Annotated in this window: 80 protein-coding genes (1 of these 80 running past the window's edge); 41 read left to right on the plus strand and 39 right to left on the minus strand. The window is 71.7% G+C overall.

Going from position 1 to position 95,636, the window contains the following annotated elements; genetic code table 11:
• Positions 1 to 1,691, minus strand: partial view of a S8 family serine peptidase gene (locus ACIQOE_RS38235; RefSeq protein ID WP_401416607.1) — the beginning only. 2,074 nt of this gene lie to the left of the window's left edge; only the first 1,691 of its 3,765 coding nucleotides appear in the window; the start codon lies at positions 1,689 to 1,691; the stop codon falls past the left edge of the window.
• 245 nt (positions 1,692 to 1,936) lie between these two features.
• Between ACIQOE_RS38235 and ACIQOE_RS38240 the strand changes: the two genes are divergently transcribed.
• Positions 1,937 to 2,905 (plus strand): helix-turn-helix domain-containing protein, encoded by a 969-nt coding sequence (locus ACIQOE_RS38240; RefSeq protein ID WP_351324855.1) that lies wholly within the window; start codon positions 1,937 to 1,939, stop codon positions 2,903 to 2,905.
• Positions 2,906 to 3,227: 322 nt separating this feature from the next.
• Here the strand turns inward: ACIQOE_RS38240 and ACIQOE_RS38245 are convergent, their stop codons facing one another.
• Both ACIQOE_RS38245 and ACIQOE_RS38250 read right to left on the minus strand, forming a co-directional pair.
• Positions 3,228 to 3,860: an NAD(P)-dependent oxidoreductase gene (locus ACIQOE_RS38245; RefSeq protein ID WP_401416708.1), complete on the minus strand. Its 633-nt coding sequence runs from the start codon at positions 3,858 to 3,860 to the stop codon at positions 3,228 to 3,230.
• A gap of 17 nt (positions 3,861 to 3,877) precedes the next feature.
• Positions 3,878 to 4,855, minus strand: coding sequence for an EamA family transporter (locus tag ACIQOE_RS38250; protein WP_401416611.1), 978 nt, complete (start codon positions 4,853 to 4,855; stop codon positions 3,878 to 3,880).
• An 82-nt stretch (positions 4,856 to 4,937) separates the two neighbouring features.
• On the opposite strand from ACIQOE_RS38250, the gene ACIQOE_RS38255 reads away from it, so the two are divergent.
• Positions 4,938 to 5,831 (plus strand): LysR family transcriptional regulator, encoded by an 894-nt coding sequence (locus ACIQOE_RS38255; protein ID WP_401416614.1) that lies wholly within the window; start codon positions 4,938 to 4,940, stop codon positions 5,829 to 5,831.
• Positions 5,832 to 5,862: 31 nt separating this feature from the next.
• Here ACIQOE_RS38255 and ACIQOE_RS38260 read toward each other — a convergent pair whose 3' ends face one another.
• The 3 genes from ACIQOE_RS38260 to ACIQOE_RS38270 form a co-directional block, all read right to left on the minus strand.
• On the minus strand, positions 5,863 to 7,092 hold the full coding sequence (locus ACIQOE_RS38260) for a cation:proton antiporter (RefSeq protein WP_401416617.1): 1,230 nt from the start codon (positions 7,090 to 7,092) through the stop codon (positions 5,863 to 5,865).
• Between the two features lie 78 nt (positions 7,093 to 7,170).
• On the minus strand, positions 7,171 to 8,202 hold the full coding sequence (locus tag ACIQOE_RS38265) for a DUF4331 family protein (RefSeq protein WP_401416619.1): 1,032 nt from the start codon (positions 8,200 to 8,202) through the stop codon (positions 7,171 to 7,173).
• Between the two features lie 404 nt (positions 8,203 to 8,606).
• Positions 8,607 to 9,266 (minus strand): TetR family transcriptional regulator C-terminal domain-containing protein, encoded by a 660-nt coding sequence (locus tag ACIQOE_RS38270; protein WP_351324863.1) that lies wholly within the window; start codon positions 9,264 to 9,266, stop codon positions 8,607 to 8,609.
• Between the two features lie 174 nt (positions 9,267 to 9,440).
• On the opposite strand from ACIQOE_RS38270, the gene ACIQOE_RS38275 reads away from it, so the two are divergent.
• The 3 genes from ACIQOE_RS38275 (at position 9,441) to ACIQOE_RS38285 (ending at position 10,863) form a co-directional block, all read left to right on the plus strand.
• Positions 9,441 to 9,845, plus strand: a complete 405-nt coding sequence (locus tag ACIQOE_RS38275) for a Rid family hydrolase (protein WP_351324865.1) — start codon at positions 9,441 to 9,443, stop codon at positions 9,843 to 9,845.
• A gap of 177 nt (positions 9,846 to 10,022) precedes the next feature.
• Positions 10,023 to 10,193 (plus strand): hypothetical protein, encoded by a 171-nt coding sequence (locus tag ACIQOE_RS38280; protein WP_365563983.1) that lies wholly within the window; start codon positions 10,023 to 10,025, stop codon positions 10,191 to 10,193.
• 142 nt (positions 10,194 to 10,335) lie between these two features.
• A complete protein-coding gene (locus tag ACIQOE_RS38285; RefSeq protein WP_401416623.1) occupies positions 10,336 to 10,863 on the plus strand; it encodes a molybdenum cofactor biosysynthesis protein in 528 nt (175 codons plus the stop codon).
• Positions 10,864 to 10,962: 99 nt separating this feature from the next.
• Here the strand turns inward: ACIQOE_RS38285 and ACIQOE_RS38290 are convergent, their stop codons facing one another.
• Positions 10,963 to 11,949: a zinc-binding alcohol dehydrogenase family protein gene (locus tag ACIQOE_RS38290; RefSeq protein ID WP_401416625.1), complete on the minus strand. Its 987-nt coding sequence runs from the start codon at positions 11,947 to 11,949 to the stop codon at positions 10,963 to 10,965.
• Positions 11,950 to 12,066: 117 nt separating this feature from the next.
• On the opposite strand from ACIQOE_RS38290, the gene ACIQOE_RS38295 reads away from it, so the two are divergent.
• A complete protein-coding gene (locus ACIQOE_RS38295; RefSeq protein WP_401416627.1) occupies positions 12,067 to 12,711 on the plus strand; it encodes a TetR family transcriptional regulator in 645 nt (214 codons plus the stop codon).
• A gap of 41 nt (positions 12,712 to 12,752) precedes the next feature.
• Here ACIQOE_RS38295 and ACIQOE_RS38300 read toward each other — a convergent pair whose 3' ends face one another.
• Together ACIQOE_RS38300 and ACIQOE_RS38305 are read right to left on the minus strand one after the other, a co-directional pair.
• A complete protein-coding gene (locus tag ACIQOE_RS38300; protein WP_365575630.1) occupies positions 12,753 to 13,355 on the minus strand; it encodes a hypothetical protein in 603 nt (200 codons plus the stop codon).
• An 87-nt stretch (positions 13,356 to 13,442) separates the two neighbouring features.
• Positions 13,443 to 14,060, minus strand: a complete 618-nt coding sequence (locus tag ACIQOE_RS38305; RefSeq protein ID WP_401416630.1) for a TetR/AcrR family transcriptional regulator — start codon at positions 14,058 to 14,060, stop codon at positions 13,443 to 13,445.
• A 194-nt stretch (positions 14,061 to 14,254) separates the two neighbouring features.
• On the opposite strand from ACIQOE_RS38305, the gene ACIQOE_RS38310 reads away from it, so the two are divergent.
• Positions 14,255 to 15,001, plus strand: a complete 747-nt coding sequence (locus tag ACIQOE_RS38310; protein WP_401416633.1) for an SDR family NAD(P)-dependent oxidoreductase — start codon at positions 14,255 to 14,257, stop codon at positions 14,999 to 15,001.
• Between the two features lie 555 nt (positions 15,002 to 15,556).
• Here ACIQOE_RS38310 and ACIQOE_RS38315 read toward each other — a convergent pair.
• From ACIQOE_RS38315 to ACIQOE_RS38330, 4 genes are all read right to left on the minus strand, one after another.
• On the minus strand, positions 15,557 to 15,904 hold the full coding sequence (locus tag ACIQOE_RS38315) for a hypothetical protein (protein WP_401416636.1): 348 nt from the start codon (positions 15,902 to 15,904) through the stop codon (positions 15,557 to 15,559).
• A gap of 140 nt (positions 15,905 to 16,044) precedes the next feature.
• Complete coding sequence (locus tag ACIQOE_RS38320; protein WP_401416638.1) at positions 16,045 to 18,498, minus strand: SpoIIE family protein phosphatase; 2,454 nt, start codon at positions 18,496 to 18,498, stop codon at positions 16,045 to 16,047.
• A gap of 16 nt (positions 18,499 to 18,514) precedes the next feature.
• Entirely contained in the window at positions 18,515 to 19,270 is a 756-nt protein-coding gene (locus ACIQOE_RS38325; RefSeq protein WP_401416640.1) for a TetR/AcrR family transcriptional regulator, read from the minus strand.
• Between the two features lie 75 nt (positions 19,271 to 19,345).
• Complete coding sequence (locus ACIQOE_RS38330; RefSeq protein ID WP_401416643.1) at positions 19,346 to 19,936, minus strand: helix-turn-helix domain-containing protein; 591 nt, start codon at positions 19,934 to 19,936, stop codon at positions 19,346 to 19,348.
• Positions 19,937 to 20,064: 128 nt separating this feature from the next.
• On the opposite strand from ACIQOE_RS38330, the gene ACIQOE_RS38335 reads away from it, so the two are divergent.
• On the plus strand, positions 20,065 to 21,486 hold the full coding sequence (locus tag ACIQOE_RS38335) for an MFS transporter (RefSeq protein ID WP_401416646.1): 1,422 nt from the start codon (positions 20,065 to 20,067) through the stop codon (positions 21,484 to 21,486).
• Here the strand turns inward: ACIQOE_RS38335 and ACIQOE_RS38340 are convergent.
• Positions 21,466 to 21,672, minus strand: a complete 207-nt coding sequence (locus ACIQOE_RS38340) for a hypothetical protein (protein WP_401416648.1) — start codon at positions 21,670 to 21,672, stop codon at positions 21,466 to 21,468. The genes ACIQOE_RS38335 and ACIQOE_RS38340 overlap by 21 nt on opposite strands.
• A 148-nt stretch (positions 21,673 to 21,820) precedes the next feature.
• Here ACIQOE_RS38340 and ACIQOE_RS38345 point away from each other — a divergent pair, with 148 nt between their 5' ends.
• Together ACIQOE_RS38345 and ACIQOE_RS38350 are read left to right on the plus strand one after the other, a co-directional pair.
• Entirely contained in the window at positions 21,821 to 22,117 is a 297-nt protein-coding gene (locus ACIQOE_RS38345; protein ID WP_401416650.1) for a hypothetical protein, read from the plus strand.
• A 151-nt stretch (positions 22,118 to 22,268) separates the two neighbouring features.
• Positions 22,269 to 23,219, plus strand: coding sequence for an SDR family NAD(P)-dependent oxidoreductase (locus tag ACIQOE_RS38350; RefSeq protein ID WP_401416652.1), 951 nt, complete (start codon positions 22,269 to 22,271; stop codon positions 23,217 to 23,219).
• Between the two features lie 54 nt (positions 23,220 to 23,273).
• Here the strand turns inward: ACIQOE_RS38350 and ACIQOE_RS38355 are convergent, their stop codons facing one another.
• The gene (locus ACIQOE_RS38355) at positions 23,274 to 24,068 is read right to left on the minus strand and encodes a GntR family transcriptional regulator (protein WP_351324889.1); all 795 of its coding nucleotides are present in this window, start codon (positions 24,066 to 24,068) and stop codon (positions 23,274 to 23,276) included.
• A 149-nt stretch (positions 24,069 to 24,217) separates the two neighbouring features.
• Here ACIQOE_RS38355 and ACIQOE_RS38360 point away from each other — a divergent pair, with 149 nt between their 5' ends.
• The 5 genes from ACIQOE_RS38360 (at position 24,218) to ACIQOE_RS38380 (ending at position 29,598) form a co-directional block, all read left to right on the plus strand.
• Positions 24,218 to 25,510: a D-tagatose-bisphosphate aldolase, class II, non-catalytic subunit gene (locus tag ACIQOE_RS38360; RefSeq protein ID WP_401416655.1), complete on the plus strand. Its 1,293-nt coding sequence runs from the start codon at positions 24,218 to 24,220 to the stop codon at positions 25,508 to 25,510.
• A complete protein-coding gene (locus ACIQOE_RS38365; protein ID WP_401416657.1) occupies positions 25,507 to 26,679 on the plus strand; it encodes an SIS domain-containing protein in 1,173 nt (390 codons plus the stop codon). Before ACIQOE_RS38360 ends, ACIQOE_RS38365 begins: the two co-directional genes overlap by 4 nt.
• 34 nt (positions 26,680 to 26,713) lie before the next feature.
• On the plus strand, positions 26,714 to 27,718 hold the full coding sequence (locus ACIQOE_RS38370; RefSeq protein ID WP_401416659.1) for an N-acetylglucosamine kinase: 1,005 nt from the start codon (positions 26,714 to 26,716) through the stop codon (positions 27,716 to 27,718).
• A complete protein-coding gene (locus ACIQOE_RS38375; RefSeq protein ID WP_351324895.1) occupies positions 27,711 to 28,634 on the plus strand; it encodes a DMT family transporter in 924 nt (307 codons plus the stop codon). The genes ACIQOE_RS38370 and ACIQOE_RS38375 overlap by 8 nt, the downstream gene beginning before the upstream one ends.
• Before the next feature lie 115 nt (positions 28,635 to 28,749).
• Positions 28,750 to 29,598: a ketose-bisphosphate aldolase gene (locus ACIQOE_RS38380; protein ID WP_401416661.1), complete on the plus strand. Its 849-nt coding sequence runs from the start codon at positions 28,750 to 28,752 to the stop codon at positions 29,596 to 29,598.
• Here ACIQOE_RS38380 and ACIQOE_RS38385 read toward each other — a convergent pair.
• Entirely contained in the window at positions 29,592 to 30,851 is a 1,260-nt protein-coding gene (locus ACIQOE_RS38385; RefSeq protein WP_401416663.1) for a Gfo/Idh/MocA family protein, read from the minus strand. The two genes, ACIQOE_RS38380 and ACIQOE_RS38385, sit on opposite strands and share 7 nt — an antisense overlap.
• Before the next feature lie 525 nt (positions 30,852 to 31,376).
• Here ACIQOE_RS38385 and ACIQOE_RS38390 point away from each other — a divergent pair.
• The 5 genes from ACIQOE_RS38390 (at position 31,377) to ACIQOE_RS38410 (ending at position 37,456) form a co-directional block, all read left to right on the plus strand.
• The gene (locus ACIQOE_RS38390) at positions 31,377 to 32,183 is read left to right on the plus strand and encodes an endo alpha-1,4 polygalactosaminidase (protein WP_351324899.1); all 807 of its coding nucleotides are present in this window, start codon (positions 31,377 to 31,379) and stop codon (positions 32,181 to 32,183) included.
• Between the two features lie 634 nt (positions 32,184 to 32,817).
• Entirely contained in the window at positions 32,818 to 34,146 is a 1,329-nt protein-coding gene (locus ACIQOE_RS38395; protein ID WP_401416665.1) for an ABC transporter substrate-binding protein, read from the plus strand.
• An 11-nt stretch (positions 34,147 to 34,157) separates the two neighbouring features.
• A complete protein-coding gene (locus ACIQOE_RS38400) occupies positions 34,158 to 35,096 on the plus strand; it encodes a sugar ABC transporter permease (RefSeq protein WP_365563927.1) in 939 nt (312 codons plus the stop codon).
• On the plus strand, positions 35,093 to 35,983 hold the full coding sequence (locus tag ACIQOE_RS38405; protein WP_365575610.1) for a carbohydrate ABC transporter permease: 891 nt from the start codon (positions 35,093 to 35,095) through the stop codon (positions 35,981 to 35,983). The genes ACIQOE_RS38400 and ACIQOE_RS38405 overlap by 4 nt, the downstream gene beginning before the upstream one ends.
• Before the next feature lie 162 nt (positions 35,984 to 36,145).
• Positions 36,146 to 37,456, plus strand: coding sequence for an alpha-glucosidase/alpha-galactosidase (locus tag ACIQOE_RS38410; RefSeq protein ID WP_401416668.1), 1,311 nt, complete (start codon positions 36,146 to 36,148; stop codon positions 37,454 to 37,456).
• Between the two features lie 136 nt (positions 37,457 to 37,592).
• On the opposite strand, the gene ACIQOE_RS38415 is transcribed toward ACIQOE_RS38410, so the two are convergent.
• On the minus strand, positions 37,593 to 38,612 hold the full coding sequence (locus ACIQOE_RS38415; protein ID WP_365563923.1) for a LacI family DNA-binding transcriptional regulator: 1,020 nt from the start codon (positions 38,610 to 38,612) through the stop codon (positions 37,593 to 37,595).
• Positions 38,613 to 38,753: 141 nt separating this feature from the next.
• Here ACIQOE_RS38415 and ACIQOE_RS38420 point away from each other — a divergent pair, with 141 nt between their 5' ends.
• From ACIQOE_RS38420 to ACIQOE_RS38435, 4 genes are read left to right on the plus strand one after another with little or no spacing between them, the layout of a single operon-like run.
• Positions 38,754 to 40,055, plus strand: coding sequence for an extracellular solute-binding protein (locus ACIQOE_RS38420; RefSeq protein WP_365575607.1), 1,302 nt, complete (start codon positions 38,754 to 38,756; stop codon positions 40,053 to 40,055).
• A 7-nt stretch (positions 40,056 to 40,062) separates the two neighbouring features.
• Positions 40,063 to 41,019 carry a sugar ABC transporter permease gene (locus ACIQOE_RS38425; protein WP_365563918.1) on the plus strand — a complete coding sequence of 319 codons (957 nt, stop codon included), beginning with the start codon at positions 40,063 to 40,065 and terminating at the stop codon, positions 41,017 to 41,019.
• Positions 41,016 to 41,834: a carbohydrate ABC transporter permease gene (locus ACIQOE_RS38430; protein WP_351324912.1), complete on the plus strand. Its 819-nt coding sequence runs from the start codon at positions 41,016 to 41,018 to the stop codon at positions 41,832 to 41,834. The genes ACIQOE_RS38425 and ACIQOE_RS38430 overlap by 4 nt, the downstream gene beginning before the upstream one ends.
• 7 nt (positions 41,835 to 41,841) lie before the next feature.
• The gene (locus tag ACIQOE_RS38435) at positions 41,842 to 44,211 is read left to right on the plus strand and encodes a beta-glucosidase (protein ID WP_401416672.1); all 2,370 of its coding nucleotides are present in this window, start codon (positions 41,842 to 41,844) and stop codon (positions 44,209 to 44,211) included.
• 175 nt (positions 44,212 to 44,386) lie between these two features.
• Here ACIQOE_RS38435 and ACIQOE_RS38440 read toward each other — a convergent pair whose 3' ends face one another.
• Positions 44,387 to 45,163 carry an alpha/beta hydrolase gene (locus ACIQOE_RS38440; protein ID WP_365563913.1) on the minus strand — a complete coding sequence of 259 codons (777 nt, stop codon included), beginning with the start codon at positions 45,161 to 45,163 and terminating at the stop codon, positions 44,387 to 44,389.
• Between the two features lie 111 nt (positions 45,164 to 45,274).
• Here ACIQOE_RS38440 and ACIQOE_RS38445 point away from each other — a divergent pair, with 111 nt between their 5' ends.
• Together ACIQOE_RS38445 and ACIQOE_RS38450 are read left to right on the plus strand one after the other, a co-directional pair.
• A complete protein-coding gene (locus ACIQOE_RS38445; RefSeq protein WP_365563910.1) occupies positions 45,275 to 46,147 on the plus strand; it encodes a helix-turn-helix domain-containing protein in 873 nt (290 codons plus the stop codon).
• Between the two features lie 217 nt (positions 46,148 to 46,364).
• Entirely contained in the window at positions 46,365 to 48,530 is a 2,166-nt protein-coding gene (locus ACIQOE_RS38450) for a SpoIIE family protein phosphatase (protein ID WP_401416674.1), read from the plus strand.
• A gap of 13 nt (positions 48,531 to 48,543) precedes the next feature.
• Here ACIQOE_RS38450 and ACIQOE_RS38455 read toward each other — a convergent pair whose 3' ends face one another.
• Positions 48,544 to 49,332 carry an SDR family oxidoreductase gene (locus tag ACIQOE_RS38455; RefSeq protein ID WP_351324921.1) on the minus strand — a complete coding sequence of 263 codons (789 nt, stop codon included), beginning with the start codon at positions 49,330 to 49,332 and terminating at the stop codon, positions 48,544 to 48,546.
• 187 nt (positions 49,333 to 49,519) lie between these two features.
• On the opposite strand from ACIQOE_RS38455, the gene ACIQOE_RS38460 reads away from it, so the two are divergent.
• Positions 49,520 to 50,404, plus strand: a complete 885-nt coding sequence (locus ACIQOE_RS38460) for a helix-turn-helix transcriptional regulator (RefSeq protein WP_365563904.1) — start codon at positions 49,520 to 49,522, stop codon at positions 50,402 to 50,404.
• Between the two features lie 62 nt (positions 50,405 to 50,466).
• Here ACIQOE_RS38460 and ACIQOE_RS38465 read toward each other — a convergent pair whose 3' ends face one another.
• On the minus strand, positions 50,467 to 51,576 hold the full coding sequence (locus ACIQOE_RS38465; protein WP_401416675.1) for a PP2C family protein-serine/threonine phosphatase: 1,110 nt from the start codon (positions 51,574 to 51,576) through the stop codon (positions 50,467 to 50,469).
• Positions 51,577 to 51,746: 170 nt separating this feature from the next.
• Between ACIQOE_RS38465 and ACIQOE_RS38470 the strand changes: the two genes are divergently transcribed.
• Together ACIQOE_RS38470 and ACIQOE_RS38475 are read left to right on the plus strand one after the other, a co-directional pair.
• The gene (locus ACIQOE_RS38470; protein WP_401416676.1) at positions 51,747 to 53,093 is read left to right on the plus strand and encodes a sensor domain-containing protein; all 1,347 of its coding nucleotides are present in this window, start codon (positions 51,747 to 51,749) and stop codon (positions 53,091 to 53,093) included.
• Between the two features lie 65 nt (positions 53,094 to 53,158).
• Positions 53,159 to 53,803, plus strand: a complete 645-nt coding sequence (locus ACIQOE_RS38475; protein WP_401416709.1) for a response regulator — start codon at positions 53,159 to 53,161, stop codon at positions 53,801 to 53,803.
• Positions 53,804 to 53,832: 29 nt separating this feature from the next.
• On the opposite strand, the gene ACIQOE_RS38480 is transcribed toward ACIQOE_RS38475, so the two are convergent.
• From ACIQOE_RS38480 to ACIQOE_RS38490, 3 genes are all read right to left on the minus strand, one after another.
• A complete protein-coding gene (locus tag ACIQOE_RS38480) occupies positions 53,833 to 54,687 on the minus strand; it encodes a hypothetical protein (RefSeq protein WP_401416678.1) in 855 nt (284 codons plus the stop codon).
• A 233-nt stretch (positions 54,688 to 54,920) separates the two neighbouring features.
• On the minus strand, positions 54,921 to 55,715 hold the full coding sequence (locus ACIQOE_RS38485; RefSeq protein ID WP_365563895.1) for an SDR family oxidoreductase: 795 nt from the start codon (positions 55,713 to 55,715) through the stop codon (positions 54,921 to 54,923).
• 167 nt (positions 55,716 to 55,882) lie between these two features.
• On the minus strand, positions 55,883 to 59,446 hold the full coding sequence (locus ACIQOE_RS38490; RefSeq protein ID WP_401416680.1) for a CHAT domain-containing protein: 3,564 nt from the start codon (positions 59,444 to 59,446) through the stop codon (positions 55,883 to 55,885).
• A 134-nt stretch (positions 59,447 to 59,580) separates the two neighbouring features.
• Here ACIQOE_RS38490 and ACIQOE_RS38495 point away from each other — a divergent pair, with 134 nt between their 5' ends.
• The 3 genes from ACIQOE_RS38495 to ACIQOE_RS38505 all read left to right on the plus strand — a co-directional run bounded on the left by ACIQOE_RS38495 (position 59,581) and on the right by ACIQOE_RS38505 (position 61,937).
• The gene (locus ACIQOE_RS38495) at positions 59,581 to 59,910 is read left to right on the plus strand and encodes a hypothetical protein (protein WP_401416682.1); all 330 of its coding nucleotides are present in this window, start codon (positions 59,581 to 59,583) and stop codon (positions 59,908 to 59,910) included.
• Entirely contained in the window at positions 59,907 to 61,433 is a 1,527-nt protein-coding gene (locus ACIQOE_RS38500) for a CATRA conflict system CASPASE/TPR repeat-associated protein (RefSeq protein WP_401416683.1), read from the plus strand. Before ACIQOE_RS38495 ends, ACIQOE_RS38500 begins: the two co-directional genes overlap by 4 nt.
• A gap of 135 nt (positions 61,434 to 61,568) precedes the next feature.
• Positions 61,569 to 61,937, plus strand: a complete 369-nt coding sequence (locus ACIQOE_RS38505; protein ID WP_399010396.1) for a hypothetical protein — start codon at positions 61,569 to 61,571, stop codon at positions 61,935 to 61,937.
• Positions 61,938 to 62,272: 335 nt separating this feature from the next.
• Here the strand turns inward: ACIQOE_RS38505 and ACIQOE_RS38510 are convergent, their stop codons facing one another.
• From ACIQOE_RS38510 to ACIQOE_RS38535, 6 genes are all read right to left on the minus strand, one after another.
• The gene (locus ACIQOE_RS38510) at positions 62,273 to 62,602 is read right to left on the minus strand and encodes a WhiB family transcriptional regulator (protein WP_365563887.1); all 330 of its coding nucleotides are present in this window, start codon (positions 62,600 to 62,602) and stop codon (positions 62,273 to 62,275) included.
• 284 nt (positions 62,603 to 62,886) lie between these two features.
• Positions 62,887 to 63,825: an ROK family protein gene (locus tag ACIQOE_RS38515; protein WP_399010913.1), complete on the minus strand. Its 939-nt coding sequence runs from the start codon at positions 63,823 to 63,825 to the stop codon at positions 62,887 to 62,889.
• Between the two features lie 41 nt (positions 63,826 to 63,866).
• Positions 63,867 to 65,633, minus strand: a complete 1,767-nt coding sequence (locus tag ACIQOE_RS38520; protein ID WP_401416685.1) for a dipeptide ABC transporter ATP-binding protein — start codon at positions 65,631 to 65,633, stop codon at positions 63,867 to 63,869.
• Entirely contained in the window at positions 65,630 to 66,529 is a 900-nt protein-coding gene (locus ACIQOE_RS38525) for an ABC transporter permease (RefSeq protein WP_351324936.1), read from the minus strand. The genes ACIQOE_RS38520 and ACIQOE_RS38525 overlap by 4 nt, the downstream gene beginning before the upstream one ends.
• Positions 66,526 to 67,485 (minus strand): ABC transporter permease, encoded by a 960-nt coding sequence (locus ACIQOE_RS38530; RefSeq protein ID WP_351324938.1) that lies wholly within the window; start codon positions 67,483 to 67,485, stop codon positions 66,526 to 66,528. Before ACIQOE_RS38530 ends, ACIQOE_RS38525 begins: the two co-directional genes overlap by 4 nt.
• A gap of 168 nt (positions 67,486 to 67,653) precedes the next feature.
• The gene (locus ACIQOE_RS38535; protein WP_365563881.1) at positions 67,654 to 69,468 is read right to left on the minus strand and encodes a peptide ABC transporter substrate-binding protein; all 1,815 of its coding nucleotides are present in this window, start codon (positions 69,466 to 69,468) and stop codon (positions 67,654 to 67,656) included.
• 319 nt (positions 69,469 to 69,787) lie between these two features.
• On the opposite strand from ACIQOE_RS38535, the gene ACIQOE_RS38540 reads away from it, so the two are divergent.
• The 3 genes from ACIQOE_RS38540 (at position 69,788) to ACIQOE_RS38550 (ending at position 73,408) form a co-directional block, all read left to right on the plus strand.
• On the plus strand, positions 69,788 to 71,029 hold the full coding sequence (locus ACIQOE_RS38540) for an ROK family transcriptional regulator (protein WP_351324941.1): 1,242 nt from the start codon (positions 69,788 to 69,790) through the stop codon (positions 71,027 to 71,029).
• Positions 71,030 to 71,108: 79 nt separating this feature from the next.
• Complete coding sequence (locus tag ACIQOE_RS38545; RefSeq protein ID WP_365575562.1) at positions 71,109 to 72,632, plus strand: M81 family metallopeptidase; 1,524 nt, start codon at positions 71,109 to 71,111, stop codon at positions 72,630 to 72,632.
• Positions 72,629 to 73,408 (plus strand): copper homeostasis protein CutC, encoded by a 780-nt coding sequence (locus ACIQOE_RS38550; protein WP_365563873.1) that lies wholly within the window; start codon positions 72,629 to 72,631, stop codon positions 73,406 to 73,408. The genes ACIQOE_RS38545 and ACIQOE_RS38550 overlap by 4 nt, the downstream gene beginning before the upstream one ends.
• 7 nt (positions 73,409 to 73,415) lie before the next feature.
• Here the strand turns inward: ACIQOE_RS38550 and ACIQOE_RS38555 are convergent, their stop codons facing one another.
• Positions 73,416 to 73,703, minus strand: coding sequence for a hypothetical protein (locus ACIQOE_RS38555; RefSeq protein WP_365563871.1), 288 nt, complete (start codon positions 73,701 to 73,703; stop codon positions 73,416 to 73,418).
• Between the two features lie 179 nt (positions 73,704 to 73,882).
• Between ACIQOE_RS38555 and ACIQOE_RS38560 the strand changes: the two genes are divergently transcribed.
• Complete coding sequence (locus tag ACIQOE_RS38560; RefSeq protein WP_401416688.1) at positions 73,883 to 76,000, plus strand: SpoIIE family protein phosphatase; 2,118 nt, start codon at positions 73,883 to 73,885, stop codon at positions 75,998 to 76,000.
• Between the two features lie 34 nt (positions 76,001 to 76,034).
• Here ACIQOE_RS38560 and ACIQOE_RS38565 read toward each other — a convergent pair whose 3' ends face one another.
• The 6 genes from ACIQOE_RS38565 to ACIQOE_RS38590 form a co-directional block, all read right to left on the minus strand.
• Complete coding sequence (locus tag ACIQOE_RS38565) at positions 76,035 to 76,976, minus strand: aldo/keto reductase (protein ID WP_401416711.1); 942 nt, start codon at positions 76,974 to 76,976, stop codon at positions 76,035 to 76,037.
• Positions 76,973 to 77,794 (minus strand): ribonuclease activity regulator RraA, encoded by an 822-nt coding sequence (locus ACIQOE_RS38570; RefSeq protein ID WP_365563867.1) that lies wholly within the window; start codon positions 77,792 to 77,794, stop codon positions 76,973 to 76,975. Before ACIQOE_RS38570 ends, ACIQOE_RS38565 begins: the two co-directional genes overlap by 4 nt.
• Positions 77,791 to 79,758 (minus strand): hypothetical protein, encoded by a 1,968-nt coding sequence (locus ACIQOE_RS38575; protein ID WP_401416689.1) that lies wholly within the window; start codon positions 79,756 to 79,758, stop codon positions 77,791 to 77,793. The genes ACIQOE_RS38570 and ACIQOE_RS38575 overlap by 4 nt, the downstream gene beginning before the upstream one ends.
• Position 79,759: 1 nt before the next feature.
• Positions 79,760 to 80,716, minus strand: a complete 957-nt coding sequence (locus tag ACIQOE_RS38580; protein WP_401416690.1) for a carbohydrate ABC transporter permease — start codon at positions 80,714 to 80,716, stop codon at positions 79,760 to 79,762.
• On the minus strand, positions 80,713 to 81,555 hold the full coding sequence (locus ACIQOE_RS38585) for a sugar ABC transporter permease (protein ID WP_365564055.1): 843 nt from the start codon (positions 81,553 to 81,555) through the stop codon (positions 80,713 to 80,715). Before ACIQOE_RS38585 ends, ACIQOE_RS38580 begins: the two co-directional genes overlap by 4 nt.
• Positions 81,556 to 81,641: 86 nt before the next feature.
• Entirely contained in the window at positions 81,642 to 82,919 is a 1,278-nt protein-coding gene (locus ACIQOE_RS38590) for an ABC transporter substrate-binding protein (RefSeq protein WP_401416691.1), read from the minus strand.
• Positions 82,920 to 83,047: 128 nt separating this feature from the next.
• Here ACIQOE_RS38590 and ACIQOE_RS38595 point away from each other — a divergent pair, with 128 nt between their 5' ends.
• Entirely contained in the window at positions 83,048 to 83,698 is a 651-nt protein-coding gene (locus tag ACIQOE_RS38595) for a GntR family transcriptional regulator (RefSeq protein ID WP_365575540.1), read from the plus strand.
• A 247-nt stretch (positions 83,699 to 83,945) separates the two neighbouring features.
• Here the strand turns inward: ACIQOE_RS38595 and ACIQOE_RS38600 are convergent, their stop codons facing one another.
• Positions 83,946 to 85,565, minus strand: a complete 1,620-nt coding sequence (locus ACIQOE_RS38600; RefSeq protein WP_401416692.1) for a beta-xylosidase — start codon at positions 85,563 to 85,565, stop codon at positions 83,946 to 83,948.
• Between the two features lie 326 nt (positions 85,566 to 85,891).
• On the opposite strand from ACIQOE_RS38600, the gene ACIQOE_RS38605 reads away from it, so the two are divergent.
• Positions 85,892 to 88,243, plus strand: a complete 2,352-nt coding sequence (locus tag ACIQOE_RS38605; RefSeq protein WP_401416694.1) for a carbohydrate-binding protein — start codon at positions 85,892 to 85,894, stop codon at positions 88,241 to 88,243.
• Between the two features lie 221 nt (positions 88,244 to 88,464).
• Positions 88,465 to 90,423, plus strand: coding sequence for a YncE family protein (locus ACIQOE_RS38610; protein ID WP_401416695.1), 1,959 nt, complete (start codon positions 88,465 to 88,467; stop codon positions 90,421 to 90,423).
• A gap of 75 nt (positions 90,424 to 90,498) precedes the next feature.
• On the opposite strand, the gene ACIQOE_RS38615 is transcribed toward ACIQOE_RS38610, so the two are convergent.
• Positions 90,499 to 93,432 carry a BTAD domain-containing putative transcriptional regulator gene (locus ACIQOE_RS38615; protein WP_401416697.1) on the minus strand — a complete coding sequence of 978 codons (2,934 nt, stop codon included), beginning with the start codon at positions 93,430 to 93,432 and terminating at the stop codon, positions 90,499 to 90,501.
• A 153-nt stretch (positions 93,433 to 93,585) separates the two neighbouring features.
• Between ACIQOE_RS38615 and ACIQOE_RS38620 the strand changes: the two genes are divergently transcribed.
• Positions 93,586 to 93,987 carry a hypothetical protein gene (locus ACIQOE_RS38620; RefSeq protein ID WP_401416699.1) on the plus strand — a complete coding sequence of 134 codons (402 nt, stop codon included), beginning with the start codon at positions 93,586 to 93,588 and terminating at the stop codon, positions 93,985 to 93,987.
• Between the two features lie 110 nt (positions 93,988 to 94,097).
• Positions 94,098 to 94,940, plus strand: a complete 843-nt coding sequence (locus ACIQOE_RS38625) for a hypothetical protein (RefSeq protein WP_401416701.1) — start codon at positions 94,098 to 94,100, stop codon at positions 94,938 to 94,940.
• 27 nt (positions 94,941 to 94,967) lie between these two features.
• Here ACIQOE_RS38625 and ACIQOE_RS38630 read toward each other — a convergent pair whose 3' ends face one another.
• Positions 94,968 to 95,609 carry a lactate utilization protein C gene (locus tag ACIQOE_RS38630; RefSeq protein ID WP_401416702.1) on the minus strand — a complete coding sequence of 214 codons (642 nt, stop codon included), beginning with the start codon at positions 95,607 to 95,609 and terminating at the stop codon, positions 94,968 to 94,970.
• Between the last annotated feature and the right edge of the window lie 27 nt (positions 95,610 to 95,636).

Raw genomic sequence — 95,636 nt, forward strand, 5'->3', positions numbered from 1 at the left:
AGCGCGAGGGTGACGGGCTTGTCCGTGGTGTTGGTGTACGTGACCGGGCGCCGCACGCCGCCCGCGGGGTTCTGCGGGACCTGTGCGGCGTACGCGGTCGCCGTCGCGAAGACGCCCGCGTGCGCGGCCGCGGCGACGTCGAGACGGCCGCTGCCCGCCTGGAAGGCGTCGTACTGCGGGGTCTGCCGGGAGCTGCTGGCGAGCAGGTCCTTCAACTGGCTTCCGGTCAGGTCGGGGTGGGCGGCGGCCAACAGCGCGGCGGCGCCGGCCACGTGGGGCGTGGCCATGGAGGTGCCGCTCATGGTCTGGTAGGCGCCCTCGCCGTTCCCGTCGAACTGGGAGTTGGCCGCGAGGATGTCGACGCCGGGGGCGGTGATCTCCGGCTTGAGCGCGCCGTCGACGCGGGGGCCCTGACTGGAGAACCCGGCCAGCGTGTCGGCCGAGTCGACGGCTCCCACGGTCAGCGCGTCGCTCGCCGCGCCCGGTGCGCTGACGGTGTCCGGGGCCCCGGAGTTGCCCGCCGCGACCACGAACAGCGCGCCGGTCTCGGCGCTGAGGGTGTCGACGGCCTGGCTGAGGGGGTCGGTCCCGTCGGACGGCACCCCGTCGCCGAGGCTCATGTTGACGACCTTGGCGTGCTGGTCGACGGCGGCCCATTCCATGCCGGCCAGGACCCAGGAGGTCTGGCCTGAGCCGGTGTCGTCCAGCACCTTGCCGATGTCGAGGCGGGCGCCGGGCGCGACACCCTTCTCCTTGCCGCCGGAGGCCGCGCCGGTGCCGGCGATGATGGACGCGACGTGCGTGCCGTGACCGAAGTGGTCGTCCGTGGTCTCGTCCGGTACGAAGCTCCGGCGGTCGGCGACGCGGTCCGCGAGGTCGGGGTGTCCGGCGTCGACGCCGGTGTCCAGGACGGCGACGTCCACGCCCTGTCCGGTGTCGCCTCCCGCCCAGACCTGGGGGGCGCCGATCTGCGCCGTGCTGTCGGCGAGGTCGGCGTGGACGAGGCCGTCCAGCCAGATGTGCGCGATCCCGTCGGCGAAGGCCGGTGCGGCGGACCGCTCACGGGCGCCGTCGGCCGACGGCGTCGCCGTGACGGACTTCCAGAAGTCCGCGGCGTGCGCGCGGTCCGCGGTGAGGGCGGCGCCGCCGATGCCGTCGAGGGTACGGACCCGGGTCGCGCCCTGGGGCACAGCGGCGGCCGTGCTCAGGGCGTCGGTGGTGTGCGCGTAGGAGACGATGAGTGGCAGCCGGTCGCGGTGCGCGTCGTCGTACCTGTCGGCGATCATGGCCGTGATGTTGAACAGCTGCCGGTCCAGGATTCCCTTGGCGACGTACGGCAGGACCGACTCGGGGAACACGTAGAGGTCGTTCCCGGACGTCAGGACCCGGGTCTGCGCCGGACGCCCGTCGGCGCCACGGACACTGACGACGCCTCCGGTTCCGCCGCCGGTGCCGGGGTTCTGGCGGGTGGTGACCACGTCACCGGTGATCAGCGTCACCGAGTGCTCGCCCGCGGGCACCCGGTCGGACGGAGAGGCGGTGGACATCGATGCGGTGGACGGGTGGCCGGCGGCGTTCGGACGGGCCGCCGAGGACGCGAAGGCCGTCGCGTCGTAGGGGCCGGCCAACGCCATCACCAGGGCGCCGGCGGCAACCGGCACACTCCAGCGTCTGCGGTGGTGCGCTCTCACAGGGTCTCTCCCGGCTTGCGATCGGGCGGAGCACGTTCGTCCTCCGCCCTCCAGGTGGCGCCGCCTGACCGGTCGTGGGCGCCGAGGGTGCCCGGATCCCGTCCACAGGTGGCGTGAACGATCAGAGTGAAAGCTTGTGAACGACGAATGTCTAGATCAAACTCGTGTCGTACATCGCCAGTTGGCGAATCGCGCCACCGCCGTCCCAACTGCTGGACGGACGGCGTTCGCTGGGAGGGCAACCGGTGCTGAGCACCCTGGGGATCAGCGAGTTCGACGAACAGGTCTACCGCGTCTACCTCACCGCGTCCGACCGGACGGCGGCCGAGATCGCCGCGGCCCTGGGCACCACACCCAGCCGGATCAGGCGGACCGTCTCCCGGTTGGTGGACCTGGGCATGCTGAGGAGGGAAGCACCCGGCCAGTACCGGCCGGTCAGTCCGCACACCGCGCTCCGGGCGCTGCTCGCCAGGCGCCGGGCCGAGACCGAGGCGGCGTTCACCGCGGTGTGGGGCACCGCCGACGACCTGGCGGACGAGTACCGTGCCCATCGGCTGCAGGAGGATCCGACCGGCCTGGTGGAAGTGATCACCGGCGAGGCGGAGATCACCCAGCGCGTCGCCGAACTGATGCAGTCGGTCCGCACCCATTTCTGGGTGCTCGACCGGCCTCCCTATCTCGGGCCCTACAGCACCGAGTTGGAGGAGGCCCTGACGATGGACCTGCTGGGCCGGGGCGTCGACATCCGGTCGGTGTACACGCAGGAGGCGCTGGCGCAGCCGGGCCGCTTCGAGCTGATCACCCACCTCGCCGGCATCGGCGAGCAGGCCCGCATCCTGCCGACCCTGCCGTTCAGGCTGCGCATCATGGACCGGCGCGTCGCGCTGGTCGCACTGGTCCCGGGCCGCTACGACCGGATCGCCGTCGTCCACCAGTCGGGCCTGCTCGACGCGCTCCTGGAGCTGTTCGACTCCTATTGGCAGCGTGCGCAGTCCCTCGTCGCGACCGCTCCGCCGACGCCCGACGGGCCGAGCCCGCAGGATCTCCTGCTGCTGAAGATGATGCAGGCGGGCTACAAGGACCAGGCGATCGCGCGGCAGTTGGGCACGAGCGCGCGCACGGTGACCCGCCGGATCGGGGCGATCGCGTCCGGCCTCGGCCTCGAAACCCGCTTCCAGGTGGGAGCGGAGGCGGCCAAGAGAGGCTGGATCTAGGGACGCGGGTTGGGCAGGCCTCCGCACCTCGACGGTGTTCATAGGGGGCAGATGGTCTCGGAGGCGCGGGCCCGGGACGTGGCTGTCCTAGGGCGTGTTGCGAAAGTCCCGTCGTTCGCCCGGAGGGCGGGCCGCGCGGCGTCAGGTGCGTGCTCTGGGGGTCCCCCCGGCCGGAGGCTGGGGGAGTGCCGGGCGGAAGTCCTCGTACTGGACGTACTTGGGCTTGCGCCCGGTGCGGCGAGTGGGGGCACCTCCCACGCCCTTCAGGCAGTGGGGGAGCGTGCATGGCGTCGCGCGGCAGACGGGACTTTCGCAACACGCCCTAGTAGCCGACGGTGAAGTGCCTGTCGTGGCCCGGGTTTTCCAGCTCGTCCAGGATCGCGACCGCCAGGTCCTCGGCCGACACGTGCGAGGTGCCGTCGGGGGTGGTGAGGAGCGTCGTGGTGCCGCGCCGGTAGCCGCCGGTGCGGGTGCCGGGTTCGAGGAGGGCTGGCGGGCTGAGGTAGGTCCAGTCGGCGGGGTGGGTCCGGCATGCTTCCAGTTGGGCGGCGCTGGCCGCGGCGACGGCACGGTAGGCGGGCGGTACGTACCGCGGGCTGTCCAGCGTGCGGCTGCCCGGCCGGCCGGGCAGTTCCAGCGGGGCGGCGCCGCCGACGACCAGGATGCGGGTCCCGGTGGACGCGGCCGCGTCCAGGAGCGTGGTGGTCGTGGCCACGGCGCCGTGCTCCCGGCCCGGGGCGGGCCGGGTCGCGGCCACGACCGCGGTGGCGCCGTCGAAGAGCGCCGCCATCTCCTCGGGGTCGTCGGCATCACCGTGGACGGCGGTCACCCCGTCGGGCAGTGTGCCGGGCCGGTGGCGTCGGAAGACCGCCGTCGTACGGTGGCCGCGGGCGGCGGCCTCTGCGACGACCCGGGAGCCGACCATTCCGGCGGCCCCGACCACGACGATCCTCATGTTCTTCGCCGCGTCGTTCATCGAACGGTCTTCTCCTTCACAGGTGCGGGCTCTTCGCCGGACGGCGGCAGGTGCCGCGATGCCCCTGCGGGAGCGGGGAGTTGGCCGGCGACGATCGCGGCCGAGGACAGGGCGAACCCGGCGAGCTGGACCGGTCCCAGGGTCTGGCCGAGCACGGCGGCGCCCAGGGCCGCGGCGACCAGCGGGGAGAGCAGCGTGAGCGGCGCGACCGAGGAGACGGGCAGCCTGGCGATCCCCTGGAACCACAGCGAGTAGGCGAGGAGGCCGCCCACCAGCCCCAGCCACAGATAGCCCAGCGCCGCGCCGGTTCCGACCGGAGGCGGAGTTCCTTCGGCGAGGAAGGTCAGGGGCAGCAGGAAGAGTCCGCCCGCGGTGAGCTGCCAGCCGGTGAACGCCGTCGGGCCGACGCCGTCGGGCCGGCCCCAGCGCTTGGTGAGGGTGACGCCGAGAGCCATCGCCACCGCGCCGGCGAGTCCCGCGGCGATCCCCACGGCGTCGAGCGACGCGGCCGGGCCGATCACCACCAGGCCGACGCCCGCCGCTCCGGCCAGCCCCCACAACAGGCGCCGTGCGACGAGGCGTTCTCGCAGCAACGGCACGGAAAGGGCTGCGACGACCAGCGGTTGGACGGCGCCCAGGGTCGCCGCGACGCCACCTGGCAGGCGTTGCGCGGCCACGAACAGCAGAGGCAGGAACGTTCCGATGTTGAGCACGCCGAGCACGGCGGCCTTGCCCCACCAGGCGCCGCGCGGCAGCGTGCGGGTGAGGGCCAGGACGATCACGCCCGCGGGCAGGGACCGCAGCAGTCCGGCGAACAACGGGTGCCCGGCGGGGAGGAGTTCGGTGGTGACGATGTAGGTGGTGCCCCACACCGACGGCGCCAGCGCCGCCAGTACGGTGCGCGGCACATTCGCGGTGCGGGCGCGGGGGCGGGCGGTGCCGCCCGGTGGGTTCCGCGGGGTCCGAGTCGTCATGGACGGAAGTCTCGGCCCGAGGCGATCGATGAGTCCAACACATCCTTGTCACGCGATCGATCTCGTATCACTATGGATCGCCATGGAACTCCAGCAGATGCGTTACGTGATCGCCGTCGCCGAGACGAGCAGCTTCACCCGGGCCGCCGAGCGGTGCCTGGTGGTCCAGTCCGCCCTCAGTCACCAGATCGCGCGACTGGAACGCGAGCTGGGCGCCCGGCTGTTCGACCGCACCAGCCGACGGGTCCGGCTGACGCCCGCCGGTGAGGCCTTCCTTCCGGCGGCCCGTGCGTCCCTGGAGGCCGCCGAGCGCGCGAGCGCCGATGTCGCCGCCTCCGTCGGCGAAGTACGGGGACGACTCGCCGTCGGGGTCATCCCCACGGTCGCCGCCGTCGACGTGCCGGCCGCGCTGCGCGACTTCCGCCGGCGGCATCCTCAGGTGCGGATCAGTCTGCGGGTGGGAGCCAGCGGCGACCTGGCCGACCAGGTCCGGGAACGGGCGCTGGACGTGGCGTTCCTCGGGCTGCCGACGACGGCTGAGCCGCGGGGTGTGGCCGCCCGCGAACTCGCCCGCGACCGCTTGGTCGTCGTGGTGGCACCGGACCACCGGCTGGCCGGCGAGCCGGTCGTGACGCTCAAGAGCCTGGCCTCCGAGACCTTCGTCGACTTCCCGGCGGGAACCGCCGGACGAGTCCAGACGGACCAGGCGTTCGCCGCGGCCGGGATCGAACGGGACGTCGCCTTCGAGGTGAGCACGACCGATTTCACCGTGCCGCTCGTCGCGTCGGGACTCGGCGTGGCGATGATGCCCTCCGCCTACGCACCCCAACTCGCCGGTGTCGTCGCCATCGAGATCTCGGACGCGCCGGGCCGCGTGGAGTACGTGGTCTGGAGCGCCTCCTCCCCCACCCCCGCGGCGACCGCGTTCCTGTCCGGCGTCCCGGGGTTCCCGTCCGTGCCCCGCGCGAAGCCGTAGGCGCACGAGGGTGGTCGGCAGGCCGACGGGTTCAGGCGCTCTCGCCCGACGGCCGCTTCGAGTGTTCTGGCACGCCGTTGCGGTCCATGGCGCCTCCCTGGAGGAGTCTGACCGCGAGGACGGGAAAGATCATGACCGATAGGACTCCCGCGCAGGTCAGCGCGGCACCGTTGACGGGTGTGATCAGGTTCTCCGCCATGCCGATCTGGGTGGCGCTGACGATGACGGGAAGCGAAGTGGCCATCAGCAAGCCGTTTGCCAGAAGGTGCCGCCGGGGGAACGTCTTCCGGTAGAGCAGTGCCGGCAGCGCACGCGACACCAGCAGGGCGACGGTGAACAGTACGACGCGGAGCAGTGCCGACGGACTCGCGAACAGTCCTCGGAGATCCAGTCGGATACCGCTGGTGACGAAGAAGACGGGAATGAGGAATCCGTAGCCGATGGCTTCGAGTTTGACCCGGAAGTGAGGATGTGACGACGCGTCGGCGTCGAGGAATCCGATGAGAGCGCCGGCCAGGAAGGCCCCCAGAATGGATTCCAGTCCGAACTTCTCGGCAAGGGCGACGAAGCCGACCAGGAGCACAACGGCGGCACGGATCCGGATCTCGGCGGTGGTGTCGGCGAGCCGCTCGAAGACACCGCGCAGGTCGCGGGAGCGCATGGCGAACCACACGGTGACGCCGACCCCGGCGACGACCAGGCCGAACGTTGCCAGCAGTACGGCGCGTCCGCTCGTGCTGCCTCCCGAACTCGAGAACGCCAGGGACAGCAGGACAACAGCACCGAAGTCGGCGATGGCGCCCCCGGCCATGCTCGTCTGCCCCAGCTCCGTGTCGATCGCGCCCGTCCCCTTGAGCACGGAGGCGACGAGACCGGACGACGTACTCGCGAGCATGATGGCGACCAGGACGGGGCTCTTCACCCATTCCGCCGCGCCGAAACCGAGTCCGGCCGCCAAGCCGATCACGAGACTGAAGGCGTAGGCCAGCAGGGCCAGATGAAGAGTCCTGCCACGCAGTCGGTGAACGTCGGTCTCCATTCCGGCGAGGAAGAGGAGGAAGGCCAGTCCCAACAGCGCGATGACATCGACAGGCTCATCGATCTTCACCCAGTCAAGAAGTGACGGACCGACGATGATTCCGAGCACGATCTCGAGCACGACGGACGGAAGCCGAAGCGATGGACGCAGCCCGAGCAGCAGGGGTCCGAGCAGACCTACTGCCGTGACGGCCAGCAAATTGACGAACTCGACGTCCTTCACCGGCTCACACCCCTGTCTCATGACGTTTCGAAAAATCGCTGAAGTGCCGAGACCGGCCGCGGGCAAGGAAGGAAAGGGTCAGTCCTTGACCGGCTCGGCGATGGGCGCACCGAAGTAGGGGAAGGTGTCGACGATGTGATCGCGCCCGACGGCGACGCCGTTGTCGATGGGTGCGCTGGTCATCAGCGTCAGCATGACGTTCATGACGTTGTCGGTCAGCGCACGTCCGTTGAACCCGACGAGGTCGAAGGCTGCCGGGGAGTTCAGAACGTACGGGAGGGTCGTCGGGAACAGTTTGGCGGCCACGCGCTCCGCATAGGCGCCGGTGTCCTCGACCGATCCTGCCAGGGTGGTCATCTTGCGCACCGTTGCGGCGACGATCTCGGAGAAGTGCGGAGTCTCCTCCGAGGGGCGAACGCGGTTGTACGTCTCCTTCTCCTCCGGGTCCAGGATGTAGATGTGTGTCATCAACGGAAGTCCCCACCGCGACACCTGGACCTCGGGTGCGTGCCCGTACAGCGATGCCGTCGCCCAGGCGTGTACGGCGGCTCCGTCCTCGGAGACCAGATCCACGGGAACCTCCAGCACGATGGCCGTGACGTTGCGGTTCCCGAAGTAGTTCGAGCCGTCGAGGAAGGCGTCGTGGGCGAACCGTCCCTCCGCGAGTTCCGCGCGGAACTTCTGCAGACCTCCGCGGTTGGCAGCGAAGAGTTCGGGCGCGAGACCGGCGAACGACCGCACTCCGGACGCTCCCGTCTCGGCGCGGCCGGTCCGCCCTGAGGCGATCACCTCTCCGCCGGCCCCTTGTGCGGCGTCCTCTCCGGCCGCCCGCACGATCTCGTACGTCTGAACGTGCGCGCCGCCCGGGTCGTGACCGGCTTCGCCGAACCGGACCTTGAAGGTCACCTCCTCGCGGCTGTCGCCGTCGAGGTCGAAGCGGAAGGCGTAGAGCCCCTCTTCGTGGAAGGTTTCGGGCGCCTTGACTCCTGCATTCGGATTGACCGTGAGCGCCATCGTGACGAACCCCGGGCGCCCTCGAAAGAGGTAGAAGTCGCAGACGTTGATCCTGGGGTCCTCAAGCGCGGTCGTCGTGTCGAAATGGTGAGACATGAAGTGCTTCCTTTCCGCGATTTCATGCGTTCACGACGAGGGCGCCGCTACCGATCACTTCGATTTCGGGGTCGCCGAAGGTCGTGCCGATACAGCCCGCGCCTCTTTCGCCACTGAGGCCGCCTGCGGCCGGGCGGCACCACAGGCAGCATTTCATGGACCATATGGTCCCGTCTATGACGATCAACGAAGACGTCGACGGGTCGGCACGCCCCTGGCGCGGCACCTCGCACCCTCACAGACGCACGGCCGGCCGCGGGCGCACAGAAAGGCTGCCGATCACCGGACCGCCGGAATGGATCTGCATGCGTTCGGGAGCGAGGGCAGACGACTCCACCCGCCACAGGAAGTGCGGGCCACATACGCGAGGCGCGTCAGGTCAATCCGCAGCTTGACGGGACTGACTACCGGCCGCCGTCCCCGCGGGCCGCAGCCGGATCCGCCGCATAGGACCTGACGTGATCGATGGCCATGTCCAGGGCAACCCGCATCGGAGCCGGGTCGCGAGCGGTCTGGGCCAGCAGGTAGCCGCCTTGCAGAGAGGCCATCAACCCGGTGGCCAGCCTCTCCGGATCCGCCTCCGGCCTGAGGAGGCCGGAGGCGCGCATCCTTGCGAGGCCGGCGGCCAGAAGGGACTCCCAAGTCCTGAAATGGTCGGCCAGGGCGCCTCGCGCCACCTCGTCCCGGTCGGCAACCTCGCTCGCCAGCGAACCGAGGGGGCAGCCGTACGCGCCGTTGCGCAGGGCATTGCCCTGGACGATGGCGTCCCGCCACCTCTCCAGGCCGCGGATCGAGTTCAGTCGCTGCAACTGCTGCCGCTGGCGTTCCAATAGCTGGGTTGCCTGCAGCGCGATGACGTCGCGCACTAGAGCATCCTTGTCGGGGAAGTAGCGGTAGAGCTGCGATTTGCTGGTACCGCTGGCCGCCCTGACGTCGTCGAGCGTGGTCACACCCACACCCCGGGCGTACATCAGGTCGGCCGCCGCCTGCAGGATTCGCGCTCGGGTAGCCACCCCGCGTGCTGTCAGTCGCGCGGTTTCCACGTTCGTCACCTGATCCGCCACACGACACAGGCTACCCAAGGGCAAGGTAGCAGGATATTTATCGGGACTACAAGGTCCCGTCTTGATCCTGGTCGGCCCGGGCGCGCAGACCAGGCTGGTCGTGCTTCGACGGTCCATTCTGGCAGCGAGAGAGCAGGCCCGAACGGGATGAGCAGCCCGAGAAGGAGAACCGACATGACCGGACCCGAGCCCATCAACGTAGGCGTCTCCCACCAGATCGGCCGCTACGCCGACGCCGTCCGCGTTCCCGCGGGGTACGAGCAGATCCTGGTGTCAGGCACGCCCGGCCTCCACCCCGACGGCTCACTCGCCGATGACGTCACGGGCCAGGCCACGCAGGCATGGGAGAACGTGAAGGCCATCCTGGACCGAGCAGGCGCGACCATCGCCGACATCGTCAGCATCCGCCAGTGGCTCACCGATGCCGACGACATCAAGGACTACGTAGCGGTCCGTGGCGCCTTCGTCCGGCACGAGTGCGCCTCCATGCTCGCGGTGATCCCCGCACTCGTATGGCCGAGCATCAAGGTCGAGGTCGAAGTCGTCGCCGTGATCCCCGCGGCCGGCACGAAGCCGTGACCTTTCCGGGGTGCGGCGCTCTCGAGCGCACAGCGAGGGCGAGGCGACCCGGCGCGGGTACGAGAGGCAGCGCGCGCCCGCGGCGACGGCAGCCACGCACATCGCGGCTCCGTCTGCGCTGCGTCCCGTGAGGAAGCAGAGGAGCATTGAGGCAGGCGATCCCGAAGGAGGCTCGACGTGGATAGCCAAGATCCGGACTACGAGCCATGGCTGTACTCCCACACGCCGTCGCAGGCGGAGGGCGAGTCAGGCGATCCCGAGGTGCGGGCGATCCAGCATCCGGACGTCCCGAGGACCGAGCCGTCCCAGGCGGAAGGAGAACGCGGGGACGAGGACGAGTCCTTCTGAGCGGTGCAGTGGCTCATCCGCGCTTGCCGGACGCGGTACGGAGTCCACCTACCGGTGGCGACATGTCCGGCCCGGCAGCGCGTCGAGTCCGCCGTGGGACCATGGGTTCGTTCAGAGCCATAGGGAACGGAGCCGGTCCCGCATGACCCCGCCCGACACGCATCCACCCGTCGTGGAGGTGGTGCAGCTCCTCGTGTCACCGGTGCACCGGTACTCGGGGCGGCCGTCCGAGGGGCCGACGGCGGACCCGGCGGGCGGGCTGGTGCCGCGGCTCGAGGTGCGCAAGGGTCTCGGAATCGTCGGTGACCGTTATTTCGCGCAGCCCGCACACCGTGACGCGTCCGTGACGGTCATGGCCGAGGAGAACCTGCCCGTAGGGATCGACCCCGCCGTCGACCTTCGGCAGACGCGGCGGAACGTACTGGTCCGAGGCATCGACGTCGACTCGTTCATCGGCTGGGTCGTGGAGTTCGACAGCGGTGACGGACCCGTCGTGCTCGCCATGAACCGCGCGGCGCGGCCCTGCGCGTGGATGGACGCCGTGGTCGGTCCCGGCGCGCAGCGCGCGCTTCGGGGACGGGGCGGCGTCCGCTGCACGCCCCTGTCCGACGGCGTGCTCCGCGTCGGGCCGGCGGCTTTCCGCGTCCTGGAAAAGCCGGCCGACCGGTAGCTCCGCGCGGCTACCCGTGCGTGCGCCCGGCTGTCCGGTGACCCGGCGTAGGGCACGTGGTCCGTGGACGGTGCCGGCCGCTTCCGCGTCCGAGGACGGTCACGCGCCCGGCACCAGGACGATCCGGCCGTCCACCTCGCGGCGCTCCATCCGTTCGTGCGCGGTGACGGCCGCGGCGAACGGGAGCACGTCGATCACCATGTCGCCGAGGCCTCCGGCGACGGCCTCCAGGGCCGCTTCCAGCGCGGGACGTACGACCTGCGGGTGTGCGGGCAGGTAGGCGCCCGCGTTGAATCCGGCCACGGTGGCGCCGGTGAGCCAGAGCTGGTTGGTGTCGACCTGATGAGTCCAGTCGCCCCCGGCGTTGCCCGCCACGACCAGCCTGCCGCCCGGCCTGAGCAGAGCCAGGCTGCGGGTGCGCAGGTCACCGCCGACCGGGTCGATGACGACGTCGAACTTCTCGTCGCCCAGTGCGCCGGGCAGGTCGGCGGAGTCGACGATGGTGTCGTACGGCAGCCTGGTCACGGCGGCCGCGTCCAGTTTGCCGTGGCGGACCGTGCCCACGACGCGGCCGGCGCCCAGCCTGCGCGCGATGCCGGGGAACGCCGCGGAGAATCCGCCCAGAGCACCCTGGACCAGGACACTCTCGCCCTCGCTCAGGTGGGCGACCCGGGTGAGCGCCACATGAGCCATCGCCGCGTTGGGCACGACCGCGACGGCGACCGCGGGGTCGATGCCGAAGCGCCGCGTCGACGCCACGAGCGCGGCGTCCGCGACGTACACCGAGGCATAGCCGCCGACTCCGGTGGCGGACATGGAGACGACCGGCTCACCGACCCCGAGCCCGGTGACGCCCTCCCCCAAGGCCCGTACCGTCCCGGCGACTTCGAGCCCTGGCACGAACGGAGGCCGTGGCATACCGGGCAGGTCACCGAACACCCCCTGGCGCATGAACACGTCGACCAGCCCCACCGCGGCATGGCTGACATCGATGGCGACCTGGCCCGGTCCGGGCACGGGATCGGGCAACTCGACGACCGACAGGACGCCCGGTCCTCCGAACTCGGCGATCTGAACTGCGTGCACGGGAGGTTCCTCTCTCACTGGTCCCACACCAGACTTAACGCACCTCATGATGCGTTACGGCGACCGTAACACGGCACGGACGCTTAGCGCACCCCGCGATGCCTTAAAGTGCGGGGTATGCGCGAGAGAGCCAGATCGGCGGAGGACAAGGCACAGCGGGCCGAGGATCTGCTGCGCGCGGCCGAATCAGTCGCGATCGCCCTCGGTGGCGTGCGTTTCGTCACCATCGCCGCGGTGACGGAGCAGGCGGGCCTGCACCGGACCGGAGTACGCCGCTACTACGCGAACAAGGAGGAACTGCTGCTGGCGTTGGCCGAACACGGATGGGCGCAGTGGCGCGACGCCGTGACGGCAACGGTCGGCGGCCGGACCGGACTTGGCCCGGAACAGGTCGCGGCCGCCCTCGCCGACACGCTCTCGCCCCTGTCGGTGTTCTGCGACCTGCTCAGTCACGTGGCCATGCATCTCGAAGGCGACGTCGACATCGAGCGGGCCCGCGCCTACAAGTCGAACGCCTTCGCAGCCGCCGACGGGATCGTCGCCGAACTGGACCGGGCGAGCAGCATGAGCGCCGACCGGCTCCAGAACCTCCTCGCCGCCACGATCTCCCTCGCGGCCGCGCTCTGGCAGGCGTCTCACCCGACCCCGACGCTGGCCGCACTCTACGAACAGGTGCCGGACTGGGGCCATGCCGCGCTCGACTTCGAACCCAGACTCCGCCTGCTCGTACGCGCCACGGCCGTCGGCCTCTGCCACCCGTAGCACGCTCTCCTCGACCCCAGCCCGAGCAGGACGTCCCGTGATCAGCTCCGCGGCTCCGCCACCCCGTCGAAATCCCCTCGCACAGCGTCGAGTTGCCCCCGGTTCACGGTGACCGGGTCCGGGAGCCGGGCGGTTACGCCGAGATCGGTGCGCATGGACCGTCGCATGGTGTCGATCAGGGACCAGAGCGCGTGCTGCGCCTCGGCCGCCGTGCGCAGGGTCTCACCCGGGCGCGGGTTTCCCTGTTCGAGGCGCTTGACCTGCCCGTAGACCGCGGTCAGCGCGTCGTTCACGTCCTGAGCGGGCGGGACCACCGTGTCCGAGGCGATCATCAGCGCCTCGGACCAGCGGTCACGGTAGGTGTCCTTGGTCTCTTCCAGCGCCCGGATGTCGTCGGCCTCGGGCGTGCGGTCCCGCACGACGTACAGGTGACGGCTGAGCGCCGTGGCGAACTGCCGTGCGTCCCTGTGGAGTTCCGTGTAGCAGCCGCGCCTCAGCTCGCGGTGCCGGCCCGCCTCCTCGAAAGCGCGGGTCGTCTCCAGCTCACGTCGTCTGGCTCGGTCGGTGCCGCGCTGGGTGAGCAGCGCGCCCCCGAGCGTTCCCCCGACACCGGCAACCGCGATCAGTACCGCACCGACATCCATCCGGTCACCGTATCGGCCTCTCCGGTGAGGGAGGTCGGCACCCGCGCGCGAAGCCTCGTCACGGCACGCGTGACGGGCCAGGCGGTGTCACGCGGGTACGGGAGCCTCACGATCGTGGCCCGGGACGGCGCGCAGCGCGAGGTCCACGGTGGCGTGGAGTGCCGCGCGTTCCGCGCCCGCGGCCGCGTGGACGGCGTTGCCCTCGCTGACGACCATGACGTAGCGGGCCAGCGCGGCGGGATCGGTGTCCGCCGGCAGGTCGCCCTCCGCGACGGCGCGGGCCAGCCGGCCGGCCAGCGCGCGTTCGCCGGCGAGACGGCTCTCGGCGAGGAACCCGGCGATATGGCCGTTGTCGCCGCCTTCGGCGAGGCCGCCCTGGACGGAGAGGCATCCGGGCGGGCGGTCGGCGCGGGTGAGCGCGTCCGCGTTGGCCCGCAGGAAGGCCTCGACGACGGCGTACGCGGTGGGCCGGGTGAGCGCGTCGCGGGCGTAGGCCATGTCCGCCTCTGCGTAGCGGGCCACGGCGCGGCGGAACAGCTCCTCCTTGTTGCCGTAGGCCGCGTACATGCTGGTCCGGTTGATGCCCATGGCCTCGGTGAGGTCGCTCAGCGACGCGCCTTCGTATCCCTGGCGCCAGAAGACCTCCACCGCGCGGTCCAGCGCCGCGTCGGCGTCGAAGCCCCGAGGTCTGCCTCGTTCAGCCATGCGCACCCCGTTCCAAGCCGTCCCTCAAATCTTAACCGGCCGGTACGGAAATAACCGGGGAGACCCCCGCTGTTATTCGGTATCGAACGGTACGGAAATGGAGCGGCCGTCGCGGAACACCGCGGCGGGCGCCCCGGCCGGACCGGACACCCACCGATCCACGGACAAGCGACACCGCACAAGGAGAAACGATCATGGGACAGCTCGACGGCAGGACCGCCCTCGTCACCGGAGCCACCTCGGGCATCGGCCTGGCCGCCGCCCGGCGGCTCGCCGCGGCGGGTGCGCACGTGTTCCTCACCGGACGTCGTCAGGAGGCCCTGGACGACGCGGTGGCCTCGATCGGCGACCGGGCCACCGGAGTCCGCGCCGACGTCGCCGACCTCGCCGACCTCGACCGGCTGTTCGGCGTGATCGCCGAGCGCGGCGGCCTGGACATCGTGTTCGCCAACGCGGGCGGCGGTGAGTTCGCGGCCCTGCCCGACATCACCTGGGAGCACTACGCCGACACGTTCAACATCAACGTCGGCGGCACCCTGTTCACCGTGCAGAAGGCGCTGCCGCTCCTCGGGGCGGGCTCCTCGGTCATCCTGACCAGTTCCAACATCGACACCAAGGGCGCCGCGTCGTTCGGCGTCTACGCCGCCAGCAAGGCCGCCCTCCGCTCGCTCACCCGCAGCTGGGCCGCCGAACTCGTCACCCGCGGCATCCGCGTCAACAGCATCGCCCCCGGTCCGATCGAGACCCCGGGTCTCAGCGGTCTCGCCGGCGACCCCGGCTCCGCCGAGCAGCTGCTCAAGGGCCTCGCCGCCGGTGTGCCGATGAACCGGCTCGGGCGTCCGGAGGAGATCGCCGAGACCGTACTGTTCCTCGCATCTGACGCCAGCAGCTACATGACCGGCGCCGAGATCTACGTGGACGGCGGCGCCAGCCAGATCTGACCGGCCCGCCGGCCAGGCAACCGGCTCCCCTGCCATCCCCCGACCCGACCGGGGCGGACGGCCGCGACCATCGGCGGCCGTCCGCCCCGGCACCACCCTCCGAGGAGGACACCATGAACACCGTGACCGAGCTGCTCGCCGCCAACCTGCACGACGTGTTCGGCAACCGCGACCCCGGCACCCGCCGCGCGGCCATCGAAAGGATCTACACCGAGGACGTCGTGTTCACCGACCCGGAGGGCGTCAGCACCGGCTGGGACGCGCTGGAGGACAAGGCCCGCGCCCTGCTCGAGAAGGTCCCCGTCGGACTTCGGCTTCACGGAGGACGGCCGCCGTTACGCCGGACCGCACGACGGCGCCCTCGCCTGGGCGTTCGGCCCGGCGGGCGAACCGGCCGCACGCGGCATCGACATCGTCACCGTCCGGGACGGCAGGATCGCCACCCTGCTCACGATGTTCACCGCCTGAGCGCCCTCGCCCGTCCCGGCTTCGGGCCCCGCTCCCGGCCCCCGGTTCGCTGTCCGCGGCAGGCGAGCCGGGGAGCACGGGGCCGGGCTATGCCAGGTCGAGCACGTCCCCGGTCGACACCTTCAGCGAGGTGGTCGTGGTGCCGGGGAAGTACCAGCGCCAGCTGCCCGCCGAGGTGACGGTCACCTTGGTGCTCAGCTTTCCGGCCTCACCGGTGGTCGCGGTGCTGACGGTGCTGTAGTGGGCCGCGCCCTTCTTGATGTCGACCGGATACCGGATCGTCTTCGACGTTCCCACGATGACGTTGCCGCCGCCGTTGACGACGGTCTTCACGACCCGGATGTCGCCCCGCCCCTCGGCGTGCGCTCCGGTCGCCGTCGTCAGCACCAGGGCCGCTGCCCCGCCTGCCGCGGCCCAGGCCGTCCTGCCTCTCATGTTCCTCCCCTTGTCGTGCGCGTGCCAGGAGAGGCTACGTGATCAAGGGCCTCGTCCTGACGGGACGGGCCTCCCCGGCAGCGCGTACGGCGGGTACGGCCCCGGACGTCGTCGGCGGGGCCGGTGCGGTGCCGGGGCCGTCAGGACGGGGACGGGTTGATCTCCTGCTCGGCCCAGACCGTTTTGCCCGCGGGCGAGTTGCGGGTGCCCCGCCGGCTGGCGAGCTGCGCGACGAGGAAGAGACCGCGACCGCCCTCGTCCGTCGGGCGGGCATGACGGAGCCGCGGGACGGAGTCGCTGGCGTCCGTCACCTCGATCACCAGCACCTCGTGCCGGATGAGCCGCAGGGTGATGGGACCGGCCCCGTGGCGTACGGCGTTGGTGACGAGTTCGCTGACGATGAGTTCGGTGGTTGCGACCATCCCCTCCAGTCCCCAGCCGGTCAACTGGGCGGCGGTCAGGGCCCGGGCGTGCGCGACCACGACGGGATCGCTCGGCAGGTCCCAGGTGGCGAACTGCGACGGCGGGAGCGAACGGGGCCGCGCCAGGAGCAGTGTGGCGTCGTCGTCCAGGGCCCCGGACGGCAGGGTGTCGAACGCGGCCGTGCAGAGTTCGTCCAGCGGGCGGTCCGGCCGGGCCAGGACGGTTCCGAGCCGTCGTATCCCGGCGTCGATGTCCTGGTCCCGGGTCTCCACCAGCCCGTCGGTGTAGAAGGCGATCACGCAGCCCTCGGGCAGGTCCACCTCGACGGACTCGAAGGAGGCCGGTCCGACACCGAGCGGCAGACCGGCGGGCAGGTCGGGGACGGACATGCCGCCCTGGGGCGAGATGATCACGGGCGGCGGGTGGCCCGCGCGGGCCATGGTGCAGCGGCGGGTGGCCGGGTCGTAGACGGCGTACAGGCAGGTGGCGCCGGACTCCGCGGCGGCGCGCTCCGGGACGCCGCTGTCCTCCACGCCGAGGCGGGAGATGGTGTCGTCGAGGTGGGACAGGAGTTCGTCCGGGCACAGGTCCAGGTTGGCGAGGGTGTGCACCGCGGCCCGGAGCCGGCCCATGGTCGCCGCCGCGTTGATGCCGTGGCCGACCACGTCGCCGACGACCAGGGCCACCCGGGCTCCGGACAGCGGGATGACGTCGAACCAGTCGCCGCCCACGCCGTGTTCCGAGTCGGCGGGAACGTAGTGGGAGGCCACCTCGACGGCCGCTCCGCCGACCAGTCTGCCCGGCAGCAGGTTGCGCTGGAGGGCGAGGGCGGCGGTGCGTTCGCGTACGTAGCGGCGGGCGTTGTCCAGGGACAGGGCGGCGCGCGCGACGAGTTCCTCGGCAAGGCGCAGGTCGTCGCTCTCGAAGGGCATCGAGTCGCCCATGCGCACGAAGACCGCGACGCCCAGCACCGCGCCGCGCGCGTGGATCGGCACGATCATCAGCGAGTGCATGCCGTACCTGCGTACCTTCGCCAACCGTTCCTGGTCCTCTTCCAGCCAGGCGCCGCGCGCGGTGCTCAGCACCGGTTCGAGATGTGACGCGCCGGAGACCAGGACCTCCGTGAAGGGTGAAGGAGCCGGCACCGACACGGTTTCCCCGCGCGAGAACAGCGACTCGGGTGCGCCGTCGTGGACGGAGGCGACCCCCGCCCGGCGGAACGCGGGCACGCGGCCGATCGCCGCGCCGAGCCGTGCGAGGGATTCCTCGCCCTCCGCGACGGACGCCGCCAGATCCACGGTGACGTAGTCGGCGATGCGGGCCACGGCGAGGTCGGCGAGTTCCTGCCCGGTCCTCATCACCTCCAGCGTGGTGCCGATCCGGGTGCTGGCCTCGCTGAGCACGGCCAGGCGTTCGCGGGCCCGCTGCCGGTCGGTCACGTCGACGCTCATGACGCACACTCCCAGCGTGCGCCCGTCGGCGTCGTCGAGGCGGAAGAACGAGGTGGAGAACGCGTGTTCCTGCTGGGGTCGCGTCGGCATCCACGCCCGGTACTCGTGGTCGACCTGCGGCTTCCCGCTCCGCAGGACCATGCGCATCACCGCCTCGACCGACTCGGCCTCGGGTCCCGGCAGCACCTCCGTCAGCCGGCGGCCGAGCCTCTTCTCGCGCGGTATGCCGTCCTGGAGCGCCAGTGCGTCGTTGACCCAGGTGCACCGCAGGTCGGTGTCGCGCACGGCGATGCCGATCGGTGCCCCGGTGAGCAGTGCCCGCACACCGGCGCCGTTCATCGGCCACGAGGGTACGGCCGTCATCTCGGTCGCGGTGACCAGCCAGCGCACTCCGCCGTCGCGTCCGGTGAGGGGGTGGGTCCGCAGGTACACGTCCCGCGGCGGTCCGTCGCCGCGGCGCAGGCCGACGATCCCGGACCAGCCGTCTCCCCGGCGGCTCCGGTCGGTGAAGGCGGGCGCTCCGAGGACCGCCTCCGGGTCCGCGAGGAGCCGTCCGGCGAAGAGCCCGATCGCGTCGGCGGCGGCGACGCCGCTGAGCCGCTCCGCCTCCGGGCTCCACGCGAGGACCACTCCGTGCGCGTCCACCTCCGCCATGGCGGGGCCCGCCGACTGCCCGGCTTCCCTTCCGGCCTCCGGCATCGTGTTCCTGGCTCCGGCCATCGGCGCCGTCCCTCCTTCAGGATGCCGACCGCGCGGCGGACTTCGCGTCGGAGTTCGCGTCGGCGAGGCGGTCGAGCCAGTCCGCAAGGAGCGCGCCCTCGGACGGTGTGAGCGGGGTGGTGCCGTCCCGGGACAGCGCCTCGCGCAGGGCCGCGGCCCGGCACGCCACGTCCGCGCACGGGCCGTCGATCCTGCTCCGCTCCGCCACGCTGCCCGTGGTGGTGATCATGCGCAGGGCCTGTTCACGGGCCGTGGCCGACAGGGTCTCGTCCCGCTCGGCGGGCGGTGTGGCGATCAGCGACAGTACGACGCCCAGGCCCATGGCGTGGACGAGCTGAGTGGCCCGCTCCACGCTCATGCGCAGGCGGCCGGCCTCGGCGACCCGGGCAAGCGTCTGCCGCAGGATGGCGATGGTCTCGAGCCCGCCCGGCATGCCGCCGCGATAGCGGCCCTCGCCGTACATCAGCACGTAGAAGCCGGGGCGCGACAGGCCGAACCCGACGTGCAGGTCCCAGGAACGGCGCAGGTCGGCGACGGGGTCGTCGGTCCGCTCGAGCGCCTGTTTCTCCCGCAGGTACTGCTCGAAACCGTAGGCCGCGAGGGCGTCGAGGAGCCCGTCCTTGTCGCCGAACAGGCGGTACAGGGTCGGAGGCTGCACACCGGCGGCCGCGCTCACGGCACGCGTGGAGATACCCGCACGACCTTGCGAGCTCAGCAGCTCCGCGGCGGCGCGCAGAACCCGTTCCTGGGTACGTACGGCCCGTTCTTGCATCGGTCCAATTTATCACCGTTGCGATTATTTTACGTAACATTGGTAATAATTACCCCGGGCTCACCGGGAGTGCGCTCAGGGGGCGGTGGGGCCGGCGCGGACGACTGCCTGGTCTCCTCGGGGGCCGTAAAGGTGCAGGATCTCCACGGAGTTCGTGTCCGCGGGGCCGAACCAGTGGGGTTCGGTGGTGTCGAACTCGGCCACCTCACCGGGCAGTAGCGTGAAGTTCCGCTCGCCGAGGACGAGGAGCAGCCGGCCGGCGAGGACGTACAGCCATTCGTAGCCCTCGTGCATGACCAGTTCCGGTCGGCGGGGTGCCAGGACCTGCTTGAAGACCTGCACGCGGCCCGGGTACTGGGTCAGCGGCACGAGGACGCTCCCCCGGTTCAGGTGCAGGGGCTGAAGGTGCACCCTCGGGTCGCCGCTGGCCGGTGCCGCCACCAACTGGTCGAGTGCGACGTGGTGCGCGCGGGCCAGCGGGATCAGCAGGTCGAGGGACGGGCTCCGCTTGCCCGCCTCCAGGCGGGACAGGGTGCTGACGGAGATCCCGGTCCTCGCCGACAGCGCCTCCAGGGTCAGTCCCCGGTCCCGGCGCAGCCTGCGCAGGCGGGGTCCGATGCCTTCGAGGATCCGCTCCAGGTCCGCGTCCGTGGTTCCCGTGCTCATGGATCCAGTTGTGCCACGGGCCCGGTGTGCGGGGACCCGTTTTTGCGGTGTCCGCAAAATTGCTGGGCCGGGCGCGTGGACCGGGCCGACTCTTCCCGGACATCGTTCCCGGACTTCGGAGGCGGACCGTGATCACGGCACCATCCCCTGCTCCACCCACGCTGAGTGCCCGCAGACGCTGGACGGTGCTGGCCGTCTGCTGCCTGAGCATGTTCCTGGTGGGCCTGGACACCACCATCGTCAATGTGGGGCTGCCGGCCATCGGGCGCGGCCTGGACATCGACACGCGCGGTCTCGAATGGACCGTGGACGCGTACACCCTCGTCCTGGCCAGTCTGCTGATCTCCTCCGGTGCGCTGGCGGACCGTTTCGGACGGCGCCGGGTCTTCCAGTGCGGACTGGCCGTGTTCGGCACGGCCTCCCTGCTGTGCGCGCTCGCTCCCTCGGCGGGCGTTCTCGTCACGGCCCGCGCGCTGCAGGGCGTCGGTGCCTCGATGCTCAGCCCCGTGGCGCTCGCGATCGTGGTGAACGCGATGCCGGATCCGAGGGAGCGGGCGCAGGCGATCGGCGTCTGGGCGTCCGTGTTCGGGCTGAGCATGGCCGCCGGACCCGTCACGGGCGGCGCGCTGCTCGCGTGGCTCGACTGGCGGGCGCTGTTCTGGATCAACGCTCCCGTCATCGCGGGCGCGTTGCTGCTCAGCGCGGTGTTCGTGCCGGAGTCCCGGGCACCGCGGGCCCGGCGGCCCGACCTGCCCGGCCAGGTCCTGCTGACCGTCGTCCTCGCGGCCGTGGTGGGCGTCCTGATCGAGGGACCGCACGTCGGCTGGACGTCGTCCGCGGCGGTGGCGGGATACGCCGTGGCTGTCGCGGCGGCGGCGGGCTTCGTGCGGGTCGAGTTCCGCCGTCCCGAGCCGCTGATGGACATGCGGCTCTTCCGGCGGCCGGCCTTCACCGGGGCCGTCGTGGGCGCGGTCGCGGTCTTCGTCGCCCTGAACATGACGCTGCTGCTGACCACCCTGTACCTGCAGCACACCCGGCAGTGGACGCCGCTGGCCGCGGGAGTGGCGACCCTGCCGCTGGCCACCGGAGCGACCGTCCTCGCCCCCTGGTCCGGCCGTCTGGTCGCCCGCACGGGTCCGCGGCTGCCGTTGCTGCTCGCCGGCGGCCTCGTCACGGCAGGGGGGCTGTGCATGGCCGGGCTCACCTCGCACACGAGCGTGTTCCTGCTGCTGACCGCCTACGCGCTCATCGGTGGAGGGTTCGGCTTCGCGAACGCGCCGATCACCAACACCGCGGTCAACGGGCTGCCGCCGGCCCGGGCCGGCGTCGCCGGGGCGATCACCTCCACCGCGCGGCAACTGGGCGCCGCGGTCGGCATCGCGCTCGCCGGCGGCCTGGTCTCGGGCATCGACCCCGCGGGACTCGCACACGCGTCGCGCCCGGGCTGGCTCGCGGTCGCCGGCTGCGGCGCGGCGCTCCTCGTGATCGCCCACCTGTCACAGCCCGAGCCGGTCGCCTCGGCGGCGCCCTCACCCGTCGGCGGCGCCTGACGTCCCGGTGGCCGGTGGCCGCGGTGTCTCCTCGGGGGGCGAGGAGATCTTCTGGACGACGTTCCAGAAGTCGTCCGAGTCCGACGCCCCCACGCGCTGGAACAGTGCGCGGCGGACCGCGCGCGCGTGGGCGGGGCGGGCTGCCGCGAGGGCGGTCCGGCCCTCGTCCGTCGCGGTGATCAGCACGCGCCTGGCCCGCTCGTCCTCGCGTCGACAACGGCTGCGTCCAGCGCCGGGTGGGCGTCGCCTCGGACCGATCCCCCTGGCACGAGGCGCAGCACGAGATCGACATCCTGTTCGCGACGCCGGTTCACCTCGCGCGACCGCTCGTCCCGTGCTGGCCCACGGCCGCCCCAGCACGCTGATCAACGTCACCTCGCGCGGAGCCTCCTTCCCCCCGGCGGTGGCCACCGAGCTCGCCGGCCCCGGTCAGGCACACGGTGCCGACCTCGACGCGTTCTGCGACACCGTCTTCCCCCTCCTGGACGGCTCCCGCGCGGAGGTCGGCTTCGGCTCGACCGCCGCACCCGACTTCACCGAGCGGCGCGCCGCCGAACAACGCACCTTCGAGGCCATGGCCGACCGCTTCGACGTGCCCGTCTACCGGCCCGACGGTCGCGTGAGGGTCTGACACTTGCCGCTCTCCGGCCCCCGAGGGGCTGTAGGAAGTTTGTCGGCGGGGAGGGTGATCTGTCGGCGATATGTCGGTGGAGGCTGGAACGTTGGGACGGGTCGGTGCTCCCTTCGAGCACGTCTCCCCTGAGCGCAAGGAGTCTGTCATCGTGTCTTCCGCCTCCCCGAGCCGACCGTGGGACGTTCACCGGCTGCCGGCCGCCGAGGGCAGGACCTTCCTGGTCACCGGGGGCAACGCGGGGATCGGCTACTTCGCCGCCGAACAGCTCGCAGCCACCGGCGCCTTCGTCGTGATCGGCGGCCGGGACCGCGCGAAGGCCGACGCCGCCATGGCCTCGATCCGCTCGCGCGTTCCCGGCGCGCGTCTGCGGCACCTTCCGCTGGACCTCGCCGACCTGTCGTCCCCGAGGACCGCCGCGGACAGGCTGGACCTCGATCGCCTCGACGCGGTGGTGCACAACGCGGGGGTCGCGCTCGACGACCCGCCGCGCCAGGAGACCCGGGACGGCCACGAGTTGATGTTCGGCACCAACCACCTGGGTCACTTCGCGCTGACCCGGTCACTGGCTCCGCTGCTGTCCGCGGCACCGGCAGGGCGCGTCGTGACGGTGGGGAGCTTCGCGGCGCGGTCCGAGCGGCTGGACCTCGGCGATCTGCAGTCGGCCCAGGACTACCGGCCCAAGCGCACCTACGGCCGCTCGAAGCTGGCGCAGATGTCCTTCGGTTTCGAACTCGACCGCCGGCTGCGTGCCGTCGGCAGCACGGTGCTCAGCGTGGTGGCCCACCCCGGCGGCGCGCTGGACTCCCTCACCCCGTCCCGCCCGCCGCTGGGCGTGACCAGCCCCGGCGAGCGGCTGCGCGCCTTGCCGTCCGCGCTCCTGGTCCAGGGCAAGGACGCCGGAGCATGGCCCGTGGTCCGTGCGGTTCTCGATCCGGCGGTGGCCGGCGGGGAGTTGTGGGGGCCGAGGGTGTTCGGCCTGCGGGGCGTGCCGAGGCGGGAGCCCGTTCCCGCGCACATGGCCGACCCGGCCGTGGCCGCTCGACTGTGGGCCGTCAGCGGTGAGTTGGTGGGCACCGATCCGCATCTCGGCTTCCGGTAGGCCCGACTCCGCGCCCCCGTCCGCCCGGCTCCACGGCCCGGCCCGCGGATCCGCTCACCCCGTGATGGAGGCCCGGAAGTGGTAGCGGTCGCCGCGGTAGGCGGCCGCGGTGAGTTCGAGGGGCTGGCCGTTCTGGTTGAAGGCGAGCTGGGTGGCGACGAGTACCGGAGTCGCGTCGGTGATCTCGAGGAGTCGCCGTTCCTCCGTCGACGGGGAGCGGGCTTCCACCGAGTAGTCGGCGACCTTGGGCAGTTGCGGCGGATCGGCGCTGCGCAGCGTGGCGAAGAGCGTGTGCGTGGTGAAGTCGGTCTCCGCCAGCTCCGGGCACAGCGCCAGGGGGAGCCGGTTGTGCTCCAGCACCACGACGATGTCGTCCAGGTAGCGCAGCCGGCGCATCTCGAAGAGCGCGGCTCCCGGCCCGACCCTCAGCTGTTCGGACTCCTGGACCGTGGCGGGGCGGACCCTGGTCTCCAGGACCGCGTCACGGAGCCGCAGACCCTGCTGTTCGGCGTAGTCGGCGAAGCCCTGGACGGACTGCGCGGCCGCCCGGCCCGGTGACGGCTCGGGCGGTGCGGGGGCGACGTGTTCGTAGCCGTCGGCGAGGAACCAGCCGCGGGCCGGCGCGGACTCGATGACGTGGCGCTCCGCGAGTTCGTTCAGGGCGGAGCGGAGGGTGACGCGCGAGACGCCGTACCGGGTGGCCAGTGCCCGCTCCGAGGGCAGGCGGTCTCCCGGGCGGGCGCCCTTCTCGGCGATGTCGTCCAGGAGACGTCCGGCGACCTGGGTGTACAGCGGCAGGGCGTCTCCGCTCAACAGCCCTTGAGGGAGACCACGGTCCGAAGAAGACATACCAGATGTATACCAGTTTCTCGCGTACCAGTTACATACCAGTAGCGGACCATTGACGGCCATGGATGAGACCAGTACCGTTCCAGTCACGTTTCCGAAGGCGCGCTGACAGATGAGGCTGACGCCCTTCGGTGAACCCTGGAGCGATCATGTGGAATCCCTTGGATGAAGTGGTCCGCCGCCAGAAGGCAGGCGAACCGCACGGCATCACCTCCGTCTGCTCGGCCCATCCGCTGGTCATCGAGGCGGCGGTCCGCCAGGCCCTCGCGTCGGGAGGCACCGTCCTCGCCGAGGCGACCTCCAACCAGGTGGACCAGTACGGCGGCTACACCGGCATGCGGTCCGAAGACTTCCGCGAGCTCGTGCACGGCATCGCCGCCGAGCACGGGCTGCCGCTGGACCGGGTCGTCCTCGGCGGAGACCACCTGGGACCCAACCGATGGCGTTCACGGCCCTCGGAAGAGGCGATGGGCGAGGCGGACAGGCTCGTCGCGGCGTACGTCCGGGCGGGCTTCACGAAGATCCACCTGGACTGCAGCTTCGCCTGCGCCGACGACGCCGCCCCGCTGACCGACGACCTGGTCGCCGAACGCACCGCACGCCTGGTGCGCGTGGCCGAGTCCGCCGCGGGCGACTCCGCCGGCACCCTGCGCTACGTCATCGGAACCGAGGTTCCGGTGCCCGGCGGGGCGCACGAGACGCTGGGCGGCATGTCCGCCACCAGCCCGCGGGCGGCACGGCTGACGCTGGAGCACAACCGGCGCGCGTTCGAGCGGCACGGCGTGGCCGGGGCGTGGCCGCGCGTGATGGCCCTGGTCGTACAGCCCGGTGTGGAGTTCGACCACCTCCAGGTGTTCGACTACCGGCGTGAGCGGACGGCCGAGCTGCGCACGGTCCTCGCCGACGAACCCGCCATGGTCTTCGAAGCGCACTCGACCGACTACCAGACGGTGGACGCCCTGGCCGGGCTGGTGGCGGACCACTGGGCCGTGCTCAAGGTGGGACCGGGACTGACGTTCGCGCTGCGCGAGGCCCTGTTCGCGCTCGCCGACATCGAGGACGAACTCGTCCCGGCCGCCTCCCGGTCCCGGCTGACGGAGGTCGTCGACCGGCGGATGCGCGACGAACCCTCCTGGTGGGAGGGCTACTACGGCGGCAGCGCCGACGACCAGCGGCTGGCCAGGCGCTACAGCTACAGCGACCGCATGCGCTACTACTGGCCCGACCCTCAGATCGCCGCCGCGCAGGACCGGCTGTTCGCCAACCTCTCGGGCCTCGCCGTCCCGCTTCCGCTGCTGAGCGCCCACCTGCCCAACCAGTACCAGCGCGTCCGGGCGGGCACCCTGTCCGCGACACCGCGGGACCTCGTGGTCGATCACGTCCGTGACGTCCTGCGCGACTACGACCGTGCATGCCGAACCCATGACAAGGAGTACGCGTGAAGACCACCACCCAGGACCTGGTACCCCAGGACTGCGGGGCCGACCACACCGCCGCCGAGATCGTCCAGCAGCCCGACGTGTGGCGTGAGGTCGGGGCGATCGTCGCCGGAGAACGGACCTCCCTGGACGCCTTCCTCGCGCCCCTGCTCGCCGACCAGGACCTGCGGATCGTCCTCACGGGCGCCGGTACCTCGGCCTTCGCCGGAGAGGTCGTCCGGGCAGCGGTCGCCCGCGCCACCGGCCGGCGCACCGACGCCGTCTCCACCACCGACATCGTCGCCGACCCGTACGCGTCCTTCCCCGACGACGTCCCCACCCTGCTCGTCTCGTTCGCCCGGTCCGGCGACAGCCCCGAGAGTGTCGCGGCGACCCGCCTGGCGGACCAGGTCCTGGCCCGCGTGCACCACCTCGTCATCACCTGCAACAGCGCCGGGCAGCTGGCACGCCTCCACGGCGACAGCGCCTCCTCGCACGTCCTGCAGATGCCGGCCGCGGCGAACGACCAGGGCTTCGCCATGACGTCGAGCTTCACCAGCATGCTCCTGGCGTCCCTGCTCGCCTTCGGCGCGCTCACCACCGACGCCGTCGAGGCCCCCGCCGCCGCGGCCGCGCACATCACCGCGGGCGGACTCTCCGCGCGGATCGAGGAGTTGCTGGCCCGCGCACCCGAACGGCTGGTGTACCTCGGCAGCAGCAGCGCGCTCAAGGGACTGGCCCAGGAGTCCGCCCTGAAGCTGCTGGAGCTGACCGGCGGCGCGCTCGTGGCGTCCTCGGAGTCCGCACTCGGCTTCCGCCACGGCCCCAAGTCCGTCCTCAACGACCGCACCGCCGTCGTCGTCTACGTGTCCAACGACCCCTACACGCGCCGCTACGACCTCGACATCCTCGCCGAACTGCGCGCGGGACTGCCGCAGGGCAGCGTCGTCGCCGTCTCCGCGTCCCGGGACGGACTGCCCGACGACGGCACCTGGCTGCTCCCCGGGCTCGCCGGCGTCGACGACACCGTCCTCGCCCTTCCCGCGGTGCTCTGCGCCCAGCTGGTCGCGCTGCGGGCGTCCCTGCACCAGGGCATCCGGCCCGACAACCCGTTCCCCTCCGGAGAGGTGAACCGCGTGGTGCAGGGCGTGACCGTGCACCCGCTCCCCCAGCGGCGCGACGGCGTCGCGTAACAGCGTTCAGACAGAGCCGAGCGGAGGAACAACGATGTTTCTGGGTGTGGACGGCGGAGGCACCAAGACGGCCTTCTGCCTCATCGACCGTGCGGGCGCCGTCAGGGCCCGGGCCGTCGCCGAGGGCGCCTACTACTTCGCGGACAACGGCACCGGAGGCGTCGAGCACGTCGCGCAGGTGCTGCGCGAGGGAATCCGGGCCGTGACGGAGGACGCCGGCATCACGACGGCGGACATCGCCCACGCGTTCCTCGGCCTGCCCGGGTACGGCGAGGTCCCCGGCGACGTCGCCGCGCTGGACGCCGTCCCCGCCGAGGTGCTGGGCCACCGGCGCTACGCGTGCGACAACGACATGATCTGCGGCTGGGCCGGATCGCTCGGCGCGGTGGACGGCATCAACGTCATCAGCGGCACCGGATCGATGACCTACGGCGAACGACAGGGCCGCGGCGTGCGCACCGGCGGCTGGAGCGAACTGTTCAGCGACGAGGGTTCGGCGTACTGGATCGCCGCCCGCGCGCTGAACGTGTTCTCCCGGATGAGCGACGGACGGCTGCCCGAGGGCCCGCTCGCGGACCTCCTGCGCCGCCATCTCGCCCTGACCACCGACCTCGAAGTGATCGACGTCGTCCTCAACCGGTGGCAGGGACACCGCAGCGAGATCGCCTCGCTGAGTCCGCTGGTGGTCGAGGCGGCCGGGCTGGGCGACACGCAGGCCGCCGCCGTCCTCACCGAGGCCGGCCGGGAACTGGCCCTGCTGGTGGACAGCGCGCGACGCCGGCTGGGCTTCGCCGACGCCGAACCCGTCCCGGTGTCGTACTCGGGCGGCGTGTTCCGCGCGACGGCCGTACTCGACGCGTTCACCACCGAACTCGACGCCGGCACGGCCCGCTACGAGCTGCGCCGGCCGCAGTTCGAGCCGGTGGTCGGCGCGGCCCTCTACGCGGCGAAACTCGCCGGAACCCCTCTCGACCCCGCGGCACTCGCCGCCCTGCGCTCCTCCTCGGAGATCACCACCACGGAGAACCACCATGCGTGACCAAAGAAACTGGATCCTGTACGCGGGCCTGCTGGTGCTGTTCTGGGGCGTCTGGGGAGCGTTCTCCAGCCAGCCCACCGAACGATACGGCTATCCCAACGAGATGATCTACGTCATCTGGGCCTTCACCATGCTGCTGCCGGCGGCGGTCGCGCTGCGGGGCCGGCGGTTCGACCGGCGGCCGGTCGCCGCGTTCTACGGGCTCGCGGCGGGACTCACCGGCGCGGGCGGTCAACTCCTGCTGTTCCAGGCGCTGTCCAACGGCCCCGCCTACCTGATCTTCCCGGTGGTCTCGCTCTCCCCGGTCATCACCGTGCTGATGGCCGTGGCTCTGCTCAGGGAACGGATCGGACGGCTCGCCGTCATCGGTGTGGTCGCCGCGCTGGTCGCCATCGTGCTCATCAGCATCCCCGCGGGTGACCACGGTTCGGCCGGCACCGGGTCCTGGCTGCCGCTGTCCGTCCTCATCTGCGTGGCGTGGGGCGCCCAGGCGTTCTTCATGCGCAAGGCCGCCCTCGCCGACGTCAACGACGCCACCACGTTCGGGTGGATGACGATCAGCGGTCTGCTGCTCGTCCCCGTGGCGGTCGCCATGATGGGCGGACTGCCCGACGCGCCGTGGCAGGCCCCGGCGCTCACCGCGGGCACCCAGGTCCTCAACGCCGTGGGCGCGTTGTTCCTCGTCATGGCGCTCAGCCGTGGCAAGGCCAGCGTCGTCGCACCCGTCACCAACGCCCTGGCCCCGGTGCTCACCATCGTGCTGTCGCTGATCGTCTACCGGACGCTGCCGACGGCATGGGGCACGATCGGCATCGTCCTCGCCCTCGGCGGATCCACCCTGATGGTGTACGCCGACGAGAAGCGCGAGGAGATACCCGAGCCCCGGGTTCCCACAGCACCCCTGGCAGGCCCGTAGGCCCCGGCTTCCCCGTGGTCCGGATCACGGCGGGTGCCCGTCGCCGCCGCCCCGGTCCGGGCCGCCGCACACGGACATCCCCGGTTCAGACAGCCCCCGCGCGAGGAGCACACACATGCCTCTGGTCCCCACCGGCTCACTGGTCGCCCACGCCGCGGCCGAACGCCGTAGCGTCGCCGCCTTCAACGTCATCACCCTGGAGCACGCCGAAGGCATCGTCACGGGCGCCGAGACGGCCGAACGGCCCGTGATCCTGCAGATCAGCGAGAACGCCGTGCGCTACCACAAGGGCCGGCTCCTTCCGCTGGCCCTGGCGGCGGCCTCGATGGCACGGTCCAGCACGGTCGAGATCGCACTGCACCTCGACCACGTGACCGACGTGGAGCTGCTGCACCAGGCGGCCGACTGCGGTTTCTCTTCCGTGATGTTCGACGCCGGGGCCCTGCCCTACGCCGAGAACGTCTCCGCCACCGCCGCCGCGGCACGCTGGGCGCACGGCGCGGGCCTCTGGCTGGAAGCCGAACTGGGATACGTGGGTGGCAAACCGGACTCCCCCGCGAGCGCGCACACCGCCGGCGTGCGCACCGACCCCGCGGAGGCCGCCGAGTACGTGGCGCGTACCGGCGTGGACGCCCTCGCGGTCGCGGTGGGCAGCAGTCACGCCATGACCGAACGGTCCGCGGCCCTGGACCACGCACTCATCGAACGGCTCCGCGACGCCGTACCCGTGCCCCTGGTGCTGCACGGCTCGTCCGGAGTTCCCGACGGCGAACTCCGGTCCGCCGTCCGGGCCGGCATCGTGAAGATCAACATCGGGACGGCGCTCAACATATCCCTGACCCGGGTCGTGCGCGACACACTGGACTCACTGCCCGCGCTGACCGACCCGCGCAAGTACCTCGGCCCCGCGCGCGACGCCGTCGCCGCCACCGTGCACGGCATGCTCACCGTGCTGGCTCACTGACCGTCGCCGATCAGCCGCTCCCACCTCGCCGTGCCCGGACCGCGGGAACCGGGCTGGTGGCGCGCGAAGTAGTCGACGAGGTGCGCGTCCAGGGCGGGGACCTCGACCGGCGTTCCTCCCGACCGCAGGGACGTGGTGGCCGCGATGCCGGTCGCGACGGCCTCCCGCGCGGCGACCGGCGACGTCTCGGTGGCGCCGCCGTGCGCGACGAACCGCAGGAACTCCTCGACGAGGGCCTGGTCGGCGCCGCCGTGCAGGCCGCCGGCCGCCTCGGTGGGCGCGAGCGTCAGATCGGCCTCGGCGCGGTAACCGGAGCGGCGCCGGTTCCACACCTTGATCGACGGTGCGTCGCCCTCGACGCCGTCCCCGAGGTTCTCGATGCGGCCCTCGTCGCCGATGACCGTGTAGTTGCGCCAGTAGTCCGGCGTGAAGTGGCACTGCTGGTAGCTGGTGAGCACTCCGTTGTCGAGGCGGGTCAGCACCATGCTGATGTCCTCCACGTCGATGACGGGGTTGAGATCGCGCAGCGCCGACGGCGGCCAGACCCCCTCGTCGAACCAGTCCTGCACCCGCTCCGCGCCCTGGGGCCGGGTGCGGCGGTGCGGGCCTGCCCCGTAGACGGCGAGATCGCCCAGGGCGGTCACCGTGCGGGCGTAGCCGCCCGCGAGCCAGTGGATCACGTCCAGGTCGTGCGCGCCCTTCTGCAGCAACAGGCCCGTGGTCCGGGCCCGTTCGGCATGCCAGTCCTTGAAGTAGTAGTCGCCGCCGTGGCCGACGAAGTGCCGGCACCACACCGCCCGTACGGTTCCGATCGCCCCTTCGTCGACGAGCCGGCGCATGGTGCGCAGGACCGGCAGATGGCGGAGGTTGTGCCCGACGTACAGCCGGGTGCCGGTGCGGGCGGCGGCGGCCAGCACCCGGTCGCAGTCGTCCAGGCTCACGGCCAGCGGTTTCTCGACGAACACGGCGACACCGGCTTCGAGGAAGTACAGGGCCGGTGCGGTGTGGAGGTCGTCCGGGGTGAGGACGAAGACGGCGTCCAGGTCGTCCGTGAGCATGTCCTCGTACCGGTCGTGGATCCGGACGCCGGGCCCGAAGAGGGTCCGGGCGTCGGCGCGTCCGCGCTCGGACGGGTCCGCGCAGGAGACGACGCGGGCCGATCCGGGCCGCTCGGCCAGGACGGCCAGTCCGGCGCGCTGGCCCGTGCCTACGACACCGACACGCAGTTCCGGCACGGCCGGCTGGTTGGTCATGGAGCTTCCCTTCGTCGCGAACAGGAGGGCGTGGCGGACGCCTGGACGCCTTGGGCCTGTCGGAGGGTCGGCCGCGGTGCGCGGTGGTGGACGGAGGCGCGGTGTCCCGGGGCGCCGTCGTGGGCGCGGCCGGCACGGGGGCGTGGCAGCGATGCGTCACGCATCGCCCCGGGCCGTCGGCGCGGCCCCGGTTCGACCGTCACGCCGACGACCATAGATGCTCGAAGGTGCTCAATCAACGCTTGCATCAAGCAGTTTCAAGCATTTTTTCGACGCCCGGACGTGGCCGCCATCCGTCACGCACGGTCACGCGAACATCCAACTCGCCGAGTGAACAAAGGACTTCGACACCGTTGACATCGTCGAAAGCGATCGCTTTACTCTCGGACTACACCGGAGCCACGCTCCGCGTTCAGAGGCACGCCCAGCCGGTATGCAGGCCCCGCGCCGCAAGCCCGGCCCAAGTCGCCAGGACACCCCACACGTCCGAGGCGGGGACGTGCCCGCTTCCTCTGGAGCTCACCCATGAGCCACCTCAACACCAAAGTCACCGGAGCCGTCGTCGGCGCGGTCGCGCTGACCGGCGCCCTGTTCGTCGCGGCGCCGTCGACGCAGGCGGCGACCGTGTCCCTGCCGCCCACCCACGCGGGCTTCGACTACCAGATCGGAGGCGCCTACACGCCGCCGGCCGGCGTCAAGGTCGTCACCCGTGACCACACCGCCTCCCCCGCGGCCGGCCTGTACAACATCTGCTACGTCAACGCGTTCCAGGCGCAGCCGGGCGCGGAGGGCGAGTGGGCGTCGGACCTGCTGCTGCGCGACTCCGCGGGCAAGGTCGTCTACGACAAGGACTGGGGCGAGGCCCTGCTCGACGTCGGCACGGACGCCAAGCGCCAGCGGATCGCGAGCCAGATCGGCTCCCAGATCGACGGCTGCCGGGACAAGGGCTTCCAGGCCGTCGAGCCCGACAACTACGACAGCTACAGCCGCTCGGGAAACCGTCTGACGGCGAACAACGCGCAGGCGTTCATCAAGCTGCTCGCCGCCCGCGCGCACAGCGACGGTCTGGCCATCGCCCAGAAGAACACGCCCGAGCTGGCCGGCAACCGCACCGCGAACGGCCTCGACTTCGCCGTGGCCGAGGAGTGCGGCCAGTACGACGAGTGCGGCGACTACACCAGCGCCTTCGGCAACAACGTGATCGTGATCGAGTACACGAACTCCGGCAAGTCGAAGGCGTGCAAGGGGTGGGGCGGGACGCTGAGCATCGTCCAGCGCGACGTGGACGTCTCGCCGGCCGGCAGCAGCGGGTACGTCCGCAAGACCTGCTAGGGCCCCCGCAGGACCCCCTGGGGCGCACCCCGCGCTGATCACGGTCTCAGGCGCGCCCTGACCCGTGTGCCGGCCTGTGACGGCTCGTCGAGCCGTCACAGGCCGGCATCACCTGATGCTCGATCATGCAGGTTTCTTCGGCGTTTCACGCACATCCAATCATCGCCTCCCTCTTGACAGCTTCCTGGCACCCTCGCTTAACTCCTGGTCAACGCCGTAGTCGAAGCACTCGGCGGCAGAGGTACGCCCAGCCGGTAGCTGACCACGCGCCAGGAGTCCGGACTGAGTCGCCAGGACCACGTCGGGGTCCGAGGCGGGGACGTACCCACCATGCTCTGGGGCCTGGACATGATCCGAATCCATGCGACTCCCCGCGGACGGCGAGCCACGACGGCCACGGCAGGACGCACCCCGCGCGCGGACCGCCCCCTCCGGTCATCCCGCACCCGGCCGCCCGTCCCGCTCCGCGCCGCCCGGCCCTGAGCACCGGCCCGCGGCGTTCCGGCCGCCCGGGACCGACACCGGCGGGCCGCACCCCCCGGAACCGCCCGCCGTCGCCGCGGCCGGAACGCCGTACACCGCACGCATCCCCGACACACCGCGCATGTCCCACAGCTCCGCACGGGAGGTACCCATGTCCGCGCTCACCCGCAGCGCACAGCCCGAACGCCGCACAGTGCTGCGTACCGGCGCGGCTCTGGCCACCACGGCGGCCGCGGGCCTGTGGGCCTCCGGCTGCGAGGCGGGCGGCGACGACGGCGTGAGCGCCGACGGCACCGTGACGATCGAGATGTGGCACGGGCAGACCGACACCGGCAAGAAGGCCATGGAATCCCTGGTCGCCTCCTTCATGCGGAGCCACCCCCGCATCCGGGTGGAGCTGGGCGGCGGGGTGCTCGCCGACGCGATGCTCCAGAAGGTGACGGCCGCCCTCGCCGCCGGCTCCTACCCGGACATCGCCTACATCTTCGGCTCCGACCTGGCGAGCGTCGCCCGCAGCCCGCAGGTCGTCGACCTCACCGACATGGTCCGGCACGCCGGGACACCCTGGACGAACTACTGGGTGCCGGCCCGCCAGGCCGTGACCGTCAACGGCCAGGTGCGCGCCGCGCCCGCGCTGCTGGACTCGCTCGCGGTGGTCTGCAACCGGAAGCTCTTCGAGGAGGCCGGTCTGCCGCTGCCCGAAGCGGACTGGCGCTGGGACGACTTCGTCGCCACCGCCAAGGCGCTCACCGACGTCGGCCGCGGCCGCTTCGGCACCGGCTGGCCCGGCGTCGGCGACGAGGACACCGTGTGGCGGGTGTGGCCCATGATCTGGGATCTCGGCGGGGACGTCGTCGCCGACGACGGCAAGCACATCGGGTTCGCCGACGCCGGGACCCGCGCCCTGGAGGTGGTGGCCGCCCTCGCCCGGGACAAGAGCGTCTACGTCGACCCGAAGCCGGGCAGCGAGCAGATGTACCAGGTCTTCATGTCCGGCCGGATGGGCATGGCCGTCACCGGTCCCTGGCAGCTCCCCGACATCCGGCAGGCGAAGATCGACTACCACGTCGTCCCGCTGCCCACCTTCTCCGGCAGGCCGGTGACCATCAGCGGACCCGACACGTGGACGGTGTTCGACAACGGCACCGCCCGCACGAAGGCCGCCAAGACCTTCGTGAGCTGGCTGATGCAGCCCGCGCAGGACGTCCGCTGGGACATCGACGCGGGCAGCCTCCCGCTCAGCCGCCGCACCCGCGACCTGCCCGCCTGGCAGCACCAGGAGAAGGCCACCGAGGGCCTGGGCGTGTTCACCAAGGCACTGGACTCGGCCCGCGTCCGCCCGGTGCACGCCGCCTACCCGCAGATCTCGCAGGCCCTCGGACAGGCCGTCGTCGCCGTGCTGCTGGGCCGGAGCACTCCCGCCCAGGCACTGCGCTCCTGCGCCGCCGACGCCAACGCCGCACTGCTCATACCCCGCTGAGGAGATCCGCCGTGTCCCGAAGGCCCACCCCGATCACTCTGTCCCGGCCCCCGGACAACCGGCGCGCCCTGCGCCGCAGACGGGCCGCCGAGTCCGCGATGGCCTGGACGTTCGTGTCGCCCGCGGTGCTGATCATCCTCGGTCTCAGCGTGGTCCCCATCATCTGGTCGCTGCTGCTGTCCTTCCAGGCCGACGACCTCGTCACCCCGAGCCGCTGGGTGGGCCTGGACAACTACCGCGCCCTCGCCCAGGACCCGCACTTCAGCCAGGCGGTGCACAACACCCTGCTCTACACCGCGCTGTACGTGCCGGCGAGCATGGTGGTGGGGCTGCTGCTCGCCCTCGCGCTGAACCGGCGCATACGCTTCGTAGGGCTCTACCGCACCCTGTTCTTCGTCCCGTTCGTGGTCTCCTCCGCCGCGCAGGGCGTGCTGTTCTCGTTCATCCTGGACCCGCAGTTCGGTGCCGCCAACGCGGTCCTGCACTACGTCGGCATCCCGTCGCAGGGCTTCCTGAACGACCCGTCCCAGGCGCTGCCCGTGCTGGTCGCGATCAGCCTGTGGAGCGGCACCGGCTTCTGCATGGTCATCTACCTGGCGGCGCTGCAGGACGTGCCGGCCTCGCTGATCGAGGCGGCCCGGCTGGACGGCGCCGGCCGCTTCCGGATCCTGCGCCACGTCACCCTGCCGACGCTCAGGCCCGTCACGGTGTTCCTGCTGCTGTGGCAGACCATCGAGGCGCTCCAGACGTTCGACCTCGTGTACGTCACCACCAAGGGCGGACCTCTCGGATCCACCACGGTGATCGTCTACTTCATCTGGGAGCAGGCGTTCAAGAACGCCACCGCCGGGTACGGCGCCGCCTCGGCCTACGTGCTGGCCGCGGCCCTGGGCCTGATCGGCCTGATCTTCCAGATCGCCCGCCGCCGACTCCAGGGAGCCGCCGCATGACCGCCGTCTCCGCTCCGCCCGAGGCCGCGCAGGCCGCCCCGGCCACCCGGCAGGCCTCCGGCCGGCGGCGCCCCCGGCTGTCGTTCAGCCCCTGGCACCTGCTGCTCGCGCCGCTGGCGCTGCTGTTCGCGGTGCCGCTGATCTGGCTGGCGCTCAGCTCGGTGATGAGCAACGCGGAGATCAACCGCTTCCCGCCGGCGCTGTGGCCCTCCCGTCTGGACCTGGGCGGCTACCGCTATGTGCTCGGCAACGCGATGTTCCCGCGCTGGTTCGCCAACTCGTTCCTGGTCAGCCTCGTCACCGTCACCGCGAACCTCGTGCTCGGCACCCTGGGCGGCTACGCGTTCGCCCGGATGCGGTTCGCCGGCTCCCGGCTGCTGCTCGGCCTGATGCTGGCGACGATGGCGATCCCGTTCCAGCTGACGATGATCCCCACGTTCCTGGTGATGAAGCAGCTCGGCCTCATCGACACGCTCGGCGCGCTGATCGTGCCGTCCCTCGTCACGCCGTTCTCGGTGTTCCTCCTGCGGCAGTTCTTCCTCTCGCTGCCCCGCGAACTGGAGGAGGCCGCCTGGATCGACGGCTGCTCACGGCTGCACGTGCTGTGGCGGATCGTGCTGCCGCTGTCCCGGCCGGCCCTGAGCACGGTGGCCGTCCTGACGTTCCTCAGCACCTGGAACGACCTGACCTGGCCGCTGATCGCCATCAACCACGACACCCAGTACACGCTCCAGCTCGGCCTCACGACCTTCCAGGGACAGCACCACACGCAGTGGTCCGCCGTGATGGCCGGGAACGTCATCACCGTGCTGCCGGTCCTGCTCGCCTTCCTCGGCGCGCAGAAGGCGTTCATCCAGTCGATCACCTCCACGGGCCTCAAGGGCTGATCCCGCCCGCCGCCCACCACACCCCTCAGGCAGGAGCACCTCCGTGCCGCACCCCACCGACACCCGCGAACCCCCGTCCCCCCGTGCCCACGCCGGTACGACCGCACAGCCCCCGCGGGACGACGTCCTCTCCCGCCCTTCCGAGACCGAGGAAAGCCCGGTATGACCACCCCCAAGATCGTCTTCGTCGGCGCGGGCAGCGTCGTCTTCACCCAGGGACTGCTCGCCGACCTCCTCGCGTTCCCCGAACTGAAGTCCGCGCACGTCGCGCTGCACGACATCGACACCGAACGCCTGGCCACCGCGCAGGCCGCCGCCGCCCGCATCGCCGACACGCTCGGCGCCCGCCCGACCGTCACCGCGCACACCGACCGCCGCGAGGCCCTGGCCGGCGCCGACTTCGTCATCAACATCGTGCAGATCGGCATGGGCGAGGCCACCCGGACCGACTTCGAGGTGCCGGCCCGCCACGGCGTACGGCAGACCATCGGCGACACCCTCGGCATCGGCGGCATCTTCCGCGCCCTGCGCACGTTCCCGTTCCTCAAGGAGCTGGGGCGGGACATGGCCGAGGTCTGCCCGCAGGCCTGGCTGCTGAACTACACCAACCCCATGGCCATGAACGTGCAGTACCTGACGCAGGCCACCGGCCTGACCCGCGTGGTGGGTCTGTGCCACTCGGTGTACTGGACGATGCGCGACCTCGCGGACCTGGTCGAGGTGCCCTACGAGGAGATCAGTTACCACGCGGCGGGCGTCAACCACCAGGCGTGGGTGCTGCGCTTCGAGCACCAGGGCCGGAGCCTGTACCCGAAGCTGGACGAACTGATCGCCTCCGACGAGCAGTTGCGCCGCAGGGTCCGGGTCGACATGTACCGCAGGCTCGGCCACTACCCGACGGAGACCAGCGAGCACTCCTCCGAGTACGTGCCCTGGTACCTGCACCACGACAGCGAGATCGAGCGGCTGCGGCTGCCGATCGGCGAGTACCTCAAGATCGTCGACGAGAACGTCGCCACGTACGAGAGGACCCGTGACGCGCTGGCCGCCGGGGCTCCGGTCGACGTCGAGGGGACGATGGAGTACGCGCCGCAGATCATCCACAGCATGGTGACCGGCACCCCGCGCACGGTGTACGGCAACGTCCCCAACCGGGGCCTGATCGACAACCTGCCCGCGCACGGGACCGTCGAGGTGCCGTGCCTGGTGGACTCGCTGGGCGTCCAGCCGACCCGCGTCGGCTCCCTCCCGCCGCAGCTCGCGGCGCTCAACCGCACCTATCTGAGCGCGAACGACCTGGTGGTGCGGGCGGCGATCGAGGACGACCCGCGGCACATCAGGCACGCGGCGATGACCGACCCGGCCACGGCCGCGGCCCTGCCGGTCGAGGACATCTGGCGGCTGTGCGACGACATGGTCACCGCCCACGGCGACCTCCTCCAGCCCGGATTGCGCGCCCTCCTGGGCTCGTGAACGACCGCGGGCGGTGGGCCGGGGCGACGTCCCGGCCCACCGCCCGTTCCGGATTCCGGACGCCGGGTGAACAGGACCCGACCCGTTCGGCCGGACGCCCGGCCGCGCCGCCCCTTTGGCTCGGGCGGGTTCCTCGTCACGCACCCGGCGGGGCGGTGCTCTGCCGTTCCACCAGATGCGTCGCCAGCTCGATCCGCTGGGCGGCCTTGCCGGACTCGTCAGGGCCGAACAGCATGCGTGACGCCTCCTCGGCCATGCGCCGCAGGGGCTGGTGCACCGTGGTGAGCGGCGGGCTCGACCACTGGGCGAGCGGCACGTCGTCGTACCCGACCACGGACAGGTCCTGCGGGACACGCAGACCTTTGAGCCGGGCCGCCTCCAGCACGCCGAGCGCCTGGAGATCGCTGCCCGCGAAGATCGCCGTCGGCCGGTCCGGCCCGTCCAGCAGGCTCATCGCGTGGTCGAAGCCGCCCTGCACGTGGAAGTCGCCGAACCGGACCAGCCGCGGGTCCACGTCCAGGGACGCCATCGCCATGGCGGAGCGGTAGCCGTCGAGGCGCGCACGTGAGCACAGCATGTCCTGGGGTCCGGTGATGATCGCGATCCGCCGGTGGTGCTGCGCCGTGAGATGCCGGGTGGCCGCGAGCCCGCCGGCCCAGTTCGCCGAGCCCACCGACGGCACGTCGGGATCGGGATCGCCCGCGGGGTCGACGACGACGAAGGGCACGGACGCCGACCTGAGGCGCGCCCTGACGTCGCCCGGAAGCGTGGAGAAGACCAGGACGACGCCCAACGGCCGTCGTTTGAGCACTCCTTCGAGCCACTCGGGTCCCGGCGCGTGCCGCGTGCCGCTCACGGTGAGGACCACGGTCGCGTGGTTCTCCCGCGCGACCTGCTCCACGCCCTTGATCAGCTCCATCGCCCAGATGCTCTCCAACTCGTGGAACACCAGCTCCACAAGGGCGGGCCGGGCCGGGTTCCGGGGGCGGCGACGGTAGCCGTGCGCCTGCAGAGCGCGCTCGACCTTGGCCCGGGTCACGGGGGACACGTCCGAACGACCGTTGACCACCTTCGAAACTGTCGGCAGCGAAACGCCCGCAACTCTCGCCACCTCGGCCAGGGTCACCTTGCCGCTGATCTTGCCGTCCTCGCCCATGTCCGCAGGATATAGCCGCGCGACGGCGTAACGGTTTGAGCGAGTGCGTGCATGACTGTTGACCGAGCCTCAGGCCTGTCCTAGTGTCCCCAGCGAATTGACTTTCGGTAATGAGGCCGAAACTTTCGAAGGGCTCCAACGATGAAGACACGCGCGCGCTTGCCCAGACTGGTCGCCTGCGGTGCGACGCTCGCCCTGGCGCTCCCCCTGGCTGCCTGCGGCAACGGCAACGGCCAGTCGTCGAGCGACGGCAAGATCCACGTTCTGGTCTACGGGGACGCCAGCAACAAGGTCGAGAAGCAGATAGTCAGCACGTTCAACAAGACGTCCGACGTCAAGGCCGTCCTCGACACCATCCCCGGCGCCGACTACCAGCAGAAGCTCCAGACGATCATCAACACCCCGCAGGCCCCGGACATCTTCTTCAACTGGGGCGGCGGCAGCATCCAGCCGTTCGTCAAGGCCGATCTGCTGCTGCCGCTGGACGGCTTCATCGCGAAGAACCCGGACCTCAAGTCCAAGTTCCTGCCCGCGGTCTTCAACAGCGCGGTGGTCGACGGCAAGCCGTACGGCGTCCCGATGCGCGGCACCCAGCCCGTCCTGCTGTTCCACAACAAGAAGGTCCTCCAGGACGCGGGGGTCACACCGCCGCAGACCTGGGACCAACTGCTCGACGCGGTCAAGAAGCTCAAGGCCAAGGGGGTCACCCCGATCGCCCTGGGCGGCGGCGACCGGTGGCCGACCCTGATGTGGTTCGAGTACCTCTACGACCGCATCGCCGGACCGGGCCTGTTCCAGAAGGCACTCGACGGCGACAAGTCGGCGTGGGAGAGCCCCGACAGCAAGAAGGCGCTGAGCATGCTCAGGGACCTCGTGGACGCCGGCGCCTTCGGCAAGAACTACGACTCGGTGAAGTACACCAACGGCGCCTCACCGGCGCTCGTCGCCTCAGGCAAGGCCGGCTTCGAGCTGATGGGTTCGTGGTACTACGCCCAGCAGCAGACGGACGCCAAGAGCTTCGCGGAGAAGGACCTCGGCTACACGGCGTTCCCGACCGTGCCCGGCGGCAAGGGCGACGCCGCCGACGTCGTCGGGAACACCAACAACTTCTACTCGGTGCTGCGCAAGACCAAGTACCCCGACGCCGCCGCCAAGTTCCTCAAGCTGATGTACTCGGACGAGTTCGTGAAGGCGCAGCTGGCCATCGGCAACCTGCCCACGACCACGAACACCGAGTCCTTCCTGGACACCTCGGCCAACCCGGACTACTCGCGCTTCCAGTACAACCTGGTCGCCAAGGCACCGGCGTTCCAGCTGTCCTGGGACCAGGCGTATCCGCCGGCCGCGGGAACCCCGATCCAGCAGGCCGTGCAGCAGTTCTTCGACGGCCAGATCGACGCGGACGGCTTCATCAAGGCCATGCAGGCACTCCCGGGTGAATGAACGGCTCATGACTACTCAGATCACGAGCACCCCGCCCGCCGCCAGGTCCCTCAAGGCGGCCCGGCGGCGGGCGGGCGGCTCGTCAACGGCCGACGTGGCGCGGCCCGGCTTCGGCTGGGCTCTCCCCGCCGCCCTGTTCTTCGCCGTCTTCGCGATCGTCCCGCTGGTCATGGTGGCGGTCCTGTCCTTCATGACCTGGAACGGGCTCGGCTCGCCCCAGTTCGTGGGCATGGACAACTGGTCGCGTCTCGTGGACGACCCCGTGATGCTCCAGAGCATCTGGCTGACCCTGCTCCTGACCGCCCTCGGCATCCTCATCCAGACACCGCTCAGCGTTCTCCTGGGCGTCTGGGCCGCCGGGTACCAGCGCAACCGCGCCGTGCTGTCCGTCATCTACTTCATCCCGCTGCTGCTGTCCGGCACCGCCGTCTCCGTCCTCTGGCGGGCCCTGCTCGACCCCAACTTCGGCATCCCCGCCGACGCCGGCTGGCTGTTCGGTGACGGGAACCTGTTCGGCAAGCAGGCCACGGCCATCGGGGTCCTGGCCTTCGTGAGCACCTGGCAGTTCACCCCCTTCCACACCCTGATCTACCAGGGCGCGGCACGGGCCGTCCCCCAGGTGCTCTACCAGGCCGCGGAGATCGACGGAGCGGGCCGCTACCGGCAGTTCTTCCACATCACGCTGCCGCAGCTGCGCAACTCGATGATCACCTCGATGATCCTGATGACCGTCGGCGGCCTGACCACCTTCGAGACCGTCCTCATCCTCACGCAGGGCGGACCCGGCACCGACACCACCATCAGCGCCTACTACATGTACGAAAAGGCCTTCAAGAGCTTCGACTTCGGCACCGGCGCCGCCATCGCCCTCACCCTGGTCGTGGCCTCCACCGTCATCTCGCTCGTCGTCGTCCGCGTGTCGGGCTACGACAAGATGCGCAGCACCATGGAGGGCGTGTCATGAGGCGCCGTCCCAACTACGTGGCCGGTGCCGGCTCGGCCGTCTGGCTGTTCCTGGTCGGGCTGCCGCTGTACGTGATGGTCGCCGCGACGCTGCGCACCCGCGGCGACTACGCGTCCAACGGCCCGGTGTCGGTGCCCGACACCTTCACCCTCGACAACTACCTCAACGCGTTCGACAGCGGCTTCGGCCGGTACTTCCTCAACACGATCGCCGTGACGGCGGCCGTGGCCGGCCTGGTGCTGGTCCTGGTGCCGCCGCTCGCGTACGCCATCGTCCGCAGCCGCAGCAGGGTGACCTCGCTCATCTTCCGCCTGTTCCTGCTGGGACTCGCCATTCCGGCCCAGGCCGTGATCGTGCCGATGTTCTACCTCATCAGCCAGGCGGGGCTGTACGACAACCTGCTCGGCGTCATCCTGCCGACGGCGGCGTTCTGCCTGCCGATGTCGGCGCTGATCCTCAGCGGCACCATGCGGGACATCTCCCCCGAACTCTTCGAGGCCATGGCGGTGGACGGAGCGACTCCCCGCCGCATGTTCTTCCAGCTGGTCGTACCGCTCTCGCGCGGCGGCCTCTCCACGATCACCGTGTTCTCGGCGCTCCAGGCGTGGAACGGGTTCCTCTTCCCGCTGGTGCTGACCCAGTCCGACTCGACCAAGGTGATCACGCTGGGTCTTTACAACTTCCAGACCGAACACGGCATCGACATCCCCGGCCTGCTCGGCGCCGTGATGCTCTCCATGGTGCCCGTCCTGCTCGTCTACCTGTTCGCCCGTCGCGCCCTGGTCCAGGGCCTGATGGGCGTCGGAGGAAAGTGACCGCCACGTGGCTGTAGAGACCTCCCACCCGGCCCCCGTGTGGAACGACCCGTCCCGCCCCCTCGCCACCCGCGTGGCGGCCCTGATCGAGGCCATGACGCTGGAGGAGAAGACGGCCCAGCTGTACGGCGTGTGGGTCGGCGCGTCCGCCCAGGGCGACGAGGTGGCTCCGCACCAGCACGACATGGAGGAAGCGGTCGACCTGGAGGCGTTGATGCCCACCGGACTGGGCCAGCTGACCCGGCCCTTCGGCACGGCTCCCGTCGACCCCGCCCTCGGGGCTCTCTCCCTGCAACGCACCCAGGCCCGTATCGTCTCGGCGAACCGTTTCGGGATCCCCGCGCTCGCGCACGAGGAGTGCCTGGCCGGTTTCGCGGCCTGGGGTGCCACCGCCTACCCCGTCCCGCTGTCCTGGGGCGCCACGTTCGACCCCGGCACGGTGCAGCGCATGGCCGCGGCCATCGGCCGTGACATGCGCTCCGTCGGCATCCACCAGGGGCTCGCGCCGGTCCTCGACGTGGTCCGCGACGCCCGCTGGGGGCGCGTGGAGGAGACGATCGGCGAGGACCCGTACCTCGTGGCCACCATCGGGACGGCCTATGTGCGGGGACTGGAGTCGGCGGGGATCATCGCGACCCTCAAGCACTTCGTCGGCTACTCCGCGTCCCGCGCGGGACGCAACCTCGCTCCCGCCGCGATCGGCCCCCGCGAGCGTGCCGACGTCCTGCTGCCTCCGTTCGAGATGGCCGTCCGCGAGGGCGGTGCCCGCGCCGTCATGCACGCCTACAACGACAACGACGGCGTACCCGCGGCCGCCGACCGGCAGTTGCTGACCGGCCTGCTCCGTGACACCTGGGGCTTCGACGGGACGGTCGTCGCCGACTACTTCGGCATCGCCTTCCTGAAGACCCTGCACGGTGTGGCGGCGGACTGGGCCGAGGCCGCGCACACCGCACTCGCTGCGGGCGTCGACGTCGAACTGCCCAGCGTCAAGACCTTCGGCGAACCCCTCGTGCAGGCCGTCAAGGACGGCCGGATCCCGGAGTCCCTCGTCGACGGCGCCCTCAGCCGGGTCCTGCGTCAGAAGGCCCAGCTCGGCATGTTGGACCCCGGCTGGGATCCGGTGCCGGACGCCCTGCGCGGCACCGATCCCGACGACCCGGACGCCGTGCGCGGCAAGGTCGACCTGGATTCTCCGGCCAACCGTGAACTCGCCCGTGAGCTGGCCGAGAAGGCGGTGGTCCTGCTCAGCAACGACGGCGTGCTGCCTCTCGTCGCGCCGCGCCGGATCGCCCTGGTCGGCCCGAACGCGGCGGAGGGCACCGCCGTGCTGGGCTGCTACTCCTTCCCCATGCACGTCGGCGTCCAGCACCCGGACGCTCCCGTCGGCATCGACCTGCCCACCCTCCACGACACCCTGACCGCCGAGTTCCCCGACGCGGCCGTCACCGTCGCCCGCGGCACCGGCGTCGACGACGGCGACCTGTCCGGGATCGACGCGGCGGTGGACGCGGCACGGAACGCGGACGTCGTCATCGCCGTCCTGGGCGACCGGGCGGGGTTGTTCGGCCGTGGCACCAGCGGCGAGGGCTGCGACACGGAATCGCTGACCCTTCCCGGCGCCCAGCAGCAACTCCTGGACGCGCTGCTCGACTCCGGGCGGCCGGTCGTCACCGTCCTCCTCGCGGGCCGGCCCTACGCTCTGGGCCGCGCGGTGGACGAGTCCGCGGCGATCGTCCAGTCGTTCTTCCCGGGCGTCGAGGGCACCCGGGCGATCGCCGGCGTCCTCAGCGGCCGGACCAACCCCTCGGGGCGTCTGCCCGTCAGCGTGCCGCGCGGCCCGGGAGCCCAGCCGACCACCTACCTCGGCGCTCGCCTGGCGCAAGCCAGTGACGTCTCCAGCATCGATCCGACCCCGGCGTTCGGCTTCGGTCACGGCCTCGGCTACACGACCTTCACCTGGAGCGATCTCACGGTCCACAGCCGGCAGGCCTCCACCGAGGGCGAGTTCGCCCTCGCCTTCACCCTCGGCAACTCCGGCGAGCGGACCGGGACCGAGGTCGTCCAGCTCTACCTCCACGACCCGACGGCGTCCGTCGTCCAGCCGGTGCAACGCCTGGTCGGCTACGGCAGGGTGTCCCTCGCGCCGGGCGAGACCCGTCGTATCGACATCACCGTCCCCGCCGACGTGGCGTCCTTCACCGGTCGCGACGGCCGGCGCGTCGTGGAGCCCGGCGACCTGGAACTGCGCCTCGCGTCGTCGAGCACGACCGCGCACCTGACGGCGACGGTCACCCTCACCGGCCCCGTCCGCACGGTGGACGAGACCCGCAAGCTCCACGCCACCTTCGCCCAACAGCCGCCTCAGGAGGCATAGTTCGGCGACCGCATCGGTGCGGCGCACTTGAGGTCACCGCCCCGCGGTGACCGCCGGGCCACGCCCTGGGCCTCGGTGAACGCTCGGCCGGAGTCCTCCGGCCGAGCGTTCCGCGCGGGAGCCTGTCCGGCTCCGCGACCGCCGAGTGGCCTCTGTGGTCGGGCCCTGGCGACGGTCAGGCCGCCGGCGCGAAGGCCGCGATGGCGGCGGCGAGGTCGTCCGGGGCTTCCAGCGGGATCAGGTGACCGCTGTGCCGGACGACCGTGAGGTCGGCATGGGCGAGATAGGGCAGCAGGTTGTCGCGGAGCACGTCGACGGGCTCGACCTGGTCGTGCTCCCCGGCGACCACGAGGGCGGGCACGCCGATCATGCGCGTCTGCTCGGTGATGTCCTGCGCGATGCCCCGCAGCGGCCACTCCGCGCGGGCCGCGTCGGTGCCGCTCAGCGAGTCGGTCACGATCCGCGCCCCGGCCCCGGCGGGCAGCTCGGCCGCGGTGAGGACGTGGTCCCGTGCCCAGGCCACCGACTCGGCGGAGTCGTAGGCGTGCGACAGGGCGTCCTGGTACTCGGGGGTGATCCGCGCGGCGGGCCTGGCCGGGCCGGAGCCGACGAGGACGATGCCACGGAGGCCGGCGGGCCGGGTGGCCGCGACCAGCTGCGCGACCTTGCCTCCCATCGAATGCCCCACCAGGACGTGGTCGGTGACCCCGGCGTCGGCGACCACGGCGAGCGTGTCCTCGGCGAGCCGGTCGAGCGTGCAGGGGCCGGGCAGCGCGCTCGACCGGCTCCACCCGCGGAAGTCGACCGCGAGCACGTCGCGCCCCGGCAGGCGGTCCACGACGAGATCCCAGGTGCGGGCGGAACCACCCCAGTAGTGCAGGAGCACCAGCGTCGGCCCGGTTCCCCGCCGATGGTCGTAAACGGGCAGAAGCGTCTGCTGCGTCGTACGCATGATCACTCTTTCGGTAGCTGTTCCGTGTGCGTGTCCCCTGCGTTCATTGAAGTCTCCGCACCCGCACGGGGCATCGGCGTGACTGGTCGCCCGATGGTGAAAACTGGACACGTGCACGTGATCCGGCAGATGACCTACCAGCCCGCGGAGCGGCCGGGCGCCGCGGTCGAGACGATGACGTTCGGCCGCCTCCGCGAACTCAACGACGGCGGCACGCAGCGCGCCGACTTCCCCGTCCTCGCCCTGGTCGACGCCGGATCCGGCTCGGTCACGGTGGACTTCCTGCGCCATCCGCTGCACGAGCGGTCCGCGGTGTGGATTCCCCCCGGCGCGGTGCACCGCTGGGACGACATCACCGAGGTGGCGGGGCACCTCGTGCTGTTCCTGCCGACCGCGCCGGTCACCCCCGCCACCCGGGACCTCGTCGCCTCCCCGGATCTCGTCGCGCACTGGCGGGTCCCCGACGCGGACTGGCCGTTCGTCGCCCTGGCGCGCGACCATCTCCTCGCCGAGACGTCCGCTCCGCCCGGGAACCCCTCGGCGGAACTGCCGCGGATCCTGCTCTCCGCGCTCATCGCCCGGCTGCGGCCGCCCCGCTCCGACGCCGGGTCCCTTCCCCCGCTCTTCCTGCTGTTCCGCGCCGACGTCGAAGCGCACTTCCGCGAGCACCACGACGCCGGCCACTACGCCCGTGCCCTGGGGTACGCGCCCCGCACCCTGTCACGGGCGGTGCAGCAGGCCACCGGCCGCACCGCCAAGGCGTACCTCGTCGACCGGATCGTCCTGGAGGCCAAGCGGCTCCTCGCGCACGACCGCCTCACCGCGGCCCGCTGCGCCGCCGCGCTGGGCTTCCCGGACGCGTCCAGCTTCTCGGTCTTCTTCCGGCAGGCGACCGGTACCCGCCCGGGTGCCTGGCAGGCGGAGGCGGCGGTCCCTCCACGGGCTCCGGGGTCCCGTCGTCCCACCGCGCAGGGACCGTCCTGATCTGGCTAGGCTGGTCCAGGTGCCGCCGGTGCCCGATCCGGCGGCTCGTGAGCCGCGCGAGGGCGAACGCGGAGCACGTGGGCCGGGGCGTGGTCCGGCCCGACCGACGGCGGCTGTGCCGATGGGCGTGACGTCCTGCGCCGCGCTCCGGTTGCAGGAGGTGTTCCAGCGGCATTCCCGCCGAACCAGCTGACCGCCGAACGACGGGGCCAATGCCATGGGGACACCGGACGAGGCATCCGCGGACAGCAGCGCGTCCCGCCGACGCACGGGGCGGCTGCGGCTCGACGAGGACCGCGCCATCCTGGACGCGCTGTTCGACCAGTCGCCGATGGGCGTGGCCGTGTTCGACACCCGGCTGCGCCTGGTACGGGCGAACCCCGCACTCGAACGCATCCACGGAATCCCCAACGACCAGTTGCTCGGCCACCGCATCGGCGAGTTCCTGACCGGCATCGACACCGACGAGATCGAGAACCGGCTCACGAAGGTCCTGGAGACGGGCCTGCCCGTCATCGGCACGGAGGTCCGCGGCCGTACGCCCGCCGACCCCGGCAGGGACCACGTCTGGATGACGTCGTCGTTCGCGCTGACCGACCCGGACGGCAACACCTCGGGCGTCACCGACATGATCACCGACATCACCGAGCGCCACCGGTCCCGCGAGCACCTGACCCTGCTCGACGCGGCGGCCACTCGCATCGGGACCACACTCGACGTCCGGCGTACGGCCCAGGAACTCGCCGACGTACTCGTGCCGCGCGTCGCCGATCTCGCGACGATCGACCTGCTGGTCGGCGTGGCCGAGGGCGAGGAGCCCCAGCCCCCGCGGGCCTGGCCGGTCGCGCTCCGCCTCACCGCGCGCAGGGTCGCCCGTCCGGAGATCGCCGACGGGCTCCGGCGGCTCGGAGAGGTCCAGGAGTTCCCCGTGAGCTCGCCGCACGCCCAGGCCCTGGCCACCGGACATCCCCAGTTGCTGCCCGTCATCGACGCGGAGGCCGAGTGGATCCGGAGCTCTCCCGACCCCAGGACCCGCACCCTGCTGGAGCGCGGGACCCACTCCATGATGGTGGTGCCCCTGCGCGCCAGGGACACCATCCTGGGGGTGGTCCACCTGTACCGTGCCGCGTCCCGGCCGGACGCCTTCGAACCCGACGACCTGATCTTCGTGCAGGAGCTGGCGACCCGTGCCGCCGTCTGCGTGGACAACGCCCGCAGGTACACGGGCGAGCGCGCCGCCACCGTCACCCTCCAGCAGAGCATGCTTCCCCGCAGCGTCGCGGACCAGAGCGCCGTCGAGGTCGCGCACCACTACCGGCCGGCCCGCGCGCAGGCCGGGGTGAGCGGCTGCTGGTTCGACGTGATCCCGCTGTCCGGCGCCCGCGTGGCCCTCGCCGTCGGCGACATCCCCGGCACCGGCATCGAGGCGGCCGCCTGCATGGGCCAGATCTGCTCGGCGGTCCGCACCCTCGCACAGTTGGACCTCGCCCCCGACGAGGTACTGGCCCGCCTCGACGACATGGTTCCGCGTCTGGTCGAACGCGAACACTCCACGGGTTCCGCGCCCATCCTGGAGAAGCTGATCGGCGCCACCTGCCTGTACGCGGTCTACGACCCGGTCTCCCGCCACTGCGTCATGGCGAGCGCCGGGCACCCGCCGCCCCTCGTCCTCGATCCGGACGGCCCGGTCCGCTTCGCCGAACTCCCGTCCAACCAGCCGCTGGGGCAGGACGACCCCGTCTTCGAGCCCCACGACCTGGAACTCGCCGGGGGCAGCGTCCTCGCGCTGTACACCCGAAGCCTCCTCGACGCCGTCGGCGCCGACCCGACGGTGGAGGAACGGCTGCGGGCCATCGTCGCCCGGTCGCCGCGTTCGCCGGACTCGCTGTGCCGGGCCGTCGTCGGCGCGGTCACCCCTCACCTGCCGGCCGAGGACGACCTGGCGCTGCTCATCGCACGCACCCGCTCGCTCGACGCCGCCGACGTCGCCACCTGGGACCTGTCGTGCGACCCCGCCGCCGTGGCCGGCGCCCGTGCCCACGCCCTGCGTCAGATCCACCGGTGGGGACTGGGGGACCTGGCGTTCAGCACGGAGCTGATCATCAGCGAACTGGTCACCAACGCCATCCGCTACGGCACCCCGCCGATCCGTCTCCGGCTCATCCGCGACCGCATGCTGATCGTCGCCGTCAGCGACGCCGCCAGCACGTCCCCGCACATCCGCAGGGCCGCCACCACCGACGAGGGCGGACGCGGACTCTTCCTCGTCGCCCAGTGCTCGCGCCGCTGGGGCACCCGGTACCACCCGACCGGCAAGACCATCTGGTCGGAACAGTCCCTCACCGACGTCACTCCGGCCGGGAACGTCCCGCCCGGACGGTGATCGCCGGGTGATGTCAGCTGGTCTGGGCCGTCGGCATGATGAAGACCTGCGGGAGGTTGACCCGCAGCGGGCGGGAGGCGATGAAGCCGACGATCTGCGCGATGTCGTCGGACCGGAGCCAGTCGACGGTGTCCTTCGACCCCTCCAGCCACGCGTTGGCACCGGTGTCCGTGACATGGTCCTGGAGTTCGGTGCCCACGATCCCGGGTTCGATCGCGCAGACCCGCACCTTCTTCGGGCCGAGTTCCATCCGGAGGTGCTTGGACAGGTGCGTCACGAACGCCTTGGTGCCGGCGTACACGGCGAAGGTCGGGTAGAGGTTGTGCGCGGCGCTCGACGACGTGTTGATCAGGTCGGCGACCCCGCGCTCCCGCGCGGCCCGTACGAGCTGCGGGGTGAAGGCGCCGATGGCGTTCATCAGCCCGGAGATGTTCAGGTCGATCTGGCGCTGCCACTGGTCGGCGCGCAGCTCCTCGACGGGCGCGGGGAGCATGACGCCGGCGTTGTTGAGGAGCAGGTCGGCGGCGCCGAGCTGCGCCTCCACCAGGTCGGCCGCGGCCTGTACCGCGGCGGCGTCGGTCACGTCGACGGCGACCGCCAGGGCGGTGCCGCCGTCCTTGCCGATACGGGCGGCCAGCTCGTCCAGCCGGTCCGCGCGCCGGGCCAGCACGGCGACCTTCGCGCCCAGCATCGCCAGGTGTTCGGCCGACGCCTCGCCGATGCCGCTGGACGCGCCGGTGATGACGGCCACCCGGCCGTACAGGGGGCTGCTGGAGTTCGTGGCAGAGGTCTCGGTGGTCATGGGGCACGCCTTCCGCGAGTTCGGGGAGCGCGGGAGCGGGCCGGGTGCGGTGCCGTCCTGTCCCGGTGTATCCAGCAGACCACCCCGTGACCGGTCCGCCCGGCCCGGAGCTGGCCCTGACCGGACAGGTACCGGCAGGGCCACCCGGCGAGAGGCGGCCGGCGTGCGCGCAGCTCAGACTGGGTGTATGGACCGCAGCAGCGAGATCGCCGACTTCCTGCGCACCCGCCGCGCGCGGATCGGTCCCGACGCGGCCGGGCTGCCCGCCGACGGACGCGCCCGTCGCGTCCCCGGGCTGCGGCGGGAGGAGGCCGCCCGGCTCGCCGGGGTGAGCACCGAGTACTACACCCGGCTGGAGCAGGGCCGGGCCACCCACCCCTCCCCCGAGGTCGTGGACGCGCTGGCCCGCGCGCTGCGCCTGGACGCGGCCGAGCGCCAGCACCTCACCGACCTGTTCGCCCGCCAGGACGGACGGCGGGCGCCGGTCGCCCCGCAGCGGGTCCGCCAGGGCCTGCACCTGCTCCTGCAGACCCTCGATCACGTGCCCGCCTACGTCCTCGGCCGGCGCACCGACGTCCTCGCCTCGAACCACCTCGCCCGCGCCCTCCTCACCGACTTCGAGGCACTGCCCGTGCCCCGGCGCAACCTCGCCCGCTACTACCTCCTCGACCCCCAGGCCCGAGAACGCGCCGCCGACTGGGAACAGGTGGCCCGCGAGACGGTGGCCATGCTGCGCCTGGAAGCGGGCCACTGCCCTCAGGACCGCCGGCTGGCTGACCTGATCGGCGAACTGACCGTCCGCTGCGCCGAGTTCAGCACCTGGTGGAACGACCACCACGTGCTGCGCCGCACCCACGGCGCCATGCACTACTGGCATCCGGTCGTCGGCGACCTGCATCTCTCCTACGAATCGCTCCAGCTTCCCGGCGACGAGAACCAGACGCTCTGCGTCCACATGCCCGAGCCGGACTCCCCCACCGCCGAGTCCCTGCGGATCCTCGACAGCTGGGACGAACTGCCCGTCCCCGGCAGGGCCGTTGAGCCTCGGACGGCCGGTTCCGACGGAGGGTGACACCGCCCGGCAGCGGCGGGCGTGCGGGCCGGCTGTCCGTGCGTTGCCGCCGCGGGCCCGGTTCAGAGGCGGATGACGACCAGGGCCGTGTCGTCGGCGGCGTCACCGGAGGGGAGGAGGTCCCCGAGCACGGCGTCGGCGAGGGCTTCGCACGGGTCGGCCCGATGGCGGACCAGGGAGTCGGCGAGCCGTTCGAGGCCCGTGTCGATGTCCTCGCCGCGGCGTTCGATCAGGCCGTCGGTGTAGAGCACCAGGACGGCGTCCGCGCGGAAGGAGGCGACGGCCTGGGTCCGGGGGCCGTGTTGAGGGCGGGCGGCGAGCGGTGGGTCGGTGGCCTGGTCGAGGAACTCGACCAGGCCGTCCGGACGCAGGAGGGCCGGGGGTGGGTGCCCGGCGCTGCTGTAGGTGATGGTGTCGTTCTCCCAGTCGACGAACGCCGTGGCCACGGTGGTGTTCTCGGCGCCGTCCACCGTGCGTGCGTACTGCCCGAGGACTTCCAGGGCCCGGGCGGGGCCCTCGGGGACGAGGGAGGCGGCGGTGAGGGCGCTGCGGAGCTGTCCCATGACGCCGGCCGCGGACAGGCCGTGGCCGACGACGTCGCCGACGGCGACCGCGATCCGGTCGCCGGGCAGTTCGACCAGGTCGTACCAGTCGCCTGCCACGTTGAGGGCCTCGGCGGCGGGTCGGTAGCGGACGGCCGCCGGGTGGCGGCCGATCGGGCGCGGCGCGGGCAGCATGGCTTCCTGCAGGGTGAGGGCGACTTCGCGGGCGCGGATCAGTTCGGTGACGTCCTCCAGCCGGTGCAGCAGCAGCGTCACCCGGCCGTCGGCTCCGAACACGGGGATGTTGGTCACGTTGAAGTACCGCTCGTGCCACACCCCTGGGTGTTCGCGGTCCTCCGCCTCCAGGCGCTGCAACTCCACGAAGCTCTGCTCACCGGTCTCCACCGCGCGGCGCAGTGACGCCAGAACTCTGAGCAGCAGCGGCTCGGCCGAGCTGTTCTCGAGGTTGTCCTCGGGGAGGAAGCGGCCGATGATCTGCTCGCGGGGCAGTCGTCGCAGGCGCACGAACTCCGGGTTGGCGTCCGCGAAGATCAGCTGCGGAGTCACCAGCGCAACGGCCCCGGGGAGGGCTTGGAAAACCGCCGCGTAGTCGACCGTCGGCTCTGCCATGATGTCCCGCTCACCACGCCGCTCTCTGTCTCTTCACCATACGATCAGGCGGTCACGGCCCGCATCATGAGTGCGCGGGACGATCGTCCGGCGGGGTGCGGCGGGGGCCCTGGGGCCCGGGGCGCCGGGGACCGAGCCGTGCCGCTTTGGCCGGCGATTACGCTGGGCGCATGGCTGAACCGTCGTCTTCCGTGGTCACGGGCGTGGTCGCGGACCGGTGGCGGTCGGGCGGCCGGTCCGTGGCGCGGCTGGGACGTCGTACGCTGCTGGACTCGTACTACCTGCTGACCGCGCCGGTGAGTGCCGTGTGCGGCCTGTTGCTGGTGCTCGGCGCGGGGTGTCTCGGCGCGGTCGGGTCGCTGTCGCCGCGCGGGTCTCGGGTCCGGGCCGCCGCCGTGGACGTGGCGCGGTGGCCGGCCGACGTGGAGCGGTGGCGGATCGCCCGGGTGCGGCCCCGGGGCGGCGGGGCGCCGGGCGTGCGCCGGTGGCCGGGGCGGACCTCCGACGGGTCCGACGCGGGGGTGTGGCCGGACGTGGCGCACACGGTGCTGGTGCTTCCGGTCGTCGCGGTCACGTCCGTGGTGACGGCGCTGTGGTGGTTCGTCGGGCTGGCCGCCGTCACGGCTCCGCTGCGCAACCCGTACCCGGCGTCCGGCACGCTGCGGCCGATGAACCTGTACGCGGGCGGTTCCCGGTCCCACATCGCGCTGAGTCTGGGGCTGGCCTCTCCCGGACAGCGGATCGCGTTCGCCGTCGCGCTCGGCCTCCTGGCGCTGGCCACCCTGGCGCCGGTGACCCGTGTCTGCGTCGCCGTCCAGGCCGGCCTCGGCAGGACCCTGCTGTCCGACCTGACGGCACTGCACCGCAGGATCAGCGGCCTGGAGGCGGAGCGGGACACCGCCCGCGCGCAGACCCTCGCCACGGTGACGGCCGAGGCGGCGGCCCTGCGCCGCCTCGAACGCGACATCCACGACGGCCCGCAGCAGCGGCTGGTCCGCCTCGCGATGGAACTGGGCCGCGCCCAGCACCACTTCGACAAGAGGCCGGACACCGCCCGGCAGGCGCTCGCCGACGCGCTCGTCCAGGCGCAGGAGACACTGGAGGAACTGCGGGCCCTCTCCCGCGGCATCGCCCCGCCGGTCCTCGCCGACCGCGGTCTGACGGCCGCGCTCACCGCGCTGGCCGCGCGCAGTGTCGTACCCGCCGATCTCGACCTCGGCCCTCTCGGGCCGAGACCGGAACCCGCGGTCGAGACGGCCGCCTACTTCGTGGTCGCCGAGGCCCTGACCAACGTGGCCAAGCACAGCCACGCCCGGCACTGCACGATCGGCATGCGCCACGGCCGGGGAACCCTGCGGGTCTGGGTGACCGACGACGGCCTGGGCGGCGCGGCCATGGCCAAGGGACACGGCCTGCGGGGCCTGGACGACAGACTCCACGCGCTCGGGGGCCGTTTGCGGACGGTCAGCCCCGACGGCGGCCCGACCACGATCACCGGAGAACTCCCATGCCCCTGACACCGACCGAACAGGCTCCCGGACCGGACGCCGGGACACCGCCGGAGAACGCGGCCCGCCGACCGCTGCGGATCGTGCTGGCCGACGACGCGGTGCTGCTGCGCGAGGGCCTGGTCCGGCTGCTCACCGACGACGGCCACCAGGTGGTCGCCGCGGTCGGTGACGGCCCGGCGCTGGTGCAGGCCGTCCTCACCCACCGCCCGGACGTGTCGGTCGTCGACGTGCGCATGCCGCCGACCCACACGGACGAGGGCCTGCGCGCCGCGCTCACCGCCCGCACCCACCTGCCCGGCACCCCCGTGCTGGTGTTCAGCCAGTACGTCGAGGCGTCGTACGCCGCCGAACTCCTCGCGGACGCCTCCGGCGCGGTCGGCTACCTGCTCAAGGACCGGGTCGCCCGCGTCGAGGAGTTCCTGGACGCCCTGGACCGGGTCGCCCGCGGGGCCACTGTCCTCGACCCGCAGGTCGTCTCGCAACTGCTGGCCCGGCAGCGCCGCAGCGCCCCGCTGGAAGCACTCACCCCACGGGAGCGGCAGCTTCTCGGCCTGATGGCCGAAGGCCACTCCAACACGGCCATCGCCCGGCATCTGGCGCTCTCCAACAGCGCGGTGGAGAAGCACATCGGCAACGTCTTCACCAAACTCGGCCTGCCGCCCGACAACACCCAGCACCGCCGGGTCCTCGCCGTCCTCGCCTACCTCCGCTCCTGACCCGGCCCGTCTCCCGGCCTGGCGAAGCGTCACACACCGCCCTGATAGAAGCCCAGGAGGGCGGGCGCCGGGTCCGCCGCGGTGCCCGCGTTGGCCAGCGCGACGACCGCGGCCATCAGCGCCAGCAGCACGGACAGGACGCCGAACCATCTCATCGTGCGCCGGATCCGGACCTCGGACCGGTCCGCCGTGGCGAACCTCCGCCACGCGAGCACGCTCAGGACCGTCACGGCGACGGCGACCACGGATGCCAGGACGGCGAGCACGGCGTGGTACCAGCCGAAGTCGTCCACCATCGCCTCCAGCGCGGGCGCGTTCCTGCCGCCCGTGCCCGGATAGTGCGCGAGGCCCTGCTCGATCTGGCCGATCGCGTCCGCGAGGCGGCCGTGGGGCTCGCCGAGCGGAAGCAGCGACGTCACCGACGAGAAAGGAGCCATCGCGCCCTGGACATTGGCCATCAGCGCCGCCAGCGACACGAGGGCGAGCACGCTGACGGACACCGCGGCCACCGCCGCTCCCCCGCCTGCACGCCGGCCCGGCCTCAGGAACGACTTCCACAGCCGGACGGCCAGCGCGACGAGGACGATCAGCAGGGCGGCGGAGAGCACGCCTTTGACCACGTGGAAGCGGGACCAGTAGTCGACCAGGCGTTGCAGGTTCGCGGGCACCCGCCGGTCCCCGGACTCCCAGTAGGACACGAACGCCGGACTCAGACCGTCGACGAGACCGCCCCGCGAGGACGGGCCGCCCCGCGTCCCGATCCCGGCCAGCCTGCCCGGCGCGAGGACGAACGCGGCGCCCAGCAGCACGGCGAGGCCGACAAGGACGGCCGGTGCCCGGCCGGACGCCTCGGCCCGTCGTGACGGAACATGTTCAGTACGCATGCGGAATCCTTCACCCCGATCAGCATGGGAGCGCCCCCGAACCACGCGGTGGGCCCGCCCCCTGGTCATGCCGATCACGATGCCGGACCCCGGACCACCGATCACTGCGGTACCCCACCCGGCCTGGGTATGGCCTGCCACACCCGAGCGGCACACCGTCCTCACTTCGGCGGCAGGTTGCCCGGGATCTCGGTGCCTGGCCCACCGACTGCCCCGTTGCCGTCGTCCGTCCTTCACGGCACGATCGCGTCGACGATTCCGCCCTCGACGCGGATGGCTCCGCCGGTCGTCGCCGATGCCTGGTCCGAGCTGAGGTAGACGACCATGTTCGCGATCTCGGCGGGCTCGATGAGCCGCTGCAGCAGTGACTGCGGGCGGAACTGCCGCATGAAGGCGGCCTCGGCCTCGTGCCACGGCGCGTCCCTGCCGACGAGGTTGTACACGAACTCCTCGACGCCCTCGGTGTGGGTCGGTCCGGCGAGAACCGAGTTCACCGTCACGCGGGTTCCGGCCGCCCTCTTGGCGAACCCGCGGCCCAGCGCGAGCATGGCCGTCTTGGTGGTGCCGTAGTGCACCATCTCCGCGGGGACGGCCACGCTGGACTCGCTGGCTATGTAGAGGACCCGGCCCCAGTTCTGCTTCAGCATCCGCGGCATGTACAGCCGTGTGAGGCGGACCGCGCTGAAGACGTTCACGTCGAAGTAGTGGCGCCACTCCGCGTCGTCGATCTCCAGCACGTCCTTCGAACCGAAGATGCCGACGTTGTTGACGAGGATGTCGACGTCCGGAACCTGTTCGAAAGCCTGGAGGGCGCCCTCCTCGGTCGCGACGTCCGCGGGCACCGCGCTGACATTGCCGTGCGGCACCTTGCGCCGCAGCTCCTCGACGGCCTGCTCCACCCGGTCGGAGTCGCGGCCGTTGACCGCCACCGCGGCTCCGGCCTCGGTGAGCCCCGCGGCGATGGCGGCTCCGATGCCCTGGGTCGAGCCCGTGACCAGGGCGGTCCGTCCTGCAAGGTCGATACGCATGTCCACTCCTCCACACCCGGCTGGATCGGCGGCGGCAGTCGCATGTCGTCGCCTTCAGTTTCGGCGAGGATGCGCGGCACCGCGCGACGTCCGGAGCGGGACGGACCCGACCGGCTACGGCGACACACCGCCCGGTCACTCTTCGTGCGGCCGACTGCCGCGTGAGGTCAGGGGCCGAGATGGATGTAGGGGGCCCAGGCGAGCAGGCCCAGGTCGACCGGGGAGGCGTCCTGGGCGGCGCGTGCACGGCGGACGGCGTCATGCAGTGCGTGGGCGGGGGAACCGGCGTCGCCCTGGGCGGCGAGCCCTTCGTAGAAGTCGTGGGTGACACGGGCGGCAACCGCTTCGTAGGCCTCCCACACGGTGCCGACCACGTGCGGAAATCCGGCGAGTTGGAAGCCCGAGCCGAGATGGATCGCCTCGTCCTCGAACTGGTGGCCCGGCCAGGCCGTTTCGCACGCGGCGAGGAAGGCGAGCCGGGCTTCGGTCAGATCGAGCCGGGCTATCTCGAAGAACCGCAGCGGTCCGTCGGCAAGGTGGAGAGCGCTGTGTTCCGGTGCGGCAGGCTCGGCGCGGCCGTGGCAGGAGAAGTGCGCCAGTGCCCGGCCCGGCAGCCCGGCCAGGACCGGCTGCCTGGCGGCGTTCTCCTCCGTCAGCGCGAGCGCGTCCCGGCCCTCGTACACCGGCGCGGGCACCACAGCGGGTCCGAGTCCGCCGGCCCGCGCCGGAGCGACCAGCAGGGCGGAGCCGACGGGCCGTGTCACGCGGGGCAGGTCACGGGCCAGGGCGCGCAGGGTGGCCGAGTAGGACGACACGACCCGGTCCAGCGCGGTACGCGGACGTCCCGGCTGCCGGTGGTACCCGGCCGCGTGCACCGGCAGCAGACACAGCGGCCCCGTGGGGATCCACCAGACGCGGGGCAGGAGCGCGGTGGGGGTGTCCGCGCCCGGCGAGGCGTGCAGGTGGTCGAGGACCGGCCCCACCACAGCGTCCCAGAGCCACTCGGCGATCTCGTAGGAGACGTCCACGGCGCCGGGATCCCGCGTCCGCAGGGCTTCGAACAGCCGGTAGGCCTGCTCGGAGGCGTCGTCCGCGGACAGCTCCGGCAGCGGTATCGCCTCGACCCCGCGAGCCGTGATCACCAGGGCGTCGCAACGGTCCGGTGCCACGTTGAGGGTCACCGCCGCGCCCGTGCCCACTCCCCGGCTCACCGCGGCCAGGTCGACGTCCGGGTGCGCCTGCCGGAACAGGGGACTGGAGAGAATTCCGCGTTCGTCCCGAGCCTTCCGTCTGAGCTGGGCGGAGCCGGTACGGCCCTCCGTGTCCTTCGGGGGGACGGCGGTCTCCGCCAGGGCGCTGCTGTGGAGGGGGACCCGGTGGGCGAGTCCGTCGGAGGCCGGGTCCGCACTCGTACGGGAGTCCTCGGTGAAAGAGGACCACAGCAGGGCCCGGTAGCCTTCGGCGTCCTCGGCGGACAGCCGCTGAACGGCCGACGGCAGGTTCCAGGCGGGGGCGAGCAGGACTCCTCGGCCGCGGTCCAGGGTCTGGAGGGCGGCTTCGAGCCGGCCGCACCGCAGGTGGGCGGCGCAGGCGCGCCGGGCGATCCCGGTGAACCGCTCCAGTTGGTCCGCTCTGCTCTCCCAGCCGAGCAGGGACGGCTCGGTCAGCGGCTCGAGGAGTCTCACCGCGAGGTCGTAGAGGTCCGCGGCCTTCTCCCACCGGCCGTGGCGCGCGGCCAGTTCGCCGCCGTCCTGGGCGGCGACGGTCCGGATCAGCAGGGGGCCGGTCTTCGCGGACGCCGACGACCAGTACGCCGTCAGGGCCCGGTCCAGGGTGCCGGGGTCTCCGTCGGACAGGTGGGTCCATGCGTACAACTGGCCCTTGATGTGTTCGATGTTGGCGACCGCCGGGTGGTCGTCGGGGGTTGCCTCCCGTGCCGATCGCACCGCGTCGTAAGCGGCGGCCAGTGCCTCTTCGAGGCCGACCGGAGCCGTCACCCACGGGTTCCTGACCTGATCCACCATCAGGACCCTGAGCAGGGCCAGGTTGACCAGTGCGCCGATCGCGGAGGCCCGTTCGCCGCCGAGGGCGACGGCCTCCTCGGCGCATGCGATGGCCTCCGTAAGGATCTCGGAGCGCGACAGGTCCTCCTGGAAACGCAGTTGCAGCGCGCGAGCGAGGTTGCTGAGGAAGATGTCGGAGTCGGGAGCGCCGTCGGGCAACCGCCGTACGGCCTCACGGAGATCGTCGATACCCCGGTCCAGCGCGGCCACGCGCGCGCTCTCCTCGGGGAAGGCCGCGCCGTCGGCGTCCTCGTCGACCTCGTCCTCGTCGTCCTCGTCGGCCTCGTCGGTCTCGGCGTAGAGGTAGCGCACGGTGGCGAGGACGGCGCGCGCCATCAGGTAGAGCGGATACGAGCGGTTCGATTCGGGGGTGCGCCCGAGCGCCTCCGCCATGGTCTCCTCGGCCTCCTCCAGATCGGCGAGGTCGCCACGCGCTACATAGCGTTGGGTGAGAGCCTGGCTCAGGTGGAGGTGCGCGGCCCCTGGCTGCACGGCCGTGGCCGCGCCGGGCACGTTCTGGTCCCGCACCCCGCCGCGCGCACGGTCCACCGTGCGGTCGAGTGTGACGTCATCGGGCGCGACACCTTGCAGGACCGCCGCGGTGCGCTCGGCGTTCGCGAGCTGGGTGGTCAGGCGGGCGCGGACGGCGGGATCGTCCGGGTTCAGGGCCAAGGCGGAGCGCAGCAGTGCCACGGCGGCCGCGGCGCCCTCGGCGGAGCCGGTGTGCTCGGCCATCAGCAGCCGGATCAGGCCCAGGTTGCCCGTCAGCAGCACCCGATGCGATGCGGCCCGCGGCTGCGACTCGGCGATGCGCGCGTACCGCTCCAGCATGGACTCCGCTTCGTACAGATGTGACAGCTCACGGGATGCCCTGAACGTCAACTGCAGCGCGATCGCCAGCATGTTCACCGCCTCGAACCGCTCGTCCGCGGTCGCGCCGGTCTCCAGCGCGGACCGCAGGCAGGCGCGTGCGGCGGTCAGATCCCCGGGCACGGCTCCGTGCGCCTGGTGGCGCAGCACGTACAAGGTGCCCAGGAGCAGGTCCGCAGCGAACGGCACGCTCCCACCGCCGTCCGCGGCGATCCCGCGGGCCGTTTCGGCGGTCTCGACGGCCTCGCCGAGGTCGTCGGCCGAGCCGGTGGCCTCGAATCGCCGGCGCAGGCACTCGGCGAGGGTCAGCAGCGTCTCGACGGCCACGCCGCCGGTCTCGCGCCACCGGCGGCCGAGTGCGACGGCACGGGTCAGGTCGGTGATGTCGACGGGGTGATCCGCGAACCGGTCGAGCAGGCCGCCCATGACCAGCCGTACCCGGTCGGCGGCGTCCTCGTCGGTCATCGCGCCGAGGTCGAGCAGGACACGGGCGTAGGCGGTCTCCTGGTCCAGGAACCCCGGATGTCCGGCGTCCACGGAGATGCGCAGGAGATGCCGGGCCGTCTCCCGCGCCCCGGTGACGTCCCGGCTCTTCCAGATGTTCACCGGCACCGAGGCCCTGACGCGGTGGTAGAAGTTGAGTGCCATCAACACGTCGACGCCGGGCTCCCGTTGGCCCGACAGCTCGGCGGCGGCCTGTACCACCGGTCGCTCGAACACCGCGGAGGTGTCGCCGTGCCGCAGCGCGCGACGGACACCGCGGGTCACGATGTCGATAGCCGAAATACTCTCGCTCACGGTCACTTCCCACCGCACCCCGTCATTCGGCAGGTATCCCCAACAGCCGCCGGAATGCGGCCAATTTGACGATTACCCGCCGCCGCCGGACGCCATGTATCAGGGTGAGGACACGACGAGCGGACGGAGTCCGAGTGAGCGTGACGGACAGCCAGCGCGACGCGGCACGGGAGTACCTGACGCAGATCGCCGGGCAGAGCCCTGAGCGGCATCTCCCGGGCGATCGCTCCGAGCGGTTGGGCGGCTGCCTGAGCGCCTTGCGGGCGGCACTGGCCGCCGACGACGGAGAGGAGTTCGGCCGCGCCCTGCAGGGGGTGGCGCTTCTCGCGCCGACGTTGCGTCCCGACGGCCGGCTGCCCCCGCCGGCGGACGAGACACCTACCGGTCAGGACCTGCCGAGCGTGGCCACCGACATCCTGCGGACGCTCGCCGAACCCCCGCCGGACGAACCACCCGCCTCATGACCCGGCCGCCGATCGACCGTGCGGCGCTGGTGACGCACCTGTTCCTCACCGCCGAAGCCGTCACCGCGTCCGGTCCCGCCCGCGAGCTTCTGGAACGCCGTTGGGAAGCGGGCCGCACACTCGGGCTCACACAGCCGGTTCCGGTCTGGAGCGACACCCTGCCGGACCTCTCCCCGGACGGACTCCCCGCCGTCCCCACCCTCCTGGCGGCGCGTCAGGACTCCGCGGCGGGCGCCTACCGCATGCTGCTCGTCACTGGATACCACGACATGGTGGCCGTCTCCGCACTGCTCGCCCCGAACGACTCCGGAACCGGATGGGACGACCTGCTGACGGCCTGGCACTCCGCGGCCGGGGACCCGCCGCATGAATCCTCCGGGCTGCTGGGCGGCGCGGAGCTGCTGCTCGGCAACCTCTCGGCCACCGCGTTGAGCAGAGCCGCCTCGGGCGCCCTGCGCGACCTGGCCCTTCCACTGCCGCCTGTCGCGGGTGGTCTCACGCACCACTGGACCGATCCGGCACCGTACGTCGCGGGTGCCCGAGGAGGTGTCCGGCTCTGGGAACTGCCCGCCGGACCCGGCGCGGGACCGAGGCACCGGCGACTGCTGGCCCTGGCGGCGCACGCCGACGACGCGGAGCTGAGCCACTGGGCCTGGCAGGGCGACGTACCGGGCGCGGCACCGGCCACCCGGTACCTGCTGCACGCCGCACGCGCCCGTCACCAGCGCGATCTGCTGCGCGGACAGCTGTCCCGCCTGAACGCGCTGTCGAACGGATCGGCGGAACGCCGGCGCGCCGTCTCCGCGCTGTTGTCGCCGCGGCGGCAGCTCGGCGCGGACTCGGCGGCGCGGCTGCCGCGTCTGGACGAGGCCCTTGCCTCGCTCGGAGCCTCTCAGGGGGCGATGACGGAGGCCGCCTTCCGTCTCAGACAACTGGACGTGGGGCTGGAGGCGTGCGAGGAGAACCTGACGAGGGACGCGACCCACGTCGGGGCGCTCCTGGATCAGGAACTGCGCGAACTGCGCTGGGCCCAGGCCCAGTCGCGCACATTGAGCAGGTCGTACGGCATCGCCGGCGAACAGCTCGCCGAGACGGCGCGCCAGGGCGAAGCCGCGGCGGACCGTCTGCACCAGGCACGGCGTGATCGCCTCACGCTGATGCAGACGTCCGTGCTCGGCGCCCTCCTGATGGCGCTGACGGCGGTCCAGAGCCTCGGGTACGCCCTTCGCCTGCCGGGTCCGGTGCAGCCGGCGCTCATCACCTTCCTCGCCTGCTTCGCCCTGGTCCTGCCCGCCCTGGCACTTCCCCGCTCGGAAGCGGCCCTGCTGGGTTCGTTCGGCGGACGGGCCGACGCCGTGGCGTTCGCCGCCGCCGGAGCCAGCACCGGGTGGCTGATCTCCGCCACGGCGCCGGCGGTCACCCACCATGCCCCGCGGACCGCGCTGACCTGGCTCGTGGTCGCTCTCGGACTCGCCGTGGGAGTGGGCGTACGGCGCCTCGTCCTGCGGCGCTCCCGTGGCTGAAATCCGCTGCCGGAAGGTCGGGGCGGTGCGTAGTTTGCCCCGCTGTCGACAAGGGCACACCACAGGCACCGAAATATAGGACGGTACGACATCGGGGGATTCATGGCTGGAGAACGGGGCACACTGGGGCAGGTCGTGAGAGGTCTCAGCCTTGCCACACTGATCGCGGTCTATCTGGGTGGCATGGCGGTGACCTATCGGCAACTGAGGGTCGAAACACCTCTGGCGAACGTCGTGTCGGCTCCGGATTGGGCTCACGCCGTACTCGTGATGGGGCTGATGGTGGGCGGGGGTCTGGGCGTCGCCGCGGCCATCGTGGACCGTCGGAGCACGGCGGCTTCGTGGGTCCTCATCGCGATCGGCACCGCCGCGGCGGTGGCCTGGTGCCTGTGGGCGACACGCGACGACGCGACGGTGCAGATGCTCTTCGCCGCGGCGCCTCCGCTGATCGCCTTCGCGGTGGTGGCCGAACTCATGCGCCAACTGCACGTGCACTTCAACTGACGTCCCGGGAGGCCGAACGACGTCCACCCAAGGCCCTCCGATCCGAAAGGGCCCCGTGCACCGATCCGCGACCGGCGCACGCCAGGTCCGGGGGCCTTGGGTGGCCCACTCCCACCGAACTCACTCGGCCCGGCCTGCGGCCCGCTCTGCATCCGCCGCCGGCCCAGCGATCCCTGGACGACCGGCTACGAGTCCGACCGCAGCCCCCAGGGCGCTGTGCAGGATCAGACCGCCCGGGGCATCGGAACCCGACCGCCGACGCGTCAACTCGACCAACTCGAAGCGGAGTTCCGCCGCCGGCTCGCCCCCCACGGTCCTCGCTGCGAAACGACCTGTCAGCCCGTCCGCAGCGAACTCTCCCCCGGCGGCCGGTGCTCCGTGTCCTGGCGGCCGTGCTCCGCGCGCGCGGTCTCCAGCAGCAGTCGCCAGGAGGTCACGGTCGGCCGGCGTCGCAGGAGTGCGCGCCGTTCCCGCTCGGTCGCGCCGCCCCAGATGCCGTACTCGATACGGCGGTCGAGGGCGAACGCCAGGCACTCGGTGCGTACGGGGCAGCCGTTGCACACGGCCTTCGCCGCGTTCTGTGCCGCTCCCTCGACGAACAGTTCGTCCGGATCAGCCGTCCGGCAGGCCGCCCGCGCAGCCCACTCCTCATGGTCCCCGACCACCTCGATGCCGTCCTCTCCCCGTCACGGCCCGCCGCGCTCCCCATGGCAGACCCAGTGCCGTGAACGCTACGGCAGACCGACGGCACACGGCACGTCCCGGCCCGGCAGCAACCCCTACGAGGGAACGCGGACTTGACGACAGCCCTACCGGTTCTGGTATCCGAACGCACAGCCGGACGAGGCGTCGGGAGCGGGCGTTCGTCCGGAGTCGAGGCGGCGCCGGGGGGTGAGGCCGTCATCCGGGAAGGATCAGGGGCGCGGAGCTCCGGATGACGGCCTCCTTGTCACATCGTTCCCGACATCGTGCCCAGTTCGCCTCGGACGCGGGCCGCGGCGCCGACCGGGACGGCGTCGGAGGACAGCGCGGCGCGTACCAGCCGTACGGGGTGACCGCTGACCGGCGGGTCCGCGGCGAGGGCGGACTGGATGAACGGTTCCAGCAGGGGCCAGGCCCCGGCGACGCCACCGCCGACGACGACCGTCGTGATGTCGGCGACGCCGGCCGTGATCACGATCGCGCGGGCGATGCCCTCGCCCGCGGCGCGGTAGACGGCGCGGGCGTCCTCGTCACCGTCCGCCGCGGCCTCGGCGACCTCGCGGGCGGTGCGTTCCTGGCCGGTGCGGTCGGCGTACCGCGCGGCGATGGAGCGGCCGGAGGCCAGCGTCTCCAGGTGGCCCCGGCCGCCGCAGGAGCAGGGCAGGTCGCCGAAGCCGGGGATGTGCCCGATCTCGCCGGCCGCGCCGTGCGGGCCCGCGTACAGAGCGCCGTTGGTCCACAGGGCGCCGCCGACGCCGGTGCCCAGGGTCATGCCGAGCACGTCGGTCTCGTCGCGGACCGCGCCGCCGTTCACCTCTCCGTAGAGGAAGGCGTTGACGTCGTTGTCCAGGTAGGCGGGGACGCCGAGGGCGTCCTCGACGGCGGCGGTGACGGCGAAGCCGGCCCAGCCGTGGAAGGAGTCGCTGGCGACCAGGATGCGGCCGCCTGCGGAGTCCACCACCCCGGCGGCGCCGATCCCGGCACCGACCAGGTGGCCCGGGGTGCGGGCCAGCAGCGGGGCGAGGGCGTCGAGCGCGGCGCCGACCATGGCCGCGCCGCCCTCCCGGGCCGGGGTGGCCGTCTCCGCCCGGTCGAGGACCGTCAGGTCGTCCGAGCAGACCACCACCTGGGTGGTGGTGCCGCCGATGTCGATACCGGCGAACAGCGGCCGGAGGGAGGTGTGCATCGCGTGGTCCTGCGGGGTGTGGGGGGAGAGAAGGGGTCGGGTCACGCCTGGGCCTCCGTACGGCCGGCCGCGAGGGCGGCCAGGCGCTCGGCTCTGCGGCCCCGCTGCACGACCGGGTCGGGCACCGGCACGGCGGCCAGCAGCCGGCGGGTGTAGTCGGTCTCGGGATGGAGCAGGGTCGTCCCGGTGGAGCCCTGTTCCTCGATCCGGCCGGCGCGCATCACGACGACGTGCTGGGCGAAGTGCTGTACGACGGCGAGGTCGTGGGAGACGAAGAGGCAGGCGAAGCCGAGGTCGCCCTGGAGTTCGGTGATCACTTCCAGGACCGCTTCCTGCACGCTCACGTCGAGCGCGCTGGTGGGTTCGTCCGCGACCAGCAGCCGGGGTTCGAGCACCAGGGCGCGGGCCAGGCTGACCCGCTGGCGCTGTCCGCCGGAGAGTTCGCGGGGTGCGCGGCGGGCGACCTCGCGGGGCAGCCGCACCTGGTCGAGGACGTCGGCGATCCTGGCCTGGCGGTCCTTGGCGGTGAGGTCGCGGCGGTGGATCCGCAGCGGTTCGGCGATGCACTCGGCGATGGTCATGCGGGCGTCGAGGGAGGCCACCGGGTCCTGGAGGACGACACCGATGCCGGCCCGCAGCGCACGGCGGGCCCGGGCCCGGGTGCGGCCGAGGTCGGCGCCGAACAGGGAGACGGTGCCGGAGGTGGGCGGGATCAGGCCGAGCGCGACCCGGGCGGCGGTCGACTTGCCGGACCCGGACTCGCCGACCAGTCCGAGGGTCTGTCCCGGGCCGACCCGGAAGGAGACTCCGTCGAGGGCGTGCACGGCGGTCCTGCCGCGGCCGAACACCACGCTGATGTCCCGCAGTTCGACGACGGGTTCGCCGGACTCGGCGGATGCGCCCGCGGGTTCGGTCTCCGTACCGCGCGCGACGACCGGCCCGGTCTTCGCCGTGCGGTCTCCGTCGGGGGCCGGCTCGGCGACCGACAGGCGCGGTACGGCGGCCAGCAGCCGCCGGGTGTAGTCGTGGGTGGGCCGCAGCAGGACGTCCTCGACCGCCCCGGTCTCCACGATCTCGCCCTGGTACATGACGGCGACGCGGTCCGCGAAGTCCGCGACTACGCCCATGTTGTGGGTGACGAGGAGCACGCCGGTGCCGGTCTCGGCGGCGAGCCTGCGCAGCAGGTCGAGGATCTCGGCCTGCACGGTGACGTCGAGGGCGGTGGTGGGCTCGTCGGCGATGAGCAGGCGGGGCTCGTTGGCAATGGCCATGGCGATGACGACGCGCTGGCGCTGTCCGCCGGAGAGCTGGAACGGGTAGGCGCGGGCGCGCCGCTCCGGCTCGGGGATGCCGACCCGGCGCAGCAGGTCGACGGCCTCGGCGGCCGCGTCCTTGGCGCTGACCTCGCGGTGGTTGCGGATCACTTCGGCGATCTGCTTGCCGATGCGGGTGAGCGGGTCGAGCGCGGTGGCCGGCTCCTGGAACACCATGGAGACGGTCTTGCCGCGCAGTGCCGCGAGGCCGTTCTCCGAGGTGCCGACGACCTGGGTGCCGGCGATGACGGCGCTGCCGGTGGCGCGGGCGTTCCCGGTGAGCAGGCCCATCGCGGCGAGCGCGATGGTCGACTTGCCGGAGCCGGACTCGCCGACGAGGGCGAGCGTCTCGCCGGGCCGGACCTGGAGGGACACGCCCTTGACCGCGGGCACGTCGCCGGTCTCGGTGGTGAAGACGACGCCGAGGCCGTCGAGTTCGAGGATCGGTTCGGCCGCCGTGGTGCGGGCGGCGGAGCCGTCGGTGGTGGCGTTCATCCGCGTCCCCTCACATCGAATGCGTCGCGGAGTCCGTCCCCGATCGCGTTGAACGCCCACACCACCAGGATGATGGCCAGGCCGGGCGGCAGGATCAGCCACCAGTAGCCGGAGTAGGCGGCGGTGAGGCCTGCGGAGAGCATGCCGCCCCAGTCGGTCTGCGGCGGTCGTACGCCCATGCCCAGGTAGGAGACGTAGGCGACCAGCAGGATGGCGTCGGCGACCTGGAAGGTGGCGGCGACGATGACGGTGGAGACCGAGTTCGGCAGGATGTGCCGCAGGATCGCGCGGGCGTGCGTGCCGCCGATGGCGCGCAGGGTCAGCACGTAGTCCCGGTTCTTCAGCGTCAGGGTCTCGGCGCGGACCAGCCGGGAGGGCACCAGCCAGGACACCAGGCCGAGGATGAGGACGAGTCCGGCGAGGCCAGGTGTGGTGATGGCGGAGACCACCAGCAGGATGAACAGGGCGGGGATCGCGATGCCGGCGTCGACGATGCGCATCATCAGGGCGTCGATCCAGCCGCCCGCGTAACCGGCGGCGGCGCCCCACAGCGTGCCGATGCAGGTGGCGAGGACGCCCGCGGCGAGGCCGACGATCAGCGAGACCTTGCCGCCGTACATGAGCCGGCCCAGCTCGTCGTGGCCGACGGCGTCGGTGCCGAGCCAGTGGGCGCCGCTGGGCGCGAGGTTGACCTGTTCGAGCAGGGTGTGGGTCTGGTCGGTGGAGTACACCAGCGGACCGACGAAGCAGAACAGGAAGAAGAGGACCACGACGGCGAGGCCGACGACGGCCAGTCTGTTGCGCAGGAAGCGGCGGACGGCCAGGCGGGTGCCGGTGGCCTCGCGCGGCTCGGCGGCCTTCGTCGGGACCGCGTCCGGCTGGATGACGGCGCTCATGCCCGGCCTGCCTTCACTCGGGGGTCGATGATCCGCTGGACGATGTCGGCGAGCAGCGTGCCGGTCACGGTCGCGACGGCGATCACCAGGACGCAGCCGAGCAGGACCGGATAGTCGGAGGACTGTGCCGCCGTCCAGAACAGCAGCCCCATCCCGGGGTAGTTGAACAGCTGCTCGACGACGAGCGCGCCGCCGAAGAGGACGGGGATGTAGTAGCCGAGCATGGCCACCACGGGGGTCAGCGAGTTGCGGAACACATGCCGCGCGAGGATGGCGCGGGAGCGGGAGCCGCCCGCCCTGGCCGTGCGGACGTAGTCCTCGGAGAGGTTCTCCAGGGTGGCCGCGCGCATGTACCTGCTGAACACGGCGATCATGGAGGCCGCGCCGGCGAACACCGGCAGCACCAGGCCCTGCGGGTCGGAGAACACCTGCCCCACGGTCTCCCCCTGCGGTGCCTGCGAGGGGAACCACGCCAGTTCCTGGCTGAAGACCAGCACCAGGATCAGTCCGAGGAAGTACACGGGCGTGGAGTAGGCGATGAAGCTGAGCGTGGTGATGACGTAGTCCGTGGCCTTGTTGCGGCGCACGGCCTGCCACATGCCCAGCGGGATCGCGAGGACGAGGCCGACGACGGCCGACAGCAGGGTGAGGACCAGGGTCTTCGGCAGCCGTTCGCCGATGAGCTGGGAGACCGGCTCGTTGAGGGTGTAGGAGGTGCCGAGATCACCGTGCAGAAGCTGGCCGAGGTAGTGGAAGTACTGCACGGGCAGGGACTTGTCGAGGCCCTGTTCGTGGTTGAAGCTCGCGATCTGCTGCGCGGTGGCCTGGGGGCCGAGGATCCCGCGGGCGGGGCCTCCGGGGAGCGCGTGCAGCAGGCCGAAGACGACGATCGTCACGATGACGATCACCGCGACGGCCTGGAGGACGCGTCTGATCAGGTACGAGGGAGTGCTCATGTGTTTTCCGGTCGCTTCGTCTCCGTGACGCGCGCGGGCGTCACCTGGACAGGGGCGTCACCACGACGTGGACGTCGGTGCGGCGCGGGTGCGCGAGGGGTGCGCGCGGGCCTCGGGCGGCCGGCCGTGGGGCCGGCCGCCGTCGGCCCGCGCGGGCACCGACCGGGCCTACTTGGTCCACTTCCACATGGCGGGGTGGAAGTTGGCGAGGGAGTCCTGGGCGAAGCCGCCGAGGCCGTTGCGGACCACGGAGATCTGGTAGTCGGGCTCCGGCAGCCAGATCACGGGGAGGTCCTTGGCGAGTGCGGCGCTGTAGTTCTGCACCGCCTCGTCCGAGGAGGAGGTGGTGGTCTCGGTGATCAGCTTGTCGACGGCGGGGTTGGAGTAGCTGCCGAAGTTGGAGCCGCCGCCGGTGGCGAAGAGCGAGTCACCGCTCGGGTAGGCGGGGAAGTACCAGCTGCCCGCGGTGCCGAAGAAGGACAGCTGCCAGGAGCAGTTGGCGTCGCCGGACTTGCACTGACCGGCCTGCGAGAGCACGGAGTTGACCGGAGCGGTCTTGATGCCGAACTTGATGCCGGTCTTCGCGAACGACGACTGGAGGGCGCTCATCATGTTGTCGGTCACGGTCGAGCCGGACTGGGACAGCACCTGCATCTCGAACTTGGTGCCCTTGTCGACGCCCGCGCCGCACTGGTTGGCGCCGGTGCCGGGCTCGTTGCACACCATGGTGCCGCCCTGCTCGGTCCAGCCGTGGTCGGTGAGCAGCTTCTTGGCCTTGGCGGTGTCGAACGGGTACGGGTTGTTCTTCTGGTCGGCCGAGACGAAGGACGACTCCTGGCCCTGCGGGATCGGCCCGTAGGTGGAGACGGCGCTGCCGTTGAAGACCACCTTGGAGAGGGTGGTCTGGTCCACCGACATCTGGATGGCCTGACGGGCGTACAGCTGCTTGAACACCGGTCCCATGGACGGGTTGTTGAAGTTGTACGGCATGTAGGTGATGGCCCAGCCGCTCCACGGCTTCACCGAGTAGCCCTTGGCCTTGAAGGACGCCTCCTGGCCGAGGTCGGAGGCGTTGATGTAGCCGTAGTCGACGGTGCCGGCGCGGAGGGCGTTCTCCTCGGCCTCGGTGGTGGTGAACGGCAGCAGGTTGACGTTCTTGATGTTGGCCTTGCCGCCGCCGTCGTACTTGGCGTTGGCGGTGAGTTCGACCCGGCCTGCGGTGGAGAACGACTTGATGGTGTACGGGCCGCTGACCGTCTTCCACAGCGGGTCGCTCGCGTAGCCGGATATCTTCTTGGCGGCGTTGTTGAGGTACGTCCAGACCTGCTTGGCGCCGGCGGCGGTGCGGTCCAGGTCGGAGACGGCGCCCGAGTCGCTGGTCTTGTCCCAGGCGTGCTGCGGGATCGTGCGGATCATGCTCAGCTCGTTGGCGAGCATCCACTGCTGGTTGTAGGCCTTGTCGAAGGTGATCGTGAAGTGCGTGTCGTCGACCGTCTTGAAGGACGTCCAGTTGTCCGGCGCCTTGCCCGGGCTGTAGCTGGCCCAGTCGGCCTTGTTCGCCTTGACGAGGTTGAACCAGAACTCGACGTCGCGGGAGGTGATCGGCTTGCCGTCGCTCCAGTGGCGCTGCCCGAGGGTGATCGTCACGCTCTTGCTGTCCGCGGCGAACTTGGCTTCGGAGGCCAGCGAGTTGTCCTTGTTCCAGCCGACCTTGCCGGTGGAGCCGTCGTACGCGATCAGCGGCTCCCAGACGGCCTGGGAGATGGAGGCGTTGTTGGTGTTGAGGTGCGCGGCGGTGCCGATCGGGAGGATCCAGTTCGGCGTGAAGTTCGCCGGAAGCGCGTAGTTGATCGTGTCCGACGACGCCGGGCCGGACGCCGAGGTACCGCCGCCGGAGCAACCGGTGACCAGCGCGCCGGTGATGACGGCGGCACCCGCGACGAGGGCCCAGCGGCGGCCGGCGGCCGTGGGAGCAAGGAACATGGCTCTCCTCAGAGTGAAAGGACCCGCAAACGTCATGGGAGGACCCAAACCGGCGCCGCGGGGTCGGCGCTGCGTATGGCGACAGTCAACGACGGACGCGCCGAACAAACAAACAAGAACGAATAACAAATAAGTTACTGCGATATCGAAAAAAGCCAGAACCGCCCACCGCGAGAGCACTTGGCGACGCCTTTGTGCCGATTTGCACCGGATTGGCAGTGCGTCAGTGTTCGCGGATCTCGCCACGGAACCGTTCCCCACGTGCCGGAACGGGCGTACTGTCTCCGGCACACCCATCACTGCGGAAGTTACTTCGTACATGACTGAAATAAGTGCACGGGACCGCAAGAGCACCAAGGGCGTGAACCCGAAGGGCGCCGCCCTCGCCACGCGTGTCCTCGAACTCGTCGCGTCGGGGCAGGCGTCGTCCCGCGCCGAACTCGCCCAGCTCCTCGGCACGGCGCCTTCCACCATCTCCCTGACGGTGGCCGAGCTGGTCGAGCGCGGGCTCATCGCCGAGGAGGGCACGCAGTCCTCGACCGGGGGCCGTCCCCGCAGGGTGCTCAGGGCCGGCAGCACCGACGAGTACGCCGTGGCCGCGGACCTCGGCGGCCGGCACGCCCGGATCGGTGTGGTGCTGCCGGGCAACGGAGTCCGCGACGTGGCCAACGTGCCCTTCGAGGTGGCCGACGGCCCCGAGGCGGCGCTGCCGAGACTCGCCGAGCACCTGGAGGCCCTCGCGCAGCAGCGCGGACGCGACCGGCTCCGGGGCGTCGGGCTCTCGCTGCCGGGACCGGTGGACGTGGCCGCCGGTGCCGTCGTCCTGCCGTCCCGGATGCCCGGCTGGAACCGCTTCCCGGTGGCCGCCTGGCTGGAGGAGCGCTTCGGTGTCCCGGCCGTCGTGGACAACGACGCCAACTGCATGGCCGTCGGCGAGCAGAGCGTCCGGCCCGCCGAGCACCGCCGCACGATCACGGTCAAGATCGGTACGGCGATCGGCGCCGGCGTCATCATCGACGGGAACCTCTACCGGGGCGCGACCGGAGCGGCCGGCGACATCACCCACATCCGTATCGAGAGCGGCGCGGACATCCCCTGCTCCTGCGGCAACACCGGCTGCCTGGAGACCGTGGCGTCCGGCGCCGCGCTCGTCCGGATCCTGCACGAACGCGGGGTGGACGTCGCCAGCACCGAGGACGTGGTCCAGCTCGCCACCGACGCCGACCCGGAGGCCACCCGCGCCGTCCGCCGGGCCGGCGACCACCTCGGCCGGGTGCTCGCCGCCAACGTGAACTTCTTCAACCCGGACGCCGTCTACCTCGGCGGCATCCTCTCCACCCTGGAGCCGTTCGTCGCCGCGGTCCGCAGCCAGCTCTACGAGAGCTGCCACCCGCTGGCCACCGAGCACCTGACCATCGAGCGGGCCATCCTCGGCGCCGACGCGGGCCTCGTCGGCGCCGGACTCTTCGCCCTCCAGCGCGCCCTGGCCCGCGCGCTGGGCGACACCGCGGGCGACGGCACGGACCGGTTCCACACCGTCGCGGCCCCGAGGAAGGGCTGACCTCCCGCACAGACCGCCACGTCACACGGACGTGCGCCCCGCAGCACCACCCACTCCGCACCACCCCGCACGAGGAGCCATGACGCACACCCGCACCGCCGTCGCCCGCCCCGTCATCGCCATAGCCGGCCTCGGCATCGAGTCCTCCACCTTCTCCCCCGCCCGCACCGAGGCGCCCGCCTTCCATCCTTCGCGCGGCACCGAGGTGCTCGACCGCTACCCCTTCCTCGCCCCCGGCGAGGAGCTGCGCGAGGCCGCCGACTGGCACGGCGCACTCGTCGGCAAGTCACTGCCGGGCGGCACCGTCACCGCGGCGGCCTGGGCCGCGCTCACCGACGAACTGATCGAACGCCTCGCCGCGCTGCCCCGGCTCGACGGCCTCTGGTACGACATCCACGGCGCCATGACCGTGGAGGGGGTCGACGACGCGGAGGCCGTGCTGCTGGAGCGCATCCGCGCCACCGTCGGCCCGGACGTGATCGTCTCCACCTCGATGGACCTGCACGGCAACGTCTCGCGCGAACTCGCCCACCGCAGCGACCTGATCACCTGCTACCGGATGGCCCCGCACGAGGACCACATGGAGACCAAGGAGCGTGCCGTACGCAACCTGGTCGACCTCCTGGTCTCCGGCGCTCCCCGGCCGGTCAAGGCCTGGGTGCCGGTCCCCGTGCTGCTGGCCGGCGAGCAGACCTCCACCCGGATCGAGCCCGCCAGGAGCGTGTACGCGGCGGTCGACGAGGTCGAGGCCACCGCGGGTGTGACGGACGCGGCGATCTGGGTGGGCTACGCGTGGGCGGACGAGCCCCGCAACCGCGCGGTGGTGGTCGTCACCGGCGAGGACACGGCCGCGGTCGCGGCCGGTGCCGAACGCCTCGCCCGCGGCTTCTGGGACGCCCGCGACGCCTTCGACTTCGTCGCCCCGACCGGTACGTACGACGAACTCCTCGACGAGGCCCTCGCCTCCGACCGGCGGCCGTACTTCATCAGCGACACCGGCGACAACCCGACCGCGGGCGGCGCCGGTGACGTCACCTGGGGGCTGACCCGGCTGCTGGAGCGGCCCGAGTTCCAGAAGGAGGACGGGCCGACCGTCATCTACGCCTCGGTCCCCGGGCCCGCCGCGATCGAGACCGCCGTGGCGGCCGGCATCGGCGCCACGGTCACCGTCACCGCGGGCGCGGAGGTCGACGACCGGCACGCGGGACCCGTGACCCTGACCGGCGTGGTGCACGCGATACGGCACGGCGACCGGGACGCCGAGACCGAGGTCGTCGTCCGCGTCGGCAGCGTGCACGCGATCCTCACCCGGCTGCGCAAGCCGTACCACCACGAGCACGACTTCACCGACCTCGGTCTCGACCCGCGCTCCGCCGACATCGTCATCGTGAAGATCGGCTACCTGGAGCCCGAGCTGTTCGACATGTCGGTCGGCTGGAAGATGGCCCTGACCCCCGGCGGTGTCGACCAGGACCTGGTGCGCCTCGGCCACCGCCGCATCCGGCGCCCGATGTTCCCCTTCGACCGCGACATGGCCACGCCGGACCTCACCGCCCGGATCATCCCGGCCTCCGACCGGCCGCTCACCGGGGACGACGAGTGAGCGGGCCCGCCGTGCCCGCACTGGAGATCGCCGTCACCTCGCCGGCCGGCGCCCGTGTCGCCCGGGACCACGGGGCGGACCGCGTCGAGCTGTGCACCGGCCTGGAACTGGGCGGTCTGACGCCGTCGGCCGCCCTGGTCGAGGCGGTCGCCGCCGTGGGCCTCCCGGTCCAGGTCCTGGTCCGCTGTCGTCCCGGCGACTTCGTGCACGACGCCGAGGAGATCGCCCTGATGGCCGCCGAGGTGCGGTCCGTGATCGCCTCCGGGGCCTCCGGTGTGGTCGTGGGCGCGCTGTCCGCCGACGGCGGTCTCGACACGGATGCCGTCATGCGCCTCGCCGCGGCGGCCCGGGACGCGGACCGGCCCGTGGAGGTGACGCTGCACCGCGCGATCGACCTGTCCGCCGATCCCGTCGCCACCGCGGCGCTGCTGCCCGCCCTCGGCCTCACCCGCGTGCTCACCTCGGGCGGCGCCCCGGCCGCGGGCCAGGGGCTGGAACGCCTCGCCGCGATGGTCGAGGCCGCGCCCGGGGTGCAGGTGATGGCGGGCGGCGGAGTACGGCCCGCCGACATCCCGGCGCTGACGGCCGCCGGGGTGGCGGCCGTGCACCTGTCGGCGAAGCGCCGCGCGGAGCCCCGGCGCGGGGCCGCGTGGGTCCCGCTCGGCGTGGCCGGCGCCTCGGCGGACGAGGACACGCATTTCGTCACCGACCCGGCGGTGGTCGCCGAGGCGAGCCGGATGCTGGCGACCCGGACGGCGGTCCGGCGGTCCGGGTGAATCCTGGTCAGTCGAGCCCGCGGTGGGCGGCCCACAACGCTCCGGCACGAGTGGCGGCCTCGGCGATCAGGGCCGCCAGTTCGGGCCGGTCCGGGACGGGGAACGAGACGTAGGCGCCCCGGCCGCCGGCGACCGGACGGCCGTAGGCCTTCGCGGCGAGCCGGCCGTCGGGGAGGAGGCGCACGTTGAGCGTGGTCAGCGTGAACTCCTCACCGCGGCGGGTGTCCGCCCAGCGGAGTCCCTCCGGGATCGTGACGTTGATCGCCAGGGCACTCACCTGCAGGTCGCCGCTCATGGCCCGATGATCCCACGCAAGGACGTGGCGACGTCCGCGCGGGGCGGCACGGGGCCGCGCGCGGCCTCGCGGCGTCTGCGTCATCGAGTGGCGGTATGGGGCTATCGTCCTTGTACGTCATCTTTTCGTCTCGGTGAGCCAGGTGTGACGCCTGAACGGGCCGGTGTTCAGGAAGGGCGGTGAAGGTCGTGGTGTGGGCTGCCGCCTCGGGCTCCGCGCGGGACTGGGCGGACCTGGCCGGGCTGCTGCGGCGCCTGGCCGAGGACACGTCGGCGTCCAGCGTCCTGGTGTTCCTCCTTCCGCCCGGCGAACGGGTCCTTCGCCTGTCGATGCTGTACGGGACGTCCTGGACCGTCATCTCGCCGTGGGCGCGGATCCATGTGGAGGAGGCGGTCCCGGCGGCCGAGGCGACCCGGGAACGGCGCCTGGTCTGGGTCGGCGACCCCGAGACGATGGCCCTGCACTATCCACGGCTCGCGCTCATGGTGCCCGAGCACACGGTGGCGTCGGCGCCCATGATCGCCGAAGAGACCGTGCGGGGCACGGTCTGCGTGCTGTGGCCGCCCTCGCACCCCGCAGACCTCAGCCCTCGGGAGACGACGGCGATCGAGGTCTTCTGCCAGGAGTCGGGCCGGCTGCTGGAGGGCGCCGTCCGCAGTGGCCGGCCGCTGGTGCCGGCGGAGCGTCCGCTCACCGTGGACCCCGACCGAGCCCGCGCTCCGGTCCCGGCGGACGCGCTCGCGGCCCACGACTTCGCCGCCCGACTGCCGGGAGCCCTGTCCCTGGACCTGGACGGAAGGATCACCTTCGCCGGCGGCCCGGCGGCAGAACTGCTCGGGGTGCCGACCACGGAACTGACGGCCGGACGGCCCTGGGAACGCGTGCCGTGGCTCGCCGGCAGTGCCTTCGAGGAGCGGTTCCGCGCCGCGGTCATCGGGCGGCGGCCCGTCCGTTTCACGGCCGAGCGGACCTCTGGCACACGCGTGTGCTTCGAGCTCTTTCCCGGCGCGAGCGGGGTCAGCGTTCACATGAACCCGCTCCCCCACCCTCCGCCGGCCGTCGAGGCCCGCCCCGTCTCCCCCGTGGAGGACACCGAGGTCAGGCCCTACCACCAGCTGATGCATCTCGCGGCGGCGCTCACCGAGACCGTGCGGGTCAAGGACGTGGCGCAGACCCTCGCCAATCAGCTGCTGCCCGCCTTCGGTGCCGCGGGCCTGATCCTGATGGCGGCTTCCGAGGGACGGCTGCAGGTGGTCGGCCAACGCGGTTACACCACGGCGTTCCTGTCCATCTTCGACGGCCACTCCCTGGGCTCCGACAACCCGCCCGCGAAGGCGCTCACCGGTCACACCCCGCTGTTCTTCAGCAGCTTCGCCGAGTTCAAGCGGACCTACCGGGACGCCGTGCAGTACGGCAGCCGGAACGCCTGGGCGTTCCTGCCGCTGGTCATCCGCGGCCGGCCGGTGGGAATCCTCGTCCTGTCCTTCGACCACACCCGGGACTTCCCCGCCGCGGAGCGTCATCTCATGGTCTCCATGGCCGGGTTGGTCGCGCAGGCCCTGGACCGGGCCTGCCTGCACGAGGCCAAGGACAACCTCGCCCGCACCCTGCAGACCGGTCTGCTGCCCCAACGGCTGCCCGCGGTCCCAGGGTTGACCGCCGCCGCCCGCTACCTGCCCGCGCGCCACGGCATGGACGTCGGAGGCGACTTCTACGACCTGATCCGCTGCGGAACCACCAGTGCGACCGCGGTCATCGGTGACGTCCAGGGCCACAACGTGCGGGCCGCGGCCGTGATGGGCCAACTGCGCACCGCCGTGCACACGCACGCCGTCGCGGGCATGGGTCCTGACGACCTCCTGGCCCGCACCAACCAGGTCATGTGCGACTTCGACCCGGGCCTGTTCGCCAGCTGCCTCTGCGTCCAGTTCGATCTCGCCCGGCGCCGCGTCCTGCTCGCCACGGCGGGCCATCTCCCGCCTCTGCTGCGCCGCCCGGACGGCCGGACCGAAGCCCTCGCGTTCCCACCGGGACCGCTGCTCGGCATCGTGCCCGAAGCCGAGTATCCGTGCGTGGAGCTGCCGTTGGCGGCGGACACCACGCTGGCCCTGTACACCGACGGTCTCGTCGAGGTGCCCGGCACCGACATCGACGACGCCGTCGCGGACCTCGCGGGCCGTTTCGCGCGCGCCCCTGACGACGACCTGGAATCCCTCACGGACCGGCTCCTCGGGGACGCGTCGTGCGAGGCGCGCGTCGACGACATCGCCGTACTGCTCGTCCACTTCACCGGCTGAGGCCGAAGGCAGCCCGCGGCACCGCCGCGTCCGGTCAGGACGTCCACTGCCGCTCTTCGCGAAGCGGGACCGCCGGGTCGATCAGGCCCGCCTCGCGCAGGTCGCTCCAGAGCGCGGGCGGCAGTGGTGTGCGGGCCAGGGCGACGTTCTCCGTGATCTCCGCGGGGGTCGCCGCTCCGACCAGGATCGTGGTGACGGCGGGGTGGGTGAGGGGGAAGTGGAGGGCCGCGGCCCGCAGCGGCACCTGGTGGGCGGCGCAGATCTCCTTGAGCCGCAGAGCACGCCGGAGCACGTCCGGCGGGGCCGGCCGGTAGTCGTAGGGGGCGCCGGGACGGGGGTCGGCGAGCAGGCCGGAGTTGAAGACACCGGCCGCGATCACCCCGATGCCGCGTTCGGCGCACAGGGGCAGGAGCGTGTGGTGCGCGCCCTGTTCCAGGAGGGTGTAGCGGCCGGCGATCAGGACGCGGTCGAGGTCGGTGCGCCGGACGAGGTCGGCCAGGGCGCGGTCGCTGTTCATGCCGGCCCCGACGGCTCCGACGACCCCTTCGTCGCGCAGCCGTACCAGGGCGGGAACGGTCTCGGCGACGGCCTGGTCGAGGTGGTCGTCGGGATCGTGGACGTGGACGATGTCGAACCGGTCCACGCCGAGGCGGCACATGCTGTCCTCCAGACTGTGCAGCACCCCGTCCGCACTGAAGTCGGGTTGGGGGTCGCGGCCTTGCGCGACGCTCCAGCCCACCTTGGTCGCGAGCTGGGGGGCGGCGGTGCCGGCGGCGGCGAGGGCCTGGCCCACGCGCCGTTCGGACAGGCCGTTGCCGTACTTGGGCGCGGTGTCCAGAAGGCGGCAGCCCCGCGCGAGGGCGGTGTGCACGGTGGCGACCGCGATGTCCGGGTCGACGGCCCCGTACAGGTCGCCGATGGGGGCGCAGCCCAGTCCGAGGGGGAGCGGCCCGCTGCCGGTCGTGGCGGTGGTCATCGTGGCTGGGCGGCGCGCCACTGCTCGTACTCCTCCCGGCTGTCGGGGGTGAGCGGGTAGTAGTCGGACAGGCGGGCGCCGTCGTCGATGCGCTGCCTGCTGAACTCCTCCCACTCCTCGTGGTCCCGGGCGCTGTCGACGATGAGCGGCGACGTGGCGCGGGGGACGACGACGGCGCCGTCGTCGTCGGCGACCAGCAGGTCGCCGGGCAGGCACAGGACACCGCCGGCGGCGACGGGCACGTCGTAGGCCCAGGGGAAGAGTTCGGACTGGGAGGCGTAGTGCGGGGTGGTGCCGGTGCACCAGATGGGGACGCCGAGGCGGCGGACGCGGGGCGCGTCGCGGATGCGGCCGTCGACGACGATGCCGGCGCCGCCCTTGCGCTGGAAGTAGCGTACGAGCATGTCGCCGAAGCAGCCGGTGAACGGGCTGCCGTAGGCCTGGACGACGAGGACGTCGCCGGGTTCGATCGCTTCGAGCACGGCCCACAGCGCGGTGCTGCGCTCCACGTACTCCTGGCCCAGCCCGCTGGCCACGTCCTCGCGTTGGGGCATGAACTGCAGGGTGCGCACCCGGCCGGTCGCCTTCTGGCCGCGTTCCAGTGCGGCCGGCCCCTGGAGGTGGGTGCGTCTGATGCCCAGTTCGTGGAGCTTGGCGCAGGCGGTCGCGGCGCTGACCTGGCCGAGTGCGGCGACCGCGGCGCCGTCGGCCGGTGGCGGTGTCTCGCCGCGCACGGGCAGGGGCCACACGGCCGGCGCCTCCTGCGGGCCGGGGGTGTCGGGGTGCTGCGGGACGGTGGGGGTGTGCGTGTCGGTCAACGGGTGCTCCTGGAGTGGGTGGGGGTGCTCTGGTGGCGCGGGCGCGAGGCGTTCAGGCGCATGTCCAGTCGCAGGCGGATCTCGTGGCCGGGCGGCAGGGTGACGTGCAGGGCGTTGCCGTCCACCGCGGCGGACAGGGGTGCCAGGTCGGGTGTGGGCAGACCGTAGGCGTGTGCGTCGGGCGCCTCGGGGGCGGGCGTGATCTGCCAGTGGGCGGTGGTGATGAGGTGCTCGCCGAACGCTCCGCCCCGCACGCGGAGGGTACGGGTGCGGGTGAGGCTGAGGTTGACGAGGCGGACGGTGGTCGTGGTGGCGTCCAGTTCCTCCACGAGGGCGGCCACGTCGGGCGGCAGGCCGGGGCGTCCACGGTCGAGGTCGTCGTAGCGGACGCGGGCCAGTTGCAGGCCGCCGTTGTAGAGGGTCTGCGGCGCGCCCGTGGTGAGCTGGGTGAGCACCTCGGTGACCACGGGGTTCAGCCGCTGCCACCAGTGCAGGTCGATCTCGTCGGGTCCGGCGTCGTCGGCGGCGATGAGGGCCATGCGGTGCCGGACCTGGGCGAGGGCCATCTGCAGGGCCTGTTCCGGGTAGGCCGGGTCGGCGCCGGCGAGGTAGGAGAGCCAGGGAGGTTCGTGTCCGGCTTCCTCCTTGTTGCGGAAGGCGTGTACGGCCGACCAGTCGTAGCCGGCCTCGCGGGCGAGGGCGTCGAGGCGCTCCCGGTCCTGGTCCTGCTGTCCGTACCACCACAGCCAGGTCCAGTACGCGGTCTGGGGCGGTTGCGGGTCGAACCATCCGTGCACACCGACGCGGGTGGGCACCAGGGTGACGGGGCGGGTGGCGTCCTCGCCCAGCAGGGGTTCCCAGGCGCCGCGTTGGGCGGCCGGCAGGTCGGCGAGGAGGCCGGTGCGGCGCTGCTTCCACACCTGGTCCAGCGGACGGCGGGCCAGGTCGAGGCGGTCGGCGTCACCCGCGACGAGGCATGCGCTGACGGCTCCGACCAGGGCCGCGGCGCCGAGGGTGTGGACGCCGTGCGGCCAGGTCCAGCCGTAGTGGCCGCCGAACCAGCGTCCGTCGTGGTACTCGCCCACCTCGCCGGAGAGGCCGACGTTGTCCGGCAGGACGCCGTGGCGTTCGGCGCGCTCACGCCAGGCGTCCACGTAGTCGAGGACCCATGCCGACAGGCGCGGATCGTGGTCGTAGAGCCAGGCGTTGGTGACCAGCGCGGTGGCCGCGAGGTTGACCGCGGTGTCGCCGCGGCCCAGGCGGTCGCGCATGTGACGGCCCATGCGGGCGGCCAGCTCCGGGTCGGCCAGGTCGTTCCAGGAGGAGATGCCGGGGACGTCCTCCAGGGGCAGGCCGTAGGGGCGCATGCCGGGCTGGTCCTCGGCGAAACCGTCGTCCCACTGCGGTCCGAGGCCGGGACGCGGACCGTCGGAACCGTTGTGCGGGGAGCGGACGATCCGCCTGGCGGGGTCGTAGTTGCCCGTGGGGCTGCCGGGCAGGTATTGGTGGGCGAAGCGCAGGGCGCGGTCCCGGAAGCGCGGGTCGTCGGGGTCCGCGGCGCAGATGCCGTAGAACATCAGCAGTGCCTCGCCCTGGTGGAACCAGTCGTAGCCGCGCTCGAACTCGTCGTTGGACAGGCCGAGTTCGGTGAGCTGTGCGGTGACGCCCTCCCAGTGCTGTTTGACGGCCGGCAGCAGGTCGTCGGCGCCGCCGAGCAGGTACAGGGCGGGCCAGTTGAAGAATGCCTCGTAGAAGTCGTCGGCGCCGTCGCGGTCTTCGATACGGCCCGTGTACCGCAGGCGGCCGTCGGCGGGGTCGGTGTAGCGGTCGCGGAAGGTCCGCCAGGCGGTGTCGAGGTCGTCGAACAGCCGCCGTTGCAGGACCGCCCATACGGGAGGCGCGGCGCTGCGGACGGTGGCGGTGATCCGCTGGGGCGCGGGGTCGCCGTGGTGGTCGGGGGTCATGTCAGCCCTTCGTGGCGCCGGTGGTCAGACCGCTGATGATGTGCCGCTGCATGATCACGAAGAAGGCCAGCGCGGGAAGCACCGCGAGCAGCAGGTTGGGGAAGACCACCGCGTAGTGCGTGGAGTACTTGCCGACGGCGGCGTACACACCGGTGGTGACCGTGTAGAGGCCGCTGCCGGGGCCGAGGATGATCTGCGGGGTGGCGAAGTCGTTCCACACGCTCAGGCTGTGCAGGATCACCGCGGTGGCGACCACGGGCCGCATGAGCGGGAAGATCACCAGCCAGAAGGTGCGCAGCCGTCCGGCGCCGTCCACGGCCGCGGCCTGGTCGAGTTCGGGTGGCACGGTCCGGATGTACGCGCTGTAGAGGAAGACCGAGACGGGCAGGGTCAGGGTCGTCTCGAACAGCACGAATCCGGGGATCGTGCCCATCAGGCCCACGTATTTGAGGACGTAGACGACCGGGATGAGGATCACCTGGCTGGGCACGAAGGTGCCGGCCACGAAGAGCAGCAGCAGCGCGGTGTGCCCACGGGTGCGGCCCCGGGCGATGACGTAGGAGACCGGTGCGGCGATCAGCAGCGACAGGGCGTTGACGAGGACGACGAACAGGGCCGTGATGCCGTACGCCCGCACGACGTCGAAGTCCGGGTTGGACAGGGCGTCGCGCAGGTAGGACGGGCTCAGCCGGGCGAGCGGCAGTCCGAACGGGGAGGTCCTGATGTCCTGCTCGGACTTGAAGGCGTTGACGGCCAGCAGCCACATCGGTACGAGCATCAGCAGGGCCCCGGCGCCCAGCGCACTCCACCGCGCGGCCGTCCACGCGCGGGCCCGCCGACCGGGTCGGTGGTGCGACGGGTGGGCGGCGCCGGGCGGCGGGCCGTCCGCACGGACGGCGGTGCCGGTGACGGGCGGCGGCGGGAGGGGTGCGGGCCGGTGGCTCACGGGGTGGTTCATGCGGCTGCTCCGGCGTCCGTGCGGCGGCGCACGAGGGTGACGGCCAGGGCCGCGGCGCCGGTGATGACGGTGAGGACCACCGACTGCGCGGACCCGTAGCCCAGGACGTTGTTCTGGAAGGACTCGCCCAGGATCAGATAGGCCCCGGTCTGGGTGCTGCCGGCCGGGCCGCCCGCGGTCAGCGACAGCACCAGGTCGTAGGTGCGCAGCAGTGAGACGAGGGTCAGCACGATGTTGACGGTGACGATCGGGGCGATCATCGGCAGGGTCACGTGACGCAGCGTCTGCCACCGGCCCGCGCCGTCCAGTCGCGCGGCCTCGATCAGCGACGCGGGCACGGTCTGCAGGCCCGCGATGTACAGCACGAGGGCGAATCCGAATCCCGACCACACGATGACGAGGATCAGGCTCGCCAGCGCCCATCCGGGCTGGGACAGGAAGGGCAGGCCGGAGTGGCCCAGCGCGTCTAGCACGGTGTTGACGGCGCCGTTGGTGGACAGCAGCGCGGACCACAGGAATCCGATGATCAGCGCGCTGATGACGTAGGGGTAGAAGAACACGGTCCGCAGGAAGGTGTTGACCCTGCCCGGGGTGGCGATGGCCAGCGCCACGCCGAGGCCGACGAGGTTGATCAGGGCGGTGCCCACGACCGCGATCACGCCCGTGACCCAGGCCGCGTGGCGGACCTCGGGATCGTGCAGCAGTTGCCGGTAGTTGTGCAGGCCGACCAGGGCCGGGTGGGCGGTGTAGCCGTCCCAGTCGGTCAGGCTGAGGTAGGCCGACAGTCCCAGCGGCACCACCATCATGAGCGTGAAGAGCAGCAGGGCCGGTGCGGTCATCACGGCTCCGGCCAGCCGGTCGCGCGTCCGTGCCGAGGCGAGGCGGACCGCCGGCACCGGGGCCGGGCGCGGTGAGGAGTGCACGCTCACTTGGTCTGCGCCTTCAGCCAGGAGTCGAGCGTCTGCATCGCGGCGGCGGGGTCGCCGCCGGTGTAGAGGCTCTGGATCCGCTTGCCGGCCTGGTCCTCGAACCCGGCGGGCATCTGGTACTCGCCGCCGCCCATGATCGCCTGGTGGCCGTCGGCGGTGTCGTCGAGCAGTCGCTGCACCTCGTCGGAGAGCGGGGAGAGCGTGTAGGGGTAACCGGTGCGGTAGGAGGTGTCCTGCTTGAGCTGGCTCTCGACCGCGGCCTTGTCCGTCGTCAGGAACTTGACGAGCTTGGCATCCGCCGTCTGGTGGCTGCTGCCCTTGAAGATCCGGTAGTTGGCGCCGGGCGTGACCGACAGCCGTGACGTCGCGGGGTCGTTGGTCTGCGGTACGGCGAACACCCCGACCTCGAAGTCCTTCTTGGCGGCGTGCTCGGCGGCGACGAACCAGCAGCCCATCGGGTAGAGGGCGGACTTGCCCGAAAGGAAGGCGGTCTCGCCGTCCGCGTACTTCGTGCCGAGGGCGTTCTTGTCGATGTAGCCCTTGTCGATCCACGACTTGTACAGGGCGGCCCCCGGGCCGAGGTCCTTGGCCAGGGAGCGCTTGCCGGTGGCCGCCTGGAGGTACCAGTCCTTGTCGGGTGTGGTGAGCGTCGGTCCGAACAGCTGCATGAACTGCGCCTCGGTCACCCACTCCCCCGCGGTCTGCATCGGCAGGTAGCCGGCGGTCTTGAGCCTGCCCATGTCGGCGGTCAGCTCGTCCAGGGTGCGCGGTTCCTCGGTGATGCCCGCCTTCTTGAAGGCCGTCTTGTTGTAGAAGACGAGTGACTGGGCCTGCTGGCCGATCGACACGTCGTACAGCCGGCCGTCCAGCCGCTGGGCGTCGGCCATGGGAGCCGAGGTGGCCCACTTCTGGTCGGAGAGGTCTCTGAGGTAGGGGACGACCTTGTTGCTGTGCGAGCCCTCGACCACGTCGGGCGGGCTGCCCGCGGCGAGCTGCTGCGGGAGGGTGGTGTCGACCGATCCGTCGGACGAGGTGGGCGCCTCGATCCGCACCTTGATTCCCGGATTGGCCTTCTCGAAGGGCGCCACCAGGTTCCGCCAGTAGTCCTTCGTCAGGTTCGGGGTGATGTTGACCAGCATCCGGACCGTCCCGGTCGCCCCCGCGCCGGGGTCGCCGCCGTTCGTGGACTGGAACCCTCCGCCGCCGCAGGCCGTGGCCAGCAGGCCGAGCGAGAGAAGGGTGCCGGCCGCCCCGGCGGCTCTGCCATGTCTCATGTCGCACTCCCTCGATACGCTGCTATCGATAGGCGATATGAACGCCTGCGCGACCTCACTGTCAAGAGCCATAACAAAATCGAGGCGATCATCGATAAGATGCGAAGTGGTCTACACGAGGAGGCTTCATGGCGAGCGCCATCGGACAGCCGCTGACGCGGGTACTGCTGTCCGACCAGGTGTACACACGAGTACGCGGCCTGATCATCGAGGGCACGCTCAAGCCGGGCGACCGCCTGGTGGAGTCCGAGATCGCCCGCCAGCTCGCCGTCAGCCAGGCCCCCGTCCGCGAAGCGGTCAAACGCCTGGTCCACGAGGGCCTGGCGCAGCACATCCCGCGGCGCGGCAGCTTCGTCGCCTCGGTCGCCCAGGAGGACGCGGACGCGGCCCGCGCGGTGCGGGTGACCATCGAGGAACTGGCGGCGCGAACCCTGGCCGAGCACCCGTCGGCCACGGCGACGGCCCAGCTCCAGGCTCAGGTGGAGCTGATGCGGGAGGCCGCGCGGGACGGCGACGTCGGCCGGTTCAGGGACGCGGACATCGTCTTCCACCGCATCGTGTGCGAGGCCGGCGGCAACCCCTTCCTGCCGAAGGTCTGGGCCGTGATGGAACCGAGCCTGCGCGCCCTCCGCGTCGTCTCCGATCCGCTGTTCACGGGGGACTGGCAGGAGATGGCCGAGCAGCACGCCGGCCTGCTGCGGGTGCTCGAAGCGAACGACCCGCAGCTGGCGGCGCGGAAGTTCGCCGCCCACGCCCGGGGCGAGATCCCCCTGGGCTGAGCGGGGTCTCCGGTACGGCTCGTGCCCCCGCGACGGTGTGTCGCGGGGGCACGGACACGTCGGAGCGGACCCCGGCGACGGGCCGCGCGGCCAGGCGGGACGCGCCGGGATCCGACTCTATCGATAGGCGATGGGGGCGGCGTTCCGGCAGCTCGGAGGCGCCGGCCGGCCCGGGATCCGCCGGGCCTGCCGGCACGCCGCCCACGGCCGCCTCGTCACTGGGACACCCCGGCCGGTCAGCCCACGATCAGGGGGTCCGCTCCTCGCGGACGAGGACGACGCTCCACGGCGCGATCGCCCGGTCGATGCGCAGTTCTCCGTCGGCCGAGGCACGGACCGTGTGCCGGGCCGGCGCCCCGGCTTCGCGCCTCAGACGTCTGGCCTGTTCCCTGCCGAGCGGATCGGGCGAGCCCATCCGCCTCCACAGCTCCAGGGTGTTGCCGCTCTCGTGGTCCAGGACCTCGACGGTGAACGCCGCGCGGGCGGGCAGTCCCGTCAGGGTGATGCCGAGCCGCCTCGGAGTTCCCGTCGCGAGCGTGCGCTCCGCGACGGTCCGGTCGTCGAACGAGGCGGGCGGAGCCGTCGTGACCTCGGCCGGATAGTGGTAGGCGAGGACGGTGAGCGCGCCGCTGTCGCCGTGCCGGGTGACGACGGCCCCCGGAACCCGGGCCAGCAGTTCGTCGCCGAGGCTGCCGAGGAACCGGTAGGCGTGGAAGACCGGCTTCGGAACTCCCTGGAAGTTGATCATCCCGAAGCCGCCGTGGAAGACGGTGTCACCCGCGCCCGCCTCCTCGAAGACGTCCGTGAACGCCCAGTACGACAGCGAGTCCACCAGTCCGGCGGACTCCAGGTTCGCCTTCACGACGAAGGTCGCCGCCTGGAGGTGGTCGTGCGTGTGGTCCCGGGGCGACGGGCTGGAACTCCACTCCGTCAGATGGATCTCGGCGCCGGGGAACGGGCTCGCGTCGACCGTGCGCCGCAGCACTTCGAGGTCCTGGCGGGTCGCGTCCGCGTGCCGCGTGAGTTTGACGGACCGTCCCAGGTCGTCGAGCGCCCAGTCGGTGGGATAGGGGTGGGCGGACACGAAGTCGACCGGCGATCCGGTGCGATGGCAGTGGTCGAGGAATTCGGTGAGCCAGACCGGCGTCCAGTCCAGTGCGTCCAGGTCGGGTGCGGCGATGGTCTCCGCGTGCCGGGTGAGATCCTCGACCTCACCCGCGAACCGGTCGTCGGGAACGAAGTTGCTGGTCGCCGGGCCGCCCACCCGCAGAGCCGCGTCGACGCTCCGCACGGCGGCCGCCGTGGCGGTGTAGAGCGCGAAGTACTGGCTGCGGGTGCCGTGGAAGAACGGGCGCAGGTTGGGCTCGTTCCACACCTCGAAGTACCACTGCCGGATTTCGCCGACGCCGTACCGGTCGGCCCAGTGCCGGACCAGCGCCGCGACGAGGTCGCTCCATCTCTCCAGGTCCACGGGCGGGGATCCGTTCGCCCTCCACCAGAAGACCGTGTCCCGCTCGGTGGCCAGGTCGCCGGGGCTGAAGCCGAGTTCGACGAACGGGCGGACGCCGAGGTCGAGCAGGCGGTCGAAGAGTTCGTCGACGTACTGGAAGTTGTGGACCGGGCGTCCGTCCTGCTCGCGGTAGACGAACATGTCGTCGTGCAGCAGCCCGTGGAAGCGGACGTAGCGGAATCCGCAGGCGCGCGCGGCCGTGTCGAGCTGTTCCAGCCAGCCCGCCCGCAGGCCCTCGTTGGCGCGGCCGGCGCCGACGCACAGGTTCCAGAAGTGGGCCAGCGGGGTTCCCGGGGACGCGGCGTCCACCCGCGCGGTGATGTCCACTCCGCTGTCTCCGTCCCTCTGTCCGGTCATGTGTCCATGCCTCCGCTCCTGTCGACGCGGCCGGACCACGTCGCCAAATTTCCATACAATCGATAGACGATCAAAGGTCCGGAACGAATCGACGTCAAGACCCACCGGGCCACCACGAAGGGCGAGCGCTCGGATACCACCAGGTCAGAGGCCGTACGTCAGAAGAGGCGCCGCCCGTCGCCCGCGGTCCGACCGGCCCTGGCCGTCCACCCCGAGCGTCATCCGGCACCTCGAATACGTCTCAATCGATAGCGTTCCGAGTCGTTGACACTCCAGAATTGCCCCGGCTAGCGTGCAGCGACTATCGATAGGCGATTGGATCAAGCATGAGACGGTCCACCCCCAGACTGGCGGTGCTCGTGTCCGCCGCGCTGCTCCTCACCGGTGGCGAACTGAGCGCCAGCGCCCAGACCTCGCACGCCACCACCTACTACGTCAGCCCGTCGGGTTCGGACAGCCGGCCGGGCACGGCGACCGCGCCGTTCGAGCACATCCAGAAATGCGCGACCGTGATGGTCGCCGGGGACACGTGCGTCATCACCTCGGGCACCTATCGGGAGCACGTCGTCCCCGCGCACGACGGCACCGCGCGGGCGCGCATCACCTACCGGGCCGCGGCGGGCGCCGACGTCGTCATCGACGGCACGGACGAGGTGTCCGGCTGGCAGCGGGTCACCGGCGCCGACCTCTCAGACCTCACGTCCCACGACGCGACCCTGGACGGATCCCCGTTCGCCTCGGCCGTCGGCGACGGGCACATCTACCGCACGCACGTCACCCTCGATCCCGCGCTCCCCGGCAACCAGGTCTTCTTCGACGGGACGCCGGGCGTCGAGGCGCAGTGGCCCTACCCCGGCGACAACCCCCTGGCGCCGAACCTGGCCTCCGCCCAGTCGGGGACCACGACGAGCCTGTCCGACAGCGCGCTGACGCAGCCCGAGGGATTCTGGAAGGGCGCGCGGCTGACCGCGCACAACTGGTTCGTGAGCGAGACCGGCACCGTCACCAGTTCCTCCGTCGGGAGCGTCACCGCCGCCTCCCTGCCCGACTGCGTCGGCCTGAGCCCGAACCAGCGGACGGCCTACTCGCTCAGCGGGAAGCTGGCGCTGCTCGGGCACGCCGGGGAGTGGTACTACGCGGACGACACTCACACGCTGTACGGGTGGATGAAGGACGGCGACGACCCGTCCGGGCACACGGTCGAGGCCAAGCAGCGCAACGTCGGTCTCGATCTGTCCGGGCGCTCGTACACATCGCTCGACGGCCTCGGTGTGCGCGCCACCACGGTGCGCACCTCGGCCTCCTCCTCACACGACGTGATCGACCGTATGACGGCGCGCTACGTCTCGGCCTACGCCGATCTGGCCCCGGACCCGGCCATGGTGACGAAGCCCGACGGTTGCGCCGTGCTGACGGCAGGCGAGTCGACGTCCGGGATCATCCTCGACGGGCAGCACAACACCTTCAGCAACAGCACCGTCGACTGGAGCGCGGGCAACGGTGTCGTGGCGATGGGCTCCCACAACACCGTCACCGACAACACCATCACCCACACCGACTACCTGGGCAGCTACGCGGCCGGCATCAACGTCATCGGGTCCGACCTCACCATCACCCACAACACCGTCGCCCAGGCCGGACGCAGCGATCTCAACATCGACGACAAGATGACCGGGGCCAAGGTCTCCGGCAACGAGATCGCCTACAACGACTTCTCCGGGTACAACATCCTGGTCAACGACGGCGGCGCCATCTACGTGTGCTGCAAGATCGACCTGACCGGCACCGTGATGCATCACAACCTGCTGCACGACGCGGCCCCCGGCGCGGCAGCCGCACCCGCGCCCGGCATCTACTTCGACAACGGCGCCTACAACGCGACCGCCTGCAACAACGTCGCCTGGAACGGCACGAGTTACGGCGTGGTCCTCTTCAACGGGGACAGCACGTCCGGAGACCGGGCGTACAACAACACCTCGGGCACCGACAGCAGAGCCGTCAGCTTCAACGGCGCGGCCTACGCGAACGTGGACGTGGCCAACAACATCGGTGACACCGACGGCCCGGACGGTGTCACCCGGTCGCACGATCTCCCGTACTCCACGGACCCGCTGTTCGCCTCCCCCGACACCCATGACTACTCGCTCCAGGCGCAGTCCCCCGCGCGGGCGTCGGGAGTGGTCAAGCCGCCCGCGACCGACGGGTACAAGGGCCGGCGGCCCGATGCCGGCGCCTACCCGTACGGAGTCCCCAAGTGGACCGGCGGCTCGTCGCTGCGCACGACGACCGTGCAGGCCGAACGCTACGCCGACAGCAGCGGTGTGGCCCGGCACGCCGCCGGCACGGGCTCCGTGCTCGGCAACTTCGACGGCGGGGACTGGGTCGAGTACACCGGCGTCGACTTCGGCTCGGGCCGCACCATGTTCACGGGCAGCATCGGTGACGATCCCGCCTACAGCGGACGGCAGTTCGCGATCCACACCGACAGCCGCACGGGGCCGGTGATCGGCACCGTCACCGTTCTCAACACCGGTGGCTTCGACACCTACACCGACCAGTCGACGCCCATCGCCCGTACCCGGGGCGTCCACGACGTCTACCTCGTCGCCCTGGGCTCCTCCCCCGGCATCGCCAACATCGACCGCTTCGCCTTCACCGAACCCGCGACGAAGGGCTGACCGTCCCCGAGGGCTGTGCGCCGGCCGGCGCACAGCCCTCCCGCCGGCCCGGTACGCCTGAGGGGTCGCGGTGTTCCGGGAGGACAGGCCGCCGCGGGGCGCGCTCCTCGGAGCCGGGGGTGCCGTGTGGTGTGTCAGTGCCGTGGCCTAACCTTCGCTCACCGGCTACAGGACCGGCACAGGCCGCACACAACGGCCGCACATCCCTGGGGGGAATCACCGTGCGTATCCGCACACTTCCGGCTGCCGTCGCGACGGCAGCACTCTTCAGCTCCGTCGTGCTGACGACGGCCGGCCCGGCGGCCGCCGACACCAGCGTGCCGATCAGCGTCGGCGACGTGAGTGACACCGTCGTCGACGGCGCTCACCAGCACCTCTACGTCAGCGGCGACAGCGCGATCTCCGTCGTCGGCTACAACGGCAAGGTACTCAGCAGGCTCACCGGCCTGCCCCAGGTGACCGACCTCCAGTTGAGCCCGGACGGCAGCACCCTGTACGCCGCGGTCACCGGAGCGGACAAGATCGTCGCGTTCGACACGGCGACCCTCACGCAGACCGCCGAGTACCCGACCGGCAGCGGGACGGCACCGCGCTGGATCGCCCTCACCGAGGGCCGGATCTGGTTCGGCTACGGCGACCAGTGGGACTCCGGACTCGGCGGGATCGACCTGAGCACCGACCCCGCCGCCGTCACCCTCGACCTCGCGGGCGACCACGACTTCGCCACCACGCCGCGGCTGTTCGCCGACCCGGCGAACCCCACCACCCTGGTCGCCCTCGACCCGGGGATCAGCAGCGGGCCGATCATCGTCTACGACATCTCCACCGGCACCCCGGTCATCCGCGTCGCCGCGGACGAGGGCGGCTTCTACCGGGACGGCGCGCTCACCCCGGACGCGCAGTCGATCGTCGTGGCCGGTCCGGGCAACCGCGCGGTCACCGAATACCGGCTCTCCGACCTCCAGATGGTCCACCAGTACCCGGTCAAGGACGAGCCGGAGACCGTCAGCGTCGCCCCGGACGGGACGGTCGCGGCCACCGCGCTCGACACCGAGAACACCGGCGACACCTACGTCTTCCCCGGCGGCGCGGACGCCCCCGCCAGCATCCGCAACCTGTCGGACTCGTGGATGCCGTGGGGCGGGCACTCGACGGCCTGGTCGGCGGACGGCAGCAAACTGTTCGTGCTGACCGGCAGCACGGACTTCAGGCAGCTGCAGACCGTCACCGAACCGCGCAAGTACGTCACGGCGCTGACCGTCGACGCTCCCGCCACCGGCACGCGCGGCAAGACACTCACGGTCAAGGGCACGCTCACCACCGGTCTGAAACTGCCCGCCGGCACCCCGCTGAACGTCGTGCGCACCGACCTGCTGTCCCCGGCGGGCAAGTCGCTCGGCGTCAAGGCGCTCGGCGCGAACGGCACGTTCTCCTTCACCGACGCGCCTCCCGCGGGCAGCAAGGTGCGGTACACGGTGAGCTACGCCGGGGACGCCGCGCACACCGCGTCCTCCGCCTCGGACACCGTCACCGTCCCCCGCGCCACACCCGCCCTCACCCTCACCAACAACAAGAAGACGTACACCTACGGCAAGAACGTCGTCTTCACCGCCCATCTCGGCACCACCTACAGCAACCGCACGGTGGAGATCTGGGCCGACCCCTACGGCGCCGACAAGCCGAACAAGCTCCTGAAGACCGGCAGGACCGACACCCACGGCAACCTGTCCGCCACCGTCACCATGTCCCGCGACACCGCGGTGACCGTCGTCTTCAAGGGTGACGCCCGCTACGCCGGCCGGACCGTCAAGTCCACCGCCTACGCTCACGTGAAGACCGCCAGTTCGCTGTCCAAGTACTACCGGACCGGCACGATCGGTTCGACGCACTACCGCTACTACCACAAGAACACCGACGCCGTCCTGACCACCACGATGACCTACTACAAGGGCCGCAAGGAGCGCCTGGACCTCCAGGTCTACTCCGGCGGCAGGTGGTACACGACGTACTCGGACTACTTCTCCCTCGGCACCAGCGGCAAGTCCATCGTCAATCTCGGGCATCCCGGCAGCTCGGGCGTACGCGCCAGGGTGCGCACCTCGTACATCGACCCGTCCTCGGGCGACAACGTGAACACCACCACCTACGGCTCCTGGAACTACTTCTACTTCAGCAGCTGACTCGCCCGGACACGAGGGGAGGGCGACGGGGCCGGACAGCCCGCCGTCCTCCCGCGTGCTCGGCGCGGGAGCGGTTCACGGCGACGAGGGTCGTGCGGGAGCATGCGTCCGGTTCATCTCGCCGATGGCCTCCCACAGCACCGCTGCCCTGCCGTGGTGCCGACGCGCCAGGTCGGGCAGGCCCGCGGCGGCCTCCAGGTCGCCGATCAGCTGCCAGCAGGTGGCTTCGTCCTGGCGGTCGCCGTGCCGGTGGAAAAGTGTCGCGGCGCGCTCCAACGCCGGGCTCGCCAGGCCCCGGTCGTCCTGACCGGCGTGCACGCGGCCGATCTCCAGCAGCGTGTACGCGGCACACCGCTCGTCGGACAGCTTCTCGAACGTGGCCAGCGCCCGCCCCAGGCAGCGCAGCGCCTCCTCCCGGTGGCCTCGCCGGTCGTGCAACCGACTGAACCGTCGCAGTACGACGGCCACGCGGTGCTCGTCGTCGAGGTCTTCGGCCAGGCGCAGGGCTCCGGTGAACCAGGACTCCGCCGCTTCCAGTCGTCCCTGCATGAGGCGCATCACGCCGATGGAACAGGACAGCTGGGCCTCGATGTGCCGGTCGCCTTCGCCGACCGCTATGGCCAGCGCCTGCTCGACCCGTTCGAGCGCCTCGTCGTCACGGCCCTGCACCCGGCTGACCGTGCTGAGGGTCGCCACCGACAGCGCCTCGCCGAGCTTGTCCACTCCGTCCCGGCACAACTCGATGGAGGACTCAAGAGCTCGGGTCGCCCGGTCGAACTCGTCCTGATAGATGTGCAGTTGGCCAAGGTTGCGAAGCAGCACCGACGCCCCGCGCGCGTTGCCCGCGGCCTCGGCCGCGTCCAGGGCGAGCCGGTGCCCGTGCTGCCAGTCCTGGTACAGGCACCGGTGGTCGTAGTACGTCGCCGTACCGGCCGCCAGCTCCCAGGCCGTCTCGTCCAGGCCCCAGTCCACGGCCAGCTGCACGGCGCCGAGCAGGTTGTCGCGTTCCGTGTCGAACCAGCCGAACGGATCCGCCATGAGCCGGTCCACGACCCCGTCCGGAAGCGAACGGCGCGGCGCCGAACCGGGCGCGGCGGCCAGCAGCCCGCCCGGCAGCAGGTCGGTGCCACGCCCGACCAGATCGAGCCAGACGGACAGCACCCGGACGATCGCGTCCCGCCTGTCCGCCGTCGGCAGCTGCGCGGCGATCTCCACGGCGCAGGTCCTGATCAGGTCGTGCAGCCGGTAGCGCGGCTCGCCGAGGGCGTCGGTGGCGGTCAGCCGCACCAGGCTGGCGTCGACGAGGATGTCCAGCACCTCCTCGGCGTCCGATCGGTCCAGCAGCGGTCCGACCACCCAGCCGGGCAGGGTGGAGGCACCGAGCAGACCCAGCAGGCTCAGCGCCCGCACCGCGTCGGCCGGCAGCAGCCGCAGGCTCAGATCGACGCTGGCCCGCACGCTCAGGTCGCCGATCCGCAGCTCGGCGAGGCGTCGGGACTCGTCCTCGATCCGTTCGCGCAGCACTCGCAGCGACCACGCCGGGCGGCCGGTGAGCCGGGCGCTGGCGATCCGGATCGCCAGCGGCAGGTTGCCGCAGCAGTCGAGGATCGCGTCGGCCTCCGTGGGCTCCCGGGCGACCCGCTCCCGTCCGACGATGCCCGTGAACAGCTCCCGCGCCTCCGCCGGGCTCAGCACGTCCAGGTCGAGGTGGCGGGCGCCGGGAAGATGCGTGAGCAGGGTGCGGCTGGTGATCAGCACGGCACAGCCGTCGGCCGCGGGCAGCAGCGGCAGCACCTGGTCAGCGTGACCGGCGTCGTCCAGGACCACCAGCATGCGGCGGTCGGCCAGCAACGACCGGTAGAGCGCGGCCCGTTCGGACAGACCTTTCGGGATCGCGCTGCCGACGATCGACAGGGCGCGCAGGGCCTCGGCCAGCATCAGCGCCGGGTCCCGTGGCTCGTCCGAGGTTGCCGCGAGGTCGAGGTAGAGCTGCCCGTCGGGGAAGTACCGGCTCGCCAGCCGCGCGGCGTGCGTCACCAGACAGGACTTGCCGACACCTGGACCACCCGCGACGACGGCGACCGGAGCCCGGCTCGGCCCCGACACGTCGAGTAATCGGGCGATCTCGGCGAGCGCATCGGCCCGGCCCACGAAATCGGGCACGTCGAGGGGTAGTTGCCGTACCGGCATCGCCATCGCGAGCCCGGAGAGCGTTGGGGCCGGGTTCTCCGGTGGCGTGGCCGTGGAGCTCCTCGCGGGGGGCGTGGCCGTCAGGTCGGGATCCGCGGTGAGGATGCGCTGGTGCAGCGCCTGAAGCGGCGGGGAGGGATCGACGCCGAGTTCGTCGGCCAGTGTCCTGCGCAGGCCCTCGTACACCCGCAGCGCCTCGCCTTGTCTGCTGCAGCGGTAGAGCGCGACCATCAGGTGTTCGGCGACCTGCTCGTCGTAGGGATGCTCGCGGCGCAGAGCGGTCAGTTCGCCGACGGCCTCTCGGTGCCGGCCCAGCTCCAGCTCGACGGCCAGGCACCGCTTGTGGGTGGCCGCGTGCAACTCGTCCAGCCGTGCCGCATCGGTCTCCAGGGCCCGGCTGCGCAGGTCGAGCAGGGCGCGGCCGCGCCAGCAGGCGAGCGCGTGCCGCAGCGCGGCTGCTGTTTCGGCCGGGCTCGTGGACCGTTCGGCGAGGTGTCGTCGGTGGTCGAACTCCAAGAGGTCCAGCTGGTCTTGAGCCAGGTGGATCTCATAGCCGCCGCGCCGCGTGCTGATCAGGGTGCCGGGGGCTCCGCAGGCGCCGAGGTTGCGGCGCAGTCCGGAGACGGCGTCCTGGACCTGACGGACCGCGGTGGCGGGCGCGTTCGCGTCCCACATGACGGCGACGAGCCGTTCCGTGGTCACGACGTGGTTGGCGTCGACCAGCAGTGCCGCCAGCATCTTGGCCTGCCGCGGCCCGTTCAACGGAACCGTCTCTCCGGCGATCTGGGCGTGCAACGGCCCCAGTAAGCCGAACTTCATGCTCCCCCTGGTACGTGTCGATGAACGCGTCCCCCCGGCCGACCTCGCACTAGGACGAATCTAGGACGACCGACGGATCTGTGTCCATAGCGTCTCTTCCGCACCACCGCACCACTCCCGCTCGGCCACCGACACAAGGAGCATCCGTCAGCCATGGCTCGCAACTGGAAGACCTTCGGCGCACTCGCAGTCGCGGGTTGCTGCGCCGCGATCGGCCTCACCACCGGCACCGCCGAGGCGCAGACGCAGGTGAAGACCGGCAACGTCACGCAGACCGGTGCGTACAACGACTCGGGCAGGACCGGCAACTACCAGTTCGTGGCGAACAACTGGGACAGCCGCTACCAGCGTTACCAGCAGTCGCTCGTCTGGGTGTCCGGGCAGGACGGCGGCAAGGACATGGCTCACTGCCTCCGGGGCAACGGCGGCGCCAACTGGTACGAGTCCTCGATCGTCGCCCGCAACGGCACGAACTCCTCGCACTACGACTGCACGAACAACGGCACGTACAACCAGGGCTTCGACCAGGTGGGCGTCGACCTGAGCAACTGGTGACAGGAGCCTGAGCAGGCACAAAGCGCAACCCCTGGTGCGCGCCGGCCTCGGCGCGCACCAGGGCACATCGGCGCACCAGGGCACGACCGTCGAAGGAGGAGGCCCGGACGATGCTGGGCAGACACAGGACCCGCACGGTCGTGCTGACCGTGGTGGCCGCAACGATGGCTGCGGCCGGCTTCGCGTTCTACCCGTCCCACGAGGGCCCGACAGCCCGGGCAACGGCCAACTCCCGCCGCTTCGTGCTGATCCTGGCCGGTGTGTCCGGCCAGTCGGAGTCCGGCAAGTTCGACCTTGAGGTTGCGGCCCGCACGGAGTCCCTGACCTCCGCGTGCATGAAGTCGCACGGCTTCCGGTACCTGCCCAGAAACCCGCACAGCGTGGTGGACGTCGAGGACGCCTCCGACTTCTCGAGCCTCGCCTACGCACGAAGGCACGGGTTCGGCATATCGGTGTTCCCGCACTTCGCGCCCGAGACCACGGCGGCCAGGAACAACCTCAAGAACCTCTCGGCCGCTTCCCTCAAGGCCTACGACACGGCCCTTCCCGGCTGCGTGGACAGTGCGCAGAGTACGACCGAGAAGGAGTACGGAATCCCGGAGGCGAACTCCGAGTGGGCTCGGGTGGACGACGAGGTGCAGCACGACGGACGGTACCGCTCGGCGCTCAGGACGTGGAGCACCTGCGCGGCGGCGGCCGGTCATCCGGCACGGTCCCGCCTCGCACTCATCACGGCCCTGCGCAAGCAGTACACGTCCGTCATGGCCGGCATCCAGGACGGCGACCAAGTCCTGCCCCAGGACGAACTGGCGGCGCTGGCGGCCCGGAGCCCGGCGTGGCGCACGTTCCACCGATCGGAACTCGACGCCGCCGTGGCGACGTTCCCCTGCTCGCAGACCACCGACCGGGCCTACGCGTCCATATTCCTCCGGTACCTGAACCAGGAGGATTGAGTCCGCCGCGCCGATGCGGAGCCGCGGCTAGACAGCTGCTTCGCGGACCAGCACGACTTCCAGGGTGCGGGGGCCGTGTACGCCTTCGACTCGGTCGAGTTCGATGTCGCTGGTCGCGGAGGGTCCGGAGATCCAGGTCAACGGGCGGGTGGGGTCGAGGCGTTGGAGGGCCTGGGGTACGGAGGAGACGACCTGGTCGGGGGTCCGGACGACGCAGATGTGGTGGTCGGGGACGAGGGTGATGCGGCGGCGGCCCTGGTCGGGGCTGCCGTCCAGGACGATCGTGCCGGTCTCGGCGACGGCCAGCGCGCATCCGGTGACGACGCTGTCCACCGCGTCCAGCTCGGCGGCTGTGTGCGCCGCCTGGTCGGGGACCCGTTCGGGTCCGCCGTCGGGCAGCCACTGCGGCGGCAGCGCGGGAGGCAGCAGCACGCGCCGAGACCCGTGCTCGGCGAGCAACCGGGCGATCAGGCCGGGGAGTTCTGTTTCCGTGCACCGGTGGACCAGGGCGCGGTAGTCGGCGAGGTTCTCCGCCAGCAGGTCCACCGTCTCGGCGACATCGCGCTGTCCGTGTTCGCGCAGGTAGGTCCGCTCGATCGGTGGCTCGGTGTCCGGCAGGCCGGCCAGTGCGCGTCGTACCCGGCCCAGGATCCGTTCCCTGCTGCTCACTTGGTGTCGTCCTTTCCGCCGTTCGTC

The organism is Streptomyces sp. NPDC091282, from assembly GCF_044757385.1.
In the GTDB taxonomy this organism is placed as follows: Bacteria; Actinomycetota; Actinomycetes; order Streptomycetales; family Streptomycetaceae; genus Streptomyces; species Streptomyces gramineus.

Coding starts and splice junctions, on each gene's coding strand:
- ACIQOE_RS38245 (WP_401416708.1), bottom strand. CDS start 3,860: ATGAGGATCGTCGTGGTCGGGGCCGCCGGAATGGTCGGCTCCCGGGTC.
- ACIQOE_RS38250 (WP_401416611.1), bottom strand. CDS start 4,855: ATGACGACTCGGACCCCGCGGAACCCACCGGGCGGCACCGCCCGCCCC.
- ACIQOE_RS38255 (WP_401416614.1), top strand. CDS start 4,938: ATGGAACTCCAGCAGATGCGTTACGTGATCGCCGTCGCCGAGACGAGC.
- ACIQOE_RS38265 (WP_401416619.1), bottom strand. CDS start 8,202: ATGTCTCACCATTTCGACACGACGACCGCGCTTGAGGACCCCAGGATC.
- ACIQOE_RS38275 (WP_351324865.1), top strand. CDS start 9,441: ATGACCGGACCCGAGCCCATCAACGTAGGCGTCTCCCACCAGATCGGC.
- ACIQOE_RS38285 (WP_401416623.1), top strand. CDS start 10,336: ATGACCCCGCCCGACACGCATCCACCCGTCGTGGAGGTGGTGCAGCTC.
- ACIQOE_RS38295 (WP_401416627.1), top strand. CDS start 12,067: ATGCGCGAGAGAGCCAGATCGGCGGAGGACAAGGCACAGCGGGCCGAG.
- ACIQOE_RS38300 (WP_365575630.1), bottom strand. CDS start 13,355: ATGGATGTCGGTGCGGTACTGATCGCGGTTGCCGGTGTCGGGGGAACG.
- ACIQOE_RS38305 (WP_401416630.1), bottom strand. CDS start 14,060: ATGGCTGAACGAGGCAGACCTCGGGGCTTCGACGCCGACGCGGCGCTG.
- ACIQOE_RS38310 (WP_401416633.1), top strand. CDS start 14,255: ATGGGACAGCTCGACGGCAGGACCGCCCTCGTCACCGGAGCCACCTCG.
- ACIQOE_RS38315 (WP_401416636.1), bottom strand. CDS start 15,904: ATGAGAGGCAGGACGGCCTGGGCCGCGGCAGGCGGGGCAGCGGCCCTG.
- ACIQOE_RS38320 (WP_401416638.1), bottom strand. CDS start 18,498: ATGGCCGGAGCCAGGAACACGATGCCGGAGGCCGGAAGGGAAGCCGGG.
- ACIQOE_RS38325 (WP_401416640.1), bottom strand. CDS start 19,270: ATGCAAGAACGGGCCGTACGTACCCAGGAACGGGTTCTGCGCGCCGCC.
- ACIQOE_RS38330 (WP_401416643.1), bottom strand. CDS start 19,936: ATGAGCACGGGAACCACGGACGCGGACCTGGAGCGGATCCTCGAAGGC.
- ACIQOE_RS38355 (WP_351324889.1), bottom strand. CDS start 24,068: ATGTCTTCTTCGGACCGTGGTCTCCCTCAAGGGCTGTTGAGCGGAGAC.
- ACIQOE_RS38360 (WP_401416655.1), top strand. CDS start 24,218: ATGTGGAATCCCTTGGATGAAGTGGTCCGCCGCCAGAAGGCAGGCGAA.
- ACIQOE_RS38370 (WP_401416659.1), top strand. CDS start 26,714: ATGTTTCTGGGTGTGGACGGCGGAGGCACCAAGACGGCCTTCTGCCTC.
- ACIQOE_RS38375 (WP_351324895.1), top strand. CDS start 27,711: ATGCGTGACCAAAGAAACTGGATCCTGTACGCGGGCCTGCTGGTGCTG.
- ACIQOE_RS38380 (WP_401416661.1), top strand. CDS start 28,750: ATGCCTCTGGTCCCCACCGGCTCACTGGTCGCCCACGCCGCGGCCGAA.
- ACIQOE_RS38385 (WP_401416663.1), bottom strand. CDS start 30,851: ATGACCAACCAGCCGGCCGTGCCGGAACTGCGTGTCGGTGTCGTAGGC.
- ACIQOE_RS38390 (WP_351324899.1), top strand. CDS start 31,377: ATGAGCCACCTCAACACCAAAGTCACCGGAGCCGTCGTCGGCGCGGTC.
- ACIQOE_RS38395 (WP_401416665.1), top strand. CDS start 32,818: ATGTCCGCGCTCACCCGCAGCGCACAGCCCGAACGCCGCACAGTGCTG.
- ACIQOE_RS38405 (WP_365575610.1), top strand. CDS start 35,093: ATGACCGCCGTCTCCGCTCCGCCCGAGGCCGCGCAGGCCGCCCCGGCC.
- ACIQOE_RS38410 (WP_401416668.1), top strand. CDS start 36,146: ATGACCACCCCCAAGATCGTCTTCGTCGGCGCGGGCAGCGTCGTCTTC.
- ACIQOE_RS38415 (WP_365563923.1), bottom strand. CDS start 38,612: ATGGGCGAGGACGGCAAGATCAGCGGCAAGGTGACCCTGGCCGAGGTG.
- ACIQOE_RS38420 (WP_365575607.1), top strand. CDS start 38,754: ATGAAGACACGCGCGCGCTTGCCCAGACTGGTCGCCTGCGGTGCGACG.
- ACIQOE_RS38425 (WP_365563918.1), top strand. CDS start 40,063: ATGACTACTCAGATCACGAGCACCCCGCCCGCCGCCAGGTCCCTCAAG.
- ACIQOE_RS38430 (WP_351324912.1), top strand. CDS start 41,016: ATGAGGCGCCGTCCCAACTACGTGGCCGGTGCCGGCTCGGCCGTCTGG.
- ACIQOE_RS38440 (WP_365563913.1), bottom strand. CDS start 45,163: ATGCGTACGACGCAGCAGACGCTTCTGCCCGTTTACGACCATCGGCGG.
- ACIQOE_RS38450 (WP_401416674.1), top strand. CDS start 46,365: ATGGGGACACCGGACGAGGCATCCGCGGACAGCAGCGCGTCCCGCCGA.
- ACIQOE_RS38455 (WP_351324921.1), bottom strand. CDS start 49,332: ATGACCACCGAGACCTCTGCCACGAACTCCAGCAGCCCCCTGTACGGC.
- ACIQOE_RS38460 (WP_365563904.1), top strand. CDS start 49,520: ATGGACCGCAGCAGCGAGATCGCCGACTTCCTGCGCACCCGCCGCGCG.
- ACIQOE_RS38465 (WP_401416675.1), bottom strand. CDS start 51,576: ATGGCAGAGCCGACGGTCGACTACGCGGCGGTTTTCCAAGCCCTCCCC.
- ACIQOE_RS38470 (WP_401416676.1), top strand. CDS start 51,747: ATGGCTGAACCGTCGTCTTCCGTGGTCACGGGCGTGGTCGCGGACCGG.
- ACIQOE_RS38480 (WP_401416678.1), bottom strand. CDS start 54,687: ATGCGTACTGAACATGTTCCGTCACGACGGGCCGAGGCGTCCGGCCGG.
- ACIQOE_RS38485 (WP_365563895.1), bottom strand. CDS start 55,715: ATGCGTATCGACCTTGCAGGACGGACCGCCCTGGTCACGGGCTCGACC.
- ACIQOE_RS38500 (WP_401416683.1), top strand. CDS start 59,907: ATGACCCGGCCGCCGATCGACCGTGCGGCGCTGGTGACGCACCTGTTC.
- ACIQOE_RS38515 (WP_399010913.1), bottom strand. CDS start 63,825: ATGCACACCTCCCTCCGGCCGCTGTTCGCCGGTATCGACATCGGCGGC.
- ACIQOE_RS38520 (WP_401416685.1), bottom strand. CDS start 65,633: ATGAACGCCACCACCGACGGCTCCGCCGCCCGCACCACGGCGGCCGAA.
- ACIQOE_RS38525 (WP_351324936.1), bottom strand. CDS start 66,529: ATGAGCGCCGTCATCCAGCCGGACGCGGTCCCGACGAAGGCCGCCGAG.
- ACIQOE_RS38530 (WP_351324938.1), bottom strand. CDS start 67,485: ATGAGCACTCCCTCGTACCTGATCAGACGCGTCCTCCAGGCCGTCGCG.
- ACIQOE_RS38535 (WP_365563881.1), bottom strand. CDS start 69,468: ATGTTCCTTGCTCCCACGGCCGCCGGCCGCCGCTGGGCCCTCGTCGCG.
- ACIQOE_RS38540 (WP_351324941.1), top strand. CDS start 69,788: ATGACTGAAATAAGTGCACGGGACCGCAAGAGCACCAAGGGCGTGAAC.
- ACIQOE_RS38545 (WP_365575562.1), top strand. CDS start 71,109: ATGACGCACACCCGCACCGCCGTCGCCCGCCCCGTCATCGCCATAGCC.
- ACIQOE_RS38555 (WP_365563871.1), bottom strand. CDS start 73,703: ATGAGCGGCGACCTGCAGGTGAGTGCCCTGGCGATCAACGTCACGATC.
- ACIQOE_RS38565 (WP_401416711.1), bottom strand. CDS start 76,976: ATGACCACCGCCACGACCGGCAGCGGGCCGCTCCCCCTCGGACTGGGC.
- ACIQOE_RS38575 (WP_401416689.1), bottom strand. CDS start 79,758: ATGACCCCCGACCACCACGGCGACCCCGCGCCCCAGCGGATCACCGCC.
- ACIQOE_RS38580 (WP_401416690.1), bottom strand. CDS start 80,716: ATGAACCACCCCGTGAGCCACCGGCCCGCACCCCTCCCGCCGCCGCCC.
- ACIQOE_RS38585 (WP_365564055.1), bottom strand. CDS start 81,555: ATGACCGCACCGGCCCTGCTGCTCTTCACGCTCATGATGGTGGTGCCG.
- ACIQOE_RS38590 (WP_401416691.1), bottom strand. CDS start 82,919: ATGAGACATGGCAGAGCCGCCGGGGCGGCCGGCACCCTTCTCTCGCTC.
- ACIQOE_RS38595 (WP_365575540.1), top strand. CDS start 83,048: ATGGCGAGCGCCATCGGACAGCCGCTGACGCGGGTACTGCTGTCCGAC.
- ACIQOE_RS38600 (WP_401416692.1), bottom strand. CDS start 85,565: ATGACCGGACAGAGGGACGGAGACAGCGGAGTGGACATCACCGCGCGG.
- ACIQOE_RS38605 (WP_401416694.1), top strand. CDS start 85,892: ATGAGACGGTCCACCCCCAGACTGGCGGTGCTCGTGTCCGCCGCGCTG.
- ACIQOE_RS38615 (WP_401416697.1), bottom strand. CDS start 93,432: ATGAAGTTCGGCTTACTGGGGCCGTTGCACGCCCAGATCGCCGGAGAG.
- ACIQOE_RS38620 (WP_401416699.1), top strand. CDS start 93,586: ATGGCTCGCAACTGGAAGACCTTCGGCGCACTCGCAGTCGCGGGTTGC.
- ACIQOE_RS38625 (WP_401416701.1), top strand. CDS start 94,098: ATGCTGGGCAGACACAGGACCCGCACGGTCGTGCTGACCGTGGTGGCC.